Origin of the sequence: Ornithinimicrobium cerasi (genome assembly GCF_003702705.1) — a bacterium.
GTDB classification, from domain to species: domain Bacteria; phylum Actinomycetota; class Actinomycetes; order Actinomycetales; family Dermatophilaceae; genus Ornithinicoccus; species Ornithinicoccus cerasi.
On record NZ_QZMN01000004.1, the window covers coordinates 168,045 to 281,569 of the forward strand.

Genomic DNA, 113,525 nt, shown 5'->3' on the forward strand with positions numbered 1-113,525 from the left:
TCCCCACCAGCACCTCCGGCGCCGGAGCCCTGCGGGCCACCGGGCTGGTAGCCGCCGGCGGGCCATCCCTGGCCGGGGGCGCCCTGGGGGGAGGCGCCCTGGTAGCCGCCCTGCAGGGGGCCGGGGGGCGGGGGTACGGCCCCCGGACGCTGCGGGTCGGTGCTGTCGTAGGGCCGGTCGTCGTGGCCGGGCTGGGTCATGGTGGGTCCCTCCTGCTGGTCATGGAACGGTGACGAAGTCGATCAGCTCTTCGACGCTGGCGAGCAGCGTGGGTTCCAGGTCACTGTAGGAACGCACGGAGGCCAGGATCTTCTTCCATCCCAGGGCCACGTCGGTCTGGGTGCGGTGCGGCCACCCCAGCTCCTGCAGCACACCGTGCTTCCAGGAGCGACCCCGCTCGATGACCGGCCACGCCTCGACCCCGAGGCGCGCCGGCTTCACCGACTGCCAGACGTCCACGTACGGGTGACCCAGGATCCGCACGTGCGGGCTCACCCGACGCGCCTCGTCGACGATGCGCGTCTCCTTGGTCCCCGGGACCAGGTGGTCCACGAGGATGCCGAGCCGCCGCTGCGGGGTCGGCCCGAACCCGCGGATGAGCTCGCTCACGTCGTCCACGCCGTCCAGCATCTCGACCACGACCCCCTCGACGCGCAGGTCGTCCCCCCACACCTTCTCCACGAGCTCCGCGTCGTGCTTGCCCTCGACCCAGATCCGGGATCCGCTCGCGACCCGTGCCGGCTGCCCCGCGACCCGCACGGAACCGCTCGCCGTCCTCGCCGCGGCCTGCTGCGCGGCCTGCACCTGCGCGCGCCGCTCCGCCGTGGGTACGGTGAGGTTCACCGGTCGCCCGTCGAGGTGGAACCCGGGACCGAGGGGGAACCCCCTGACCCTGCCGCGGCGGTCCTCGAGGTGGACCACGTGCATGCCCCCGGCCTTCTCCACGCGCACCACGGCGCCGACCCAGCCGGTCCCGACGTCCTCGACGACGGTGCCGGGCACCGCCTCGACGTCCGTCGCCCGCCCGCGCCGGGGCGCCCGCCAGTCGCCGTCCAGCACGTCTGTCCCATACCTGTCACCCACGGTCGTCGAGGGTATGCCGCGGGGCGGCTGGGACGGGTGAGGCTCGCGGGGCGGCCGCGCGATCCTCCCCCGTGACGGGCCGGAACGGCCTCGTCGTCGAGCGCTGCCCCTGGCTCTGAGGGCACGCAGATGAATCCACGTCGAGCAACGTCGACGATGCCAGCCCCGGTGGATTCCGCTGCACCTCACGCACCGTGCAGCGAGATCCCCTGCATGCATCCCCGACGGCGGCCTCACCGGTGGATTCCGCTGCACCCTCATCCCACACGGGACCTGGCCTGCGCCCGGGCGATGGCCGCGAGGATCTTCTGCCTGACCAGCCGCGGGTGGGCGAGGTCGGACCAGGTCAGCCGTACCACCTCCTACCCAAGGTCCCGGATCTGATCCTCCCTGCGCTTCTCGGCGAGCAGGTCGGCCGGGCCCGTGTACTTCGTCGTGGCGTCGAACTCCACGATCACATCGTGGTCCGCCAACGTGAGATCGACGACACCGTAGAGGGTCGCGCCGTCCCTTACCTCGAACTGCGGCACAGCCTGACCGAAGCCCAGGAGGTGCAGCAGCCAGCGCGACCGGCTCTCGCCCACCGACTGGCTTCGCGGGCCGGCGCGCCCCGCGGGATTCAGTCGACCTGGCGGGGCCGCGTCATGTCGGCGGGGACGACCCACTCGTCGAACTGCTCGGGGGTCAGCGCGCCGCTGGCGACGGCTGCCTCCCGCAGGGTGAGGCCCTCCTTGTGCGCCTTCTTGGCGATCGCGGCGGCCCTGTCGTAGCCGATGTGCGGGTTGAGGGCGGTGACCTGCATGAGGTTGCTCGCCAGGTTGGCCTCGATACGGGCCGTGTTCGGCTCCAGCCCCACGGCGCACCCGTCGTTGAAGGCCTGGCAGGCGTCGGCGATCAGCCGGATGCTCTCCAGCACCGCGTGGACCATCACCGGCTTGTAGACGTTGAGCTGGAAGTTGCCCTGGGTGCCGGCGAAGGCGACGGTGGCGTCGTTGCCGAAGACCCGGGTCGCGACCATGGTCAGGGCCTCGGACTGGGTGGGGTTGACCTTGCCGGGCATGATGCTGGACCCCGGCTCGTTCTCGGGGATGACCAGCTCGCCGATGCCGTTGCGGGGGCCGGAGGCCAGCCACCGCACGTCGTTGGCCATCTTCATCAGGGCCCCGGCGAGCGTGCGCAGCGCGGCCGAGGTCTGCACGAGCGCGTCGTGCGCCGACAGGGCGGCGAACTTGTTGTCCGCCGAGCGCAGCTCCAGGCCCGCCTCCTCGCCCATCCGGGCGGCGGCGAGCTCCCCGAAGCGGGGGTGGGCGTTGAGGCCGGTCCCCACCGCGGTCCCACCGATCGCGAGCTCCCGCAGCCCCTCGCCGGCGTGACGGACCTCCGCCATCGCGTAGTCGATCTGCGCGACCCAGCCGCCGATCTCCTGACCCAGCGTGATCGGGGTGGCGTCCTGCAGGTGGGTGCGCCCGACCTTCACGACGTCGGCATACTCCTCCGCCTTGGCCGCGAGGGTCTCCCGGAGCACGCCGACCCCGCCCTCGAGGCGGTCCCGCAGCTCCAGCAGCACCGCGATGTGCATCGCCGTGGGGAAGGTGTCGTTGCTGCTCTGGCCGCGGTTGACGTGGTCGTTCGGGTGCACGGGCGTCTTGCTCCCCAGCTCGCCCCCGGCCAGCTCGATGCCGCGGTTGGAGATGACCTCGTTGGAGTTCATGTTGCTCTGGGTGCCCGAGCCGGTCTGGAAGACCACGAGCGGGAAGTGGTCGTCGAGGTCGCCGGCGATGACCTCGTCCGCGGCGCGCACGACCAGGTCGGCCACGTCCTGCGGGAGCTCGCCCAGCTCGGCGTTGGCCTGCGCGGCCCCCTTCTTCAGGATGCCGAGCGCCTTGATGACGGGGCGCCCCCACACGAAGGTGTCGCGGCCGATCGGGAAGTTGTGGATGCTGCGCTGCGTCTGGGCGCCCCAGTAGCGGTCGGAGGGGACCTCCACCTGGCCCATGCTGTCGGTCTCGGTGCGCGTCTGGCTCATGGCGCCATCGTAGGGGCGCCGTCCCGGGGCGGCGGAGCGGCTAGAATTGGCACTCAGGCTGAGGGAGTGCCAGCGGTCGTCCGCCGGACCGCCGCCCCGGCCGGCCGACGTGCGTGAGGAGGGACCGATGAGCGAGGAACGACGTCTCGAGGTGCTGCGCGCCATCGTCCAGGACTACGTGCGCACCTCCGAGCCCGTGGGCTCCAAGGCCCTCCTCGACCGCCACCAGCTCGGGGTCTCGGCCGCCACCGTCCGCAACGACATGGCCGTGCTCGAGGAGGAGGGACTGATCACCGCCCCGCACACCAGCGCCGGCCGGGTGCCGACCGACGCGGGCTACCGCCTCTTCGTGGACCGGCTCTCCGCCGTGAAACCGCTGACCCGCGCCGAGCGGACCGCCATCGAGCGCTTCCTGCACGGTGCCGTCGACCTCGACGACGTCGTGGGCAGGACGACCCGGCTGCTCTCCAGCCTCACCCAGCAGGTCGCCGTCGTGCAGTACCCCAGCCTCACCCGCTCCACCGTGCGGCACGTCGAGCTCGTGCCGGTCGGTGGCACCCGTCTCATGGTCGTGCTCATCGCCAACACCGGGCGCGTCGAGCAGCGGGTCGTCGACGTCGGCCGGGACCTCTCGCACGACGAGGGCGCGGTCGGCGACCTGAGGGCCCGCATCAACGCGGCCGCCGTGAGCCACCCGCTGACGGCGGTGCCGACCCGGCTCGCCGACGTGCTGGACGCCGTCGTGGAGGAGGACCGGGTCGTCGCCGAGGCGGTGGCCCAGGCCCTCGCCGACGTGGCCGCGGAGGACACCGAGGAGCGGGTCGTGCTGGCGGGGACCGCCAACCTCGCCCGCGTCGGCAGCGACTTCCCGACCTCGCTCTCCTCGGTGCTGGACGCGCTCGAGGAGCACGTCGTGCTGCTGCGCCTCATGGGCAGCATGTCCGCGCTGGCCGACGAGGACCGGGTCGCCGTGTCCATCGGCCACGAGAACCCCTACGCCCCGCTGCGGACCACCTCCGTCGTCGCGACGCGATACGGCGTGTCCGGCGGGCTGGGCGTGGTCGGGCCGACCCGCATGGACTACCCGCAGGCGATGGCCGCGGTGCGGGCCGTCGCCCACTACGTGGCCGAGATCCTCGACGGGTGAGCGAGGTCACAGGCCGCCGCGCGGCATACCCGCCCGATCTCCTTCGTTGACCCACCAGCCCCCACGACCCAAGGACGTCCTGAACTCGTGAACGACTACTACACCGACCTCGGCGTCTCCCGCGACGCCTCGATCGAGGACATCAAGCGCGCGTACCGCAAGAAGGCGCGCACGCTCCATCCCGACGTGAACCCCGGGGCCGACGCGGAGACCGAGTTCAAGCGGGTCTCGCAGGCCTACGACGTGCTCTCCGACGAGGCCAAGCGGGCCGCGTACGACCGCGGCCAGGACCCCTACGGCGGCGCCTCCGGCGGCTTCGGCCAGGGCTTCTCCTTCAGCGACATCATGGACGCGTTCTTCGGCGGCACCGCCGCCGGGGCCCGTGGCCCCCGCTCGCGGGTGCAGCGCGGCCACGACGCGCTCGTCCGCCTCGACGTGGACCTGCGGACCGCCGTGTTCGGCGGCGAGGAGACCCTCACCCTGGACACCGCGATCCGGTGCACGACGTGCTCCGGCGCCGGTGCGCAGCCGGGCAGCGGCACCCGCACCTGCGCCGTCTGCAGCGGACGCGGGGAGGTCCAGCAGGTGCAGCGCTCCTTCCTCGGCCAGGTGATGACCTCACGCCCCTGCCAGGCGTGCCGTGGCTACGGCGACGTCATCGAGCACCCCTGTTTCGACTGCTCCGGCGAGGGTCGGGTGCGCACCCGCCGCGACCTCACCCTCAAGGTCCCCGGCGGCGTCGACACCGGCACCCGCATCCAGCTCGGCGGCGAGAGCGAGGTCGGGCCGTTCGGTGGTGAGCCCGGGGACCTCTACGTCGAGATCGCGGTCGCCGCGGACGAGACCTTCCACCGGCGCGGCGACGACCTGCACTGCTCGGTCGAGGTGCCGATGACGGCCGCGGCGCTCGGCGCGACGATCCCGCTGACCACGCTGGACGGTGAGCAGGAGGTCGACGTCCCCGAGGGCACCCAGCCGGGCGAGACCGTGCGGCTGGCGGGCCTGGGCGTCACGCACCTGCGCAGCCAGGGACGCGGCGACCTCGTCGTGCACCTCGACGTCCGCGTCCCCACCCGGCTCACCGAGGAGCAGCGCGAGCTGCTGACCCGGTTGGCGCAGGACCGCGGCGAGACCCGGCCCGAGGGCCGGATGACCGCGGGCGGGCACGCCCGCAAGGGCAAGCTCTGGGACGCCCTGCGCGGCCGGTGAGACGGTGACGTCACCGCTCTTCCTCGTCGCGCCGGGGACGCTGCCCGACGGCACCGCGCAGGTGCACCTCGACGGCCCCGAGGGGCGGCACGCCGCCGACGTGCAGCGGCTGGCCCCGGGCGAGCGGGTGATCCTGTCCGACACGCGGGGGAGGTATGCCGTGTGCACGGTCGAGCAGGCCGGTCGCGGCAGCCTCGACCTCCGGGTGGAGGAGCTGGCGGAGGAGCCGGAGCCGGCGGTGCGGCTGGTCCTCGTCCAGGCGCTGGCCAAGGGCGAGCGCGACCTGATGGCGGTCGAGGCGGCGACCGAGCTGGACGTCGACGAGGTCGTGCCCTGGCAGGCCGACCGCTCCATCGTGCGCTGGCGTGCCGAGCGCGCGGACCGGGCGCACCGCCGGTGGGAGCAGACCGTCGCCGTCGCCGCGAAGCAGTCCCGACGCGTCCGGGTGCCCGCCGTGGCACCCCTGGCGCACCGCGCGGACCTACTTGCACGGGTCGGCGCGGCGGACCTCGCGCTCGTGCTCCACGAGGCCGCCGAGGACCGGCTGGAGGGCGCCTCTCTGCCCGCCGCCGGGGAGGTGGTGCTCGTCGTGGGCCCGGAGGGTGGCATCAGCGGTGACGAGCTGACCGCGCTGACCTCGGCGGGGGCGCGGCCCGTCCGGCTCGGCAGCACCGTGCTGCGCACCTCCACGGCGGGCCCTGCGGCCCTGGCCGCGCTGCATACCCTGCGGGGATGGCGGTGAGCGCCCGGCCCGACACGGACGAGGTCGTGGCCGCACCCACCTCGATCTTCGCGCCCGGGCTGCGCAGCGCCTCCGTCGGCGCGGCGGGTCTCATCGCGCTGTTCGCCCTCGAGTACATCGCCGTCACGGCCGCCATGCCGACGGTGGCCACGGCCCTGGACGGCTACGCCCTCTACAACCTCGCCTTCGGCGCCACCGTCGCCGCGAGCGTCGTCGGGATGGTCGTGGGCGGGTGGTGGTCGGACCGGGGTGGCCCGCGGCCGGTCGTGGTGGCCGGCTCGTTCCTGTTCGCCGCCGGGCTCGTCGTCGCCGGGCTCGCCCCGACCATGGAGGTGCTCGTCCTGGGCCGGGCCCTGCAGGGCCTGGGCAGCGGGCTGTCGATCGTCGCCGTCTACGTCGTCATCGCCCAGCGCATCCCGGACCACCTGCGGCCCTCGGTGTTCTCGCTCCTGGCCGCGGCCTGGGTGGTGCCGGGGCTGGCCGGGCCGCTGCTGACGGGCCTCGTCGTGGAGCACCTCTCCTGGCGCTGGGTCTTCCTCGGGGTGGCCCCCTTCGTCCTGCTGTCGCTGCTGCTCTTCCGCCGCGCGCTGCGGGCGACGGGGGCCGGTGCGGAGGCGCCCTACCTGCGCCCCGCGACGATCGCCTGGGCGGTGGCCGCGGCGCTCAGCGTCGGCGTGCTCAACCTCGCGGGCGAGCGCATCGAGGGCGTGGAGTGGGCCGTCGGGGGAGTCGCCGTCGTGCTCCTCGTCATGGCCGGGCTGCGGCTGCTCCCCTCCGGCACCCTGCTGCTGCGCCGCGGCCTGCCGTCGGTCGTCGGCGTGCGGGCCGCGCTGGGCGGCAGCTTCGTCGCGGCCGAGGCCTATCTCCCGCTGATGCTGCGCGACGAGCACGGCTACTCCCCGGCGCAGGCCGGTGCCGTCCTCGCCGCGGCGAGCGTGGCCTGGGCCTCCGGGTCGTGGGTGCAGGGACGGCTGCCGGCCACGGCGGACCGCTATCGGGTGATGCTGCTCGGCGTGCTGATCTTCACCGTGCTCATGTCGCTGATGGGGCTGACCGTGTGGGTGGGCGGGCCGGGGTGGCTCGTCATCGCGCTCTACGGGCTGTCCACGTTCGGCGTGGGCCTGGCCTACCCGACGACGACGCTGCTGACGATGCGGCTCTCGCCCGAGGCCGAGATCGGCCGCAACTCCTCGGCGCTGGCCGTCGGCGAGGCGCTGAGCAGCGCCGTGGGACTGGCCGTGGCCGGGGTGGTGTTCGGGCTCTACTACGCCACCCAGCCGCACACCGCGTTCGTCGGCACGATGGCGGTCGCTGTCGGCGTCGGGGCGCTGTCCGTGCTCTCCGCGGCGCGGGCCCGCACGCCGCAGCCGCGGGGGCAGGGGCTTCGTCGGGCCGTCGGTGTCGGACCCGACGCCTAGACTGGGGAACCTCATGACAGACGCCCCCCGCCAGCGCCCGACCCCGACCCACACCGTGGTCGTCCCCGACGACGTGCCGATGGTGAGCCTCCTCGGCCCCCGCGACGAGCTCCTGCGCACGATCGAGCGAGCCTTCCCCGACGTCGTCGTCCACGTGCGCGGCAACGAGTTCCGGCTCACCGGTGACACGGGGGAGATGGCGCTCGTGGAGCGGCTGGTCGACGAGCTGCTCGCGGTCTCCGCAGCCGGGCAGCCGCTGAACCGCGACGCGGTCGAGCGCTCGATCGGGATGCTGCGCTCGTCCACCACCCAGCGCCCCGCGGACGTGCTGACGATGAACATCGTCAGCAGCCGAGGACGCACGATCCGGCCCAAGACGCTCAACCAGAAGCACTACGTGGACGCGATCGACGCGCACACCATCATCTTCGGGCTGGGCCCCGCCGGCACCGGCAAGACCTACCTGGCGATGGCCAAGGCGGTGGCGGCGCTGCAGGCCAAGCAGGTCAACCGGATCATCCTGACCCGCCCGGCGGTGGAGGCGGGGGAGCGGCTCGGCTTCCTGCCCGGGACCCTCAACGACAAGATCGACCCCTACCTGCGGCCGCTCTACGACGCGCTGCACGACATGGTCGACCCGGAGTCGATGGCCAAGCTCATGGCCGCCGGCACCATCGAGGTGGCCCCCCTGGCATATATGCGCGGAAGGACCTTGAACGACGCCTTCATCATCCTGGACGAGGCCCAGAACACCTCGCCCGAGCAGATGAAGATGTTCCTGACCCGGCTGGGCTTCGGCTCCAAGATGGTGGTCACCGGTGACACCACCCAGGTCGACCTCCCCGGCGGGGTCCAGTCCGGGCTCAAGGTGGTGCAGGACATCCTCGTCGGCGTGGACGACATCCACTTCGCGACCCTGACCAGCCAGGACGTGGTGAGGCACCGCCTCATCGGGGACATCGTCGACGCCTACGGCCGCTACGACGAGCGCCAGCGACGCCGGGAGGGCGACGGCCGGCGCCCGACGCAGCCGCGCCGCACCCGGCCCGTACGCCCCGTCGAGGACCCGGGGCCCGGGGCGGACGGCTGATGGGCGTCGAGGTCCTCAACGAGTCCGGCGAGGTCCCCTCGCCCGTGCCCGAGCGGGAGCTGGTCGACCTCGGCCGTCACGTGCTCGAGCAGCTGCGGGTGCACCCCCTCGCCGAGCTGACGATCACCCTCGTCGACGAGCCGGCGATGGCGGCGCTGCACGAGCGGTGGATGGACCTGCCGGGACCCACCGACGTGATGAGCTTCCCCATGGACGAGCTGCGACCCGGTCGCGAGGGCCAGGAGCCCGAGCCCGGCACCCTCGGCGACGTCGTCCTGTGCCCGTCGGTGGCGCGCGCCCAGGCCGCGGCCGCCGGTCACGCCGTCGGCGACGAGCTCCTCCTGCTGACCACCCACGGGATCCTGCACCTGCTCGGCTTCGACCACGCCGAGCCTGCCGAGGAGCGGGAGATGTTCGACCTGCAGCGAACCCTGCTCCTCACCTTCCTCGCCGAGCGCGGCCGGACGACCACCGCGGCGCCCGAGGCCGGTCGGTCATGACCGTGCTCGTCCTGCTCGCGGTCCTGACGACCGTCGTGGCCTTCCTGCTCGCCGCGGGGGAGACGGCGCTGCAGCGCGTGGGCCGGCACCGCGCGGCGCAGCTGCACGAGGACGGGCGCCGCGGGTCGAGGGCGCTGGTGCGCATCACCGCGGACGCCTCCCCCTACCTCGCGGTCGCGACGTTCGTGCGGGTCACCGCCGAGGCCGCCACGGCCGTCCTGGTCACGGTCGCGGTCGACACCGTGGCCGACTCGCACTGGCGGACCGCGCTGATCGCGACCGCGATCATGGCCGTGGTCTCCTTCGGGGTCGTGGGCGTCTCGCCCCGGACCCTGGGGCGTCAGCACGTGGACGGCGTCGCGCTCCTGGCCGCCCCGGTCGTGCGCTTCCTGCGCCTCTTCCTCGGCCCCGTGGCCAAGCTCCTCGTGGTCACCGCCAACGCGGTCACGCCCGGCCGGGGCTACGCGGAGGGGCCCTTCGCCTCCGAGTCCGAGCTGCGGGAGCTGGTCGACCTCGCGGGCGACTCCGCCGTCATCGAGGACGAGGAGCGGGAGATGATCCACTCCATCTTCGAGCTCGGCGACACGGTGGCCCGTGAGGTCATGGTGCCGCGCCCGGACCTCGTCACCATCAAGTCCGAGAAGGTCCTGCGCCAGGCGATGTCCCTGTTCCTGCGCTCCGGTTTCTCCCGGGTCCCCGTCATCGGGGAGGACACCGACGACGTGCTCGGGATGCTCTACTTCAAGGACGTCGCCCGGCACGTCAACGCCCACGCCGACGCCGCGCACACGGTCCCGGTGACCGAGGTGATGCGACCCGTGCAGAGGGTGCCGGAGATGAAGAGGGTCGACGAGCTGCTGCGCGAGATGCAGCAGGCCCGGCAGCACGTCTCGGTCGTCATCGACGAGTACGGCGGCACCGCCGGGCTGGTCACCATCGAGGACGTCGTGGAAGAGATCGTCGGCGAGATCACCGACGAGTACGACCGCGAGCAGGCCGACGTCGAGACGGTGGAGACCGAGGACGGCACGGAGCTGGTCCGGGTGCCGGCCAACCTCCCGGTCGACGACCTGGCCGAGATGTTCGACGTCGAGATCGAGACCGAGGACGTGGACTCGGTGGGAGGGTTGCTCGCCACCGCCGTCGGGCGGGTGCCGATCCTCGGATCCGTCGGCCGCGTGGGCGACCTGGAACTCACCGCCGAGCGGATGGCCGGGCGCCGCCGACGGGTGGCCACGGTCCTCGTCCGGCGCCTCACGGCCGGTTCGTCCACCGAGGCGACCGACGACGACGACCGGGGCGCGAACGCCGTCCCGGAGCCCCAGCCCACCGAGGAGGAGCTGCGTGCCCGCTGACAGCCAGGAGACGGCATACCGGAGCGGGTTCGCCTGCCTGGTCGGGCGGCCCAACGCCGGCAAGTCCACGCTGACCAACGCCCTGGTCGGGGAGAAGGTGGCCATCACCTCCTCCAAGCCGCAGACCACGAGGCACGCGATCCGGGGGATCCGGACCACCGACAGCGCGCAGCTCGTGCTCGTCGACACCCCCGGCCTGCACCGGCCCCGGTCCCTCCTGGGACAGCGGCTCAACCACGTCGTGCGCGAGACCCTGCTGTCGGTCGACGTGATCGGGTTCTGCCTGCCGTCCGACCAGCGCGTGGGACCCGGCGACGCCTACATCGCCAAGGACCTCGACGAGCTCCACCGGGTGCGACGGGTCCCGGTCGTCGCCATCGCGACGAAGTCGGACGCCGTCAGCCGGGACCGGCTCGCCGAGCACCTCGTCGCCATCGACGGACTGGGGGACTGGGACGCGATCATCCCCTGCTCCGCCGTCCGCGGGGACCAGGTGGAGGAGGTCGCCGACCTCCTGGCCTCCTACCTCCCCGTCTCGCCGCAGCTGTACCCGCCCGACCAGGTGAGCGACGAGTCGACCGTGGTGATGATCGCCGAGCTCGTCCGCGAGGCCGCCCTCGAGGGGGTCCGGGACGAGCTGCCGCACAGCCTGGCCGTGCAGGTGGAGGAGATCGTCGCGCGTGAGGACCGCTCCGAGCATGACCCGCTCAGCGACGTCCGGGTGAACGTCTACGTCGAGCGCCCCAGCCAGAAGGCCATCATCATCGGCCGCGGCGGGTCCCGTCTGCGCGAGGTGGGGACGACCGCCCGGCAGGGCATCGAGAAGCTGCTCGGCCATCGGGTCTACCTCGACCTGCACGTCAAGGTCGCCAAGGACTGGCAGCGGGACCCCAAGGCGCTCGACCGGCTCGGCTTCTAGCCCGTCGGCGCGGGTGCGCAGGCCCTCCGGCGAGGGCCGCCCGCGTGCGAGAGTGAGCCCATGAAGAAGCTGCTCAACGACCCGGCCGACGTGGTGGCCGAGGCGCTGGCCGGCATGGCCGCGGCACACCCCGACCGGCTGCGGGTCGACCTCGAGCACCGGCTCGTGCTCCGCGCCGGAGGGCCGGTGCGCGGCAAGGTCGCCGTGGTCTCCGGCGGCGGTTCCGGCCACGAGCCGCTGCACGCCGGGTACGTCGGCCTCGGGATGCTCGACGCCGCCTGCTGCGGCGAGGTCTTCACCTCGCCGGTGCCCGGCCAGGTCGTCGCGGCGACGAGGGCGACGGACGGTGGTGCCGGCGTCCTGCACGTCGTCAAGAACTACACCGGCGACCTGCTCAACTTCGAGATGGCCGCCGAGATCGTGGCGGCCGGGGTGGACGGACCTCCGGTCGAGCTGGCGCACGTGGTCACCGACGACGACGTGGCCGTGGAGGACAGCACCTGGACCATCGGCCGACGCGGCGTCGGCGTCACGGTCCTCCTCGAGAAGATCGTCGGGGCCGCGGCCGAGGAGCGGTGGCCCCTGGACCGGTGCCACGCGCTGGCGGAACGGGTCAACAGGCAGGGCCGGTCCATGGCGATGGCGCTCACCTCCTGCACGGTGCCCGCCGCCGGACGTCCCACCTTCGAGCTGGGCGAGGACGAGATGGAGCTGGGGGTGGGCATCCACGGGGAGGCGGGGCGGGCCACTGTCCCGGTGGCGCCCGCGCGCGAGGTCGCCGCCAGCCTCGTCTCGGCCGTGCGGTCCGACCTCGGCCTGCGCCGCGGCGAGAGCGTGCTGGCTCTGGTGAACGGGCTCGGCGGGACGCCGCTCCTGGAGCTCTACGTCATGGCGCACGAGGTGCACCGGCTCCTGGCCGGCGCAGGCGTCGGCGTGGCGCGCAGCCTGGTCGGCAACTACGTCACCTCGCTCGAGATGGCGGGCTGCTCGGTCACGCTGCTGAGGGCCGACGAGGAGCTCCTGCGCCTCTATGACGCACCGGTGAACACGCCGGGACTACGGTGGGGGGTGTGAGCATGGCTGACCTCGAATCCTTCCGCGCCTGGGTGGCGGACGCCTCGGCGACCCTGACCGACCAGGCCGAGCACCTGACCGACCTCGACCGGGCGATCGGCGACGGCGACCACGGCACCAACATGGCCCGTGGCTTCGCGGCCTGCGCCGCCCTGGACCCGGAGGCGGGCTACAACGGGATCGACGCCTACCTGAAGATGGTCGGGATGACGCTCGTGAGCACGGTCGGCGGCGCGTCGGGCCCGTTGTACGGCACCTTCTTCCTCCGCCTCGCCGGTCCGCTGGCCGCCGCCGACGAGGTGGGCGTCCACCAGGTCGGCCAGGCGCTGCGCGCCGGGGTGGAGGGAGTGGTCGCCCGCGGCAAGGCGCAGCTGGGGGACAAGACGATGTATGACGCGCTCGCGCCGGCCCTCGAGGCCTTCGACGAGGCCTCCCGCGACGGGCAGGACCTCGCCTCCTGCCTGGAGGCCGCCGCGCTCGCGGCGGCGGCGGGCCGCGACGCCACCGAGCCTCTCGTCGCCCGCAAGGGGCGTGCCTCCTACCTCGGGGAGCGCAGCGCCGGGCACATCGACCCGGGTGCGAGCAGCGCGACCCTCCTCATCGAGGCCGCCGCACGCACGTTGGTCTGAGGCCCGCGATGATCTCCGTCGTCGTGGTGTCGCACAGCCGCGCCCTCGCGGACGCGGCCGTGGCGCTGGCGGCGCAGATGGCCCCGGGCCCGGACGGGCCCCGGGTCGAGGTGGCGGCCGGGCTGGACGACGGCACCCTGGGGACGGACGCCGCCGCGGTGGCCGCCGCGATCCAGCGGGGTGACGAGGCCTCCGGCCACGAGGGGGTGCTCGTGCTGATGGACCTCGGGAGCGCCGTCCTGTCGGCGGAGCTGGCTCTCGAGCTCCTGGGCCCGGAGGTCGCCGGGCGGGTGCGGCTCAGCCCCGCACCGCTCTTGGAGGGGCTCGTGGTCGCGGTGGTGTCCGCGCGCTCCGGGCGCGACCTGGGCGAGGTGGCGGCCGAGGCGGCCGGCGGGCTGGGACCCAAGACGGCCCATCTCCTGCCCGACGACGGGGCAGGGCCCTGCCCGGAAGAGCCCAGCGTGGCGGGACCGACCACGAGCCCGCACCGGGTCGACGCCGTGGAGCTGGAGGTGCGGGGGCCGCACGGGCTGCACGCCCGGCCGGCTGCGCGCCTCGTGGCCTGCGCGGCCGAGGTCGCACCGCAGACCATCGTGCGGGTGCGCAACCTCACCTCCGGGCGCGGCCCGGTGGACGCGCTGAGCCTGTCCCGCGTCGCGACGCTGGACGCGCGGCAGGGGCACCTGCTCCTCGCGGAGGCCTCCGGTCCCAGGGCGCGCGAGGTCCTCGAGTCGCTGACCGAGCTGGCCCGGGACGGCTTCGGCGACCTGCCCCGCTCGGGCGCGGTGGCCGAGGCGGCAGCCGTGGTCGACACGACCGGAGGAGGGGTCGCCGGCTCGGGGCTCGACGCGGCCGTGGGCCCGGTGCTGCGGCTCGACGCCCGGCTGGACGGGCACGGCATACCCGCGGGGTCCGTGGCGGAGGAACGGGTCCGGTGGCGCGAGGCGCTGCGCGAGGCGGGGGAGCGCCTGGACCAGCTCGCCGAGCAGGCGAGGCGCCAGCTCGGCGACCCGGCGGCCGAGGTGTTCGAGGCGCACGCGACCCTGCTGCGCGACCCCGAGCTCGCCCGGGACGTGTCCCGCCGTCTCGTCGAGGGGCAGTCCGCCGCGACCGCCTGGGCGGAGACGGTCGAGGCGACGGCGGCCTGGTTCGACCAGCTCGCCGACCCCTACCAGCGCGAGCGCGCGCACGACGTCCGGGCCGCGGGCGAGCGGGTGCTCCGCCTGATCGTCGGCGCCCCGGAGCCCGAGTCGCTCGGCGAGGGGATCCTCGTCGTGGAGGAGCTCGACCCCGGCCTGGCCATCTCCCTGGACCCGCGGGCCGTCCGCGGGGTCATCACCTGGCACGGCGGCGAGACGGGGCACGGGGTGCTCATCGCGGTGTCCCGGGGGGTCCCGGTGCTGACCGGCGAGGAGGCGCTGCGGGACGTGCCGGCGGGCACGACGGTCGCCTTCGACGGCCGGTCGCGCACCGTCGAGGTCGACCCCGGGGAGGAGGTGCTGACGGCGTTCGAGGAGCTGCTGGACCACCGTCGCCGGGAGCGCGACCTGGCTCTGGAGACGTCGGCCACGCCCGTCGTGACCACGGACGGCGTGCCGCTGCGGGTGCGGGCCAACGTGTCGTCCCTGGCGATGGCCCGGCTGGCGGCCCAGATGGGCGCGCAGGGGGCGGGTCTGGTCCGGACCGAGGCGGTCTTCGGTCACTGCCTGCAGGCGCCGTCGGTCGACGAGCAGGCGCAGGTCTACGGCGAGATCGCCGCCGCGCTCGCCCCCCACCCGGTCGCCATCCGCACCTGGGACGTCGGCGGTGACAAGCCCCTGCCGTTCATGCCCACCGTCGTGGAGGCCAACCCCTTCCTCGGCACGCGGGGGCTGCGCGCGTTCGTGCACGATCCCCGGCTCCTCCTCGACCAGCTCGAGGCGATCTGCCGGGTGGCGGCGCACGCCGAGGTGCAGGTGCTCTTCCCCATGGTGACGACCCGTTCCGACGTCGACCTCGCGCTGACGCTGCTCCGGGAGGCCGCGACGCGGGCCGGTGGGGACGGTCTGCCGCCGCTCCTGGAGGTGGGCATCATGATCGAGGTCCCCGCCGCGGCGCTCAACGTGAGCGCCCTGACGGAGGGGCTCGACCTCGTGTCCATCGGCAGCAACGACCTCAGCCAGTACGCCCTCGCGGCCGACCGCGGGAACGGGGACCTCGCCGCCTGGTCGGACCCGCTGGAGCCCGCGGTGCTCCGGCTGGTCCGGGCGACCTGCGAGGGTGTCCCCGCCGGGATGCCCGTGGGGCTCTGCGGCGCCCTGGCGGGCGAGCCCGGTCTCGCGGGGCTGCTGGCCGGCCTGGGCGTCAGCCAGCTCAGCGCCGTGCCGGCCGCCGTGCCGCTCGTGAAGGAGCGTCTCCGGGCCGGCTCGATGGCCGGGTTCCGTGAGATCGCCGAGCGCGCGCTGGACTGCCCCGATGCGGCCTCGGTGCGCGCCCTGCTCGGGCAGCACGCCGACGCGCGACGACGGGAGAGCGTCAGCGCACGCCCGGCGGGCGGAACTGCACGCTGATCCGCGGACCCACCGGCTGGCTGGTCTTGGGCACGCAGTGGTCCCAGGTGCGCTGGCAGCTGCCCCCCATCACCAGCAGGTCGCCGTGCCCGAGGACGTGCCGCAGGCTCGGGCCGCCGCCCCGCGGTCGCAGCAGCAGGGCCCGGGGTGCACCGAGGCTGACGATCGCGACCATCGTGTCGCGCAGGCTGCTGCGGCCCGTCCGGTCCCCGTGCCAGGCCACGCTGTCCCGGCCGTCGCGGTAGAGGCACATCCCGGCGGTGACGAAGCGGTCGCCGAGCTCGCTCCCGTAGTACGCGTCGAGCGCGGCCCGGGCCTTCTCCAGCACCGGGTCCGGCAGGGCCTCGTGCTCACGGTAGAAGCGCAGCAGCCGCGGCGTGGTCACCTGCCTCTCGTACATCGTGCGCTCCTCCCCGCGCCACTCGACGCCGGCCGGTCCGCCCGGGGAGAGCCGGCCGAACAGCTCCGCCGAGCCGGTGACCCAACCGGGTCGCACGTCCACCCAGGCGCCGTGGTCGAGGGTGGTGCGTCGGACGGCGCCGTCCAGCGGGCGGAGCCCGACCGTCTTGACCTGGTCGAGGAGGGAACCCTGCAGCATCATGCTCCGACCATAGGACACCTGTACGAATCGCGCCAGCCCCCGGTGCGGCGCGCCCCGTACCGGGCGCCGCCGTGGGGGACAATGGGGCATGCCCACCTACCGCGAGGCCGCGATCGTGCTGCGGACGCACAAGCTGGGTGAGGCCGACCGGATCGTGACGCTGCTGACCCGGGGGCGCGGTCGGGTCCGGGCGGTCGCCAGGGGGGTGCGCCGGACGAGGAGCAAGTTCGGTGCCCGGCTGGAGCCGGGCATGGTCGTGGACGTCCAGTGCTACGAGGGGCGCAACCTCGACACGATCACCCAGGCCGACGGCCTGGCGACGTACGGCGAGGCCATCGCCCGCGACTATCCCGCGTTCACCGCCGCCAGCGTCATGCTCGAGACCTGCGAGCAGCTCACCGACGAGGGACGGCCCGCGGTCCGGCACTTCTCCCTGCTGGCCGGGGGACTGGCCGCGCTCGCCGCGGGGGAGCACGACCCCCGGCTCGTCCTGGACTCCTACCTGGTCCGGGCGCTGGCGATCGCCGGGTGGCGGGCCAGCTTCGCCAGCTGCGCACGGTGCGGGATGACCGGGCCGCACCGTGCCTTCCACGTCCCCTCCGGCGGGGTGGTCTGCCCGGTATGCCGCCCGCCCGGCTCCGCGGCGCCCGCGCCGGAGACGCTGGAGCTGCTGGAGGCGCTGTACTCCGGGGACTGGGCGGTGGCGGACACCAGCCAGCGGCGTCACCGCGGTGAGGCGAGCGGCCTCGTCGCCGCCTACCTGCAGTGGCACCTGGAGCGCGGCGTCCGGTCGTTGCGCCACGTCGAGAGGATCCACTGACGCCCATGGCCGCAGCCAGCGCCCCCCGGCCCCCGTTCCCGCACCCGAGCGGTGCGCGGCCACCCGCCGTCCCCCGTGATCTCGTGCCCCGGCACGTCGCGATCGTGATGGACGGCAACGGCCGGTGGGCCAACCAGCGCGGGCTGCCCCGGACGGAGGGGCACGAGGCGGGGGAGGCGTCCCTGCTCGACGTGGTCGCGGGCGCGATCGAGGTGGGGGTGACGTGCGTGTCCGCCTACGCGTTCTCCACCGAGAACTGGCGGCGCAGCCCGGAGGAGGTGCGCTTCCTCATGGGGTTCAACCGCGACGTCATCCGCAGGCGCCGTGACGAGCTGGACTCCTGGGGGGTGCGGGTGGTGTGGTCGGGCCGCCGGCCCCGGCTGTGGAAGTCGGTGATCTCAGAGCTGGAGGACGCCCAGGAGCGCACGCGGCACAACAGCATCCTCACCCTGAACTTCTGCGTGAACTACGGCGGAAGGGCGGAGATCGTGGACGCGGTGCGGGCCGTCGCCGCGGACGTGGCCGCGGGACGGGTCCGACCGGGCGGCATCGACGAACGCACGATCGCCCGGCATCTCTACCACCCCGACGTGCCCGACGTCGACCTCTTCCTGCGCAGCTCCGGGGAGCAGCGGACCTCCAACTTCCTGCTCTGGCAGAGCGCCTACGCGGAGATGGTCTTCCTCGACACCCTGTGGCCGGACTTCGACCGGCGCCACCTGTGGCGGGCGGTCGAGACCTACGCCTCGCGCGACCGCCGCTACGGCGGGGCGGTGGACCGGCCGACCTTCTGAACCCTCCGTGCCGCCACCTCGGCGGGTGGTCGCCCGGCCGGGGTCAGGAGGGGGAGCAGTCGGCGCAGGTGCCGAAGATCTCCAGGGTGTGGCTCACGTCGCGAAAGCCGTGCTCGGCCGCCACCGAGTCCGCCCACCGCTCGACGGCCGGCCCCTCGATCTCCACCGTCCGGCCGCAGTCGCGGCAGACGAGGTGGTGGTGGTGGCCCGTGGAGCACTTGCGGTAGACCGACTCACCGTCGTCGGTGCGCAGGACGTCCACCTCGCCCGACTCCGCCAGCGTGGCCAGCGTCCGGTAGACGGTGGCCAGGCCGACGGTCGCGCCCGTCCCGCGCAGCCGGGCGTGCAGGTCCTGGGCGCTGGTGAAGTCCTCGCTCGAGCCGAGCAGGTCGATCACCGCGGCCTGCTGGCGGGTCGGGCGGCGGCGGGTCGTGGTCATCGGGTCACCTCGTGCCCGACGCGGCCGCTGTCCTCCGGCGGTGGCTGCGGCCCGTGGGCGTGCTCGTCGTAGTGCCCCTCGTGCGCGGCGTGGCGGTGGCCGTCGTGGAGGTAGTCGACGTGGTCACCGTGGGAGACCGCCTCGTGACCGCACCCCGGCCCGTGCTCGTGCAGGTGCCGCTCCGCATGCCGGTGCCGAGCCCGGGCCAGCGCGCGGCGGAGCGAGCCGACCGTGGTCGCCACCGCGAACAGCGCGATGGCCAGCAGGACGACGGTCCCCCCGGCCGCGGTGTCCAGCTGGTAGGAGGCGCTCACCCCTCCCACGGAGGCCACCACCCCCAGACCGACGGCCCACCAGCTCGCCGCGCGGAAGCTGCCGGCGAGCTGCTGCGCGGCGGCGTTCGGCACGATCATCAGGGCGCTGATGAGCAGCAGGCCGATGACGCGCATGGCGACGACCACCGTGATCGCCGTCAGCACGCCGAGGGTGATGTTGAGGGCCAGCACCGGCAGGCCGCTCGCCCGGGCGTACTCCTCGTCCCCGGCGACGGCGAAGAGCCGCTGCCGCAGGAGCAGCACCGTGCCCGCGATCAGCGCCGACAGCACGGCGAAGAGGATCAGCTCCCCGCGCGTCGTCGTGGTGATCGAGCCGAAGAGGAACCCCGTGAGGTTGCCGGTCTGCGCCCCCTCGGCCCGGTTGATGATCACCACCCCGGCGGCGATGCCGCCGTAGAACATCAGGGCCAGCGCCATGTCGCCCGACGTGCGCCCGCGGGCCCGCAGCACCTCGATGAGCACGGCGGCGAGGGTGGCGGCGAGGAGGGCCGACCAGACCGGGCTCCCCCGGGTGGCCACCCCGACCGCGACGCCGGCGAGGGCCACGTGGCCGATGCCGTCGCCGACGAGGGACAGGCGCCGCTGGACGAGGAAGATGCCGACCATCGGCGCGACCAGCCCGACGCAGAGGGCCGCCAGCAGGGCGTTGCGCATGAAGTCGAGGGACAGCATCTCGCTCACCGGACGGCTCCGTCCGCGGTGGGGGAGAGCACGCCGGGGCCCCGCCCGGCGGCCCGTGCCAGCTCCCCCTGGTGCACGGCATACCCCTCGGGCGTGCCGTCGAAGGTGAGGTGGCCGGACTCGACCTCGACGATCCGGTCGACGATCCCGCGCAGCGCCGTGAGCTCGTGGGTGACGACCAGCATCGTCGTGCCGGCCTCGCCGAGGCGATGGAGCACGCCGGCCAGCACGAGCTGGCTGGCCCGGTCGACCCCGGCGGTGGGCTCGTCCATGACGAGCACCTCCGGGCGGGCGACGAGCGCCCGGGCGATGAGGACCCGCCGCTGCTGACCCCCGGAGAGGGTCTCGACGTCGAACCGGGCGCGGTCCGCCAGCCCGACCGCCTCCAGTGCCGCGTCCACGGCCGCACGCTCGCGTCGGCCCGGGGGGCGCCACCACGGGAGTCCGGACAGGAGCCCGGTCGTGACCACCTCGGTCACGGTGGCGCGCACCCCGCCGGTGAGGGTATGCCGTTGCGGCACGTACCCGACGCGGGTCCGGTCGCGCAGCCGGGCGAGGGGGGTGCCCAGCACGGTGACCTCGCCGGACAGGTGCTCCGAGAGCCCCAGGAGGCCGGTGACGAGGGTGGTCTTGCCCGAGCCGTTGGGGCCGAGGACGGCCAGCACCTCGCCCCGGTGGACGGTGAGGTCGACGTCGGTGACGACCGCCCGGCCGCGGTAGCCGAACGCGGCGCGGTGCAGCTCGAGGACGGGGGCGGTGCTCACGGGCATCCCTGGCCGGTCCGCAGCGCGGCGAGGTTGGCGCGCATCACCTCGAGGTAGTCCTCGCCCGCGGACGCCTCGGTGATCCCCTCCACCGGGTCGAGCTCCAGCACCCTCGCGCCGGTCTCGCGGGCCACCGTCTCGGCGATCCCGCCGGGCAGCAGCGGCTCGGCGTAGATGGTGCCGATGCCCAGGTCGGCCACCAGGTCCGCGACCTCCGCGAGCCGTGCCGGGGACGGCTCGGACTCGGGCGAGATGCCGGTGATGCCGACGACGTCCAGGTCGTAGCGGGCGCCCAGGTAGCCGAACGCCTCGTGGGTGGTCACGACGTCCCGCGTCCGGCAACCGGCGAGCCCCTCGGCGAGCTCGGTGTCGAGCGCCTCGAGGTCGGCGCGCAGGTCGGCGGCGTTCCCGAGGTAGGTCTCAGCGCCCTCGGGGTCGACCTCGGCCAGACGGTCGGCCACCGCGTCGGCCACGTCGGCGTAGCGCTGCGGGTCGAGCCAGAAGTGCGGGTCCTCGGCGCCGTGCCCGTGCCCGTGCTCGTCCTCGTGCTCGTCGGCGTGCGCCCCGTGCTCCTCCTCGGACTCGCCCAGGACGAGCAGGTCCGCGGCGGGTACGACGTCGAAGGAGGTGTCGGGCGCCTGCGCGGCGACCGCGTCGTCGACGGCGGGCTGCAGGCCGGTGGCGTGGACGACGAGGTCGGCACCGGCCAGCGTCCCGACCGTCCGGGGGGTCAGCTCCACGTCGTGCGGGTCGACGCCGGCGGCGGTGAGCGTGGTCACCTCGGCGCGGTCCCCGGCCACCCGCCCCAGGACGTACTCCAGCGGGTAGAAGCTGGCGACCAGCTGCAGGCGCGCCGGGTCCTCGGTCGCCGCCGCTCCGCCGGTGTCGGCAGGCTGTCCGCACGCGCCGAGGACGAGCGCGGTGAGCGTGGCGAGCACCGGGAGGGGAGAGCGGATCGGCATACCCCCATCGTCGGAGGAATGATAATGATTGTCAAAACGAGTTGGTCAGCCCCGAGGGACGAGCTGCACGACCGCGACGACGACGAAGAGGAGCAGCACCGTCACCCGCATCACCCGCTCCACGCCGGAGAGCCGGGGCCAGGAGAGGTAGAGCAGCCAGAGGATGAACAGGAGCGCCACGGCGACCAGGAGCCAGCCGACCGGACCGCCCAGGAACCCGCCGCCGAGCAGGAGCAGCAGCAGGAGCAGGAAGGGCAGCCAGACGGGCAGCCGCGAGAGCAGCTCGAGGGCCGGCAGCGAGGCCTGCTCGATCCGGCGGCGGACGGGGCCGGGCTGGGCGGTGGGTCGGTCCGAGGACGGGGAGGCGGTGGGCACGCGGCAAGCCTAACGAGGTCCGGCGACCGGCCGGCCGGACCGTAGACTGACGCCCATGGCCCAGACCTCCACCGTTGATCTCGTCGTGTCCCTCGCCAAGCGCCGTGGCTTCGTGTTCCCCTGCGGCGAGATCTACGGCGGGACGAGGTCGGCGTGGGACTACGGGCCGCTCGGCGTGGCCCTGAAGGAGAACATCAAGCGGCAGTGGTGGCGCTCGATGGTGCAGACGCGCGACGACGTCGTCGGCCTCGACTCCTCGATCATCCTGCCCCGCCAGACGTGGGTCGCCTCGGGCCACGTCGGGGAGTTCTCCGACCCGCTGACGGAGTGCCAGTCCTGCCACAAGCGGTTCCGCGCGGACCACCTGCAGGAGGCGGCGGCGGAGAAGCTGCGCAAGAAGGGCGGCCAGGAGGTCGACCCCGACGACATCGCGCTCGACACCCTGACCTGTCCCAACTGCGGCAACAAGGCGTGGACCGAGCCGCGCGAGTTCAACATGATGCTCAAGACCTACCTGGGCGTCATCGAGGACGAGTCGGGTCTGCACTACCTGCGCCCGGAGACCGCGCAGGGCATCTTCATCAACTTCGCCAACGTCATGGGCGCCTCCCGCAAGAAGCCGCCGTTCGGCATCGCGCAGACCGGCAAGAGCTTCCGCAACGAGATCACCCCGGGCAACTTCATCTTCCGCACCCGTGAGTTCGAGCAGATGGAGATGGAGTTCTTCGTCAAGCCCGGTGAGGACGAGCAGTGGCACCAGTACTGGATCGACGAGCGCACCGCCTGGTACGTCGACCTGGGCATCGACCCTGACAACCTGCGTCACTACGAGCACCCGGCGGAGAAGCTGTCGCACTACTCCAAGCGCACCGTCGACATCGAGTACCGCTTCAACTTCACCGGCAGCGAGTGGGGCGAGCTCGAGGGGGTCGCGAACCGCACCGACTTCGACCTGGGCACGCACAGCCAGCACTCGGGCACCGACCTGTCCTACTTCGACCAGACGTCGGGGGAGCGCTACACGCCCTACGTCATCGAGCCGGCGGCCGGGCTCTCGCGCTCCCTCATGACCTTCCTCGTGGAGGCCTACACCGAGGACGAGGCGCCCAACGCCAAGGGCGGCGTCGACAAGCGCACCGTGCTGCGGCTGGACCCCAGGCTGGCCCCGATGAAGGCGGCCGTCCTGCCGCTGTCGCGCAACGCCGACCTCTCCCCGAAGGCCCGTGACCTGGCGGCCGCGCTGCGTCGCCACTGGATGGTCGACTTCGACGACGCCGGGGCCATCGGGCGTCGCTACCGCCGCCAGGACGAGATCGGGACGCCGTTCTGCGTCACCGTCGACTTCGACACCCTCGAGGACCAGGCGGTGACGATCCGCGAGCGCGACTCGATGGCGCAGGAGCGGGTGGCGCTCGACCAGGTCGAGGGTTACCTCGCGCAGCGACTCGTCGGCTGCTGACCCCGCGAGGGCGGGTCGCCTGCCGTGGTGGATCTCGTCCAGGACACCGCACGGTATGCCTGTGCGCGGCTGTCGTGTCCCAGGCGTCGCCAGGGCGTTCGTCGTGACACGACAGCGCCGCACAGTCATGGGTGGTGGGCGGTGGCGATAGCAGGGTCGGTGGCGCTGGTCGGTTGCGGTGGTCGAGATGGTCGGTCGCTCTGTTGGCCCTGACTAGCCGCTCATGATCAGCCCGACGCCGATCGAGACCATCACCACGGCGATGACGGCGTCCAGCACCTGCCAGGAGCGGGGGCGGGCGAAGACGGGGGCCAGCCGCCGGGACCCGAAGCCCAGCGCACCGAACCAGAGGGTGCTCCCGACCACGACGCCGGCGTAGAACCACCACCGGCCGTCCGGGCCGTGCGTGTTGGCGATGGTGCCCAGGAGGGTGACGTCCAGGTAGACGTGCGGGTTGAGCAGGGTCAGGGCCGCCATCGTGGCCAGCGCCCGCCCCACGTCGCCGGCCCCGGCCCCGGGCCCACCCGCCTCGAGCGTGTCCCCGGGGCGGAGGGCGCGCCAGGCCGCGTGCACGCCGTAGCCGATGACGAAGAGCCCGCCACCCCACCGGGCGACGGTGAGGAACGCCGGCCAGGTGGCGACCACCGCACCGATCCCGAGCACCGCCAGCCCGATCAGCAGCGTGTCGGCGAGGATGCAGAAGAGTACGAGGGGTCCGACCCGCTGACGGCGCAGCCCCTGCCGCAGCAGGAAGGCGTTCTGCGCGCCGATGGCCACGATGAGGCCCAGGCCGGTGAGCGCGCCGGTGAGCAGCAGGGTCAAGGAGGTCACGACAGGTGAGCCTAGGTGGCCGGAGCCGTCGGACGCCCATCAGAACGATGAAACATTCTGTCGAACCCTTAGCCTGTCTTCATGTCCCTGGACCCCGTCGCCCTCGCCACCCTCTCCGCCGTCGTGCAGGAGCGCACGTTCGAGCGGGCGGCGGCACGGCTGCGGGTGACGCCGTCGGCGGTGTCCCAGCGGATCAAGGCGCTGGAGCGCTCGGTGGGGCAGGTCGTGGTGGGCAGGACGAAGCCTGTCACCCCGACCCCGGCGGGGGAGGTGCTGATGCGCCTGGCGGGGCACTGGGACCTCCTCGTCCACGACGCCCTCGTCGAGCTGGTCCCCGACCGGGACACGGCGGCGCACCCGCAGGTCCCGGTGGTCGTCAACGCCGACTCGCTCGCCACCTGGATCCTCCCCCCGCTGGCCCTGGCCCAGGAGGAGCTGGGCATCGCGCTGGACGTCGTCCGCGAGGACGAGGAGCACGCCTCCGACCTCGTCCGGTCCGGGGCGGCGCTGGCCGCGGTGACCGCCGACCCGACCCCCGTCGCGGGATGCCGGATCACGCCCCTGGGCTCGCTGCGCTACCTGGCCGTGTGCACGCCGGCGTTCCGCGACCGCTGGCTCCCGCGGGGGGTGCGGGCCGCTGACCTGGACCGGGCCCCGATGGTCCGCTTCGACCGCAAGGACACGATGCAGCACCGGGTGGCGCGGCGCTGGGTCCGCCGCGACATCACCCCGCCGTCCACCTTCATCGGGTCGAGCCAGGAGTTCGCCGAGGCGGTGCGCCTCGGGATGGGATGGGCGCTGATGCCGGCGGCGTGGGCCGAGGAAGGCATCCGGGCCGGGCGGCTGGTCCCGGTCGGGCCCCGGCCCCGTCACGACGTCCCGCTGCACTGGCTGGCCTGGCGGCTGCCCTCCCGCACGCTGGACGTGCTGACGCGGCACGTCACCGAGGCGGCAGCGGTGGGTCTCGTCCCACGTGGTCCTGGCCAGACCTCCGGTGGTGGGACAATCGAGGGGTCATGACTGTCGCCGCACCCGTCCTCCCGCCCCTGCAGATCGGCCCGCACACCATCGACTCACCGGTCGTCCTGGCCCCCATGGCGGGGATCACGAACCGGGCCTTCCGGCGGCTCTGCCGGGAGTACGGCGACGAGGGTCTCGCGGCGGCCGGCGGGGCCGACGCCTCCGGCTCCAGCTGCCTGTACGTCAGCGAGATGATCACCTCGCGGGCCCTCGTCGAGCGCACCCCTGTCTCGATGAAGCTCATCGAGCACGACCCGGGTGAGTCGCCCCGCTCGGTCCAGCTCTACGGCGTCGACCCGGTCACGGTCGGGGCCGCCGTGCGGATGCTCGTCGAGGAGGACCGCGCCGACCACGTCGACCTCAACTTCGGTTGCCCGGTCCCCAAGGTCACCCGCAAGGGCGGCGGGTCTGCGCTGCCGTGGAAGACCGAGCTCTTCCGGGGGATCGTGCGCAGCGCCGTGCGCGAGGCGGGGGCGAACGGCATACCCGTCACGGTGAAGATGAGGGTCGGCATCGACGTCGACCACGAGACGTTCCTCGACGCCGGGCGGATCGCCGAGGACGAGGGTGTCGCCGCGGTCGCACTGCACGCCCGGACGGCCGCCCAGGCCTACTCCGGCGAGGCCGACTGGTCGCGCATCGCCGAGCTGAAGCAGGCGGTGACCTCCGTCCCGGTGCTGGGCAACGGCGACATCTGGTCGGCGGAGGACGCCGTGCGGATGGTCGAGGAGACGGGGTGCGACGGGGTCGTCGTGGGCCGCGGCTGCCTCGGACGTCCCTGGCTGTTCACCGACCTCGCCGCCGCCTTCGCGGGCTCCAGGGTGCGGGTGGAACCGACCCTGGAGGAGGTATGCCGTGTGCTGCGCCGCCACGCGGAGCTCCTCGTCGACTTCCACGGCGACGAGGGCAAGGGGTGCCGGGACATCCGCAAGCACATCGCGTGGTACACGAAGGGCTTCCGGGTCGGGGGGCAGCTGCGGCACCAGCTGGCCCTCGTCGACACGCTGTCCGACCTGGACCGCCTCATCGAGGGGCTCGACCTCGACCAGGGGTGGCCGCGGGAGGGTGCCGACGGCCAGCGCGGCCGCGCCGGGTCCCCCCGGGTCGTCGCGCTGCCGGACCGGTGGCTGGAGTCGCGGGAGCTGGACGAGGGCCAGCGGGCAGCCGTCGCGCAGGCCGAGCTGGACGTCTCGGGAGGCTGAGCGGGCGTCCTCCCGCGGGCGTGGTTACGGTGGAGGCGTTCCCCCACCTCCTCCCGGGCGTGCCGTCCGGAGGACCCACCACGGACGAAGGAGCTCAGCCATGGCACGACTCGAGGGCAAGAACGTCGCTTTCGTGCTCACCGACGGATTCGAGGACAGCGAGCTGACCAGCCCCTGGGAGGCGGTCGTCGAGGCGGGCGGCACGCCGCACCTCGTCTCGCCCGCGAGCGGGAGCGTGAGGGGCAAGAACGGTCACACGCAGCAGGTCGACGTGCCGGCCTCCTCGGCCTCGCCGGACGACTACGACGCCCTCGTCCTGCCCGGCGGCACCGGCAACGCCGACAAGATCCGGATGGACGAGGACGCGGTGGCGCTGACCCGCGCCATCGTCGGGGCGGGCAAGCCGGTGGCGGTCATCTGCCACGGCGCCTGGATCCTCACCGAGGCCGACGCGGTGCGCGGCCGACGGATGACGAGCTACCCCTCCCTGCGGACCGACCTGCGCAACGCCGGTGCCGACTGGGTGGACGAGGAGGTCGTCGTGGACGGAGGGCTGGTCAGCAGCCGCACCCCTGATGACCTCCCGGCCTTCAACCGCGAGCTCGTGGCGGCGTTCGCCAGCTAGGTCAGGCGACCCGGGCTCAGGCGGGGCCGGTGGCGACCGGCCGCGACGGGTCGCCGATCCAGTCGCTCCAGCTGCCCACGTAGACGGCCGGGGACGGCAGTCCCACGGCCTCCATCGCCAGGGCGGCGTGGGCGGCCTGGACACCAGAACCGCAGTAGACGGCCGAGGGTGTCGTCGGCTCGGCGCCGGCCTCGTGCAGGAGCGCCCGCACCGCGTCCCCGGGCAGGAAACGGCCCTCCTCGTCGAGGAGCTCCAGGGCGGGCAGGCTCCGCGCCCCGGGGATGTGTCCGGCGACGGGATCGATCACCTCGTTCTCGCCCCGGAAGCGGTCGGACGGGCGGGCGTCGAGGAGCTGGCCCCCGTCGGCGACCCACGCGTCGACGGCAGTGGCGTCGAGCAGGGTGCGCCCTCCCGGGGTGAGCTCCACGTCGCCCTCGTCCGGGTGGACGTCACCGGTCTGCACGGGCAGGCCGGCCGACTGCCAGGCCGCCAGACCGCCGTCGAGCACCCGGGCCGGGACCCCGAAGTAGGTGGCGAGCCACCACGCCCGGGCAGCGCCCAACGAGGCCCGGGCGTCGTAGAAGACCACGGGCCGGCCATGACGCACGCCGGCGCGGCGCAGCCCGGCCCGGACCCGCTCCGCGGACGGCATCGGGTGCCGCCCACCAGACTCCGCCGGCGGGTCGGAGAGGGCGGTCTCCAGGTCGAGGAAGCCGGCCCCGGGCAGGTGGCCCGACCGGTAGTCGTCGGCGTTGCGGCGGGGACCACCACCCAGGACCCAGCGCACGTCGACCAGGGTCGGGCGTGCCTCCTCCGGACCCCCCAGCAGCTCGGCGAGCTCCTCGACGGAGACGAGCGGCGACCCGCCCCCGGACCCGCCGGCGCCCGTGGTCACGAGGCACCCGGCTCGGTCGGGGGCTCGGCCTGGACGGGGGCGTCGAGCGCCTCGCGGAAACGGTCGGCCAGCTCCTGGGCCTCCTCGTCGGTCATCACGAAGGCGGGCGACACCTGGATCGCGCCGGCGCCGCAGGCTCGCGTGGCGACCCCGAAGTCTCGGACCCGCACGGCGAACTGCATCGCCGCAGCGGGCGTCTCGAGCTGCAGTGCGGCCACAGCTCCCACGCCGCTGCGCACCTCCGTCACCCGCTCGTGCCCGGCCAGGGGCGCCAGCACCCTCGCGAGCGTCTGCTCGAGGCGGGCCGCCTCCTGCACGAGGCCCTCCCGCTCGATGAGGTCGAGGTTGGCCAGCGCGACGGCGGCGGCGGTGGCGTGACCGGAGTAGGTGTAGCCGTGCCGGAACCAGACCCCGGCACCCGGCCGGAAGAACGGCTCCCACACCCGGGGAGCGACCAGGACCGCGCCCATCGGGGCGTAGCCGCTGGTCAGGCCCTTGGCGGTGGTCACCAGGTCCGGCTCCAGCCCGAACCGGCTGCTGGCGAACCAGGCCCCGCCGATCCGGCCGAAACCGGTGACCACCTCGTCGGCGACGAACAGGATGTCGTGCTCGGTGCAGGTCTTGCGCACCTCGGTCAGGTAGCCCTCCGGCGGCGCGTAGACACCGCCGGCCCCGATGACCGGCTCGCAGAAGAAGGCCGCGACGCGGTCGGCGCCGATCCGCTCGATCGTCGAGCGGAGGTCCTCGGCCGAGTCCCACCCGACCTGCGCCGTACCGTCCGGGACGAGCTCGCCATACCCCTCGCGGTTGCCGGGGATGCCCGCGAGGGCGGTGCCGGCGTAGTGCATCCCGTGGTAGGCCTTGGACCGCGAGACCAGCACGGTCTTCTCCGGCCGTCCCTGCTCGACCCAGTAGCGGCGCGCCATCTTGGCGGCGGTGTCGATGGAGTCCGACCCTCCGGAGGTGAAGAAGATCTTGCTGCCGGGGACCGGCGCGATCGCCTCGAGGCGGTCGGCGAGCCGGAGGGTGGGCTCGGTCGCGTAGTCGCCGAACGTGGAGTAGGCGGCGAGGGTGCGCATCTGCTCCGCCGCGGCCTCGGCCAGCTCGGCCCGGCCGTGACCGACGTTGGTGAACCACAGGCCGGCGGTGGCGTCGAGGTAGCGCTCGCCCGCGGTGTCCCAGACGCGCACCCCCTCGCCGCGGGCCAGGACGAACTCACCGGCGGACTCGACCGCGCCCATGTCGGAGAACGGATGCCACAGAGATCCCATGAGCCAGACCCTAGCCGCAGGGTCGTGGCACAGTGGTGAGCATGTGCCGGAACATCCGTCAGCTCCACAACTTCGCCCCGCCCGCCACGCCGGAGGAGGTCCGTGCCGCCGCGCTGCAGTACGTGCGCAAGGTGGGCGGCAGCCCCCAGCCCTCACGGGCGAACGAGGAGGCGTATGCCGTGGCCGTCGACGCGGTGGCGGAGGCGACGCAGCGGCTCCTCGACAGCCTCGTGACCACGGCCCCGCCGAAGGACCGTGACGTGGAGGCGGCCAAGGCCCGCGCCCGGGCGCAGGCCCGCTACGCCTGATGGGCGGCCACTACCTGCGCCCCGTCACCGCGCTGCCCCGGCACCCGTCGCTGGAGCGGGCGGCCCTGCCCGACACGCGCGCGGTGCGGCTGCGGCACGTCGCCAACTGGGTCAACCTGTCCACGCCGTTCGGGCTGCTCGTGGCCCGGGTGGGAGGGTGCCGGCTCCGCCGCGGTCCGGCGCGCAGCGTGCTGGCCGACTACTACCGGTGGACCTTCCCCGCGGGGGGTGCGTTCACGATCGGCGACGTCGTCATCACCCGGCACGACCTGGACCTGCTGGCCGCCCGGCGTCCCACCCTGCTGGAGCACGAGCTGGTCCACAGCACCCAGTGGGCCTACTGCCTCGGCCTGCCGTTCCTGCCGCTCTACGTCGCCTCGATGGCCTGGTCGTGGCTGCGCACCGGCGACCGGGCCGCCCGCAGCGTCTTCGAGCGTCAGGCGGGGCTCCACCTGGGCGGGTACGAGGACGTGCAGCCACGCCCGCTCGGGCCGGTCGTGGGCCGGGGGATGCGCCGGATGATGCTCCTGGTCCGCGGCCGCAGGGGGCTCGACGCGGGCGCCGCGCTGGGGGAGGAGAAGCGCCCGTGACCCGCGCTCACCTGGTCGGGGGTCGAGACCTCACGGGGCCAGGGGTCCCTCGCCCACCGAGCCCAGGCCGGGCGTCACCGAGTCACCGAGCCTGACCACCCCCGCGGACAGGGGGACGAGCCGCGTCCCGAACCAGGTCTTCCCACCCCACGCCCGGTGCCGCGCCAGGGTCGCGATCGGTTCGGACCCCGTGGCCAGCGTGACGGGGTCGATCGTCGTCATCACGCAGCGGTCGCACAGCTCCGCCGTGCGGAACGCGACGTCACCCAGCCGCACGGTGCCCCAGAGGTCCTCCGCGAACGGCTCGTCCCCGTCGATGACGACGTTCGGCCGGAAGCGCAGCATGTCCAGACGCGGCAGGGGCCCCACCCACTCCTGGAGCCTGGAGAGCGAGGCCTCGCTGGTGAGGAGCAGCGGTCCGGCGTCCGCCAGCGACAGGGTGTCACCCTCCGCGCCGCCGTGCGCCCCGGACACCCGCCGGACCCGCGGGTCCTCCTGCCACACCAGCCGGAGCGGCCGGCCCACCCGCTCGCTGACCCACCGGCTCACGTCCTCGTCCGCCGGTGCCGCGGAGCCCTGCCGCGAGTGGCCGACCAGGACCTGCGGCACGCCCAGCGGGGTGTCCACCGGGATGCTGCCCCCGTCGGCGTCGTGCAGCCGGATCGTCTCCTCGTCGACCTGCTCCGCCCACAGGCCCAGCAGCCCCCGCTCCTGCCGGGCGGTGACCGGTTCACCCGTGTCGTCGACCAACCCCCACCGGCGGTCACCGGCCAGGCCCCACGGCTCGACGTCGGCCTCGTCCACCGGCACGCCGCCGACCGACTTGACCGGGTAGATCCTCAGCTCGGTGACGCGCACCGCCCCAGCCTCGCACGCACGGCATACGCTCGGGACGTGAGCACCGCACCCCGTCCCGAGGTCGCCGGCTACACCGCGTCCGACCGGGAGCGGTGGGTGGCGGAGGACCCGGCCCTCAAGCGCGCCGACCGGCACGACTTCGCGCGCGACCGCGCGCGGGTGCTGCACTCGGCGGCGCTGCGTCGGCTGGCCGCGACGACGCAGGTGGTGCAGCCGGCGAGCGACGACTTCGTCCGCAACCGGCTCACGCACTCCCTCGAGGTGGCGCAGATCGGTCGGGAGTTCGGCGCCGCCCTCGGCTGCGACGCGGACGTCGTGGACACCGCGTGCCTCGCCCACGACATCGGCCACCCGCCGTTCGGCCACAACGGGGAGGCGGTGCTCGACGAGCTGACGGCCGGGATCGGCGGGTTCGAGGGCAACGCCCAGACCCTGCGCGTCCTCACCCGGCTGGAGGCCAAGCGCGCCCACCCGGACGGGCGGTCCGCCGGTCTCAACCTCACCCGGGCCAGCCTCGACGCCGCGATGAAGTACCCGTGGCCGCGGGGCGGGCATGCCGCGGGCGGGCACAAGTTCGGGGTGTACGACGACGACCGGGAGGTCTTCGCCTGGGTCCGCGAGGACCTCCCGGAGGGAGACGCGACCCGCCGCTGCCTGGAGGCGCAGGTCATGGACTGGGCCGACGACGTCGCCTACTGCATCCACGACGTGGAGGACGCGATCGCCTCCGGCCGGGTCGATCCCGCGGCGCTGCGCTCGCGGGAGGTGCAGGAGGCGGTCTCGGCCCTGGCCCGGGACTGGTACGCCCCCGACCTCGAGGTCGACCAGCTCCTCGAGTGTCTCGGACAGGTGGTCGCGACGGGGTGGGTCCCGTTGCGGCACAGCGGGAGCCGTGCCGACCTCGCCGCTCTCAAGGACATGACCTCGCGCCTCATCGGCCACTTCGTGCACACCGTGGAGAGGGTCACCCGGGAGCGCTACGGCGACGGCGTCCTCAGCCGCTACGCCGCCGACCTCGTCATCCCCGACCGGGTCCGGGCCCAGGCCGCCGTGCTCAAGGCGGTCGCCGCCCACTTCGTCATGCTCAGCGAGGAGCGTCGTCAGGTGATGGACACCGAGCGGGAGGTCCTGGGCACCCTCGTCCACCTCTACACCTCCGACCCCTCCCGGCTGGACCCGGTGCACCGGGAGGCCTACGACGCCGCACCGGACGACGCGGCGGCGGCCCGGGCGGTGATCGACCAGGTCGCGAGCCTCTCCGACGCCCGTGCGCTGGCCGTCGTCGCCCAGCGGTCCCCGGCCCGGTCCGCGGGCGCGTGATGGGCGTCCTGGACCGGCTCGACCGTCCCGTCGTGGGCGCGCCGATGGCCGGCGGTGTGAGCACCCCCCGGCTCGTCGCCGCGGTCGGCGACGCCGGGGGGCTGGGGATGCTCGCGGCCGGCTACCGGACCCCGGAGCAGCTGGCGGCCGACCTCCTCACCACCAGGGAGCTGACCGCCGCCCCCTTCGGCGTCAACCTGTTCGTCCCGCGGCGCGTGGACCGCGCGCGGCACGAGGCGGCGGTCGCGGCCTACCGCGAGGCGCTCCTGCCGCTCGCCGCCGGGCTGGGCACCGACCCGGGGTGGCCCTCCTGGGAGGACACCGACCACTGGGAGGACAAGGTCGCGCTCGTCGAGGCGTTCGCCCCGGCGGTGGTCTCCTGCACCTTCGGCGTGCCCGGCGAGGACGTCGTCGCGCGCTGGCGCGCGGTCGGCGCGGAGGTGCACCTGACGGTCACCTCTACGGCCGAGGCGGCCGCGGCGGTGGGTGCCGGCGCGGACGTGCTCGTCCTGCAGGGGCACGAGGCGGGCGGGCACCGGGCCACCCACGACCCCGAGGCGGAGCCGGTGCTCATCGACCACCTCGGGCTGCTCGAGACCGTCCGGCCGCTGACCGACCTGCCGCTCGTCGCGGCCGGGGGCGTCACGACGGCCGGGGACGTGCGCCGCGCGCTCGAGGCCGGGGCGAGCGCCGTCCAGGTCGGCACCGCGCTGCTCCTCACCAACGAGTCGGGTGCCTCACCCACCTACCGTGCCGCGCTCCGCGACCCCGCGCTCACCGAGCGCGTGACGACGCGGGCCTTCAGCGGGCGCGTCGCCGGGGCCGTCCGCAACCGCTTCGTCGACCGGTATGCCGTGCTCGCGCCACCCGCGTTCCCGGTCGTGGACCAGGTCAGCAGGCCGGTGCGCGTGGCGGCGGCCCGCGCCGGCGACGTCCACGCGATCCACGTGTGGGCCGGCTCGGGCTGGCAGGCCTGCCAGGAACGGCCCGCCGCGGAGATCGTCCGGGAGCTCGCGGGGTGACCGGTCCCGGCGCCGACCGGCCCTGGCTGCCGTCGGACGCACGGCTGGACGACGGCGTCGACCTCGGGGGCTCGACCCGGTCGCAGGTGCGGCGGCACCAGGTCCTCGAGGGCCCGCCGGGGTGGGGGAGCTCCGTCGTGGTCAAGCGTTTCCTGCCCCAGCGGGAGGGTCACCGCGCCGCGACGGGCTACACCCGCGAGCGGGTGGGGCTGACCCACCTCCCCGGTACGCCACGCCTGCTCGCCTCCCACGACCCGTCCCGCACGCTCGTCCTGGAGGACCTCGGGGCCGACTCCCCGACGCTCGCGGACGTGCTCCTCGCGGAGCGGGCCACGCCGGGGGCGTCGGGCAGGGACACCAGCGCCGCCGCCTACTGGCAGGCCATCGAGTGGGCCGGGGCGCTCGGCCGCACCGTCCGCAGCCCGACCGGGATGCCCGACGCCGCGAGGGCGGAGCTGGCCGACGCGGCGGCCGAGGACCGGCGGGTCCGGCAGGACTACCCGCGCACGGGGCTGTCCCGGCTGCGGGAGGTGGCCGGGGTCCGTCACGCGGGCGCGGCGACCGCCGAGATCCTCGACGCGGTCGAGCGGCTCGAGCGCGACACCGCACGGCACGTCCTGGGTCCGGGCGACGCCTGCCCGGACAACGCGGTGCTGACGCCGGCGGGCGTGCGCCTCGTCGACCTCGAGGGTGCAGGGGTGCGTCACGTCGCCTACGAGGCGGCCTACGCCGCGGAACCGTTCTCCACCTGCTGGTGCGTCCTCACCCCACCGGTGGGGCTGACCGGGGCCATGCTCACGGCCTTCACGGCCGGCGCCGGCGAGCACCTGCCCGGGCTGGCCGACGACCCGGACTGGCCCGCCCAGGTGCGGGTGGCCGTCGCCGCCTGGGTGCTCAGCGGCACCCTCTGGCTGCTGGACGGGGCGGTCGCCGACAGGGCGATGGCACCGGCCGGGCGCCGGGGGCCGCAGTTCCGTGCGTTGCTGCTGTCCCGCTGGCGCCGAGTGGTGCACGAGTGCGCCGAGGAGCTGCCGGACGTCGCCGCCGTCTGCGACGAGGCGCTGCGCTGGGCCCTGCGCGCCTGGCGCGACGGGTCACCGCTCGAGCTCCCCCCGTACCCGGCCTTCGCGGACTGAACCTTTCCGGGTCGGGGTGCGACATGCTGGGGGAGAGAGCCGCACCGATCTCGTGAAGGAGGCGGCCGTGGTCACGACGGACCCCGCCTACAGCGAGTTCGTGCTGGCCCGGCAGGGCAGGCTGCGTCGCGCGGCCTACCTGATGTGCGGCGACGCCGCACAGGCCGAGGACCTGTTGCAGGAGGCGTTGATCGCGTTGGCCGAGAAGTGGGAGACCGTGGAGCACCCGGACGCGTTCGTGCGCAGAGTCATCTACCGCCAGCGGGTGTCGTGGTGGAGGCGGTCGCGGCACGAGCTGGCCACCGGCACGCTCCCGGAGGGGGGCGTCGACGACGGGGCCGACGTGCGGGCCCGCGACGCCGAGGTGCACGACGTCCTGCGCACCCTGCCCCCCCGCCAGCGGGCCGCGCTCGTCCTGCGCTACTTCGAGGACCTGACCGAGGCCCAGACGGCCGAGGTCATGGGCATCGCGACGGGGACCGTGAAGAGCCTGTCCCACCAGGCCGTCGCCAGGATGCGCGCCGAGCTCTCGGCGCACCAGGTGGTCGAGCAGAGGGAGGGACGGCGATGAACCCCAGGTATGACGTGCCCGTCCCCGGCGACCCCGACGACGGCACCCTGATGCTCGAGGTGCGCGAGGCGCTGGACCGCGCCGCGCAGCTGCACGCCGAGCCGGACGTGGACGTCCACGAGCCGTGGTCGCTCGGGCGACGGCGTCGGGCGCGCAAGCGGGCCGGGGCCGCCCTGGTGGCCGGTGCGGCCACCGTCACGGCGCTCGCGGTGGGGTGGCAGGCCGGCCTGATGGGCGGGGCCACCGACCCCACGCCCACCGTGGCCGCGGTGCCCGACGGATACACGACGTTCGTGTTCGCGGCGCCGGGTGCCCCGGAGGTCGACGTGGACACCGTCAGCGCGCTCGACGTGCCGACCGCCGCGGAGCTCAGCGGGACCACCTGGGTGCTCACCGACGACCTGTGGGGCAGCGACCTGTCCGCGTCCCAGGTGGTGGCGGCGGACCCGGGCACCACGACGATCACCTTCGGCGGGGACCCCGGGTCCGGATGGGGGTTCTCCGCGGACGGCTGCGGGGGCGGGTGGGTCCAGGAGGACCTCTCGTTGTCCGCCGAGGGACGGTTCCCGCCCAGCGACCCGGTGAGCGACGACCAGGGGTGCCCGCAGGACGCCCAGGCGGCGGAGGACTTCTGGGCGGCCGCCCTGGGCGGGGGCGGATACCTGAGGGTGCTCGGGGACGACGACTGGTTGCTGGTGTCGGTCGTGGCCCCCACCGCGGGACCGGACGACGACGAGGGCCCCGGTGTGGTGACCGTCACGGCCAGCCCGACGGCGCCGGCGCCCACCGCCGAGCCCGCCCCGTCGGTCCCGTCGACGCCTGCGGAGCCGTCCCAGCCCCTGCCCACGCAGCCTCCGCCCTCGCCCGAGCCGTCGGCGTCCGCGCCGCCGGAGCCGCCGAGCGCCCCCACCGGCACGGTCGACCCGCCGGACGAGCCGGGCGCGACCGGCGGCGGGCTGCTGCCGGGCTTCGTGCCTGCCGGCTCCGCGACCACGAGCGCGGGCTTCCCGGGCGGAGGGGCGCTGTTCGCCCCCACGGTCCGGGCGGGCGCCAACGACGGCTTCGACCGAGTGGTGGTGGATCTCACCGGCACGGGCGCGCCGACCTGGCGCGCGGCATACCCCCCGGAGCCCGTGCGGGACGGGTCGGGACTGCCCGCGGGGGTGGCCGGTGACGCCGTGCTCGAGGTGGTGATCACCGGCATGGCCTACCCCGAGCCGGGGGACCCGGTCTACGACGGGGGCGACTTCGGGCTCGACACGCACGCTCTGGGCCTCGTCGTCGAGGTGATCCGGACGCCACCCTTCGAGGGTCAGCTGCAGCTGTTCGTCGGGATGACCGGAGAGCCCCGGCCCTACCGGGTCTTCCTCCTGCAGGACCCGATGCGCCTCGTCGTGGACGTGCAGACCGCCCCCTGAGGCGGCCTCACCCCTCCTCCGGCGGCTCCTCGTGACCCTCCGCCTCGTCCCGTGCCGCCCGCTCCAGCAGGGGGGCGAGGTCGTAGACCGCGTCGTCGATGCCGGCGTGCAGGTCGCCGAGCTCGGCGTAGCGGCAGGGCATCGTCAGCATCGTGAAGTCGCCCGGCTCGCAGTCCGGCACCTCGTCCCAGCGCAGCGGGGCCGACACCCTTGCGTCGGGCGTGGCCCGCACCGAGTAGGCCGCGGCGATGGTGTGGTCGCGGGCGTTCTGGTTGAAGTCCACGAAGACCTTGCGCGGGTCCCGGTCCTTGCGCCACCAGGTCGTGGTCGCCTCCTCCGTGCGCCGCTCGACCTCCCGGGCGAAGGCCAGGGCCGCGCGACGCACGTCGCGGAACCCGTGCTCCGGGGCGATCCGCACGTAGACGTGGATGCCCTTGGACCCGGTCGTCTTGGGCCAGCCCACGGCGCCCAGCTCGGCCAGGACCTCCTGTGCCACCCCGCAGACCCGCCGTACGGTGGCGAAGTCGCAGTCGTCCCCCGGGTCGAGGTCGATCCGCCACTCGTCGGGCTGCTCGACGTGCCCGCGCCGGCTGTTCCAGGGGTGGAACTCCACGCACGACATCTGCACCGACCAGATCACCTGCGCCAGCTCGGTGACGCAGAGCTCGTCGGCGGTGCGGTTCCAGCGGGGGAAGGTGACGTGCACCGTCTCCATCCAGTCGGGGGCGCCCCGCGGCAGCCGCTTCTGGTGCACCCGCTCACCGGCGATGCCGTCGGGGAAGCGGTGCATCATGCACGGACGCTCCCGCAGGGCGGTGACGATGCCGTCCCCCACGGAGAGGTAGTAGCGCGCCAGGTCGAGCTTGGTCAGGCCCAGGTCGGGGAAGTAGACCCGGTCGGGGTTGGAGATCCGCACCGACCGACCCCCCACCTCGAGCTCGGTCGCGGGGCTGCTCCCTCGGCTGGTGGGCATGGCTCAGCCTAGCGAGACCGCGGTCTGCCGTTCCGGACCACCGGGGCCCTGGGCCGGGGTGCCGTCGCCCGCCGTCGCGGGGGAGGGTGCCGCACCGGCGGTGGCGCGGACCCGGGTGGAGACGACGACGACGAGGACGGCGAGGACGACACCCACCACCAGCGCGGCGCGGACCCCGCCGTCCAGGGCCTCGGCGGCCCCGGCGCTGTTCCCCAGCAGCGCACCCTCCCGCCAGGACAGGACCGCGATCGACAGAGCGGTGCCGGCGGCCGCCGCGACCTGCTGGACGGTGCCGAGCATGGCGCTGCCGTAGGGGTAGAGCGCGGGCGGCAGCGCGCCCAGGCCGCCGGTGAAGGCAGGGGTGAACATCAGCGCGAGCCCGACGCTGGCGGTGACGTGGAGGAGCAGGAACGCCCACCACGGGCCGATCACCGTCGCGACGACCATCCCCGAGAGGGCCACGAGCAGGAGCAGGGCGCCGGGGACCACCAGCGGCCGGGAGCCGACGCGGTCGAACCAGCGACCGACCCTGGGCCCCATGAGTCCCATCGCGAGGCCGCCGGGCATCAGGAGCAGGCCGGCCTCGAGCACCGAGAGGCCGCGGACCTGCTGGAGGTAGAGCGGGAGCAGGATCATCACGCCCATGAGCGCCATGAAGGCCAGCGAGGTGAGGGTGAGGGCGGCGGCATACTGCCCGTGCCGCAGCACCCGCAGGTCCAGCAGCGGGGACCCGGTGCCGCGCTGCAGCGAGAGCTGACGCCAGACGAAGAGGCCCAGACCGGCCGCCCCGACGGCGAGCGCGACCGGCGCCGGGACGAGCGGGGCCGAGCCGCTGGCCGCGCCATCGCCACCGGCCTCCGCGAGCCCGTAGACGAGCGAGCCGAAGCCGACCGCGGTGAGCAGGACGCTGGGGACGTCCAGCCGGGGCCGGGCACCGGCGGGGTCGGGGACCGACGCCACGCGCAGGGCTCGCAGGCCGACGACGGTGATGAGGAGCGCGATGGGCAGCACGAGGCCGAAGAGCCAGCGCCAGCTCAGCCACTGCAGCACCACGCCGGAGACGGCCGGGCCCAGGGCGGGGGCGACGGAGATGACCAGGGTGACGTTGCCCATCACCCGGCCGCGGGCGTGCGGGGGGACGAGCGTGAGCAGCGTGGTCATGAGCAGGGGCATCATCACCGCGGTGCCGCTGGCCTGGACGACCCGCCCGAGGAGCAGGAACGGGAAGGAGGGCGCGACCACGCAGGCCGCCGTACCGGTGAGGAACAGGCCCATCGCCAGCCGGAAGGCAGCCCGGGTCCCCAGCCGCTGGAGCAGCCAGCCGGTGGTGGGGATGACCACGGCCAGGGTGAGCATGAAGCCGGTCGAGAGCCACTGCGCCGCGCGCTCGTCGATCTCCAGCGACGTCATCAGCTGGGGCAGGGCGTTGACGAGCACGGTCTCGTTGAGGATGACCACGAAGGCCGCCACGGTGAGCGTGCGGAGCACGGTGGTGGTGACGGGCGGCAGCGGTTCGCTCGCGGTGCGGGGCATGGGAGGGGTGACCTCGATCGTCGTCGGGACTCATCGGTGACCGGTCGCTCCGCTCGTCGTGGCGGCCGGCTGTGGGGGAAGTGCCCGAGGTCCAACACCGGCCGACCTAGACTCCTTCCCACAGACGACGACAGATTTCCGCGAGGGAGGTGCAGGCGCGTGGCGGGACGGATCCGGGCCGAGGACGTCCAGAGCGTCAAGGAGCGCGCCTCCCTCGAGGAGGTCGTCCGGGCCGCCGGGGTCAACCTGCGCGGAGGCGGGGTGGGGACCCTCAAGGGGCTGTGCCCCTTCCACGACGAGAAGACCCCGTCCTTCCAGGTGCGCCCGGCCGTCGGCTACTTCCACTGCTTCGGCTGCGGCGAGGGCGGAGACGTCATCGACTTCGTCACGCGGACCGACCACCTCACCTTCACCGAGGCCGTGGAGCGGCTCGCGGACCAGCTGGGGATGACCCTGCGGTACGAGGAGAGCGGGCCGGGTGCACGCGACCAGGGGTCCCAGGTCCCGGCGGGACAGCGGACCCGGCTGATGGAGGCGCACCGGGTGGCCGAGGAGCTCTACCACCAGGCGCTGCTGGAGAGCGCGGAGGGCCGGGCCGCCCGGGTCTTCCTCCACGAGAAGGGTTTCGACGGCGAGCACGCCCGGCAGTTCATGGTGGGCTACTCGCCGCAGGGCGGGCAGGTGCTGACGGACCACCTGCGGGGCAAGGGGTTCACCGACGACGAGCTGGTCGTCGCGGGCCTGGCGTCGCGGGGTTCCCGGGGGCTCTACGACCGGTTCCGCGGGCGGGTGATGTGGCCCATCCGCTCCATCACGGGGGACACGGTCGGCTTCGGCGCCCGTCGCCTCTACGACGACGACAGGGTCGCCGCCAAGTATCTCAACACCGCCGAGACCCCGATCTACAAGAAGACCGGGGTTCTCTACGGCCTCGACCTGGCCAAGAAGGCCATCTCGACGGAGCGCCGGGCGGTCGTGGTCGAGGGCTACACGGACGTGATGGCCGCCCACCTCTCCGGGGTCGGCACCGCAGTCGCCACCTGCGGGACGGCCTTCGGCACCGACCACATCTCGATCCTGCGCCGGATGCTGCGGGACGAGCCGGGGCGGGCACCCGCCCGGGTGATCTTCACCTTCGACGGGGACGCCGCCGGGCAGAAGGCGGCGATGAAGGCGTTCGAGCAGGACCAGCGGTGGGCCGCGCAGAGCTTCGTCGCCGTGGCGTCCGAGGGCCAGGACCCCAACGACCTGTGGCTCCGGGAGGGCGGCGAGGCCGTGCGTGCCCTCGTCGACTCGGCCCAGCCGATGTTCGAGTTCGCCGTGCAGACCGTCCTTGCCCTCTATGACCTTGATCAGAACAGTCAACGAGCGGCAGCACTGTCCGAGGTGGCGCCGCTGCTAGCAAAGGTCCAGGACGAGTCGCTGATGGTGGAACTGGCGCGCTTCGCCTCCGACAGCATCGGGTATCTGGACACAAATGTGGTCCTCGGCGCGATTCGTCACGCCCGCAAGAACCCGCCTTCCCAGGCACTACGCACGCTTCAGAGGCAGCAACCCAGCAGTGAGCCCGACGGTGAGGAGCGGCATACCGAGCTGCCCCGGCCCGACCTGCGCGACCCCGTGCAGGTGGCTGAGCGCCAGCTGCTGCAGGTCGCCCTGCAGTACCCCCTCGCGATCTACCCGGGTGACATGGACGAGCTCGACCCCAGCCACCTCCGTGCGCCGATGCACCAGGCCGTCTGGCACGCGCTGCGCGCGGTCGGCGGGGTCACCGCCGCGAACACCATGAGCGCGACCCGGTGGAACCAGGCCGTCCTCACCCAGACACCACCGCCGGTGCGCCCGCTCGTCCACGAGCTGGCCGTGGCACCCCTCCCGACCCGCCTCGACGCGGCGAGCGGGCTGCCGCCCGAGGTGTATGTCGACTCGCTCGTCATGCGCGTCCGGCTGGCCACCCTGGAGCACCGGATCGCCCAGACGCTCGGTCAGGCCCGTCGCACGCCGGACGGCACGCCGGAGTCCCGCCGGCTCGGCGAGCACCTCATGCAGCTGCAGCGCGAGCACGCCACCCTCAAGGACAAGGTGACCTGACCCATGCCCCTCTTCCGCCGCCCCCGCCGCGTCATCGGCGTCGAGACCCCGCCCCCGACGACCAGGCCCCGGGACGTCCCGGCCTCCGCCCGCCTGCCCCTGGAACGGGGCGAGCAGCTGCTGGCCTCCGCCCAGGAGGACGCTGGCGGGCACTGGCTGCTGCTCACGAGCTGGCGCCTGGTCGAGCGGACCGATGACGGCCGCACCCTGCTGGAGCGCCCGTGGCACGAGGTCGACGCCGGCGTCTGGGACCCCGACACGTGGGTGCTGGGCGTCTCCTTCGTCGACGGGCTCGACGGCCGGCAGTGGGGCCTGCGGCTGCGGACGGGCCCGGGGATGGTGCCGGAGGTGCTGCGCGACCGGACGACGGCCAGCGTGGTCCTGGTGCGCGCCGTCGACCTGGGTCGCCCACGGACGGCCAGGGTGACGATCCGCACGGACCTGCGGACCCGGGACCTCGTCGAGCAGGTGATCCTCGGGCGGGGCGCCCGTCCCGACGACCGCGAGCTGTCCGCGCAGGTCCACCTGGCCCGCCAGGAGCTGCGGGGCCAGGTCGGCCTGGACCCGGCGTCCACGACAGACTGAGCTGGCCCCTCACCCGACCGGAGAGCGTGGCGTCCGGCGATTTCGGGAGGCGCCGCGCCCTTTGCTACAGTCTGTCCTCGCTGCACATTCCCCTGTAGCTCAATTGGCAGAGCAGCCGGCTGTTAACCGGCAGGTTGTTGGTTCGAGTCCAACCGGGGGAGCATCGAGAAGGGCCCTCTGAACTGCGGAAACGTCAGTTGGAGGGCCTCTCGCTTTTCCAGTGCAGCGACTATGCATCGTTCGCCGTTGGTTGCTCCCGCATGAGAGGCGCAGCCAAGTGCCCTTCTCGTTGCATTCACTCGGCCATCCGCCGTCAGATGAGCCGGCAGCTACGGCCGCCGGCTCTGGACGAGCTCGGGCTGGTCGGTGCGCTCGAAGAGGTCGTCGAGAGCCTTGGCCTCGACTGCGCGGTGGTCAGCCAGGACCTCGGTGTGCTTCCTCCCGGACCCGAGGCCGCCGCATACCGGATCGGGCGCGAAGCACTCACCAACGTCGCCCGCCACTCCGGATGCACTTCGGCGCAGCTGACGATCGCGCGACACAGCGACAGTGTGCAGCTCGAGGTGCGTGACCACGGTGCCGGGCGCAGCGGCCCAGCCGGAGTGGGGACGGTGTCCATGCGGGAGCGGGCACACGAGCTCGGCGGGTCGCTCTCCATCGAGGACACCGACGGCGGAGGGACCACCGTCCGCGCTTGGCTTCCCCTGCCCGCGCAGAGAGGGATCCGATGAGCCCGATCCGGGTCGTGCTCGTCGACGACCACCCCATGTTCCGCGAGGGTGTGCGCTTCACGCTCCAACGATCCAGCGACATCGAGGTCGTCGCCGAGGCGGCAGACGGAGCCGCCGCCATCGCTGCCGTCGCCGACACCGCCCCGGACGTCGTCCTCATGGATCTCGCGATGCCAGGGATCGGCGGCCTCGAAGCGATCACGAGGATCCTCCACAACCACCCGGGCGTCGCCGTCCTCGTCCTGACCATGTCCGAACAGGACACCGCGCTCTTCGCCGCGCTGCGGGCCGGGGCACGCGGATACCTCGTCAAAGGTGCACCCGGCGAGGAGATCGTCTCCGCGATCCGCTCCGTCGCCGCAGGCCACGTCCTGATCGGCGCGCCCGTCGCAGCCCGCACCCTCGAGGTCCTCACCGACCCCGGCCCGCCCGGGTCCGCGGACCCAGAGCACGACTACGGACTCACCCAGCGAGAGCATGAGGTACTCGCACTCCTCGCCCGCGGCATGACCAACCAACAGATCGCCGACAGACTCGTCATCTCACCAATCACCGCCCGCAACCACGTCAGCAACATCCTGACCAAACTCCAGGTACGCAGCCGCCGCGACGTGATCCGTCGCTTCGGACGCCATGAAGAACCCTGAGCACAGGCCCATGCCTTCAGCGCAAACAAGGACCGACCAGCGCACAGGCGTTACGTGAGTCCTTTCGCCGGCAGTTGACCACGTGGTCTGTGGTTCCGCATCGCTCAACAGTCAGGGACGTCCCGCACTTGCTCTCACGGTGACCTCCGCGACCGCAAGGGCACGAACCGTGGAGTGCGGTCGGCATAGTCGGCGTATCCCTCGAATCGCTCCGCCAGGCGTGTTTCCTCCCATCGTGCTTTCACGTTCAGGAGCAGGACCAGCGCTGCCAGGGTGAGGAGCCGGAGCCCGCTTCCGGCCGCCACCGTGATTGCGGCCATCATGAGCAACAACCCGCTGTAGATGGGGTGCCGTACGTACCGGTAGAGGCCGCCCGTACGCAGCTGGGCGTGGGCGTTCGGCAACGGCGTGGCCGTCAGACCTCGGCCAAGTCCCGTCGCGCCGATCACCATCACGGTCAGGCCCAGGACGGCGGCCGCGCTGCAGGCAACGGTGAGCGCAGCGGGCACCGGCCAGTCATCGCCCTTTGGGAGCACCACGAGGATACCGATGAGCACGAACTGGCCCACGACCATGAGCCGCGCGGTCCTGACCTGACCAGAGGACGTGCTGCCTTCGTGCCCAGCAGCGGATTCTGTGGGTGGGCTCATCTGATCGGCTTCCTTCACGGGAAGAGTGGAGCCAACGAGTGGTGAGATGCCGAGGTTGACAGCGCGTCGACGAGCCCCATCATCCTTGGTCCTCGCGGCCGAGCACGTCGCAGTGATAGACGCGGCGCGCAGTGCTGCGGAGTAGGACGTCGTGCACGCCGCGGGCAGCGGGCACCTGGGCCCGTGGTCAGTAAGCGATGCTGATGTGCTCTCGGTGATGACGCGGGTTCTCGATCTCGTCAACGATCGCGAGAGCGAAGTCGGCACCGGAGATGTTCGAGTTCCCGTCGGCGTCGAAGAGCGCGATCTCACCGCCGACCCGGTAGGTACCGGTTCGCTCGCCCGGGGCAAACGCACCGTAGCCACCAGCGGGGCTGATGAAGAGCCAGTCGAGCTCCTCGGGCGCCTGCTCGGCGAGCATCACCCGGGTGGCCTCACCCTCCAACGCCTCGGCCCGGTACTGCTCCGGGATCTCACCCTCGACCACCCGCGGCAGGCCCGGCCCGGGTCGCAGCGAGCTGAACCCGCCGACCTGCAGGTAGCGCGCACCAGCCTGGGCGGATAGTCGGGCCAGCGCGCCGTACGCCTCGACGAGGCGGCCGGCCATGTCACCGCGTGGGGAGAGCGCGGCGAGCACGACGTCGGCGCCCGGCACGACGCGGGCAGCGACCTCGGAGACGCCGCCGACCTCGTAGCGCACGCCCTCCACAGGCTCCTGGGGCTCGGACCGGCTCACCGAGAGCACCTGGTGACCTCGCGACGCCGCCTCCCGCACGACGCTGCCGCCGGTGTACCCGGTCCCGCCGAAGACAACGATGGTGGCCATGAGCATGCTCCTCTACTGCTGGGGTCAGTCGGACTGCTTCGTCAACCACCGCAGAGGCTCAGATAGTCCAGCCTCCAGAGCGAACGGCACACGCAGGCGCCCCCTTCCGCCGGAAGTTGATCCGCCCAGGAGTGTCCGGTTCTGAGTGGCCGTCAGGTCAGGGCGGCGCCTTGGCCGCGATTGAGATGACCACGTCGTGGCCGAAGGACGGGTCGAGGCTGACGTGAAGGCCCAGTTCGGTTATCCGGTCATCCCTGGGGTGCCATTCAAGGTCCGGTCGGGTGCGGCCGAGGAGCGGGCAGAGCGCGTCGATTGTCGGTTTCCATAGCGTGATCCAGTTGCGCCGCGGACCGACGACGAAGGCGAGCTGTAGGTGGATGGGACCGTCGGGAAGTTGGGGCTCGTTGACTGCTGCCGCGTAAATCTGCTCCTTGTAAGTTCTCGTCTGTGCCGAAGCGGTGGTACGCACCGTGAAGGCTCGGGCCGGCGAGGTAACCTCTCGGGCGGCTGCAAGGACCGCTGTTGAGGAGTCCGCAATCCGCTTTGTGCACCACACCGAGACCAGGTGCTCGTTGCGCAAGTGGGTGGCGAGCGGGAAGGAGTAGTTGTCGAGGTCACCCGTGCGGAGGAGATCCCGGCCGGGTGGCAGGCCGACATTGAGCGAGAGCGTCCACGGCGCGTCTGGGACTGGTGTCAACAGCTCAGCGGTGTCCTCGAGGTACTCGCGTAGGCGGACTTGGTCAGGGTCGGTGGACTTGTTCCAGCTCGTCAGCCGGGGAGTCTTGCGAAGGATGATCCCGGCATCGTCTGGTCGCGCGTACCACTGGGGGTGGGTCACGGCCGGTGTAGCCGACCGTCTGGAGTGACCCACCAGATTTCGATTTGGGCAGCAGCCAGTGAGGTTTCGGTCTCGCGATGGAGGTCGCGGTAGCGAGGGAAGTCGGGCAGGGCGATGACGCTGGACCACGTCGGTTCTTTCCCTCTCAGTCGCATCGCGGCCAGCACAGCTTGGGCGTACCAGTGACCGGCCTGTGTACTGGGCAGGGTGCGTTTGGTCTCGCCAGCGCGTGCAGGGTCGGCATAGTGGCGGCTGGGGAAGCCCTTCACTTCGACACCGACCGTTTTGGCGTCACGAGAGGCGACGATGTCTACTCCGTGCTCCTTGGTTGCGGTGTTCGCCACGGACAGGATGCGCCACCCATCACCGGCCAGGGCACTCACCACAGATGCCTGCACGTTCGCCTCCGTGTGCCACTCCTCACTCGGAATCGCCCGGCTCATTCGCTGCGCACTGGGCGGGGCGCCCTGCGAAGGTATCTCCGGGGCCGGCGGAGCCGTTCTGTTGTTGGGTTGAATGTCCGAGAGGTCGACCGTGTCGCTGGTCTTTGCGTGCCATCGCTCGACTTCTTCGGTAGTGGCGCGACGGAAGAGACCCCGGTCGATTCGGGTCAGGAATGGCTCACGCCCAGCGAACTGGGATCTATCTGCGACGTTCCAGCACGCGCCCCGCAGGTGGGTGCGTATGGTGCGTTCGTTCGCCTGAGCAGGAGCGTGGCGTCTAAACCAAGAGATGGCTTCCTGGGAAGTGAACGAGCCGGACTGGCTCGCGACGTACTCGCGCAACCGCTCCCACACCGTCACACGACCGATTCCCTCCACCAGCCCAGGCTCCCACATCGCCGCCTCGGGCGAAGGGACCTCACTCGAGGGAGTGATGTCAGAATCCGACCGACTGAAGTCCGTCACCCGTAGGCTCGCTGCGGAGGTAAAGCACCCGAACGCCGGTTGACGCCAGAAGGGGCACGGTAATGGTTTCTGCGAAGCAGACCAGATTCACTGCAGTCCTCTCCGGCAAGTACCAGCTGCGGGTGCCGCTGTACCAACGTCGATACGCATGGAAGCGGGACGCGTGGACGGCTCTTTGGGGCGACGTGCTCCACCTCGCGCTCGATCAACAGACCGACCCGGCCGCTCGGCATTTCCTCGGCTCTGTGGTCCTGGCGCCGACTCCGAACGGAGCCCCCCATGCGCGGCTGGTGATCGACGGCCAGCAACGTCTACTGACGACCAGCCTGCTTCTCTGTGCATTGCGGGACAGTGAGCCGCGGCTACCAGCCGCACTGCGTACCCGGGTGGAGCGTTGCCTCCTTGTGCCCCGTGGGAGGGGCGGGCCGCTGAAGCGCCTCAAGCTGCTTCCCACACAGTTCGACCAGAACGCGTTCTCCCGAGTTGTGCACCAGCAGGAACTCGAGCCAGGACACGAGGCGTCGAAGGCTTACCAGTTTTTCCAGAGGCGACTGGTGTCGATGCAGCAAGGACAGGATGAGAACGTTGAGGGGGTGACGACCGCTGAAGTGGTCCGAGTTGTGCTCGACGGTCTCGAATGCGTCTCAGTGGTCGCCCAAGCCAGCGACAACGTCCACAGGATCTTCGAGTCCCTCAACAATCGCGGCCAGCCGCTCACCCAGGCTGATCTCATCCGGAACTACGTCTTCATGCGGCTTAGCTCGAATGCCGAGGACTTCCACGAGTACACGTGGAAGCCATTGGAGGAGAGGTTCTCGGCGGACGAGTTGACCCAGCTGTTTTGGCTGGATCTCGTTCGGGATCGCCCCACGATCACGCAACGACAGACGTACGTCGAGCAGCAGAAAAAGTTGCACAAGGTATCGACGACTGGTCTGAAGAAGGCGATTGACGAGGTCGTGCATGCAGGCGCGTTGTGGGATCGGATACTCCGACCAGAGGGGGAGCCGAGCAAGCCCGTCCGCAACCGGCTGGAGCGCTTGAAAGAGTGGAAGACGACCACCGTCTGGCCAGTGCTGATGTTCCTCCTCGAGGAACGGGATCGCGGCACCGCTACGAGCCCCGAGATCGCTCGTGCGATGCAGTACTTGGAGAGCTACTTCGTGCGACGGGTCGTGATCGGCCGAGCCACCGATAACATGAACCGGGTGCTGCTTGCGGCGCCGCAATCGGTGCGGGATAGCGACGATCCGGTTGACCTCGCTCTTCGTCGCTACCTCTCTGGCGAGAACAAGCACTGGGCCACAGACGACGAACTCCGCCGGGAAGTCGGGACGAAGGCGTTCTACAACCACGGAAAAGCGTTCCAGAAGACACTCATCCTCTCCTGGCTGGAACTCGAACTCGCCGGTGGCGAGTACGTATTGGCCGACGACTTCACGGTGGAGCATGTGATGCCACAGACCCCTACGGCTGCCTGGCGCGCCGAGGTAAGAAGCGGCGCAGCGCCGGGGGAGAACGTCGACCTCCTCTACTCCGGCTTGGTCAACACGCTTGGAAACCTGACGCTGGCGCGCTCTGGGCGAAACTCGCAGATGGGCAACAAGAGCTTCGCGGACAAGAAGGCGGTCCTCGCCAAGCATGGATCGGGGCTGCAGATGACCAAGGAGATAACCAAGAAACACCACTGGCGACCAGATGACATCCGCAAGCGCAGCGCCGTGATGGTCGAACGAATCATCAAGACGTGGCCCGGTCCCTTAGAGGGGTAGAACGGGAGGATTTGCGTTGCCTGGCTGAGTGGTCAGCCCGCCTCCTCCATCAGGTTGAGGTCGTGGGCCACGCGGGAGCGTCTCCAGTGCGGCACTCGGCTCGCGGATCGTGCTGGCCGAAGTGCACGGGTGGTGCTGCACTCCGCCGGCTGCTGGGCGGTGGCAGTCACCCGGTGTCTTCCGGCGGCATCGGCTGGCTGAAGTCCTACGCTGGTTCGATGCTGGATCTCGACGCTCTCGACGTTGAAGAGATCGCGACCGCCTTGGCCGATCAGACCGACTACGAGCACCGATGGCTGGTCGACCCGAGGACCGGCGAGATCGCGTTCTGGACCAGCGACACCGGCATCGACGGTGAGAACCCGGTCGACCTCGACGATCTCGACCTGGTTGTCATCGACCCCCTCCCTCCGTACGTCTGGTACCAGGACATGGTTGACTTCGCCGACGGCCTCAGCGACCGCGCTGCCGGCGAGCGACTGCACCGATCGCTGCAGGGTAAGGGCGCCTTCCGGCGCTTCAAGAATGAGCTCTACCAGCGAAATCCCGATCTGATCTCGCTCTGGCACACCTTTCGGGATGCCCGCGCTCGTCGGCGTGCCGTGGAGTGGCTTCGGGACGAGGACCTGATCAGCGGCGATGAGGCTCAACGATTCCTTGATGAGAACCCCGCGCCTGCCCTTCCCTGACGGGAGACGCCTCGCATCGGCTCCGCCCCCGCGCGTGCCTGGTGATGTCATGCCCGCACGCCAGCGACGCGCGCGCGATGGCGCCTGGGCCTCGTGTGAGACGGATGTGGTTCGCGGCTCGTCTTCTGGGAGTGCGCGCGATGCTGCCCGGCGGGGCTGGTTGACTGGGCGGGGTGAGCGATGAGCAACCGGTGCCGACCGACCCCGCCGCGGTGAAGGCGTGGGTGGCGAACTTGAGCAGGGAGGATCTGGCGGCCCTGACCCAGCAGGTCCTCGGTGGCGGGCTCGGCGCCCTGCTCGGGGTCGATGAGTACACCACTGGCAACCCTCCGATCGAGCTGCCTGACCCGCCGCAGCAGGTGAGCGCGTTGACCGTCACGGTCGAGCTGCGCGGCTCCAGGCCGCGGATCTGGCGTCGGCTGCGGCTGCCGGGTGACGTGACCTTGGACGTCGTGCACCTGGCGTTGCAGGCGGCGATGGGGTGGAGCGATTCCCATCTGCATCGCTTCCAGCCGGGCGGCGGGCGGGGGTACACCGGCCCGTACTTCATCACTGCCTTCGACGAGGAGGAGGAAGGCGATGAGGGCACTCGCGAGGAGGCGGTCCGCTTGGACCAGGTGATGCGCGAACCCGAGGACCGGCTGACCTACCTGTACGACTTCGGCGACGGCTGGGAGCACCTGATCACTCTGGAGTCTGTCGCCCCGATGACGGCGGAGAACCGGGACCCGGTGTGCCTGGCCGGGGCCAGGGCGTGCCCGCCGGAGGACGTCGGCGGGATCCACTCCCACATAGAGCTGGCCGCGTGGCTTCGCGCCGGAGCACCCGCCGATCAGGTGCCCGAACCGTTCGACGACGCCGAGCACGCTCACGGCTGGCTCCCGGTCGGCTACGACCCCGACGCGTTCGACCCGGCCGAGGCCACGGTCGCGATCAGAACGTGGATACGCGGCGAGCACGTGCCCTGGCACGGGGTGCCCGAGCCGCTGGCCGAGCTCGTCCGAGGAATCCGCGGGTCGACCTGGATGCAGGCCACCGATTGGCTCAACGCCCTCGGCCCGCGAGAGCCTGTCACCTTCAGCGATGCCGAGCTCCACCTTGCGGCCCGCCCGTGGCGGGCGGTCCTGGACGCCGTCGGCGACGGGATCAGGCTCACCAGCGCCGGATACCTGCCCCCGGCCGTGGTTGAGCAGATCGCCAAGACGAGCGGGATCACGACCTGGTGGATCGGCAAGGCGAACCGGGAGGACCTGACCTACCCCGTCGCGTTCCTGCGCGAGAACAGCCAAGCGCTCGGGCTGCTACGCAAGAGCCGAGGAGTCCTGGCCCCGACCGCGCGCGCCAGAGCCGCGGCCGGCGACCCGCACCGCCTGGTCACCGCCGTGCTTGACCGCCTCCCCATCGGCAAAGGCTTCGACGCCGAGGCCGGGTGGCTCCTGCTGCTCGCCACCGCTGCCGACGCCACCGACAAAGCCGAGGTCTACACCCACATCGCGCAGATGCTGACCGACCGCGGCTGGCGCACCCGACCCGGCAGCGACGTCACCACCGCCCAAGCCCGCGACGGAGCACGAGGAACCCTTGACGCCCTCGAATCCATGGCCGGCGACCACAACGACACCGACACCGCACTCCTGACAAGGCTCGCCCGAGCCGCACTCCTCGGCACCGCACCCAACACGTAGGAGGCGCTCAACAGGCGCGTCCTATCGCCGGGTGCTGGGCGTCCTGCGTCCGTAGTCCGCTGACGGGACCGTGAAGCGTGCCTGCCAGCGGCCCGAGCGCATCCGCGTCACCTGCCCGAAACGACGACGCGGTGATCTTGCATCGTTCATGCAGCGGATCGTACGGCATATTGTGTCCATTTGTGTCACGTTGGACCTGCAGTACCTCCGCTCATTTGTGCAGGTCAGAGGCATATTTGTCACTCTGTGTCCACGTGAGTCCAACAAGTTCAGGTGTTGGTTCGAGTCCAACCGGGGGAGCGTCGTGAGAAGGCCCCTGAACTGTGGAAACGCACGTTCAGGGGCCCTTTCCATCTGGGTGCAGCGACTGTGCCTCGTCCGTAGGGGGTTGCCTCTCCACCTTGAGGCAGACCGGTCCGGCGCCACCCGCAGACCGGTCGGGCGTCGATGAACCCCGAGCCGGACGGCGTGGAGGTGCCCGTCGGCGATGTGGCGGCGCACGGTTGAGACGGCCAGGACGTCGGCTGCCTCGCGGAGCGACACCAGCCTGCGGGTGATGGGGGTAGCCATGCGCGACCTGTCGGCACGTGGGCGAGGACGGTACGCCGACCTGTTGGAGCGTCTCCGGACGCTGACCCTTGCGGCCGAAGGAGTCACCCGGTCAGCGTCATCATCACGGGGTGCTGCGTGGAGATCGATCGGTCGGCTGGAATTCTTCGGCGACCGCCGCCCGTAGACTCCGGCGGGTGAACAACCCCGGGCCGTACCCCACGATGGAGGACGTCATCGGTGGCACCCCGCTGGTGCGTCTGCAGCGCCTTCCGGGGCCGGAGAACGAACGCCGAGGCAACGTGCTGCTCGCCAAGCTGGAGGGGAACAACCCGGCCGGCTCGGTGAAGGACCGGCCGGCGATCAGCATGATCCGGGGCGCCGAGGAGCGGGGGGAGATCTCCCCCGGCGACACCCTGCTGGAGGCCACGTCCGGCAACACCGGGATCGGCTTGGCGATGGCGGCGGCGATCAGCGGGTATCCCCTGGTCATCGTGATGCCCGAGAACGCTTCCACCGAGCGGATCCAGACGATGAAGGCGTACGGGGCCGACCTGGTTCTCACGTCGGCAGAGGGCGGCATGGAAGAGGCCCGCGACGTCGTGACGCGGATGGAGGGGGAGGGTAGGGGCCGGGTCCTGGACCAGTTCGGCAATCCTGACAACCCCCGCGCCCACGAGAACGGCACGGGCCCGGAGCTGTGGGACCAGACCGGGGGACGGATCACGCACTTCGTGTCCGCGATGGGGACCACCGGCACCATCACCGGGGTCTCGCGGTTCCTGAAGTCGCGCAACCCCGGTATCCACATCGTCGGTGCACAGCCGGCGGAGGGCGCGAAGATCCCCGGGATCCGCGCCTGGCCACCGGCGTACGTGCCGAAGATCTTCGATCCCTCAGCGGTGGACCGGACCGTGGAGGTCACCCAGGGCGACGCCGAGGAGACGGCCCGCCGGCTGGCCCGCGAGGAGGGTCTCTTCGGCGGCGTCTCGGCGGGCGGCGCGTGCTGGACCGCCCTGCAGGTGGCGGAGGATGTCGAGCGTGCGACGATCGTCTTCGTGGTCTGTGACCGCGGCGACCGCTACCTCTCCAGCGGGGTGTTCCCCGCCTGAGGGTCCTGGCCGACGGCCGGGCACGCGCTGTCGTCGCGTCGGCTGACTGACCGTGCGGCCGATGTGGCGCGTGGGCTATGCCACCGAGGCGTCCGTCGCGGTCATGGACTGGGCCAGATCGTCCGGACACGAGCGACTGTGGGCCAGCGTCTGGGACCGGAACACCGCCTCTCGGCAGGTCCTGGCAAAGCTCGGCTTCCTCGAAGCTGGCCACCGTGAACTGGACCCCACCCGAGGAACCACCCTCTTCACCACGCGAAGGTGATAGCACCGACGGCAAGGTTCGCCTGCTCGGTCACCCCCACGCCCTCACTCGAGGTCAGGAGCCTCCGGGACCGTTCCCTTCGGGGCCGCCGATTCCTCGGCAAGGTCATGACGCACTGCTGCCTCACCGACACCCTCGTCGGCGGGGGAGCGTTGTGAGGTCGCACCGCGACATGGTCCGGACCCCGGGGGGGCCGGCCCATGTCGTGGGTCGAGGGTTGTTCGGCTCAGTCGTCGCGGGGCTCACGCCGACGGTGGGCCGCCTCCGAGGCGGCGTCCCCGACGTTGGTGTGGACGCGTCCGGCGGCGTCCTGCATGAGTTGGCCCCCGTCGACCACACCTGCTCCCAGGGTGGCCGTGCCGGCCTGGACCACCCCGCCGGCGCTGCGGTTCCGCCGACGCTGCCGGGACTCCACGAACTCGGCCAGCTTGCCCAGGCCGTAGTTGACGAGGATGAAGATCGCCGCGACGACGACGTAGGCGGGTAGCGTCGCACCCTCGGCGGACCCGATCCGGCGGGCGCTCGTGACGAGCTCGGGGTAGAGGATGATGTACCCCAGGGCGGAGTCCTTGGTGATGACCACGACCTGGCTGATGAGCGTCGGCATCATCGCGGTGAGCGCCTGGGGCACGAGGATGCTCCGACGGACCTGCGACGGGGAGAGGCCGATCGACAGACCCGCCTCCCGCTGCCCGGAGGGGAGCGAGGCCACGCCGTTGCGGATGACCTCGCACAGGACCGCCGAGTTGTAGGCGGTCAGCCCGACGATGACACCGATCAACGGGTTGAGTCCGCTGGGGGTGAACTGGTTGATGCTGAGGAAGTAGAAGGTGAACAGCATCATGATGAGCACCGGCACGGCCCGGAAGAACTCGACGAAGATGCTCGCAGCCCACCGCAGGGGGGCGACCTCGGACATCCGCGCCATCGCCAGGCCGAGCGCCAGCACCATCGACAGGACGATGGCGATCGCCGCCGCCCGCAGCGTGTCGAAGAGACCCGGCAGCAGGTAGTTGGTCCACGCGGTGCCGGTCAGCAGCCAGTCCCACCGGGCGGCGGTCAGCTGCTCGCGGTCGATGAGCCGGTCGAGGATCACCCACGCCAGCGCCAGCGCGAGCAGCACGCCGACGGCCGTGAGGATCCGGTGCAGGCGCCGTGCCCGGGGGCCGGGGGCGTCGAAGAGGACGGCTGCCCCGCTCACCGCTTCACCGCCAGGCGCTGCGAGAGGTGGCTGACGAGGAGCCCGAGCGGCAGCGTGAGGATGACGAAGCCCAGGGCCACGAGGGCGAAGCCCGGCATGAGGTCGGCCGGCCGGAACTCGGCGATCCATCTCATCCGGTATGCCGTCTCGAAGACCCCGATGGCTGCGACCACCGTGGTGTTCTTGACGAGCGCGATCAGCACGTTGCCCAGCGGCGTGATGGCGCCACGGAAGGCCTGGGGGAGGATCACCTCCCGCAGGCTCTGGGGAAAGGTCAGCCCGATCGACCGCGCGGCCTCTGCCTGACCGAGCGGGATCGTGTTCACCCCCGAGCGGATGGCCTCGCAGACGAAGGCCGCGTGATAGATCGACAGCCCGATCACGCCGAGGCGGAAGTTGAGGCTGGAGATGAAGTCAGGGTTGCCGCTGCCGTCCGGCAGGCGCCGGCTGGCCGGCTCGATCCCCAGCTGACCCCAGAGGACCAGGCTGCAGGCCACCACGATGAGGGTCAGCGGCGTGTTGCGGACGAGGGTCACGTAGGAGGCACCCAGCGCGTTGAGCACCCCGACGGGAGCCAGCCTCAGGATGGCGATGACGGTGCCCAGGATGAGCGCGAACGCGGCCGACCACAGCGCCAGCTGGATGGTCAGGAAAAATGCGGGGAGGAGCTGGGCCTGCTCGATCAGGTCGATCATGCATCACCGTCCTGGGGTGGGCGTGGCGGAACCGGGCTGCGACGTCGGGTCGGTGCACCAGCGAGGTGCACCGACCCGACGCTGGTAGGGGTCAGCCGCAGTGGCCGCCGGCCTCCGGCGGGTTGAGGTCGGCGTTGGGCGTGTAGCCGGCCGCACCGAGGTTGTCCTCGACGATCTGCTCCATGCTGCCGTCCTCCCACAGCTCGTTGATGGCGTCGTTGATCGCCTCGCAGTCCTCGGACTCCTTCGGCAGGCCGACGCCGTAGAGCTCCTCGGAGAACGGGTTGCCGACGACCTTGAACTGGCCGGCGTACTGGTCCTGCGCGGCGAAGCCGGCGAGGATCGTGTCGTCGGTCGTCAGCGCCTCGATGGTGCCGCCGGCGAGCTGCTCCATGCACTCGGAGTAGCTGGCGTACTCCTGCAGCTGGACGCCCGGGACGTCCTCCTTGACGTTCTCCGCCGACGTGGAGCCGGTGACCGAGCACAGCAGCCGGCCGTCCAGGTCGTCCGGCCCGGTGATGTCGGAGTCCTCAGCCACGAGCAGGTCCTGGCCCGCGACGAAGTAGGGCCCGGCGAACTGGACCTTCTCCTTGCGGGCGTCGGTGATGGAGTAGGTGGCGAAGATCATGTCGACCTGCCCCGTCTCCAGCAGCGTCTCGCGCTGGGCCGAGACGGACTCGGCCCAGGTGATCTGGTCCTCGGAGTAGCCGAGCTTCTCGGCGACCGCCTTGGCGACGTCGACGTCCATACCGCTGGGCTCGGAGCCCTCCATGAGGCCGAGGCCGGGCTGGTCGTACTTGATGCCGATCGTGATGCCCTCGCCGTCTCCGGCACCGGCACCGGCGTCGCTCGTGCTGTCGCTGCCGCCGTCCCCGGCGGGGGCGCCGGTGTCGTCGTCACCGCCGCAGGCGGAGAGGACCAGGGCCGTGGCCGCCGCGAGGGCGGCGACGCGGAAGGAGGTGCTGCTCATCTGTGTATCTCCTTGAAAGGGGGTTGGTCGGATCAGTGGGTCAGGATCTTGCCGAGGAAGTCCTTGGCACGGGCGGACTGCGCGTTCGTGAAGAACTGCTCGGGGGTGTTCTCCTCGACGATGGCGCCGTCGGACATGAAGACGACCCGGTCGGCCGCCTTCCGCGCGAAGCCCATCTCGTGGGTGACGACGACCATCGTCATGCCGCTGCGGGCCAGCTCGGTCATCACGTCGAGGACCTCGTTGATCATCTCGGGGTCCAGCGCCGACGTGGGCTCGTCGAAGAGCATGACGGTGGGTTCCATGGCCAGGGACCGGGCGATCGCCACGCGCTGCTGCTGGCCACCGGAGAGCTGGGCGGGATACTTCGACGCCTGGTGGTCCACCCCCACCCGGGTGAGGAGCTCCATCGCGTGCTCCTTCGCCGCCGCCGGCTTCATACCCCGCACCTTCATGGGCCCGAGGGTGACGTTCTCGAGGATGGTCTTGTGGGCGAAGAGGTTGAACGACTGGAACACCATGCCGACGTCGGCGCGCAGCCTGGCGAGCTCCTTGCCTTCGTCTGGCAGCTCGGTGCCGTTGATGGCGATGCGCCCGCTCTCGAAGGTCTCGAGCCGGTTGATGGTGCGGCACAGGGTCGACTTGCCGGAGCCGGACGGGCCGATGACGACGACGACCTCGCCCTCGTGCACCGTGAGGTTGATGTCCTTGAGGACGTGCAGCTCGCCGAAGTGCTTGTTGACGTTCTCCAGCACGACGAGGGGCCGGTCCGGGGTGCGCCGAGCCGCGGCGGGGGTGTCCGTCATGAGCCGAACCCTAGACCGCGCGGGTCACCACGGTCAGGGTTTTGCCATGGTTGTCACCGCATCGTGACCAAAGTGGGGGTGGGCCAGCAGGGGCTTGAACCCTGGACCGACGGATTATGAGTCCGCTGCTCTGACCGGCTGAGCTACTGGCCCCGACCGTCCATCCTAGCCGGGCAGGGACCGCTCACTGCCGCAGGTAGTTCTCCAGGGCGTCGCGCTCGGCCTCGAGGGCGTCCAGGCGTGCCTTCACGACGTCACCGATCGAGACGATGCCCTGGAGCGAGCCGTCCCTGACCACGGGCATGTGCCGGTGGCGTGCCTCGGTCATCCGGACCGCCAGGTCGGTCAGGTCGTCATCCGGGCCGCAGAGGTTGACCTCGGTGGTCATCAGGGTGCTCACGGGTGCCGAGGTGTCGGCCCCGCCCCGCAGGTGGTGGACCACGTCGCGCTCGGAGACGATACCGACGACCTGGTCCTGGTCGACCACGACGACGGCCCCGATCTTGTTGTCGTCCAAGGTGTCCAGCAGCTCGATGACGGTCGCGCTCGAGGGGAGGGTGACCACGGAGCTGCCCTTCTTCCTGAGCAGGTCGGCGACGCGCATACGTCAACCTAGCACGCAGGGCGAGCCCGCCGCCGGGGTACGCGAGAGGCCCTCGACCGGTGCGGTCGAGGGCCTCCCGAGGACGGGGGTGCGGGTGTCAGCCGGTGATGCGGCCGTACCAGATGCCGCCGTAGACCGGGGCGCCGTAGGTCACGCCGGACCCCGGGTTGAGGGCCTCGATGACCATCCCGTTGCCGGCGTAGAGACCGACGTGGTGGAACTGGTTGGTGAAGACGAGGTCGCCGGGCTGCGGGTTCGAGACCGGCGTGACAGCGGCCTTCTGGCCGTTGACGGTGCGCGGGATGTCGATCCCGGCCTGCTGGAAGACCCACCAGGTGAAGCTCGAGCAGTCGAAGGCCGACGGCGGGTTGCCACCGTAGACGTAGGGGAAACCGACGTACGACTGGGCGATGCCGACCACTCCACCACCGACGGGTGCGGGGGCGGGCGCCGGGGCCGGCGCTGCGGCTGCGGCCTGCTGCTGGGGCGCCGCCTGGGTCTGCTGCTGGGGCGCGGGTGCCGCCTGCTGCTGGGGCGCGGCCTGGGTCTGCTGCTGGGGCGCGGCCTGTTGCGCGGGCGCCGCGGCCTCCTCCTGGGTGGCGGTGGCCTGCTCCGTCGCCGGGGCCGCCTCGACGACCTCCTCGACCTCGACGGTGGTGCCGGTGAAGGCGGACCCCGCGAGGACGGTCGAGACCGACGCGGCGTCGGCCGGAGCGCTGCGCGCCTGGCTGCGGTCGGCGCCGGACTGGTCACGCAGCTCGGACAGCGACGCGCTGCGCAGGCTGGCGAGCGCCGCGGCGCCCTCCCGGGCCTGGTCGGCGTTCGTGCTGACCGCCGTCGTCTGCTCGGTGACGGACGGGGCCGAGGTCTCGGGGGCGGTCTCCTGGCGGAACGTCGTGGCACCGGCCGTGGCCACCGTGCCGGCGACGAGGCCGCCGATCATCAGGGCGGCAGCGCCGTTACGGGGTGCGGCGCTCGAGGCGCGGTGCTTACCAGTGAACTTCATACAACCTCCGGGGCCATGGGACACGACCCGGTCTTGGGCGGGACAGCTGCGGGCACAGGGGTACCCACAGGTGCAAGGACCTTGAATGGCACGTCGTTCACAGGGACAGGGGTGACGCGCCTTGAACAGGTTACGAAATGATCACGAAAAGACCAAGTCCGACGGGCCTGTTGTGACTCATCTGACAGCTTTCCCGGCGAGCACTTGATACTGGAGTGACAAGGGAGCACAATGTGACTGCACAAGCGCATCAGGTCGGGCAGACGGGTCTCCGCCCGTGTCGAGGTCGTTGGGGAAGACGTCCCTCACACACAGGAGGCCAGGATGTCCGCTGTCATGCCCCGAGTCATGACTCGCGGGGTGGTGTTCATTCACTCCACCCCCACTGCGTTGTGCCCGCACATCGCGTGGGCGGTCGAGGGCGTCCTCGACACCAGGGTCAGCCTGGACTGGGTCCCCCAGCCCGCGCAGCCCGGCACGATGCGCACGGAGTTCTCGTGGACCGGTGACGCCGGCACGGGTGCCTATCTCGCCAGCGCCATGCGCGGCTGGGACGGCCTGCGGTACGAGGTCGTCGAGGAAGCCAGCCGCGGGAGCGACGGGATGCGGTGGACCCACACGCCGTCCCTCGGCATCCACCAGGCCCGGTTGTCGGCCAACGGCGACGTCGTCGTCAACGAGGACCGGCTCCGCTCGATCGTCGACCAGTGCGACGGGGACGCCGACCGGCTGACCGCCGAGCTGCGGCGGGCGCTGGGCGGTGAGTGGGACGCCGAGCTGGATGTGTTCCGCCACGCCGGGGAGGGTGCCCCACCCACCTGGCTGCACAAGGTGGGCTGAGGCCGACCCCCGGACCCTCAGGGCCGACCCGCGGGCACGCGGCGGCGCACGTCCTCGTGGATCGCCAGCATCCGCTGCGAGGACGCCTCCCAGTTGAAGCGCTCCGCCTGTTCGCGCGCGAGACGGCGGGCACCCTGGCGGCGCAGCAGCGCCTCGACCCCGTCGGCGAAGGCGGCGGGGGTGGAGGGGGCGACGCAGCCACCGGTCCCGACCACCTCCTGCAGGGCGCCTTCGTCGGTGCAGACCGTGGGCACGCCGCAGGCCATGACCTCCAGGGCCGCCAGCCCGAAGGTCTCCAACGGTCCCGGCGCCACCGCGACGTCCGCGCTACCCATGCGGGCGGCCAGCTCGGACCGGCTGGTGATGTACGCGTGGAAGAGGATCGGCAGGTTCTGGGCCCGTTCCATCAGCTGGCCCCGCATCGGTCCGTCCCCGAAGACCGTCATCTGCACGTCGTGGCCGCGACGCACCAGCTCACGCACGGTCTCGATGGACAGGGCGGGGCGCTTCTCGGGTGAGAGCCGTCCGCAGTGGACCAGCTGGACGGTCCGGCCCGGGGGAGGGGGCCACGGCACCGCGGAGTCCGGGTCCCGGTGCGGCCGGAACACGTCGAGCTCGACGCCGAGTGGGACGACGTGCGCGTGCACCCCGATGCGCTCGAACTCCTCCGCCGAGAACCTGCTCGGGGTGACGATCGCGTCGTAGTCGTGGGCACTGCGCCGGTTGACGAGGTCGGCCGCCCAGGTGGCGGGCCGGTCCGGCACCGGGGTCCGGCGGACCATGATCCCCGTCATGTTCTCGTGGCTGATCATCACCGAGCCGATGCCACGGCGCCGCGCCCACCGACCCATCCAGCGCGTCGTGGCACGGTCGGACACCTCGATCACGTCGGGGGTGATCGCGTCCATGAGCCGCGAGAGGCGGGAGCGGTCGAACATCAGGGAGTACCCGGTTCCGGGGATCGGGGTGGCGGGGACGCGGTAGACGGTGCCCTGACTCTCCTCCGTGATCTCCGGGCCCGGCCCCGGGATGATCAACGAGGCGCGGTGGCCGTGGGCCCGGTAGTGCTCCCCCCAGGCACGCAGGGCGGTCTTGATGCCGCCGGAGGTAGGGCTGACGAAGTTGGCGACGCGCAGGATGTGCATGACGACGGCGAGCCTACGCGCCGCCCTCGCGTCAGCGGTACGTGCGCAGGGTGAGGGCCACGTTCACGCCCCCGAAGCCGAAGGAGTTGTTGACGGCGGCCACGTCCCCCTCGGGCAGGGCGCGGGGCGCGCCGGTGACGACGTCCAGGTCGATCTGCGGGTCGGGGTCGTCGAGGTTGATCGTGGGTGGGACCCTGCGGTCGCGCAGGGTCAACGCGGTCAGGACCGCCTCCAGCGCCCCGGCCGCACCGAGCAGGTGCCCCGTCATCGACTTCGTGGCGGTGACCGCGAGGTTGGCGGTGTGGCTGCCGAAGGCTCGGTGGATCGCCTTCGTCTCGGCCAGGTCGCCGACGGGGGTGGAGGTGGCGTGGGCGTTGATGTGCAGGATGTCGCTCACCGCCAGCCCGGCGTCCGCGACGGCCTCCTCCATGGCTCGGGCCGCCCCTGCACCCTCGGGCTCGCCAGCCGTGATGTGGTAGGCGTCCGAGCTCATCCCCACGCCCGCCAGCTCGGCGTAGATCGTCGCGCCCCGTGCGAGCGCGTGCTCCTCCGCCTCGAGGACGAAGACGCCGGCGCCCTCGGCGATGACGAAGCCGTCGCGGCCCACGTCGTAGGGCCGGGAGGCGCGCTCGGGGTCGTCGTTACGGGAGGAGAGCGCGGTCATCGCCGCGAAGGCGGCGATGGGCAGGGGGTGGATGGCAGCCTCGGTGCCACCGGCGACCATGACGTCGGCCCGTCCGGTCCGGATCATCTGCAGCGCCAGGCCCATACCCTCGGCGCCGGAGGCGCAGGCGCTGACGGGGCAGTGCGCGCCTGCCCGGGCGCCCAGGTCGAGGGAGACCGCCGCCGCGGGGCCGTTGGGCATGAGCATCGGGACGGTCAGCGGGAAGACCCGGCGGGGACCGCGGGTGCGCAGCACCTCCCACTGGTCCAGCAGGGTCCAGACCCCGCCGATGCCGGACCCCACCGCGACACCCAGCCGCTCCTTCTCGACCTCGGGGCTGCCCGCGTCCGCCCAGGCCTCGCGCGCGGCGATGAGGGCGTACTGACCGGCCGGGTCGTTGCGACGCACCTCGACCTTGGTCAGCACCTCCGAGGGCGGCGTGTGGATCTGACCCGCGAAGGTGACGGGGAGCTCGTGCTCGCTGACCCAGTCCTGGGTGAGGGGGCGCACGCCGGACCTGCCGGCCAGGATCGCCTCCCAGGTCTGGGGGGCGGTGCCTCCGACCGGGGTGGTGGCGCCGACGCCGGTGATGACGACGCGACGAGCGGGCTGGGAGGAGGACGGGGAGGTGGACATCGGCGGCGGCTCTCCTGTGTCGGTGGGGGGCTGAGGGGTGGGCCGGGGGACCGACCCGGGTCGCCCGGCGCGGGGTATGGGGTGTCCGCGCCGGGCGCGTTCCTGCGGTCAGCCCTGGTTGCTGGCGATGTAGGTCACGGCGTCCCGGACGTGGGTGAGGTTCTTGACCTCGTCGTCGGGGATGCGGACGCCGAACTTGTCCTCGGCGTTGACCACGATGGTCATCATCGAGAGCGAGTCGATGTCCAGGTCCTCGGTGAAGGACTTGTCCATCTGGACCTCCTCGGGCTCCAGACCGGTCTCCTCGTTGACGATCTCGGCCAAGCCCTCGAGAATCTCCTGCTCGGACAGTGCCATGTGCGTTTCTCCTTCGGTATGCGGTTGGGCTGACCCGGTGCTGTGCACCCGCCGGGCCTCGGGAGCTGGGGTGTGGCCTGTGAGCCCTAGGGCATGAGCACGACCTGGGCGGCATACACCAGACCGGCCCCGAAGCCGATCTGGAGCGCGACGCCGCCGTGCGGGGCCTCGCCCTCGTCGAGCATGCGGGACATGGCCAGCGGGATCGACGCGGCCGAGGTGTTCCCGGTCTCGGCGATGTCCCGTGCGACCGGCACGTGCTCGGGGAGCCCGAGCGCCTTGATCATGGCGTCGGTGATCCGCATGTTGGCCTGGTGGGGCACGAAGGCGTCGAGGTCGTCGGGCGTCAGGCCCGCCGCCCGGACCGCCTCCACGGCCACCGGGGCCATCGAGAACACGGCCCAGCGGAAGACGGCCTGGCCCTGCATGACGAAGGAGGGCCACGGGATGCCGTCCTCCCGACCGGGGTCCTCCATCTGCGGCCGCAGGTCGGTCCACGCCTCGCGCTGGGTGATGACGTCCGCCTTGTCCCCGAGGCTGCCCCAGAGCGTGGGGCCGATGCCGGGGTAGTCGGAGACGCCCACGACGGCGGCGCCGGCCCCGTCCCCGAAGATGAAGGCCGAGCCCCGGTCGTACTTGTCGGTGAAGTCCGACAGCTTCTCCACGCCGAGGACGAGGACGTAGTCGGTGGTGCCGGCGCGGACCATGTCGTTGGCGAGCGAGATCGCGTGGCAGTAGCCGGCGCAGGCGGCCGAGATGTCGAAGGCGGCGGGGTTGGGGATGCCGAGGCGGTGCGCGAGCATCGGCGCGGCCGCGGGGGTCTGGTAGGGGTGGCTGACGGTCGCCATGATGACGACGCCGATCTGCTCCGGCGAGACGCCGGCCTGCGCCATCGCCTGCCGTGCCGCGGGCTCGGACATGTCGATGACCGTCTCGTCCTCGCGGGCGAAGCGGCGGGTCACGATGCCGGAGCGCTGCTGGATCCACTCGTCGGAGGAGTCGATGAACTGCACGATCTCCTCGTTGGTGACCACCCGCTCGGGACGGTAGCCGCCGAGGCCGTGGATGCGCGCGTGCCGCATCCCCTGGGGGACCGTGAGCTCCTTGCGCTCGGTCGAGCCGGCCGGCGCGGGGCCGGGCGTCACGGTGCCGGCGCCGTCCGGCGCGGTCGGGGTGGAGAGGTCGTCGGTCACAGCGGGTCCTCCTGCGGGTGGGGGCGGGCGGCTCCGGCGGACCCGTCGGCGCCGTGCTCGCTGAGCATCCGGCGCGCGGTGTCGAGGTCGTCGGGGGTCTTCAGGGCGAGCAGCTCGACACCCTTGAGCTCGCGCTTGGCCAGCCCGACGAGGGTGCCGGCCGGGGCGAGCTCGACGAGCGCGGTGACCCCGAGCTCGGCGAGGGTGCGCATCGTGAGGTCCCAGCGGACCGGTCGCGAGACCTGACCGACCAGGCGGTCGAGGACCTCGCGGCCGGTCGCGACGGCAGCGCCGTCCGCGTTCGACAGGAGCGTCACGTGCGGGTCGTGCACCTCCATGGACCGGGCGAGCGCCGCGAGGCGCTCGACCGCGGGCTGCATGTGCTCGGTGTGGAAGGCGCCGGCGACCTGCAGGGGTATGACGCGCGCCCGCGCCGGGGGCGCGGCGGCCAGGGCGGCCAGCTGCTCCAGGGTGCCGGCGGCCACGACCTGGCCGGCGCTGTTCATGTTCGCGGCGGTCAGGCCGTGCGTCTCCAGCGCGGCCCGCACCTCCTCCGGGTCGCCGCCGACGACGGCGCTCATGCCGGTCGGGGCGAGGGCCGACGCCGCGGCCATGCCCCGACCGCGCTCACGGACGAGGACGATCGCCTCCTCCTCGGGAAAGGCACCCGCCGCCGCGGCGGCCGTGATCTCCCCGACGGAGTGGCCGGCCAGCACGTCGGCACCGGCCGCCGCTCTCCGGGTGTCCGGAGTCACGACCGCGCCGAGGACCACCAGACCGGCGGCCACGATGAGCGGCTGGGCCACGGCGGTGTCCCTGATGGTGTCGGCGTCCGAGGTCGTGCCGTGAGCGAGCAGGTCGAGGTCGGCCGCGTCGGAGAGCCGCGCGAGGTGCTCGGCCACGCCGGGGAGCTCGAGCCAGGGACGGAGGAAGCCGGGGGACTGGGAGCCCTGCCCGGGCGCGACGATTGCGAGCACCTGACCACTCTGCCGGTGAGACCCTCCAGACGACGTGCCCGTTCCCGACGAGAAGAGGGCTGAACCTTTGGAGGTTTCCTCCAAACGACGGCCGTCCGGCGTCATCGCCCACCCCGCCAGGTGCGGCCGTGCTGGCCCATCCGCCCCAGGGCGAGGGCGACCTGGAGCACCCAGGCGTCACGGGGGGAGTGGGGGTCCAGGCCGACCACGTCGCTCGTCCTCCGCAGGCGGTAGCGCACGGTGTTCGGGTGCAGGAAGAGCTCACGGGCGGTGGCCTCGAGCACCGTGCCGTTGTCGAGGTACGCCTGCACCGTCTCCAGGAGCGCCGAGGGGTGGTCCCGCAGGGGTGCGTAGACGCGGTCGACGAGCATCCGCCGGGCAGGCAGCTCCCCCAGGAGCGCGCGTTCGGGAAGCAGCTCGTCGGCGGCGACGGGCCGTGGGGCGGTGGCCCAGGCACCCGCCGCGTCGGAGCCGGACAGCGCCGCGCGGGCGCTGCGGCCGGCGGCGAAGAGGTGAGGCACCCGCGGGCCCACGACGACGGGGCCGGGTCCGAAGAGCGCGGTGAGCCGGCCTGCGTCCTCCAGCGGCTCCTCGGTGCCACCGAGGATGCAGACAAGGCGGGGACCCTGGGCGGCGGTCAGCGCCTCCCGTCCCAGGCGCAGCGCGGTCTCGCGCACCGCCGACAGCGCGACGCCGGAGTCACCCTCGGGCAGCGAGCCGACGACCACGGCGACCCCGGAGACGTCCTCCCAGCCGAGCTCGGCGGCCCGCGAGGCGAGGGTCTCGTCGGCCTCCCCGCGGATGACGGCGTGCACCACCAGCGACTCCAGCCGGGCGTCCCAGCGGCCGCGACGCTCGGCGGCCTTGGCGTAGACCTCGGCCGCGGCGAAGGCCACGTCGCGCGAGTAGCGCAGGACCGCCTCCCGCAGTGCGGGCCGTTCCGGCTCGGCGACGAGGTCGGGGACCGCGTCCTCGACGGTGGCGACGGCGGTGCGCGTCAGGTCGAGCGCCTGGCGAAGGGAGATCGTCTGGGCCAGGTTCTTCGGCGCCCCGGCGAACATCTCGGCCGACACCGCCCGCTCGGGCGAGCCCTCGGCATACCAGCTGAGGAGGGCGTTGATCCCGGCCTGGCTGATGAGGGAGACCCATGACCGGTCGTCGGGGCTGAGCTCGCGGAACCACGGGTGCTCCGCCTCCATCCGACGGGTCGCGAGGGTGGCCAGGGCTCCGGAGCGCCGGGTCAGTCCCTCGGCGCCCCGGGGAGGGGCGGCTCCGCTCAGGCGTCGCCCCCGGTGTTGCCCGAGGTGCCGGCGGTGACGTCCAGCAGGCGGTAGCGGTCGGCGGCCTGCCGCGGCACCTCCGGGTCGATCTCGCCGCGGTCGGCCAGCATCTGCAGCGCCTTGACGGCCATCGAGGGACCGTCGATGTGGAAGAAGCGCCGGGCTGCGGGACGCGTGTCGGCGAAGCCGAAGCCGTCGGCCCCCAGCGCGTGGTAGTCCTCCGGCACCCAGGGGGCGATCTGGTCCTGGACCTGGCGCATGTAGTCGCTCGTGGCGACGACCGGACCGGTGCCCTCGGACAGCCGCCGCGTCACGTAGGGCACCCGTCGCTCCTTCTCCGGGTGCAGGAAGGCGTCCTCCTCGCAGGCCATCGCCTCGCGGCGCAGCTCGGACCAGGAGGTCACCGACCAGACGTCCGCCGTGACGCCCCAGTCCTCGCGCAGCAGGGCCTCGGCCTCGAGGGCCCAGGGCACGCCGACGCCCGAGGCGAGGAGCCGGACGTGGCGGCCGTCCCCGCTCGGCTCGGCGGCGCTGATGCGGTGCATCCCCGCCAGGATGCCCTCGACGTCGACGTCCTCGGGCTGTGCCGGCTGCAGCATCGGCTCGTTGTAGACGGTGACGTAGTAGAAGATGTCCTCGGGGTTCTCGCCGTACATGCGCTCCAGCCCGCGCGGGAGGATGTGCGCCATCTCGTAGGCGTAGGCCGGGTCGTAGGCCACGCAGGCGGGGTTGGTCGAGGCGAGGAGCGGTGAGTGCCCGTCCGCGTGCTGCAGACCCTCACCCGCCAGCGTGGTGCGCCCGGCCGTCGCCCCGATCATGAACCCGCGGGCGAGCTGGTCGGCCGCCGCCCAGATGCCGTCACCGGTGCGCTGGAAGCCGAACATCGAGTAGAAGATGTAGAAGGGCACCATCGGCACCGCATGGGTGTCGTAGGACGTGCCCGCGGCGGTGAACGCGGCGACCGAGCCGGCCTCGTTGATGCCGACGTGCCAGATCTGGCCGGACTCGGACTCCTTGTAGGCGAGCATGAGGTCCGCGTCGACCGAGGTGTAGTTCTGCCCGTGGACGTTGTAGATCTTGGCCGTGGGGAAGAAGCTGTCCATGCCGAAGGTGCGGGCCTCGTCCGGGATGATCGGCACGAGGTGCTTGCCGAACTCCTTGTCGCGCATCCACTCCTTGAAGATGCGGACCAGCGCCATCGTGGTGGCGACCTGCTGCTTGCCGGACCCCTTCTTGGCGACGTCGTACACCTTGGCGTCCGGGAGGGCGAGCTTCGCGGCCTTCTCGGGCTCCCGCTTGGGCAGGTGCCCGCCCAGCTTGGCCCGGCGCTCCTGCAGGTAGCGGATGGCCGGGTCGTCCTCGCCGGGGTGGTAGTAGGGCGGCTTGTAGGGGTCGGCGTCGAGCTGCTCGTCGGTGATCGGGATCCGCAGGCTGTCGCGGAAGCCCTTGAGGTCGGCCAGCGTCATCTTCTTCATCTGGTGCGTGGCGTTGCGACCGGCGAAGTGCGAGCCGAGGCTGTAGCCCTTGATCGTGTGCGCCAGGATGACGGTGGGCTGGCCGTGGTGGGCCAGGGCCGCCTGGTAGGCGGCGTAGACCTTGCGGTAGTCGTGGCCGCCCCGCTTGAGCTTCCACCAGATGTCGTCGTCGCTCCAGTCCTTGACCATCTCCTTGGTGCGGGGGTCGCGGCCGAAGAAGTGGTCGCGGATGAACGCGCCGTCGTTGGCCCGGTAGGTCTGGTAGTCGCCGTCCGGGGTGGAGTTGAAGAGGTTGACGAGCGCGCCGGAGGTGTCCCGGGCGATGAGCTCGTCCCAGCCGCGTCCCCACAGCACCTTGATGACGTTCCAGCCGGCGCCGCGGAAGAAGCTCTCGAGCTCCTGGACGATCTTGCCGTTGCCGCGCACCGGCCCGTCCAGACGCTGCAGGTTGCAGTTGACGACGAAGGTGAGGTTGTCGAGCTCGTCGTTGGCCGCGACCTGGAGCAGACCGCGCGACTCCGGCTCGTCCATCTCGCCGTCCCCGAGGAAGGCCCACACGTGCTGCTGGCTGGTGTCCTTCAGGCTCCGGTTGTGGAGGTACTTGTTGAAGGCCGCCTGGTAGATGGCGTTCATCGGGCCCAGGCCCATCGACACCGTCGGGAACTGCCAGAAGTCCGGCATCGACCGGGGGTGGGGGTAGGAGGGCATCGGCGTGTAGCCGTCCTGCAGCCCCTTGGACTTCTCCTGCCGGAAGCCGTCGAGGTCCTGCTCCGTCAGCCGGCCCTCGAGGAAGGCGCGGGCGTAGATGCCTGGCGAGGCGTGGCCCTGGAAGAAGAGCTGGTCGCCGCCGCCCTCGTGGTCACGGCCACGCCAGAAGTGGTTGAAGCCGACCTCCCACAGCGTCGCCATCGAGGCGTAGCTGGAGATGTGGCCGCCGACCGAGATGTCCGGGTGCTGGGCGCGGTGCACCATGACCGCCGCGTTCCACCGGATCCAGGCGCGGTAGCGGCGCTCCATGTCCTCGTCGCCGGGGAACCAGGGCTCGCGCTCCGGCGGGATCGTGTTGATGTAGTCCGTGGTGGTGAGGGAGGGCAGGCCCACCTGGGAGTCACGGGCGCGTTCCAGCATCCGCAGCATGAGGTACCGGGCACGCTGCCGACCACCCGCCTCGATGGCTGCGTCCAGGGAGTCGAGCCACTCCTGGGTCTCCTCGGGGTCGGTGTCCGGCACCTGGCTGGGCAGACCGTTGAGGATCGGACCGACGGGGCGCTCCGTAGCCATCAGGGAAGTCCTTTCGAACGGCGGGTGAACTCGCGGACAGTCTGTCACGCACCCCGGACCGACGTCGGGCGACCCTTCGCGGCGGCTCGCCGGGCCATCGCCTTTACAACCGACGGCGCGATCTAGTTGTGTAGGGGCACCATGGCTACCGAGAACGACACCGTTGACCCCTCCGACGCCGGCCCGCTGGGCGTCCCCCTCCGCAAGATGGGAGTCGCGCCCGGCCAGATCGTCATCGAGTACGGCTACGACGACGACGTCGACGAGGACGTGCGCGCGGCGATCGAGACCCTGGCCGAGGGACCCCTGGAGGACGAGGACTACGACGGGGTGGTGGACGTCGTGCTGCTGTGGTGGCGCGAGGGAGACGGCGACCTGGCCGACGAGCTGATGGACTCCCTCACCACCATGGAGGAGGGCGGCTTCATCGCCCTCCTCACGCCGGGCGTCCGCCGCCCGGACCGGGTGGCCGCCCACGACGTGCAGGAGGCCTGCGCGACCTGCTCCCTCACCGCCTCCGGGGCCGTGCCCCTGGGCGAGTGGGTCGGCCAGCGGCTCGTGGGTCGCAAGTGATCCTCGACGTCGGCTCGCGGGCCCCCGACCTCACCCTGCCGGACCAGCACCACGACCGGGTGTCCCTCTCCGGCCTGGTCGCGGACCGGCACGTCCTGCTCGTCTTCTTCCCCGCGGCGTTCTCCTCCATCTGCACCGGGGAGCTGCTGGAGATCCAGCTCAACATCGACGAGTTCGTGAACGACAAGGTGCAGGTGGTGGGGGTCTCCTGCGACCCTCTCGACGCGCTGCGGGCCTGGGCGGCCCTGGAGGGCTACCGGTTCCCGCTGCTGTCCGACTTCTGGCCCCACGGCGAGGTGAGCCGCGCCTACGGCGTCCTCAACGAGTCCACCGGGGCGGCGACGCGAGGGACCTTCCTCGTCGACCCGACGATGACGGTGACGTGGAGCCTGGTCCACGGACCCGGCGAGGAGCGCCCGATAGGTCTCCTCCACGAGGCGGTCCGCGACCTCTGAGGCCACGTCGGCGCCGGCCGCCCCACCGGCCCGGGCCTCGTGTCGGCGGACCGCTCCGCGGGCTGGCACAATGGCACGCCGGACCCTGACGCCCTCGACCGAGGGGCGCCCGGTGTCCGGATGGGGCCTGTAGCTCAGCTGGTAGAGCGCCGCGTTTACACCGCGTAGGTCGTCGGTTCGAGCCCGGCCGGGCCCACCCATCACAGCAGGTCAGAAAACCGCAAAACACGAGGTCAAAGGGTGGTATTGCCCTTTTCAGACATTTGCTTGACGCTTCACCCACTCTGAGCAGCGATGCGAGACCCTGCCTACCCCGTTCGCACGCCGTTCGCATCAGGGTACGATGACCTAAGCACATCGATGTGCAAGTCATAGACGGGAGCAGGACATGGCATCGGTCCACCCGAGGGGCAAGACGTGGGTCGTTAGGTACAGGACGCCACAGGGCACCAACGCTCAGAAGACCTTCAAGGGGTACAGGGAGGCTCAGGCGTTCAAGGCAGAGGTCGAGACGCAGACCAACAAAGGGACGCTGATCGATCCCACGTACAGACGCCTCACTTACGCCGACTGGCACGAGACGTGGATGACGCAGCGCCCAGACCTCAGGGAGAGCACCAGGGCGCGGGTGGAGGGGATCGCACGCGTCCACCTGCTGCCGACGTTCGGCCACCTGCCGGTGCAGCGCATCACGCAGCAGGACGTACAGACCTGGGTGACGAAACAGCAGGTTGCGCCAGCCACAGTGAGACGCAACTATGGAGAACTGTCCAACTCGTTCACGGCGGCAGTGGCGGCAGGCATCATCACTGTCTCTCCCTGCCGGGGGATCAGGCTGCCCAAGGTGCCCAGGGCTGGAATGGCGATCCTCGACCACGAAGAGATAGAGGCGCTTGCCGCGTGCATCCTGCCCAGGTACAGGGCACTCGTCTACCTGTTGGCCTACGGAGGTCTGCGGATAGGGGAAGCGCTGGACCTCACCCCGGCTGACGTAGACCTGAAAAAGGGGACCGTGCGGGTTGACAGCACACTGACGATGGGTGCTGACGGCAGCCAGACCTCTGGCCGTCCCAAGAGTGATGCAGGCATGAGAACAGTCCCACTGCCCAGCAAGATCGTCAGCGTTCTCGCAGAGCACATGCAGACCTATCCGGCTGACTACGTGTTCACAGGTGGCAGGGGAGCGCAGTTGCATGTGTCCAACTTCGGGGAACGCACGTTCAAGCAGGCAGTAGCCAAGTGGAACGCTGTCAGGGAGACCCAGGCTCTACCGCCGTTGAAGCCGCGTGTCCATGACCTACGGCATACCGCTATCACTCATTGGATACGGCTGGGAGCAGACCTGCCGCGAGTCAAGACCTGGGCGGGGCACACGAACGCAGCATTTACCCTGGACCGCTATGCGGGTTACTTCCCCCAGGACGACAGCAAGTTCATGGACGCGCTTGACCAAGGCATCGGAGCGAGATAATGGAGACAGCAATCATCGCAGCACTGGCAGCAGTGCTGGGCGTGGTAATCGGCTCGCTACTGACTGAGCGACGGGAGCACCGAACGTGGCTCAGAGACCAGAAGATGCAGGTCTACTCCGAACTCATTGGGTTGTCGGAATACGCCGACAATATCAGAAGTGACGTCTGGGACGTGGATCGATTTAGGGAATATCAACAGAGGCACAACGACCTCCTGGCCCGGATAAGTCTGATTGGTAGTCAAGAAATGGTGCTCGCGGCCGGTGACCTTCACCGACTGGGAGGGGAGGTCTACGCGAAGAAAGAAGAAGACTTGAAAAAGGCAGTTAATGCTTTCACGACACAACTGCTCAAAACAATTCAGATTGCGCGAAAAGAACTGGGCTTGCCTACTCACCGCATGCATTTTGACGAGTGATGACGGCAGCAGCGGTATGCTCATGCTGCACTGCTCCTTGCGCAGCCCGTGCGGCCAGCGCCAGAGAACCCCTAGGTAATCCCTAGGGGTTCTCTGCATACTGAGGAATGCTATCGCGCTTATTCGCTCATGCCCTCTAATGCCTTGTCCAGATTCCGCCTGTCGTAAGCACCAATGAGGAAGTTGTCTGCCTGATAGGCGTGGAACTCTTCGCCTGCCGTGTAGTCAGGAATGGCTACCTCGTCAGCAGACTGGAACACTAGAATCTCAATGTCCCCACAGTCCAGGTGACGCATCCCACCAATAGAGTCATGCTGGTCCGAACCCCAGGGGCACTCAGACAAACCAAGTTCCTTGGCCATGAGATTGGGTGAGTTCTCAAATGCACTCACATCAAGGTCCGTAGTGGCGTCCTCGTATGTCACGTCCCCACCGAATGACTGTGTGATGTACCTGTCTCCACTTGACTCCGGTTCGGCTGCCGCTTCGGGTTCGTCGCTGCCCCCGCAACCCGTCAGGGCTGCCATGGAAACCGTCACGAGTAGTGCCTTGAATGGCGCGTTCACGTCTGTCCCCTTTTCGTCGTCAATGACTGCTGTGCCCCACACTCTACAGGGCGGGGGTCTGGATGGTTCCCCACCGGCTGTATCAACCCAGAGCACCGGCCTAGCGCTCACCATCACGATCCCTGATGACTTGATGATAAGCCCGGTCTCATGCGGAACGGCTGATGATAACGCTGATGACAAGTCTGATGACCTGATGATAAGACCGTGTCTCTGATGATAGAGGAAGCCCAGCAAAAGACTCAGAAGATAGTGATGTTAAAGAAGATAGAAGAATATACACACATATATCTACAGATACATCATCATCTACAGACAGACCTTCCCTCTATCTTGTCATCACCTCTATCATCAACCTTCGGGGTCTGTCATCACTCTTATCATCAACAGTTCCCAGTGATACCGGACTTATCATCACTATCATCGTCATCTACCCCCGGTCGGGGTGATGAGAGAGTGTGCAGCCCGCTTATTCTCGCATTTCCGCGTGAGCAAGAAGGATTATTTTCGGCCGCTCCAGAATAGCGCCGGGTGTGATATACTATGGTGTAGAGGTTGGGAACCGAACTATCGGCCCTGACGTCTAAGCAGTACAGGTCAGGAAATGACCACTTTCTCAATGAGTCCGTCAACACTCGGAGGCGTAAAACGGTTTAGATCTTGTTCAAAAGTTGAATTTCTGTTCTCACCGCCCTCTCCCCCTTGGTCTTGACGGACTCCCAGGGGGAGAGGGCACTTCCTTGTCTGAATACATTTAGTGCGATAGCACAAGGAAGAGAGAACAGAATGAACAACGAGAATAAGCAAGTATTGCCGGGTGATGAGTCATGAACCTTGACCTATTCACGATCAAGAACACACCCATCAGGAAGACGAAGTGGATCATCCCCGGGGTGATGGAGTCAGGACGCTACCACCTGATCTATGGGGACAAGGGCGCGGGAAAGACAACCTTCACATGCGGCTACCTGATCCCAGAAGCAATGGACGGCGGGATAGAGCGCATCGTCTATATCTCGCCGGGTGAGGAAACGACAGCAGCAGACCTGCTGGTCTACGCAGCAGTTCACGGATACGATCCGTCACAGGTTCTTTATTTCAGCGACGGTGTGGAAATGTCATTCGCTGCTGGCACCGGCGATGAGATTGACGAATCCTCGGGAGTACCGCAGTTCACCGGGGAAGGTAAAGAGCGAGAGAACGAACTCATCCGCCTGAACATGCACCCTGAGGCGCTGACGGACAAGAACAACGTCAACAGTCGGAACAAATCCTTCTATTTCCCTGTGGACGTCCTGGCGCTGATGAAGAACATCCGTGATGATGTTCCCACCCTCTATATCGTTGAAGGACTTGACGAAGTTGTTGGTGCGGATGTTCTCAGGTCGTACGGAGGAACCGATACGGTGCAGAACCGTTCATGGAAGAACGTAATCCGTTATATTGAGAATCTGTTGAGCGACAACGACGTGTTCATCGACGTGACGCACACCAAGAAGGGCGACGGTAGCCAGATTAAAGGTTCCACCGGACGTTTCGACAAGGCGCGCCACGCACTGCGTATCAATGGTCATAACAAGACTGGTGAACGCTACACCACTGTCGTGGGAGAGGGTAACGCCACCGGCAGGGAATGGCGTAACGAGCAGATCATTCTGGTTCGTGACGTGGAGGAGCAGGACATTCAAAAGGCGTTCGGTCATCCTGTCACACACCGCGTTCCCCAGAAGGTGTTCTCCGGGTTGGAGTCGGTAGCAACGGATATGACCCTTCCTGATCTGCTCACCCTGGACTGGTCTGAGCCACGTTCGACCGCTGACATTGTTGTAGCCCTGGGGCTACGTGAGGAAAACGGCATCAAGGCAAATGACGCACGCATGTGGGAGAAGGCACGCAAGAACCTTCCCGCGAACGTCCGAATCAGCAGCGTCAAGCGTGGTCTTTGGTCCTGGGAGAACTGGGCAGAGTTTCAGGATGAGGATGACGCAGCATGACCGCCATCCAGTCAAGAGCGGTAGCGCCGCTGAGACGCACGGACAAATCTAGGCATCTTGGGACACTCTGGCAATTGTTCAGACGCTCACAGAGGCACACAGACCCCGTACAGGGCACGTTTGCCGGGTGTCCAGGGTGTATGACAGCAGACGTTGCCGGGTACTGGAAGGAAGCAGCAGCCGGTGACCCTGAGGACGCTCTCTATGCAGGTCTGTCAGCACGATGGGCAGGCATGGAGGTCGGGCACGCAGCACACGACACAACTATGGCGAGAGCCGGAAAGGTAGGACGGAAATGGACAAGCACGAAGAATTGATGCAAGCACACCTAGAGGCAGCGCGGATTCGCGTAGCAGGCCGAAAGTGGTACAGGGAGAAGTCCCTAGCAGCCCTGAAAGACCTAGAGGGCAAGCTCCATCCCAAGATCATCCAAGCCATACGTGAAGGGCTTGACGACGAAGGGGAGGAAGAGGAATGAACGAGAGCGAGCCAGTCGAAGCCCTGGATCAAATGATCTGGGACATGGAGCACGGTCATACCGAGGACTTCGGTCAGATCACCGGCACTGTGGTCGGGTCAACACCTATTGTCACGATGCAGGGCCATGAAATCTTCGCTTACGATATGCCTATCTTCGGATACTGGTCAGACTGCGAGTGAGGGATTTCCCTAATGCGAACATGTGTGGGAAAATAGAGTAACAATTGCTGTCAGGCAATTTATGGATCGCCGTCTAATGTCAATAGCCCGGTGACTCCACGCCGGGGGTGGAATGAAAGTTCTACCTCCGGCAAAACAAAGTCCACTCAGGACTCTAAACAGAGGTCAGGGCCAAGGAAGCCCATTGAATTTCCTGTGCACAGGTTCTTACCGAAGTCAGCCTTGAATGAATCGGGATACAGAGCGGATTGCAAGCCGCTTTTTTAAGTGACGCTGTAGCGTCCGTGTCCAGCGAGACACGTAACTAAACTATTCATTTAAGGAACCCGTACGTAGGAAAACGTGCGGGATGCATGACACTAACAACTACAAATTCAGCTGAGGTTTTTCGTCCGAACGTGACTGCGTTCGTTGCCTCCGACGTTCTCAATGATGAACTGCTGACGAAGATCACCACCGTAGCCGGTGCAGTAGAGGGCGATGAGCCTTCACTTCTAGTCGGTTACACACCTGACGTTGGAGCAGCCTTCTACGCAGAAGGTCAGGAAATCACCGCTCAGACCCCGACATTGGGGCAGTGGGAAGTCAAGACCCATAAGGTCGCTGCCCTGGTCAACGTCACCAACGAACTGGACAGGGCTGGCAACGCTGGCAACGTCCTGGCAGAGGGTATGCGTAGGGGACTTGCCCGTAAGGCAAATGAGGCACTGTTCAACAACGCTTCTGCTCCTACCGGCATCCTCAACGACAGCGACCTTGCAGCCGCTACCGCTCTAGGCACGTCCCTAGACTCGTTCAACACTGCCTACTGGTCCATTGCTGAGACTGGCGTAACCCCCAACTACATCGTGGGTTCGCCTTCCGCTATGGCTGCTCTGGGCAGCATCAAGGCTGCTACCGGCAGCAACCAGCCACTGGTGGACGACATGACCGTCATGGGTCTGCCGGTGTACGTGAGTACGGCTATGGCTGCTGACCGATTCCTGATCGGCCACACCAGCGCTGTCGTCTCTGCTGTAGGTCCGTTGCGACTGGCTAAGAGTCAGGATGCAGCGTTCGCCTATGACGCCACCAGCCTGCGAGCAACGTGGCGCTTTGGTTGGGCTGTCGTACAGCCTGACCGACTAGCAGTCATCAGCACCGCTGCCTGATATCTCCTTAGATATCAAACCCCGGTGTTCCCCACCCTCGCTACTCATCCGGTGGGGGTGGGGACTAAAACTACACGGATGAGAGAAGTGGATGAGGTTTATGAATACCAAGATGTGCAGCCGCTGCAAGCAGAGCAAAGACCTGTCGGCATTCCATCGTGACAAGCACAAGACAATGGGAGTGAGCAGCATGTGTGCTGACTGTAAGAACGCAACAGACAGGCAGAAGCGTGCAGAGCGTCCACCTAAACCACGACTGCCGGAAGAGCATGGAACCGTCAAGCAGTATGTCCGTGGTTGTAAATGTCACGGTTGCAGACGAGCCAAGCGTCAGCAGAACGCAATGCGCTATCTGGGTGGGCACCCATCCCTCTGAAACCTTGAAGCGGTCTCAACACGCCGAGGAGATCGGCACACCTCCCGGGCTGTATTCCACATGAATAGGACGCTACTGACGTTGTGAGGGCATTCTTATGCTCGACAGGACTCCATATCAGAGCCGATTTTCACAAACAGCCGTTTTGGCCCCTTGAAATCCGTTGTGCTGCAATAGTATTCAAGCACCCAAAATGACCGTTTCTGTAGGAAATTCGTAGCGCCTCGCAGGGTGGAAATGTGCCTCTGGAATTTTTTGCCGTCTATATAAGATGACCGTCCTTGCGCTACAGCCTCTTCGGGCGCACTATCGTAATAGATGGTGACTCTTAGAGAAGCCGGTCTGTACGTGATAGAACGGTTTTATCATTTCAGTTGCTTGGAGGTCATCGGCGCTGGCTTAGCCTCTTCCTATTCCGATTCTTCAGGCGTCGAAGACGAGCATCCACGGGCAGGGTCTGGGCGGGAGGCCTCGCTAATTGCGATTGCAGGCGGCCGTCGTGATCGTACATGCTCAGTACAGCCAGGAAGTTGGCACGGCGAATTGTTATCTTCCGCATTTCGTATCTGCTGGCCACCATCTCTCGCTCGGTCAGGTACAGTTTCCTGAGTAGAGATTGGTGTTCCGCTCTGGTTTCGTCCATCCGGCGGAAGGTTTCAGCAACCGACACATCAGGCTGGCCCTCAGAACTGAGGGGACTTCGGGGCGGTTGCCATGCTGTAATCCATTCGTCCATTTCTTCGAGATACTTGGTGAGACGGCTTATGCGTTGTGCGTTTGCCAGCCGAGAATCTTCGGTTCGGGTCAGATGGGCAAGACTTGCGCGACCCCGTTCTCTGTCTGCGATGGCCTTCTCATACTGTTCTGCGAACCGGAGAACCATGGCACGTTGCTTCTTGCTAATGGGCCGCCTGCGCCTCGGTTCGTATCGCCCGAGCGCCCAACGAAGGAACGGCATAGGGTTACGTGTCGTAAGCCACGCTACGGAATCACCAGCGGCCAACGCTACCGATGTAAAAGCAAAAGGGCCAATAATCCCGACGAGCATGTTTATCGCAGTGACAAAAGGTACCCAGCGAAAGCCGCTGACGTCCTGGCCCTGTAGTGACTGTTCGGTCAGGTAAAAGGTTCCCCATATCCCTGCAACGATTGCAAACGAAAACAAGCCTTGAAAAGTTCGTAAGGCGGGGTGCGCGGTTGACGCGACGTATAGTGTCTGACGCAGAACGAGCGTGTATGCAATAAGCAGGGTGGCCATGATGGTGGAATAGTAGATCCAGTGATCCATATCTTCACTCTCTGATGCGCTCGCAGGGCAGTATTCAGGTTCGACGTGCGTGAGTCCATGCAACGAGCCTCTCGCCCGTTTAGCATGCAGACCATGGAACTCTACTTCTGGTTCTACCTCATCGGCGCTGTGCTGGTCATCGTGGCTGTCCCGGCTGTCGTCCTGTTCCTCTGGCGGATCAGGCGCTCAACTGGACGTTCTGATCGAGCAGGGGTCGGGACCGAAGTGAAGCCTCCCCGATCTTCCTTCCGGTGACCGGTTGGTCGGGTGTGACTGGCGTGTTCGCGACGGGGTAGGTTTGACCCCATATCAGCACCTCAGACGTGTGCGCCGTTCGCAAAGCGTTCGCGTTTTGGGGTCTAGACACTTGGCTGACGCGCGTAAGCGCAGGTCAGGGCCCGTGGCGCGGTTGGTAGCGCAGCGCGTTTACACCGCGTAGGTCGTCGGTTCGAGCCCGGCCGGGCCCACGTGCAGAACAGCAGCGAGGACGCGTCCGCCGCGCCCGGCGTGGTCAGGGACGCGACCGGCGCGGGCTTCCCGACGCTCGCGGAGACCGTCGGCGTGCTGGAGCGGCTCTACCCGCCCGAGACCGCCCAGTCCTGGGACCGCGTTGGCCTGGTGGCCGGTGACCCGGAGCAGCAGGTCGCCCGCATCCTCCTCGCGGTCGACCCCACCCTGGCCGTCATCGCCGAGGCGGTCGCGCTCGGCGCCGACCTCGTCGTGACGCACCACCCCCTGCTGCTGCGCGGCATCCACTCGGTGGCCCCCACGACGGCCAAGGGGGCGGCGGTGACCGACCTGGTCGTCAACGACGTCGCCCTGTACTGCGCGCACACCAACGCCGACGTCGCCGACCCGGGTGTGGGCCACGCGCTCGCCGCGGCCTGCGGGCTCTCGACGACGGAGCCGCTGTCACTTCCGGAGGGCCAGGAGCTGGGACGGGTGGGCGACCTCGACGAGCCGGTGCCCCTCCGCCAGCTGGTGGAGCGGCTCGCTGCAGCGCTGCCCGCCACGGCCGGCGGGGTCCGGGTGTCCGGCAGCCCCGAGGCGCCGGTCAGGAGGGTCGCCGTGCTCGGCGGGGCGGGTGACGCGGAGTTCCCGGCCGTGGTCCGCAGCGGTGCCGACGTCTACGTGACCGCAGACCTGCGCCACCACCCCGCGCTGGAGGCGCGGGAGGAGGCGGTCGCCCGGGCCAGGCTGGGCGGCGCCCGCGCGGAGGCGCCGGCGACGCCATACCTCGTCGATGCCGGTCATTTCGCCAGCGAGTGGCTCTGGCTGCCCGTGCTGCGGGAGCGGCTGGCCGCGGGCCTGCCGGATAGCGTGAGCATCGCGATCTCGACCGTGCGCACCGACCCCTGGGACTTCGTGGTCGGTGCCGCCCCACCCACCGACCCAGGAGACCCCGCGTGAAGGCGACCCCCCAGATGCAGGCCCGGCTCCTCGACCTGCAGGAGCTCGACATCAGGCTCACCCAGCTCGACCACCAGGCGCGCTCCCTGCCCGAGCTCACCGACATCGCGCGGCTGGAGGCGCAGGAGGCGGACCTGCAGGCGGAGGTCGTGCGCACCGAGACCGCGGTGAGCGACCTGGAGCGTGAGGTGACCAGGGCGGAGGTGGCCGTGCAGCAGGTCCGCGACCGGGCCGCGCGGGACGAGGCGCGGCTCGCGTCCGGGACGGGGTCGGCCAAGGACCTGCAGGGTCTGCAGCACGAGCTGGCGTCGCTGAGCCGTCGCCAGGAGGTGCTCGAGGACGCCGAGCTGGAGGTGATGGAGCGGGTGGAGACCGCGCAGGCGCAGGCTCGGACCGCCGTGACGGCGAGGGACGAGCACGTCGCCCGCCTGGCGGGGCTGAGGTCGGCCCGGGACGCCAAGCTGGCCCGCATCGGGGCCGAGCGGGAGGAGGTCGCCTCGGGCCGACCGGCGGTGGCCGCCGACCTCTCGCCCGAGCTGCTGGCCCTCTACGAGCGGGTGCGCGCGCACAGCGGCACCGGCGCGGCGCCCCTCCTGCAGCGTCGGTGCGGGGGGTGCCGGCTGGAGATCAACGCCGTCGACCTGGGCCGGATCCGCGGGGCCGCCGAGGACGAGGTGCTGCGGTGCGAGGAGTGCGGCCGGGTCCTGGTGAGGACGCCGGAGTCAGGTCTGTGAGCCTGCCCACGGCGCTGGTCGTCGAGGCGGACGGCGGGTCGCGGGGCAACCCCGGGGTGGCGGGCTACGGCGCGCTGGTCCGGGACGCGAGGACCGGCGAGGTGCTGGCCGAGCGCGCCGCACCCCTGGGACGGGCCTCCAACAACGTCGCGGAGTACGAGGGACTCGTGGCCGGTCTCCAGGCCGTCCTCGACCTGGACCTGGCCGCGGGGGCAGTGATCGAGGTCCGGATGGACTCCAAGCTGGTCGTCGAGCAGATGTCCGGGCGCTGGAAGATCAAGCACGCCGACATGCAGCGGCTCGCCCTGACGGCGCGCCGGCTCGTCGACCGAGTACAGGCCGAGGGGGGCTCGGTGGACTTCCGGTGGATCCCGCGCGAGCGCAACAAGGCGGCCGATGCCCTGTCGAACGTGGGCATGGACGGACGCACCGTGCGGCGCGACCTCCCTGCCAGGGTGGGAGACGCGGACGGGGTCGGCGGGGATGCCGGGGCCGGTCCTTCAGTCGGTGAGGCGGTCGGCGTGGGGGTTGGCGACGGCGACGGGGTCGGCGTCGGGTCCGGGACCGACCGCCCGACCTTCGGTGTGGGACGGGTGCCGCTCAGCGACGTCTACGTCTCGGACGAGACCGTCCCGACCCTGGAGGGCCAGACCCGCCTGATCCTCGTGCGCCACGGCGTGACCGACTTCACCGAGTCGCACCGGCTCGACGGTCGTGGGGGAGCCGACCCCGAGCTCAACGACACCGGCCTGCGGCAGGCGCGGGCCGCGGCTGCCGCCGTGGCCGAGCTGGTCGCCCGGTCCGAGGTCGGACCGGTGAGGGTCGTCTCCAGCTCGTTGCGCCGGGCCCGGCAGACCGGCCAGGCGATCGCCGACGCGCTCGGCGTGGAACGGGAGCAGGACGCCGACTGGGACGAGCAGAGCTTCGGCAGCTGGGACGGACTCTCGATGGGGCAGCTGATGGGGTCCCGGCCCGAGGAGCTGCTCCGTCTGCGCAACGACCCCGAGTGGTCACCCGACGGCGGGGAGTCGCGGCGCCAGCTGGACGCCCGGGTCGGCGCGGCGCTGGGCCGGGCCATCGCGCGTGGGGGCACGGTCGTCGTGGCCACCCACCGGGTCGTCCTGATGTCGGTGCTGTGCCGCCTGCTCGACATCGACGCCAACCGTGCCTGGTCCGTCGCGACAGCCCCGACGTCCCTGACCGCGATCGAGGTCTGGCCCGACGGTGGGGTGCAGGTCGCCTTCGTCAACGACACCCACCACCTCCTCGGTCTGGTCTGACGCGGAAAGGGCGGCTCGGCGGCGCGGCGACCCCTCGCGGCGTTCGCTGTGCGATTCTGTTGTGCCACAACGGTTGCCAGCGTGACGATCGTGACACGACAGCGCCGCACAGGCATGGTGGGGGGGTGCGTGCAGGCGTAGAGGGGGGTGCAGGCCGGATGATGGGGCGGCGCATGCAGGCGTAGCGGGGGCTGCCCGCAGGCGTGGAGGTAGCGGCGCGCAGGCGCCGTGAGGGTGCGCGGCGGGACGCACCGTCCCCCTCAGGCCGGCAGGACGTCCAGGACCCAGGGCCGGCCGGGACGGGCCGGCTCGTGCAGCGTCACCTCGAACGACGGGCGGAGCAGCTCCACCAGCGCCGCCGGGCGCCGCGGGTCCGTAGCCTCCTCGGTCAGCGCCCGCGCCACGAGCCCGCGGGTGTGCTTGGCCATGTGCGTCGCCCCGGGCACGCGCACGGTGACCCAGCGCTCGGCGAGCGGACCCTGCGGGACCCAGGCGGCGGCATACGTGCTGGAGCGGCAGTCCACCACCAGCCCGCGCCCCGCCGCGGCGGGCAGCGCTGCCTCGAGGTGCGGGCGCCAGAAGCCGGCGAGCGGTCCCACACCGGGCAGGTTGACCCCCATCGACAGCCGGTAGGGCGCCACCCGGTCGGCGGGGCGCACGGCGCCGTACAGCGCCGAGATCACGAGCAGCCGACGCCGCGCGCGACGACCGGACTCGGCGTCCAGGCCGGAGAGGTCCAGCGCGTCGTAGAGCACCCCGGTGTAGAGCTCGCCCGCCGGCAGCGTCGGGGCGGTCGCCAGGCGGGTGTTGCGCGAGATCTCCTCCCCGAGAGCCGGACTGACGCCGAGGACGGCGGCGGCGTCCGGTCGGGCGCTCGCCCTGGCCAGCGCCCGGGCGACCTGCCCCCTCGGCGCCGTCAGGGTCTGGAAGGACAGCCGCTCCGCGCGCAACGGGGCACCACGGGAACGGGTCGCCTTGGACTCCGACGGCGGCAGGAGGATGAGCACGTCAGGCAGGGTAGGACACGTAGGGTGCTGCCATGATCCAGCGCGCGACGAGGCTTGCCGGTGCCCCCACGTCGGAGACGGGCCAGCTCCTGGCGCGGGCGTTCGACGCGGCCCGCGCCGAGCAGGAGGTCCGGATCGACTTCCCCGACGAGGTCCTCGCCGAGGTCGAGGAGGCCCTGCGTTCCGTCGAGCTGCCGGACCGGGACGAGACGTCGGTCCCGTTCGTGACCATCGACCCGCCCGGGTCGATGGATCTGGACCAGGCCATGCACCTGGAGCGCGACGGCGCCGGCTACCGCGTGCGCTACGCGATCGCCGACGTGCCGGCCCACGTGCGTCCGGGCGGTGCCGTGGACGCCGAGGCGCGGCTGCGCGGCCTGACGGTCTACTGCCCCGACCGCCGCGTCCCGCTCCACCCGCCGGCGCTCAGCGAGGGAGCCGCCAGCCTGCTGCCGGACGAGGTGCGTCCCGCCTACGTGTGGGACATCCGCCTCACCGACCAGGGGGAGCGCGCGTCGGCCGACCTCTACCGCGCCCGGGTCCGGTCCGTGCGGCGCTACACCTACGAGGAGGTCCAGGCGCTCGTCGACGGTGACGGGGCGGAGGAGACCCTCCTGCTGCTGAAGGAGGTGGGCGAGCTGCGCATCCGCCGCGAGGCGGACCGGGGCGGCGCCAGCCTGCCGATGCCCGAGCAGGAGGTCGAGGCCACCGAGGACGGGCACTACCGGCTGCGGCTGCGCCCGCTGCTGCCCGCCGAGGACTGGAACGCCCAGATCTCCCTGCTCACCGGCATCGTCGCCGCGCAGCTCATGCTCGAGGGGGGTGTCGGCATCCTGCGCACCATGCCGGTCCCCCCGCGGGACGCCGTGCAGCGGTTCCGCCGGGAGGCGCGGGCGCTGGGCGCCGAGTGGCCGGAGGGTATGCCGTACGGCGAGTTCCTGCGCCGGCTCGACAAGTCCGACCCGGCTCACCTCGCGGTCGTCCAGGCGGCGACCGCGTTGTTCCGCGGCGCCGGCTACCGCGCCTTCGACGGCGAGCTCCCCCCGGAGGAGGAGCGGGTGCAGGCGGCGATCGCGGCGCCGTACGCCCACGTGACCGCGCCCCTGCGACGGCTCGTGGACCGGTTCGGTCTGGCCGTGTGCGAGGCGCTCTGCGCGGGGGCCTCGGTGCCTGACTGGGCGCGGTCGGCCCTGCCCGAGCTGCCCGCCGTGATGGCCGACGCCGACCGACGGGTCCGCGCGGTCGAGCGCGCGTGCGTCGGGGCCGTCGAGGCGGCCGTGCTCTCGGACCGGGTCGGGGAGGAGTTCGAGGCGGTGGTCGTCGACGGCACCTCCAAGGGTGTTGTCGTGCAGCTGACCGACCCGCCCGTCAGCGAGGACGCCCGGGGCACCGCCGAGCTGGGCAGCATGGTGTCGGTCCGCGTCGAGGCGGTCGACATCCTCGAGGGGGTCGTCGACCTGCAGGTCGTGGGGCGGTGACGCAGCACCCGCCGCCGCGCGTCGTGGCGACGGACTGCGACGGCACCCTCCTGCGCTCCGACGGCACCGTCTCGGCCTACACCCGCGAGGTCCTTCGTCGGGTCACGGGCGCCGGCGTCGGGGTCGTCCTGGTCACCGCCCGCCCGCCCCGCTGGATGGAGCCCCTCGCCGACCTGGGGGTCGACGGGCTCGCCCTGTGCGGCAACGGCGCCTTCACCTACGACCTGGCCAGCCGCACCGTCGTCTCCTCCCGCCTCCTCGAGCAGGAGGTGCTCGGTGAGCTGCTCGCGGACCTGCGCCGCGGCATACCCGGCATCCGTCTCGCCACGGAGGGGCTCGACGGGCACGCCCGCGAGCCCGGCTACGAGGGGGGTGCGCCCGACGACGGCGGGCTGGTCCGCGACGTCGAGGAGCTGGCCGGACGCGCGGTGGGGAAGGTGCTCGTGCGGCACGACCACCTGCACACCGAGGAGCTGACCGCCCTCGTCGCCGAGGTCGTGGGGGAGCGGGCCGAGGTGTCGCACTCGGGCGCGGTGCGGCTCACCGAGATCGGGCCGCGCGGGGTCACCAAGGCGGTGGCGCTCGCCGCCTGGTGCGCCGAGCAGGCGCCGCCGGTGGGGGCGCACGAGGTCTGGGCGTTCGGTGACATGCCCAACGACCTGCCGATGCTCTCCTGGGCGGGCCGATCGTTCGCGGTGGCCAACGCCCACCCGCACGTCCGGGCGGCGGCCAGCGACGCGGTCCCGGGCAACGACGAGGACGGCGTCGCGAGGACCCTCGCGGCGCTCCTCGGGCTCGGGGGTGCGGGGTGAGCCCGACCACGACCCACCCCTGACCGCCGGCCTCGACCGAAGGTGAACCGATGGAGATGCACACCGGGCCGTGGCAGGGCACCTGCGGGTTCCGTCTGATGCCGGACGACGACCTCGCGGTCGCGCCCTCGAGCGCCCAGGTCGGCCCGGAGGCGACCAGGGCCGGCTGGTCGCTCCGGTACACCTGGGCCCATCCCCAGGACGGCGAGCAGGCCGGGGTGCTGCTGGTCGGAGGACCGGACGAGGAGGGGAGGATCACCGCCGCCTGGCTCGACAGCTGGCACCAGCGGCCGCAGGTCCGGCTCCTCGTCGGCACCACGACCATGCTCGAGACGGACTACGACGGCTGGGGGTGGCGGATCCTGGTCACGAGGTCCCCGGGCTCGCTGGGGCTCACCATGCACAACGTGGTCCCGGAGGGGAGCGAGGGGATGGACCCGGGACCCTACGTGGTCATGGAGGCCCGCTGGTCCCCGGTGGCCGGGTAAGCCCCCCCGGAGGGGGGTGGTGCAGAGCCGCCCGGTGTCCCGCCTCATCGTTCGCCGCGCGGGTCGGCGACGTGGGCGAGAATGAGGGTCCCCACCCGTGGTCGCTGATGCCGCCGCACCCACGCTCCACGGAGCCGGACCCTCGCAGGGCCGTCAGCGTCGGAGGACCGCCCGGGTGGTGGCGGAGAGCTCCTCGTTGACGGTGAACTCCTTGGCCACGATGTCGGTGATCCCGAAACCGGCCAGCCTCTCGGTGTGCTTCTCGACGTAGCGTGCCGCGGACCCGGCGTCCTCGAACAGGTAGACGCCACCCGCCGTCGACGTCTCGGGATGCTCCGTCCAGACCTTCCAGATCAGCCCGTCCTCGACCGAGATGTCCTGCGCCAGAGCCGCGTAGGCGGCGGCCGACTCCTGCCCGAACGGGCCCTCGGAGGGGAACTCGAAGTACAGCAGGGTGCTCATGGTGTCGCCCTTCGTGTCGGTCGTCCCAGTCTCGGGCAGGCCGAGCCGGCACGTCCACCGGCGCGCCTGGCGTGGCGCGGGTCAGCGCCCCCGGAAGGCCCGCAGGTATGACGTCGGCACCACCTCGTTCCCCAGGTGCAGCGGAGCCGCCGTGACCCCCGTCGACACCAGCGCGTCCCAGTAGGCGAGCGCGAGTGCCGGATCGACCACGCCGTGCACCAGGGGGAGGTCCGGGTGCCGGGACTGCAGCAACGACTCGAGCTGGCACGAGGGGATGCTGTCCGGGAGGCGCAGGCTCATCACCCCGGCACGCTGGGCGTCGTCGAGGACGCCTGCCACCGGCCGCCGCTCGACCGGTCCACAGCTCAGCAGACCCCCGCCGACGACGAGCACGTCGCCCGCCCCGGCCATGCGGCGCCGTGCGGCCCCCACGTCGAAGCAGTGCGGGAAGGAGTCGTCGACGACGACGGTGCCGGGGCGCAGACGGTCGACGTCGACCAGGTGCGGGCCGCCGCTGACGGCGCCGACGATGAGGTCCGCCTCGTAGACCTCCGGGGCCGGCGACGGGTCCGTGCACGTCACGACGACCTGACCCGGGTAGCCGGCGCTCGTGAGCTCCGCGGCGCGCTCGGTCAGGTGCTCGCGCCGGCCGGGGACGTCGCACAGCACCAGGCGCGCGGGTGACCCCGCTCGGTCGAGGAGCAGCTGCAGGGAGGACCGTCCGATCGAGCCCAGGCCGACGACCGCCACGGTGCACCCGTCCAGGTCGACCCCGGCCTGCTCCAGGGCGGCGGCGGTCGTCATCACGACCGAGGCAGCGGTCGCCGCGTGGCCCGTGGACACCCGGACCGCCCTGCCGTCCAGCCGGCGGACCACCCCCAGGCCGTAGGCCGTGTGCGAGGGGATCATGCCCGCGAGCGAGACGCACCGGGCACCCAGGTCGGCGGCGTGCTCGACCGCCCTGGCGGTCTCCGCCGACAGGGTTGTCCCTGCCCGGCCGGCGAGCTCGTCGGCGAACAGGGGAAGGCAGAGGAAACCGGAGCTCCCGAGCGGGGAGTCGATCTGCTCGAGGAGCCGCGCCCGCCCGTCGGTGAACAGGTGGGCGCGGATCGCCTCCCGCGAGGCGCGCGAGGACGGCATACCGACGTGGGCGAGGAGGTCGCCCGGCGCGGGCAGGTAGCCCACGATCGCCGCGTCGAGCACCCCGGACGGCACGCCCGGTCCCCGCTCTCCTCCGGCCTCCGCGGTCAGCGGGCCCCCAGCCCGCCCCGTACGGGGTGGGTGAGCAGCCATGGCGACCAGATCGCGACGGAGCCCCTCCGCCACCACCTCGCACCTGTCCTCGCTCAGGACGTCGACGGCGGCGCGCAGGGTGACCCGTAGCCCGTCGTCGTGGGGACGTGCGCTGAGGAACAGGTCGGTGCCGATCGGGGGCGGTTCCATGTCACCCCCCTCCGGGTCCCAGACGAGGCGCAGCGTGCGTCCGGTGATCGCGCCGAGCGAGCCGAAGTCCAGGTAGCTGAAGGCGAACTGCGCCCCGAAGGAGGACGGGCCGCCCCCGTGGGCGGCAGGCGCACCGACGAGGTCGTGCATCGTGGCCCCCCCGGTGCGCGCGCTGGTCACCGACCGGCTGACGGCGCGCAGCTGCTCCCGGACGGTGCCCTCCCCGGCCAGGCGGACGGGCACGAGGTGCGCGAAGGGGCCGACGATCCGGGTGATGTCCCGCGACGGGTGGTCGCGTCCGGTCGTCGCGACCCCCACCACGAGGTCCGGCTGGCCCGTGAGACGCGCCAACGCACGGAAGAAGGCGGTCAGCAGCGGGGCGTACGGGGTCGCCCCCTCCTCCGTCGCCAGCCGGCGGAGCGCGCCGGCGGTGCTGCCGTCGAGGAGGAAGGTCCGCCGCAGGGGAGCCTTCCCCTCCGCGTCACGGGGCGCGTCCGGGGAGCGTAGCCGGGGTGCGGCGTAGGGGGCCGACCCCGCACCCGCCAGCTCCGACCCTCCCGACCCGGTCTCCCCCCGGGCGAGGAGAGCGGCGTGGTCGCGGAACGTGCGGCGCAACGGGGGCAGCTCGGCGGGACTCCCTGTGGCGAGAGCGTCGTAGAGCGCCATGAGGTCCTTGGCCAGCAGGACGACGCTGTAGCCGTCCGCGACGGCGTGGTGGCCGTGCACGAGCAGCGCGTGCTCCTGCGGCGCCAGCTCAAGGAGGTGGAGGCGCACCAGGGGCCAGCCGGAGGGGTCGAACCGGTGGCGGCGCTCCTCGGCCACCCGTGACGCCAGGTGCTCGGGCTCGACCTGCTCCGTCCCGACGGTGATCGTGCACGGTTCAGGCACCTCCCGCTGCAGGGGCGGTCGACGGTCAGGCAGGAGAGCCGTGCGCAGCATGGGGTGGCGGGCCACCAGGAGGTCGGTCGCCCGCTGGAACAGCACGGTGTCCAGGGGGCCGTGGACGCGGAAGCAGCTCACCCAGCTCGACCGGGCGTCGGGGGACAGCGCCTCGGCGAGCAGGAAGCCTCGTTGGGCCGGGGTCAGCGGGAAGGGCTCGAGGGGGTGGGTATGCCGTGACTCGCCGGCGTCGGGAGTCGGCACCGCGCCGCGCCCCCCGGTGGGGTCCCCCGCGTCGGTCGCGGAGGTGGCGACGCAGGCGTCGACGGCCGTCGCGAGGTCCGCGAGCCTGCGGTGGCGGTACATCAGCGTCGGCGCGGGGAGCACCGGGACGTGCGGCTCCAGCCGGGCGAAGACGTCGAGCACGGCGATCGAGTCCCCGCCGAGGGCGAAGAAGTCGTCGTCCCGGGACACCGCGACCCCGAGGACGGCACCCCACACGTCCGCGAGCAGCGCCTCGGTCGCGGTCAGCGCGAGGTCCGCACCTGTTCCCGCGCCGGCCGTGACGTCGAGCGCGTCGACGGCGGGCAGGGCTCCGCGGTCGATCTTCCCGGCGGCCGTCAGCGGCAGGTCGTCGACCAGCCGGATCCGGGAGGGCACCATGTAGTCGGGCAGCAGTGCGGCGAGGTGCTCACGCAGGCCCTCGACGTCGACGTCACCCGCCCGACCGTTGTCCGAGGGTGCGCGTCGAGGCTGGACGTGGGCGACCAGCCTCGGCCCCCCGCCGGCGGCCACCGCCTCCGGCAGCACCGCAGCACGCTCGAGCCCGGGGTGCCCCTCCAGCACCGCCTCGATCTCGGCGGGCTCCACCCGGTGACCGCGGATCTTGACCTGCCGGTCCGTCCGTCCCAGGAGGTCCAGCCGCCCGTCGGCACGACGCACGACCCGGTCGCCGGTGCGGTAGAACCGGGTCCCGGACCGCTCGACGAATGCGCTCTCCGTCAGCTCCGGCTCGTCGAGGTAGCCGGCCGTCACCCCTGGACCGGCCAGGAGCAGCTCCCCCGGCTCCCCGGGCGGACAGCTGCTCCCGTCCGCCCCGACGACGTCGACCACGGTGCCTGCGACGGGCCGGCCGATCGGGATGCGGGTGACCGCGTCGTCGGGCCGTGCGTCGACGACCTCGTAGGTGGCGTTGATCGTGGCCTCGGTGGGGCCGTACAGGTTGACCACCCGGTGAGCGGTGCCGAAGAGGTCGAACCAGCGGCGCACCAGGTCGGCCGGGAGCGGCTCGCCCCCGACGTGGACCCAGCGCAGCGAGCCCAGGTCCGGGGGGGACCCGGTGCCGGCCGCGCGGCGCTCGGAGGCGCGCAGGAGCTCGCGCCACAGGGTCGGCACCGAGCTCCAGACGGTGACCCTGCGCCGCTCCACCTCCGCGAGGAGCGACTGCGGGTCGCGTAGCACGTCGGGTGCCATCACCTCGACCGTGGCGCCGACGAGGAGGGGGGCGAGCAGCTGCCGCACCGAGGCGTCGAAGCAGCTGCTGGCCGTGGCGGCCATCCGGTCCCCGGTGACGTACCCGAAGGTCCTGATGGCCCAGTCGAGGTATGCCGTCAGGGCCCGGTGGGTCACGGGGACGCCCTTGGGCCGGCCCGTGGTGCCGGAGGTGAAGATGACGTAGGCCTCGTCCTCCGGTCGGACGGGGGCGTCCGGCAGGTCGGGGGACCCGGGTGCACCGTCGTCGGCGAGCTCGTCGAGGTCGACCACGGACACCGACGGGATCCCGTCGGCGAGCCGGCGCGTGGCCGCGTGGCAGACCACCGCCCGGGCGGCGGTGCGTGCAGCCTGGTCCGCGAGGCGGGGCGACGGGTGACGCGGGTCGAGCGGCACCCAGGACGCTCCGCAGCACAGGATGCCGACGAGGCCCGCGACCGTGTCCGCACCGGGCGTGGTCAGCAGCACGACGCGGTCGCCCGGCCGCACCCCCTCACGGCGCAGACGCCGGGCGACCCCGCGCGCGCGGTGCTCGAGCTCGGCGTAGCTCGTCGTCCCTTCGTCGCTCCGGACGGCCACCGCGTCGGGTGCCCGTCGGCACTGCTCGAGGATCCGGCCGGCCAGCCCCCACGGTGCCGCGCCAGCAGGAGCGAGCCCCGCCACGGAGGTCAGCCCGGCGAGCAGCTCGTCGGTGAGACGGTCGATGGTGGCCGGGGTGAACAGGCGCGCCGGGTAGTTCCACGAGAGGTGCAGGGAGCCGGCGAACTCCCAGCAGACCAGGCTCAGCCGGGTCGCGGCGGACGCGGTCCGCGCCGCGGTGGCGGTGACCCTGACCGGGCAGCCGGCGGGGGCCTGGAGGGGGAAGCGCGCGAAGCTGAAGCTGGCAGCCGCCGCCGTGCGCGGGACGGCGTCGACCGCGGGCAGAGCCCTGGCCAGGTCGAGCGAGCTGACGCTGCCGTGCGTCTCGGTCTCCAGCCAGGCCCGGCGCACGCTCCGGGCCAGGTCCCCGGGGGCCTCGTCGTGCGTGATGGCCACGGTCAGGGGAAGGGTGTCCGCGAACGGCCCGACGACCCGGTCGATGCCGGGGAGGCGCGCGTCGCGCCCTGCCCGCGCCACGTTGACGGTGACCTCGGGTCGGCCGGACAGGTCGGCCAGCAGCCGGACGTAGGCCGACAGCACCAGGTGGAAGAGCGAGACGTCGTGCTCCGCGGCCCGGACCCGCAGCGCGTCCGTGACCGCGGCCGGGAGGGCGAGCTGGGAGGCTCGCAGCGGCGGCGCCGGGTCGGCGGTCGGGTCCCCGTCGTACGGGAGGGGGGCCGGGGGAGTCGCTGCCCCGAGCCGCTCCCGCCAGTACGTCACGTCGGTGCGGAAGGCCTCCGAGCCGCGGCCCTGCGCGCTGACCCTGACCTGGTCCCGGAAAACCGACGACAGCGGGGGCAGGTCGGGTGGCCGTCCCTCGCCCAGCGCGGTGTAGACGTCCCAGAGCTCCTCGCACAGGACGTGCAGACTGCCTCCGTCCGCCGCGGCGTGGTGCACGACCACCACGAGGTGAGCACGCCCGGCGTCCTCCCGCAGGAGCGCGACGCGGATCGGCGGTTCGGTCCGGAGGTCGAACGTGCGGTTGCAGAGCGCGTCCTCGACGTCCTCGACCGGACGGTCCAGGTCGGACACGGTGAACCACCCGGGGCGGACGTCCCCGGCAGGGGTCCCGATCAGCTGGTGCAGGTCGGCTCCGTCCGGGCGCAGCCGCATGCGCAGCATGGGGTGGCGGTCCTCCAGGACGGCGAGAGAGCGTGCCAGGAGCGTCTCGTCGGGCGGTCTCGACAGCGTGAGCCGCACGCAGGCGTAGGCGGCGACGCCAGGATGCAGCACCCCTGTCGTGTGGAACGCCTGCTGCACGGGCGTCACCCCGAAGGTCGCCTCCTCCCCCTCGTCCTCCTGCGCCCCCGCCTGCGGGTCCTGCCCGGCCGCAGCCCCGGCCGCCCGGGGCGCGGGGTCGTCGGACCGTCCCACCGGCCCTCCCCGGGGGAGCGGGGAGGACGAGAGGTATACCGTCAGCTCGGCGACCGAGGGGTGCTCGAAGAGCAGCGTCGTCGGGAGCGCACGACCCAGCACCTCCTCGAGCCTCTTGACGAGGTCGACGGCGGTCAGCGAGTCCAGCCCCATCGTGAGGAAGGACGCGTCGTCGTCCAGCTCCTCGGGCCGTTGCCCGATCTCGGGCGCGATCAGACCGGCGACCAGGTCGCGCACGCCCGGTTGGTCGGCTCCCGGTCCGGGCGCGGACCGCGTCCCGAGCGTGGCGACCGTGCCGGCCGGCCGGGCCGGCTCGGGCGGAGGTGGGCTCGACAGCTCGCCCGCCGCCCCCCGCTCGCGCGGGGCGGTGACGTGGGGCGCCCCACCCGCCGCCTCCAGGACCAGGAGCTGCGCTGCCGTCACGGAGGGTGCGTCGCACAGTGCCCGGAGCGCGGCCTCGGGCACCAGCTGCGGCACCTCCCGCGTCCTGGTGGCCAGCGCGAAGAGCGGCGACCCAGCCATGCCGGTCCCCGTCCAGGCGGCGAAGTTCAGCGACTGCATCGGCCTGCCGGCCGCGCTCTCCGTCGCGGCGAAGGCGTCGAGGAAGGCGTTGGCAGCGGCATACGGAGCCTGGCCGCCCGCGTAGCCGGGCAGCGCGGAGCTGATGGAGGAGAAGAGCATGAAGGTCGACGGCCGCCGGCCGTGGCGATCGAGGGCGCGGGTGAGGAGCAGGGTGCCCCTGACCTTGGGTGCCAGGACCTCCTCGACGGCCTCGGCGGGCAGCGACCTCAGGGCCCCGGCGTGGGTGAGGCCGGCGGCGTGGAACACGCCGTCCAGGTCCGGGAGCCCGGCGACGAGCCGCTCGACGTCGGCCGGGGAGCCCAGGTCGGCGGAGACGTAGCGCGGGGAGGCACCCATGTGCTCCAGGTCCGCGAGGAGCCCCGGTCGGCAGGACGGCGACCGGCCGACCAGGACGATGCTCGGATGTCCTCGGGCGGCGAGGTGGCGGGCGACGGCCGAACCCACCCCTCCGGCGCCGCCCGTGATCAGGTACCGGCCGTCGACGGGCAGCCCCCCGTCCCGGTCGCGCCGGAGCGCCGTGCCAGCACGGGCCACCCTGGTCAGCCGCCGTCCACCCCGCCAGGCCACGGACTCGCCGTCCCCGGGGCGGGGGGCCGCGTCCACCTCCCGGACCAGCGCCTCGAGGCGGTCCGGGAGGTCGTCCAGCGAGGACAGGTCGACGACCCGGACCCCCTGGGAGTCGTCCTCCTCGGGCAGCGCCGTGGACAGCGCCGCCAGCACCGACTGTCCCGGACGCGGACGTTCGACCGTCACGGCGGTCCGGACGACGTCCTCGGTGACGACGACCAGCGGCGTGGGCCGTCCGGCGAGATGACTGCTCACCGTCCGCAGGAGGGAGGACGCACCCTGCACGACGTCGTCCAGCACCTGCACGGTGTCGAGGTCGACGGCCGGACCCGCCAGCAGGACCATCACGGAGGCGGGAGGGCAGTCGGCCAGGGCCTCCACCGGGGGCCGGTGGACCGTCACTCCCCGGCGGGTCAGCCGGTCGGCGAGCGGCCCGGCCAGGTCGTCGTGAACGCCCACGAGGCAGACGCTGTGCACGACCGTGCCGGCGGGGAGCGCCGCCTCCTGCCAGCCGAAGGGGTGCAGGAGGGCCGAGACCTGGGGCTCGGCACTGCCGTGGGCGGGAGCCTGGGGGAGAGGCTCGGGCAGCCAGTGGCGGCGTCGCTGGAAGGGGTAGGGGGGTACGTCGACGCGGGGACGCCCGGGAACGGCGGGGGGCGGGGCGACGGGGACACCGACCGCCCACAGGTGGCCCACCGTCCCGACCAGCTCCCGGGCGTCGGGGGTGGTGGGGCCCAGCAGGGGAAGGACCTCGACGTGACCGGGGGTGCCCAGGGCGCCGGCGACGGAGCTCACGGTGGCGCTGAGGGCCATCCCGGGACCCACCTCGACGAACGTGTCGTACCCCTCCTGCAGCAGGCGCTCGACAGCCGGACCGAACCGGACGGGCAGGCGGGCGTGGTCCGCCAGGTAGGCCGGGTCGAGGGTCGGCGACCACTCGCCCGTCACGGTGCTGAGCAACGGGACCTCGGGCGGTCCGGGCCCCAGGTCGCGGGCCGCCGCGCGCAGGGCGTCCAGCGCAGGGTCCATCATCGCGGAGTGGAAGGCACGGGAGACCCGGAGCCGCCGGACGCGGCAACCGCGGTCGACCCACAGCGCCGTGGCCGCCTCGACGGCCGCCGCGGTCCCCGAGACGACGAACCGGCCCGGCCCGTTGAGCGCCGCCAGCGAGAGGTCCCCGGCGGACCCGTCCACCACCGGCAGCACCTGGGCCTCCGCGCCGGACACCGCGACCATGGCTCCCGGGGCGCAGTCCCGCTGCATGGTCCGGCCGCGCTCCATCGCGAAGCGGACGGCCTCCGCGGGCGTCAGCGCGCCGGACACCCCCGCGGCGGCGAGCTCGCCGACGCTGTGCCCGAGCACGGCGTCGGCGCGGACGCCCCACGCGCGCAGCTGGTGCGCGAGGCAGATGCCGAAGGCGACGACGAGCGGCTGCGCGACCGCGGTGTCGGCCAGCTCCTCGGGGTCGGCGTCAGCGTCCAGGGACCACCCCAGCAGGTCCTGCCGCCCGACCGGCCCGGTCGCGGCGGACAGCTCCTCGAGGAGGGACCGGTAGGCCGGCTGCGACCCGTGGAGCCAGGCGCCCATGCCGGGGACCTGCGAGCCCTGCCCGGGGAAGAGGAGCGCCACCCGCGGCCGCCGGCGCGCCTCCACCCCCACCGTGCCGCGCCCGAGGACCTCCTCCAGCCGCCAGGCGAGATCGCCCTGGACGGCGATCCCCAGCCGGTGCCGGGAGGGGTCCCGGGCGGTGGCGACGCTGCGGCAGACGTCGTCCTCGTCGAGGTCCGGGTGGCTGCGGACGTGGGCGGCCAGGTCCGCGGCCGCCACCCGCAGCGCACCCTCCGTCGCGGCCGAGAGCGTCAGCAGGTGGGGACCGGGGCTCGTGCCACCGTCGGCGGGCGGGGGCTCGTCGAGGGCCTGCTCCAGGATCACGTGCGCGTTGGTCCCCCCGAAGCCGAAGCTGTCGATGCCGGCGCGCAGGGGCGGCGGACCGGTCCACGGCCTGGGCTCGGTCACGACGGAGAGGCCGGCCGAGGCGAGGTCGAACTCCGGCGAGGGCCCGGAGTAGTGGAGGGACGGCGGGAGCCGGCGGTGGTGGAGAGAGAGCACCACCTTGAGCAGGCTCGGCATACCGGCCGCGTTGAGCAGGTGCCCGACGTTGGTCTTGACCGAGCCGATCCACCGCGGCCCGTCCGAGGCAGGGAAGCTGCGCATCAGGGACCGCGCCTCGATCGGGTCGCCGATCGCGGTGCCGGTCCCGTGGGCCTCGACGTAGCTGACGGTCGCGGGGTCGATGCCGGCGTCCCGGTATGCCGCCCCGATCACCGCCTCCTGCAGCAGCGGGTTTGGCGCCATCAGGCTCAGCGAGCGGCCGTCGTTGTTGACCGCGCTCCCGCGGACCAGCGCGAGCACCCGGTCGCCGGCGGCCCGTGCGTCCGGGAGGGGTTCGAGCACGAGGGCAGCCGCGCCCTCGCCCGGCACGAAGCCGTCGGCCCCGGCGCTGAAGGCGCGGCTGCGGCCCGTCGGGGACAGCGCCTGCGCGGCCTCCAGCAGCTGGTGGGTCGTCGGCGTGAGGTTCAGGTGCACCCCGCCCACGACCGCCAGGTCGCACTCGCCGGCCTCCAGGCTGCGTCGCGCCTGGTGCAGCGCGACGAGCGCGGACGAGCACGCCGTGTCCACCACCATGGCGGGTCCGGACAGGTCGAGGTGGTGAGCCACCCGGGCGGCGACCAGGTTGCGGAGGTTGCCCACGAGGGCTGCGGCGGAGGGCGCGAGCCCGTCGTCCAGCGCCCGGCGGAGCAGTTCCGGGTAGCCGCTCTCGCCCACCGCCACGAAGACGCCGATGCGACGGCCACGGCGGCGAGCCCCGGCATACCCGGCCCGTTCGAGCGCCTCGTGGGCGACCTCGAGCAGGAGGCGGGCGTGCGGGTCCGTCACCGCGGCCTCGGCGGGGGTGAGGCCGAAGTAGTCCGCGTCGAACCCGGCGACGTCGTCGAGGAACGCGCCCCAGCGGGCGCGAGCCCCATCCGGCACCTGCCAGCGGGAGGTCGGCACCTCGGTGACGCTGTCCCGGCCGGCGACGAGGTTGGCCCAGAACTCCTCCGGCGAGTCCGCGTCCGGGAGACGGCACGCCAGCCCGACGACGGCCGCCGGTGACGCCACCGCCCGGTCGCGCGCCGGCCCGGCAGGAGCAGCGACCTCGGCAGGAGCAGGGACCTCGCCCCGGTCGGGGCCGGGAGCCCGGTCGCCCCGGTCGAGAAGATGGTCGGTGAGCGCGCCCACCGTGGCGCAGTCGCGGAGCAGGGCCGGCTCCAGCGGACCACCGAAGACCTCCTCGAGCCGACCGAGGACCTGCATCGCGGTGAGGGAGGAGCCGCCGATGGCCAGGAAGCGGTCGTCGGTCCCGATGATGCCGGCCGGCACCTGCAGGACCTGGGCCCAGATGTCGGTGACGAGCGCCTCGACCTCCCCCCGGGCCGTCGGAGCGGCCGAGGTCGGGGGTGGGCCGGTGGTGCACGCGGCCGCCACGTCCTGCTCGAGCGTGACGAACTCGCCGGCCACCAGGAGCTCGCGCAGCCGGCCCCGGCGGATCTTGCCGCTCGTCGTGCGGGGGAAGGTCTCGGGCGGGACGGGGAGCACGAGCACGTCCGGGTGGGCCAGGGCCTCGCGCACCCGGGTCCGGACGGCCAGGAGGACCGCGCTCGCGGCGTCGAGGTCCGGAGCGCGGGCGGTGAGGAACACGGCGACCCGCTCCGAGGCGGTGATCGGGTCGGGGTAGCCCACGACGGCGACCCGGCCTGGGGGCACCCCGGGCGTCGCGGTGACGACCTGCTCCAGGTCGTGGGCGTGGAACTTCTGCCCGTTGACGAAGAGCACGTCCTTGGCGCGACCGGTCACGCAGAGCCGTCCGGCTCGGAGAAAGCCGAGGTCGCCGGTGCGCAGCCAGCCGTCGACGAAGGTCTCGGCCGTCTCCTGCGGTCGGTCGTGGTATCCGGCCGCGACGTTCGGGCCGCGGTACTCGATCTGCCCCACCACGGAGTCAGGGACGACGTTCCGGTCGTCGTCGACGATCCGCAGCTCGCCGCCGCGGACCGCGACGCCCACGTCCATGAGCTCCACGGGGTGCGCCCGGTGCTCGTCGGCGGGTGTCAGCTCCTCGCCCACGTCCACGTCCACGTCCACGTCGACGGCACGGCCGTCCGCGAGCGCCTGCCGGTCCAGGGCGAGCGGTTCTGCGAGCTCGCCCAGGGGAGGAAAGGTCACGGCGACCGTCGCCTCGGCGAGGCCGTACAGCGGCACGAGGGCCCAGGGGTCCAGGCCCGCGGGCCGCAGGTGCTCGCGGAAACGCCGCCAGGCGCGGGAGGGGATCGGCTCCGAACCGACCCCGACGAGCCGGACGGTGCTGAGGTCGAGCGCGGCGACCTGGTCGGCGGACACCCTCCGGAGCGTGAGGTCGAGCGCGAAGCTGGCCATCGGCAGCAGGGTGGCCCGGTGCCGGGTGGCGGTCTGGTACCACAGGACGGGGCGCTTGCCGAAGTCGGCGGCCCCCATCGTCACCTGCTTCATGCCGACCGCGAGCGGGGTCAGGTGGGCGCCGATGAGGCCCATGTCGTGGAAGTACGGCAGCCAGGTGACCAGGACGTCGTCCGCCCTCGCCGCCCCCGCGGTCCGAGCCTGCTCGATGTTGGCGAGGAGGTTGGCGTGCGTGAGCCGGACCCCCTTGGGTGTCCCCGTGCTGCCGGAGGAGAACTGGAGGAACGCGACGTCGGTCGGAGCGGCCACGTGCACGTCCGCGACCGGGGGCGAGGCCTGCAGCGTGGCGATGTCGAGCAGCGCCAGGCTCCCCTCCTCACCGACTGTCAGGCCTCCCCCCAGCTGCGACCTCAGCGTGGCGTCCACGACGAGCGGCAGTCGGCCCAGGTGGCCCCACACGGGCAGGACCCTGTCCGGGACGGGGGCCAGCGGCACGGGCAGGAGCCCGGCGGCCAGGGCACCCCAGAAGGCGGGCAGGAAGGACCCGGAGTCGGTCGGGAGGACGATGACGGGCGCACCGGGCGCCAGGCCGGCCGACATGAGGCCTCCGGCCACCCGGAGCGAGCTCTCGAGGAGCCCCCGGTGGGTCAGCGTGCGCTCGGCGCCCTCGCCGTCGACCTGCACGATGACCTGGTCCGCCCGGTCGCGTGCCGCGTCCAGGAGCAGGTCCAGGACGGTGCGCTCCCGGTTCATGCGGGGCGCTCCGTGCAGACCGTGACGAGGACGTCCCGGGCGGGGGAGGTGCTGGTGAGGGTCCACGAGCCGGCCAGCTCCCCGAGCAGTGCCGGTGCCGCCCCCGAGCAGTCGACGCCGACGGTCCTGGGGTCCTGGCCCAGCCCGGCACCGGTCGCCTTGAGGAAGGCCTCCTTGGCGGTCCACAGCCGGAAGAACCGGTGGTGCCACGCGGGACCGGCCGGGACCTCGTCCACCCAGGACAGCTCGGGCGGCGACAGGCAGCGTCGGACGAGCGACGGGGAGACGGGGCGCACCGTCTCCAGGTCGATCCCCACGCGCCCGGCCGCGCTGAGCGCGGCTGCGACCCAGCCGCCGCTGTGCGACATCGAGACGTCGAGGGGAGGGTCGGTGCGGGGGCGGCCGTCCGGGCCCCGGCGCAGCGGCGCGCCCCGGCCCGCCGTCAGGTCCTGCATCAGGACCCAGCCGAGGGCGGACGCCAGACGGTCCTCGCGCCGCAGCAACGCGGCGACCCGCGACCGCTCGACGGTCGGAAGACGTCGGACCAGCGCGTCCAGGGCGTCCACCGACAGGTCCGGGCAGCGTCGGACGCGGACGAGCGTGTCGGGATCCCCGGCACTCCTCGCCATTGGTCAACCATTCGCCGCGGGGGGACCTGCCCCAGGCACGGTCCCGACGGTTGCTCGCTCGGACGAGAGCAACGTAGCGCAACGCCGACCTGACGGCCGAGCAGATTGGCAGGGGTGGTGTGGATGAGTCGGCCGGTACGCCGGGTTCTGTCCCTCCGCGCCGTCACCGGCACTGCGGAGGTGGCGACCATCCATCTACGACGACCGTTGCCGGTCGCCTCCAGCGGCCTACCCGTGCGCTCGGGCGGGCAGCCCTCGGACACGCACTGTCTGGCCTTGCTCCAGGTGGGGTTTACCGAGCCACGCCAGTCACCTGACGTGCTGGTGGTCTCTTACACCACCGTTTCACCCTGACCCACCGCCGGGGCGGTGGGCGGTCTGTTTTCTGTGGCACTGTCCCGCGGGTCACCCCGGGTGGCTGTTAGCCATCACCTCGCCCTGTGGAGCCCGGACGTTCCTCGGCGGGCACCCTCTCGGGGCCCGACGCGGCCGCCTGGCCGACTCATCCACGACCGCCCAGTCTAGCGCCGCTCAGAGCACCGTCGGGCCGGCGTCGCGCAGGTCGATCAGCTCGACCCCGCCGTCGGCGCCGTAGGCCTCGATGTGCTTCAGGTAGATCGCCCGCCCGGCGTCGACGAGGAGCCCGTCGTGGATGGGGACCACCCCCCGCGCCGGACCGATCCGCCGGACGAACTCGATCGTCTCGGACACCTTGCCCCACGGGGCGCTGACCGGCACGCACAGCACGTCCACGTCGCCCGGCTCCCCGTCGAGCGCGTCGCCCGGGTGGTAGACCGAGGGCTCGCCCTCCGACCTGAGGACGACCCCGACGTTGCCGATCCGGTCGAGGTAGGGGTGGATCTCGGCGTGCACCTCGCCCACGGGCGTCACGCGGAGGTGACCGAGCTCGAGAACCTGGCCGGTCGACATACGCTCCGCCCGGTCGGCGAGGCCCTCCCGGGCGAGCACCTCCGCGGTCTGCGGCTCGACGAGCACGCGCGCCCGAGGGTTGGCGCGCAGCAGGGCCGGCAGCTGCTCGAGGTCGCAGTGGTCGGGGTGCTGGTGGGTGACGACGACGGCGGTCAGGTCACGCTGCCCGCCCACGTCGGAGAAGTTGCCGGGGTCGACCAGCACGCGCTGGTCGGCGGACTCGACGAGGAGGCAGGCGTGGCCGAGCGAGGTGAGCTGCATACCCCGACGGTATGCCGCCACCCACCGTCCGCGCGAGGGCTCGGCCCGTCCGGGGCCGGGTAGCGTAGGCGCCCGTGGAGTTCCTCAACGGCACGCAGCCGACTCACGACCTGACCTATGCCGACGTGTTCATGGTCCCGTCCCGCTCGGCGGTCGTCTCCCGGCTCGACGTCGACCTGGGCACGGCCGACGGCGTGGGCACGACCCTGCCGGTCGTCGTCGCCAACATGACGGCGGTCGCCGGGCGCCGGATGGCCGAGACGGTCGCCCGGCGGGGAGGCGTCGCGGTGCTGCCGCAGGACATCCCGCTGCCCGAGGTCCGTCGGACCGTCGAGCGCGTCAAGGGCAGCCACTCCGTCTACGAGACGCCGATCGTCATCGAGCGCTCGGCCCCGGTGGCGCAGCTCCTGTCGGTCATGCACAAGCGGGCGCACCACGCCGCGGTGGTCGTGGAGGCGGGGCGGCCCATCGGTCTGGTCACCGAGTCCGACACGGGGGAGGTCGACCGGTTCGCCTCGGTCGGTGACGTCATGAGCGAGCCGCGGCTGGTGCTCGAGGACGGCGTGGACCTGCGCGCTGCCTACGAGCAGCTCGAGGAGAACCGCGTCGAGCTCGCCCCCGTGGTGGCCGGCGGGCTGCTGCGCGGCATCGTGACCCGGACCGGGCTGCTCCGGTCGGCCATCTACCGGCCGGCCCTGGACGCCGAGGGCCAGCTGTGCGTCGGGGCGGCGGTCGGCATCAACGGCGACGTCCCGGGCAAGGCGGCCGAGCTGCTCGCCGCCGGTGCCGACGTCCTGGTCGTGGACACCGCGCACGGGCACCAGGAGAAGATGCTCGAGGCGTTGCCGCACGTCCTCGCCGCGCGTGACGCGCACGAGGCCGCGACCGGGCACCGGGTGCCCGTCGTCGCGGGCAACGTCGTCTCGCGGGGCGGGGTCGAGGACCTGGTGGCCGCGGGGGCGGACGTCGTCAAGGTGGGGGTCGGGCCGGGCGCCATGTGCACCACCCGGATGATGACCGGGGTCGGCCGGCCGCAGTTCTCGGCCGTGCTGGAGTGCGCGGAGACCGCCCGCGGTCTCGGGGCGCAGGTGTGGGCCGACGGCGGGGTGAAGTACCCCCGCGACGTCGCCCTCGCGCTCGCGGCCGGCGCGGCCTCGGTGATGATCGGCTCGTGGTTCGCCGGCACGCTCGAGTCGCCGGGTGACCTCATGCGGGACGCGGACGGGCGGGCCTACAAGGAGTCCTTCGGTATGGCGTCGGCGCGGGCGGTCCGCAACCGCACCCGCGACCTGTCCGCCTTCGACCGCGCCCGCTCCGAGCTCTTCGAGGAGGGCATCTCCTCGGGCCGGATGTTCCTCGACCCGCTGCGCCCGGGTGTCGAGGACGTGCTGGACCAGATCGTCTCCGGCGTCCGCTCGGCGTTCACCTACGCCGGTGCCCGGACGATCGGGGAGTTCCACACCCGCGCGGTCGTCGGGGTCCAGGGCGCCGCCGGCTACGAGGAGGGACGCCCCCGGCACACCTCCTGGTGAGGGCGGGGCTGGGCAGTCCGCACCCACCGACGGGCCCGCACGGACACACCGACGGGCCCGCACGGACGGCGTCCGGGTGTCAGCCGAGGTGCTCGGCGTGCCAGGCGGCGCCGACGATGCCCGCCTCGTTCTTCAGCTCGGCCGGCACGATCGGGGCGCGCAGCGACAGCAGCGGCAGAAACTTGTCGGCCTTCTTCGACACCCCGCCACCGACGATGATCAGGTCGGGGGAGAAGAGCGCCTCCACCGTCTCGTAGTAGCGCTGCAGGCGCTTGGCCCACTCCTTCCACGAGAGGTCCTCGCGCTCCCGGGCGCTGCTGGCGGCCCGGCTCTCGGCGTCGTGCCCGTCGATCTCCAGGTGACCGAGCTCGGTGTTGGGCACGAGGACGCCCTCGACGAAGAGCGCCGAGCCGATACCGGTGCCGAGGGTGGTCAGCAGGACGACGCCCTTCTGGTCCCGCCCGGCTCCGTAGTGCACCTCGGCGACCCCGGCCGCGTCCGCGTCGTTGACCACGTGCACCGGCCGTCCCAGGCGCTCGGTGAACAGGGCGTCCGCGTCGGTGTCGATCCAGGACCGGTCGATGTTGGCGGCGGAGCGCACGACGCCCCGCTGCACGACGGCGGGGAGGGTGATCCCGATGGGGGCCTTCTTCCCCACGTCGTCGGAGAACGCCGCGACCAGCTCCTCGACCACGTCTGCGACGTCGTCCGGGGTGGCTCCCTCCGGGGTCTCGACGCGGCGGCGCTCGGCCGCGAGCTCCCCCCCGCCGAGGTCGACAGGAGCTCCCTTGATCCCGCTGCCGCCGATGTCGATGCCGAGCACATGGTTGGCCATGCCGGACAGGGTATGCCGTGCGCGCCCCCCTGTCCGCCCAGGTCCAGCCGGAGAGGGCCCAGGAGGGGACGCAGCGCCCGTCGTCGGATCAGGGGAGGGTGAGGATCTCGGCGCCGTCGTCGGTGATGAGGATCGTGTGCTCGAACTGGGCCGAGGGGCGGCGGTCGGCGGTGACGACCGTCCAGCCGTCGTCCCACTCCTCCCACTCGTGGGTGCCCAGGTTGAGCATCGGCTCGATCGTGAACGTCATCCCCGGCTCGATGAGCGTGTCGTAGGCCGGGGCCGCGTCGTAGTGGGGGATGACGAGACCGGAGTGGAAGGCCTCCCCGACCCCGTGGCCGGTGAAGTCGCGCACGACGCCGTAGCCGAACCGGTCGGCGTAGCTCTCGATGACCCGGCCGATGACGTTGACCTGCCGCCCGGGTCGCGCAGCCCGGATGGCCCGCCGGAGGGCCTCCTCCGTCCGCTCGACGAGCAGGCGCGTCTCCTCGGCGACCTCGCCGCAGAGGAAGGTCGCGTTGTTGTCACCGTGGACCCCGCCCAGGTAGGCGGTCACGTCGATGTTGCAGATGTCGCCCTCGCGCAGCTCCCGGTCGTCGGGGATGCCGTGGCAGATGACCTCGTTGACGGAGGTGCACAGCGACTTCGGGTAGCCGCGGTAGCCCAGCGTCGACGGGTAGGCCCCGTGGTCGAGGAGGAACTCGTGCCCCGCCCGGTCGATGGCGTCGGTGGTCACGCCCGGGCGCACCATCGAGCCGCACAGCTCCAGCGCCTGCGCCGCGACCCGGCCGGCGACCCGCATCCGCTCGACCGTCGCCGCGTCCTTGACCTCCGAGCCGCGGAACGGCGCCGGGGCCGGCCGGTCGACATACTCGGGCCGGGCGATCGAGGAGGGGACCTGCAGCCTCGGGCTGATCGTCCCGGGGGCGAGCGGGGTGAGGGTCGGCATAGGGTGAATTCTAGGTGCCGTCCCCGACGGCCCCGGAGCGACAGGGAGCAGGTGTCAGGCATGGAGTACTGGTTCAACACCAAGACCGGCCAGGTGGAGTCGGGCGGCGACCCGGGACGGGCGCGCAGCGGGGACCTCATGGGTCCCTACGCCACCGAGGACGAGGCCTCGCGCGCCTACGAGCTCGCCGCCGAGCGCACCGCCGCCTGGGACGAGGAGGAGCGTGCCGAGGGGGAGTGGGCGACCGGCGACCGCGACGCCGCCGGCTGGGACAACAACCCGCTCAACGGCTGACCCAGCCGACCCCCGACGACCGACCGACGGCGGCCCGCGTGGACGAGGTGCTGGTCGAGCGCGTGCTCCGGGCCGTCGAGCAGGTGCCGCGCGGGCGGGTCGTGTCCTACGGCGACGTGGCCGCCCTGGTCGGCATCGGGCCCCGGCACGTGGGCAACGTCCTGGCCGCGTGGGGCGGCGACGTGCCCTGGTGGCGGGTGACCAACGTCGCGGGGGTGCTGCCCCCCGACCTGCTGGCCCGAGCCCGTCCGCACTGGGACGAGGAGGGCATCGAGGTCCGTCCGGACGGACGGGGGTGCCGCATCACGGCATACCGCGCGGACCTGGAGCGGCTGGCGCGCGACCACGCCCGCGCCACCGCCGGGCTCGACGGGGGGCATGGGGCAGGATGAGCGCATGAACCGCCAGCAGGAGTACGTCCTCCGCACGATCGAGGAGAGGGACATCCGGTTCGTCCGGCTCTGGTTCACCGACATCCTCGGCACCCTCAAGTCGGTCGCCGTCGCCCCCGCCGAGCTGGAGCAGGCCTTCACCGAGGGGATCGGCATCGACGGCAGCGTCATCGAGGGCTTCACCCGCGTCTACGAGGCCGACATGGTGGTCCAGCCGGACGCCGACACCTTCCAGGTGCTGCCGTGGCGCGAGCGGACGGCGCGGATGTTCTGCGACATCCACATGCCCGACGGCACCCCGGCGGCCACCGACTCGCGGCACATCCTGCGGCGCGCGCTCGACTCCGCCAGCCGCGAGGGGTTCACCTTCTACACCCACCCCGAGATCGAGTTCTACCTCTTCAACGAGCCCTACGACCCGAAGACCGGGCCGGTGCCGGTGGACCAGGCGGGCTACTTCGACCACGTGGCTCGCGGCGACGGGCACGACTTCCGCCGGGGCGCGATCGACACCCTGGAGCAGATGGGGATCAGCGTCGAGTTCAGCCACCACGAGGGCGGGCCCGGCCAGCAGGAGATCGACCTGCGCTACGCCGACGCCCTGTCGATGGCGGACAACATCATGACCTTCCGCACCGTGGTCCGGGAGGTGGCGCTGCAGCAGGGCGCGTTCGCCTCCTTCATGCCCAAGCCGCTCGCCCCGTGGCCGGGGTCGGGCATGCACACCCACGTGTCCCTCTTCGAGGGCGACACCAACGCGTTCTACGAGCCCGGTGCCGCCTACGAGCTGTCCCAGACGGGGCGACGCTTCATGGCCGGGGTGCTGGCGCACAGCCGCGAGATCTGCGCGGTCACCAACCAGTGGGTGAACTCCTACAAGCGCCTCTGGGGCGGCGGTGAGGCGCCGGCCTACGTCTGCTGGGGCCACAACAACCGCTCGGCGCTGGCCCGCGTGCCGATGTACTCCATCGGCAAGGGCCACTCCCGCCGCGTCGAGGTGCGCTCGATCGACTCCGCCTGCAACCCCTACCTCACCTACGCCCTCATCCTGGCCTCGGGCCTGCGCGGCATCCGCGAGGGGTACGACCTGCCGCCCGAGGCCGAGGACGACGTGTGGGCGCTCACCGACGCCGAGCGGCGCGCCCTGGGCATCGACCCCCTTCCGCAGAGCCTGGGCGAGGCGGTCGCGGTGATGGAGGAGTCCGACCTCGTCGCCGAGGTGCTGGGCGAGCAGGTCTTCGACTTCTACCTGCGCAACAAGTGGCAGGAGTGGGGCCAGTACCGCTCCCAGGTCACCCAGTTCGAGCTCGACCGCTACCTGCTGCACCTCTGATCCGGGGTATGCCGTGAGCGTCGCCGGCCCGTCCGCCAACCCCGGGACCGGCGCGTCGTGACCGTCGACCCGCGGGGTGCCCGCGCCCGGGGGACCCGCGCCGCCGGCGCCGGGGACCCGCCGGCGAGCGGGGTGGAGCTGGCCAGGGCCGGTCTGCAGGACACCGGCCGGGCGGGCCAGCTGCTGGCCGAGTTCCTCTCCCGACTGTCCGGCGACCTCGACGTGCCGGCCCTCCTGGCCGACCTCGCCTCGGCGGCGGACCCCGACGCCGCCCTGCTCGCGCTCGTCCGCCTCCTGGACCCCCGGACCACCGGCGCCGACGGCGGGAGGACGGACCGCCTCACGGCGCCGGTGGTGGAGGGCGGCGGGGAGCCGCGTCGTCGGCTGCTGGGACTCCTGGGGGGCTCGGTCGCGCTGGGAGAGCACCTGCAGCGCCACCCGGAGCACATCGCGGCCGTCGCCGAGGGAGCCGGCCCTCAGCCCTCGGCCGTCGTGGAGGCGGTGCGCGGGCTGGAGGGACGGGAGGGTGCGGACGCGCTGCGCGTGGCCTACCGCGGGCAGCTGGTCCGGGTCGCGACCACGGACCTGCTGAGCGAGGACCCCCTCGACCTGATGCCGACCGTCGGCGGCTGGCTGGCCGAGCTGGCGGGCGCCGCCCTCCAGGGCGCGCTGCTGCTCGCCCGGGCCGAGACGGAGGACGAGGGCACCTGCGACCTCGCGATCATCGGGATGGGCAAGACCGGGGGCTGCGAGCTCAACTACGTCAGCGACGTCGACGTGATCTTCCTGGCCCGTCCCCGCGAGGGCGTCCCCGAGGAGCAGGGCATGCGGGTGGGCGCCCGGCTGGCGAGCGCGGTGATGCGGATCTGCGGGCAGTCCACCGCGGAGGGCGCGCTGTGGCCGGTGGACGCGGCCCTGCGGCCCGAGGGCAAGCACGGCCCGCTGGTGCGCTCCCTCGGCTCGCACCGGGAGTACTACGAGCGGTGGGCCAGCACGTGGGAGTTCCAGGCGTTGCTCAAGGCGCGGCACGTGGCCGGGGACGAGGACCTGGCGCAGGAGTGGCTGGACCTGGTGCGCCCCAGGGTGTGGGCCGCGTCGGCGCGGGAGAACTTCGTCGACGACGTGCAGGCCATGCGCCGCCGGGTCGAGGACAACGTCCGGCAGGCCGAGGCGGACCGCCAGATCAAGCTGGGGCCCGGGGGGTTGCGCGACATCGAGTTCAGCGTCCAGCTCCTCCAGCTCGTCCACGGCCGCGTCGACGAGTCGCTGCGCTCCGGCACGACCCTGGACGCCCTACAGGCCCTGACCGCCGGCGGCTACGTGGGACGGGACGACCTGCGCGTGCTCGACGAGGCCTACCGTCTGCTGCGGTGCCTGGAGCACCGGGTGCAGCTGCACCGGATGCGGCGCACGCACGTCATGCCGACGGCCGACCTGGAGCTGCGCCGCCTCGGTCGTGCCCTGGGGGAGCGGGGTGAGGCCGACCGGGCTGTGCTGCAGCGCTGGCGCGCGGTGCAGCGGGACGTGCGCCGGCTGCACGAGCGGCTGTTCTACCGACCGCTGCTGTCGGCGGTCGCCAGGCTCTCCTCCGACGAGGCGAGGCTGACGCCGGAGGCGGCGCGCGAGCGGCTCGCCGCCCTGGGTTTCCGCGACCCGGCGGGAGCGATGCGCCACCTCGAGGCCCTCACCGAGGGGGTGAGCCGTCGGGCCACGATCCAGCGTCACCTCCTACCGGTCATGCTGGCCTGGTTCGCCGACGGCGCCGACCCGGACGCCGGCCTGCTGGCCTTCAGGCGGATCAGCGACGCGCTGGGGACCACGCACTGGTACCTCGGCATGCTCCGGGACGAGGGCACCGCCGCGCAGCGGCTCGCCCGGGTGCTCTCCTCGAGCCGGTATGCCGTCGACCTCCTCATCCGCTCGCCCGAGACCGTCTCGCTGCTGGGTGACGAGGCGGGTCTGGTGCCGCCGGACCGAGAGGCCCTCGTCGCGCGGATGCGGGCCGCCTCGACCCGCCAGAGCGGGGCGGACGAAGGCTTCCACGCGGTGCGCGCGGTCCGGGCCCGCGAGCTGGTCCGCATCGTGCTCGGCGACCTGGTCGGGGGGTGGGACGGCGGGCAGGTCCGGACCGCGCTGACCGAGGTGACCGACGCCTACCTCGAGAGCGCGCTCGAGGTGGCCGTCCGCTCGGTGCTGGGCCGACGCGGGGAGGAGCCTGCCACCGCCGTCCTCGTGGTCGGCATGGGGCGTCTCGGGGGTCGCGAGCTCGGCTACGCGAGCGACGCCGACGTCATGTACGTGCACGACCCGCTGCCCGGGGCCGACCCGGACACGGCCGCGACCCAGGCCGCCGCGGTCGTCACCGAGCTGCGCAGAGGGCTCGGCGGCTCCGGGCCGGACCCCACCCTCGAGCTCGACGCCGCCCTCCGCCCCGAGGGTCGCTCCGGGCCGCTCGTGCGCAGCCTCGAGGGTTACCGGTCCTACTACGAGCGGTGGTCCGCGGGCTGGGAGTCGCAGGCCCTCCTGCGGGCCCGGCCAGTCGCCGGCGACCCGGGGCTGGCGGAGCGGTTCACCGAGCTCATCCGTCCGCTGCGCTGGCCCGCCGGCGGCATCGGGGAGCCTGCGGTGCGCGAGATCCGCAGGCTGAAGGCGCGGATGGAGTCCGAGCGGCTCCCTCGTGGCGCGGACCCGCGGACGCACCTCAAGCTCGGTCTCGGCGGTCTCTCGGACGTCGAGTGGGTGGTCCAGCTGCTGCAGCTGCGGCACGCCGACGCCCATGAGGGCCTGCGGACGACGAGCACGGGCGAGGCGCTCGACGCCGCCGTGGCCGCCGGGTTGCTGGCGCCGGACGACGCCACCGAGCTGAGCACCGCCTGGCAGCTCGCCTCCCAGCTGCGCGACGCCGGCGTCGTCTGGCGGGGCCGGGCGGTGGACTCGGTGCCGAGCGACCTGCGCGACGCCGAGGGCATGGCCCGCATCATGGGCCGGGCGCCCGGCTCGGGCCACCAGCTGGCCGACGAGTGGCGCCGCGCTGCCCGGCACTCCCGCACGGTCGTCGAGCGGCTCCTCTACGGCGACGCGCCACCCCGTCCCGGCCTGCGCGCCGAGCCGGCACCCCGCGTCGGGCTCCCCCGTCAGCGCCCGGGCCGGGCGGCCGGCTTCCGCCGTGACACCGGGCTGGTGAACCCGCCCCGGTCCGCCTCGCGCTTCCCCCCGCCACGGCCGGGCGCCCCCGGTCCGCGGGACGGCGAGGCGGGTCGTGAGGACGGCGGCAGGGGCGGGCGTCCGTAGGATGTCCCGGTGACCAGCTCGAGCGGACCGGGTACCGACGCGCCGACCTCGCAGCCACCCGCAGCCCTCGTCCCCCGCGGGCTCGTGCTCCTGGGCGGCGCTCCCGAGGAGGTCACCGCCTGGGCCGCCAGGACGGTGGTCCCCCTCGTCGTCGCCCCGGCCGCCCCCTGGATCGTGGCCGTCGTCGCGGGCGAGGCGCGGGTCGGAGCGCCCTACGACGATCCGGCCCTGCTCGTGGCCGGTCGGCCCGTGCCGGCCAAGGCCGGCCCCGCGCTGGGCTTCTTCGAGGTGGACGGGCGCGCCGTCATCACCGTGCAGGGTCCTGGCCGTCGCCGCGGCCCCCGCTGGGTCGTCTGGGAACCCGACCTCGGGCTCCTGCGCCCTCCCGGCCTCGAGCTGGCGGGGCCGGCCGAGCTGGTGCGGGTCGCCGGGGCGGACCCGGACGTGCGCGACGAGCTGGTCGACCTCCTCCACGAGACCCGGAGCCGACCGCTGCGCATGCTCCAGGCCGTCATGGCCACCCTGTCGCTGCCGCTGGCCCGCCTGCTGGGCGAGCCGGAGCGGGCCGACGCGCTGGACGGGGCGGTGCGCCACGAGCCGCAGGGCCGGGAGGTGGACCGGTTCGAGGACGGTGTCGCGGACTCCGTGCGGCTGCGGCGGGAGCTCGGCGCGCTGCCGTGACCCCCTCGCTCACGCTCCTGCCCGCCGTCGACGTGGCAGCCGGCCGGGCCGCCCAGGTGGTCGACGCCGACGGCCACCGCGACGGCGGAACGGCCGACCCCCACGACGTCGTCGCCCGCTGGGTCTCGGAGGGGGCCGGGTGGGTGCACCTGGTCGACCTCGACCGGGCGTTCGGGCGCGGCGACAACGCCGCGCTGATGGCCGACCTGGTCAGCCGCTGCCCGGTCCGCGTGCAGCTCTCCGGGGGGCTCGCCGACGAGGTCGCGGTCGAGGAGGCCCTGGCGACGGGCGCGGACCGCGTGGTCCTCGCCAGCGCGCTCCTGGCCGACCCCGCCGCGCTCGGGCGGCTGGTCGAGCGGCACGGTGACCGGGTCGTCCCGGCGGTCGACGTCCGGGAGGGGCTGGTCGTCAGCCGCGGCACCAGCCTCACGCTCGGACCGGTGGCGGACGTGCTGCGCGCGACCCCGGTGCTGCGCGAGGTGCCGCTCCTCCTCGTCGCCGACGCCTCGCGCGACGGCACCCGCGCGGGCGCCGACCTCGACCTCTTCACCGGCGTCGCCGGGACGGCCGGTGTCGACGTCGTGGCCTCCGGCGGGATCGCCACCCTCGAGGACCTGCGCGCCCTGCGTGGCCTCACCTCCGTGGGCGTCGCCGGTGTGGTCCTGGGCGCAGCCCTCTACCACGGCGCCTTCACCCTCGCCGAGGCGCTCGAGGTCGCCCGGTGAGGCCGTGCCGACGACCGGCCGGAGCGGCGACGCACGCGGGGAGCCCAGGATGACGTCCCGGTTCTCCGGCCACGACCCTGCCCGTGGGCACGACACGGGCGGGGTGCCCTGGCGCGGACGCACCCTCACCGGCACCGGGTTCGACGGCGACACGGGGGCTGCGGACGAGAGGCTCGCCGCCCTGCTCGCCGAGCCGTCCCCCGACCCCGCTGCGGTCGTGGAGGCGGTCGCCGGCGCCCGTCTCCTGGTGCCGGTCGTGGCCGTGCCGGGGGAGGTCGACCACAGCACCGGCCTGGCCGTCGACGCCACCAGCGACATGGCCTCGGTCACCCTCGTGGCGCCGGACGGGCAGCGCGCGCTGCCGGCGTTCACGAGCGTGGCGGCCCTGGCGTCCTGGAACCCGGACGCCCGCCCGGTCCCGGTGACGGCGCAGCGCGCCGCCCTGGCCGCGGTGCAGGAGGGGTGCGAGGTCATCCTCGTCGACCTGCCGCCCCCGCCGGGGAGCCCTGTCTGCACCCTGCGGTCCTCGATGGTGTGGGCGCTGGCGATGGCCCGTCCCTGGCGCCCGGCCCACGAGGACGAGCACGTCGCACTGGCCGTCGCGGCGGCGGTGGCCGCAGAGCCGTCCGTGGCGCGTCACGCGACGGGCGGCACCGGGGACGGAGGTCTGCGGGTGGAGCTCGCGCTGCTCCCCGGACTGACCCGGGACGAGGTGGCCGGGTTGCTCGCGCGCGTCGGGGAGCGGATCGCCTCCGACGGCGAGGCGCGGGCCCGGATCGACGCCCTCGCCTTTGCCGTCCGCCCCGCCTGAACCGCCGCACCGCCGCACCGGCGCCCGACGCACCGCCGCACCGCCGCACCGGCGCCCGAGGCACGCGGCCCCGCACCGGAGAACCGGTGCGGGGCCGTGGCGCGCGACGTGCGGTCGCGCGGCATACCAGCGTGGGTCAGCGGTGGCCGGCGACCAGGTCGCCCGCCTCCTCGCGCAGGGGCGACACCTCGTCGGCCGACGCGTCGGCGGCGCCGGGGACGTCGACGGCCTCGCCGACGAGCGACTGCGCGGCGGCGGCGATGCGGTCACCGAGCTGCTGGTCCACGTTGCGCCAGTAGGTGTAGACCCGCTCGCGGACGTCCGGCTCGCAGGCGGGCATCATCCCGGCGACGGTCTGCACCAGACGCTCGCGCACCTCCTCGGAGTAGACCTCGCGCACGAGGGTGCCGGGCTGACCGAAGTCGTCGTCGTCCGGACGCAGCGTGTAGGCCTGCCGGACGAGCGCGCCGTCGGCCTCCCAGCCGTTCTCCGCCGGGCCCTCCCGGTCCGACCACGGGCGGCCGTAGGAGTTGGTCACGTAGGTCGGCTGGCTGCCCGAGTGCAGGTAGGCCATCGGCCCGTCGAACTGGTAGGCGTTGACCTGCACCTTGGGCTGGTTCACCGGCAGGTGGGTGAAGTTGGCGCCGATGCGGTGCCGCTGCGCGTCCGGGTAGGAGAACACGCGCGCCAGCAGCATCTTGTCGGGGGAGACCCCGGTGCCGGGCACCTGGTTGGAGGGGCTGAAGGCGACCTGCTCGATCTGGGCGAACCAGTTCTGCGGGTTGCGGTTCAGCGTCATGGTGCCGACCTTGTGCAAGGGGTAGTCGGCGTGCGGCCAGACCTTGGTCAGGTCGAACGGGTTGTACCGGTAGGACCCGGCCTCGTCGTAGGGCATGACCTGCACCGACAGCGTCCAGCTCGGGTGCTCGCCCCGCTCGATCGACTCGAAGAGGTCGCGGCGGTGGAAGTCGGCGTCCGTGCCGGCCAGCGCGGTGGCCTGCTCGTTGGTGAGGTTCTCCACGCCCTGGTTGCTGTGCCAGTGGTACTTGACGAAGAACCGCTCGCCCGCCGCGTTGACCCACATGTAGGTGTGCGAGCCGTAGCCGTTCATGTGGCGCCACGTCGTGGGCAGCCCGCGGTCACCCATGAGGTAGGTCACCTGGTGGGCCGACTCGGGGTTGTGGGTCCAGAAGTCCCACTGCATGTTGGGGGAGCGCAGGCCGCTGTCGGGCAGCCGCCGCTGCGAGCGGATGAAGTTGGGGAACTTCATGGGGTCGCGCACGAAGAAGATCGGCGTGTTGTTGCCGACGATGTCGAGGTTGCCCTCGTCGGTGTAGAGGCGCACCGCGAAGCCGCGGACGTCGCGCCAGGTGTCCGGCGAGCCCTGCTCGCCGGCGACGGTCGAGAAGCGGGTGAGCACCTCGGTCGAGGCGCCCTTGGTGAAGACCGCCGCCCTGGTCCACGCCGAGACGTCCTCGGTCGCCTCGAAGACGCCGAAGGCCCCCGAGCCCTTGGCGTGCGGCAGGCGCTCCGGCACCTTCTCGCGGTCGAAGTGGGCGAGGTTCTCGATGAGGGCGACGTCGTGCAGCAGCAGCGGGCCGTCGGGGCCGACCGAGAGGCTGTTGCGGTCGGAGTCGTTGGGGGCGCCGTTGCTCGTCGTCGAGCCGGTGGGCACGCTGCCTGCTCCTGAGTGCTCGGCGTTGACGTATCCGGGACGGGTGTCGTCGGACATACCTGTGCTCCTTTACTTCGGGGTGTGGTGGAGAGGGGTGGTCTGGGTGGGGGGGTGAGCCGCGCGGTCGGCGGCGCCGTGTGCGGCGCCGGCGTCCGCGCCCGCCTGGCAGCGGGGGCAGAGCCCCCAGTAGATGACCTCGGCCTCGTCGACCTGGAAGCCGAGGCCGGAGACCGGTCGGGGGTCCAGGCACGGGGCCGCGCCGGTGCCGCACGGGATGTCCACGAGCACCTGGCAGGCACGGCAGACCGCGTGGTGGTGGTTGTCCCCGCGCTCGAGCTCGAAGCGGGCCGAGGAGCTGCCGGGCTGGATCCGGCGGATCAGGCCGTTCTCCGCCAGGATGGTCAGGACGTCGTAGACGCCCTGGACGGAGATCGTCGTGGTGCCCTCGCGGGTGCGGCGCAGCACCTCGGCCACGTCGGCGTGCGGGTGCTCGCGGAGGGTCTCCAGCACGGCGAGCCGTGGTGCGGTGACCCGCAGGCCGGCCTCGTGCAGCAGCTGCGAGGAGGAGGGCATGCCCCATACGACCACGTTTACTTGAACGGTTCAAGTGCGTGGGGAGGGGGGCGCGTCTCTGCTACGATGGTTCATCGACCAGCCGGGCACCTGTGCCCGGCGTGCAAGAGGGGCCTCGCCCCCACCCGCGTCGACCCTCGGGTCGCCGGGTCCAGGTCCGCACCTCGGTCCGCCAGACCGAGGTGAGTGTATGACGTGGCCAGCCCACGGCATACCCCGTCCGGCGCTGCCGGGTCGGGAGGACCGTGACTGAGGCCTCTTGCGCACCTCGTGCCAGGAGGCCTTTCTGGTGCCCGGGGTCCACACGGAACGACGAAGGAGCACCAACATCGACGAGCCTCGCATCAATGACCGCATCCGGGTTCCGGAGGTGCGGTTGGTGGGCCCCAACGGCGAACAGGTCGGCATCGTGCGCGTCGAGGACGCGCTGCGGCTGGCGGCCGAGGCTGACCTCGACCTCGTCGAGGTGGCCCCGATGGCGCGTCCGCCGGTCGCCAAGCTCATGGACTACGGCAAGTACAAGTACGAAGCCGCCATGAAGGCCCGGGAGGCCCGGAAGAACCAGATCAACACGGTCATCAAGGAGATCAAGCTCCGCCCGAAGATCGACGCGCACGACTACGGCACCAAGAAGGGCCACGTCGAGCGCTTCCTCAAGGCGGGGGACAAGGTCAAGGTGACCATCATGTTCCGCGGTCGCGAGCAGTCGCGCCCCGAGCTCGGCTTCCGCCTGCTGCAGCGGCTGGCCGAGGACGTCGCCGAGCTGGGCTTCGTGGAGAGCGCCCCGCGCCAGGACGGCCGCAACATGGTCATGGTGATCGGGCCCTCCAAGAAGAAGACCGCCGTCCGGCTCGAGAAGCGTCGCGACGCCGAGCGGGCCGCCGCCGAGTCCCACGGCGACACCCTCGTCGAGGACGAGGGCACGACCGAGCTCGAGGGCACGACCGAGCTCGAGGCGGGCACGCCCGCCACCGAGGTCGAGGAGACCGCCGAGCAGCACTGAACCGGGGCCGCAGCCCCCTCGCGCAGCACACCCGACGCCCGTCGATGACGGGCGGAGAAACGACGAAGGAGATCGGCCCATGCCGAAGATGAAGACCCACAGCGGTGCCAAGAAGCGCTTCCGCGTCACCGGCACCGGCAAGGTGATGCACCAGCGCGCCCGCCACGTGCACAAGTTCCAGGAGCGCCGCGCCTCGCAGGCCCGCCGCCTGGTCCTGGACAAGACCGTCGCCGGCAGCGACGTCCGCAAGGTCAGGAAGATGCTCGGCCTCTGAGGCCGGACGTCTTCCCACACAGCAGCTTTCGACGCAGAACTAGTCAAGGAGAACTCACGTGGCACGCGTGAAGCGGGCGGTCAACGCCCACAAGAAGCGCCGGGTCGTCCTGGAGCGCGCCAGCGGTTACCGCGGGCAGCGCAGCCGGCTCTACCGCAAGGCGAAGGAGCAGGTCACCCACTCGCTCGTCTACAGCTACAACGACCGCAAGGCCCGCAAGGGTGACTTCCGTCGGCTGTGGATCCAGCGCATCAACGCCGGCGCCCGCGCCAACGGGATGACCTACAACCGGTTCATCCAGGGCCTGAAGATCGCCGGCATCGAGGTCGACCGCCGCATGCTGGCCGAGCTGGCCGTCCACGACGAGGCGGCCTTCGCCGCGCTGGTCGAGATGGCCCGGGCCAACGTCCCCGCCGAGGGCGAGACCCCCGCGGCCTGAGGTCGGACACCTCCTCCCGACGCCCCAGCGCATGACCGCCGTCGACACGTCCCTGCTGAGCAACCCGCGCAGCGACGGTGTCCGGCAGGTCGCCGCGCTGGGGCGTCGCGCTGCCCGCGACAGGCAGGGCCGCTTCCTGGTGGAGGGACCCCAGGCGGTCCGCGAGCTGCTCCGGTATGCCGCGCCCGCCGCCGACGCCCTCTACGTCACCGACGCCGCCGCCGCGCGGCATACCGACATCGGGCGGGCCGCGCGCGACGCGGGCCTGGAGCCGCGGCGGTGCACCGAGCAGGTCCTGGCCGCGATGGCCGACGCCGAGCACCCCCAGGGGGTGCTGGCCGTGGCACGCCGGGTGGACGTCCCGCTGGGGGAGGCGCTGGACGCGGTGGGGACGGACGGCTTCGCGGTGGTGCTGGCCCAGGTGCGTGACCCCGGCAACGCCGGCACGGTGCTGCGCGGGGCCGACGCCTTCGGGGCGTCGGCGGTGCTGGTGAGCGACGCGTCCGTGGACGTGTACAACCCGAAGGTGGTGCGGTCCACGGTGGGGTCGCTCTTCCACCTGCCGGTGACCGTGGGCGTGCCGGTCGAGGAGCTGCTGGCGGCCTGCCGGTCGCGCGGGGTCCGGCTCCTCGCGGCCGACGGTTCAGGGCGGACGATGCTGCCGCACGCCGACCTCGGTCGCCCGCACGCGTGGGTCATGGGCAACGAGGCGTGGGGGCTCGAGGAGTCCGTGCGCGCCCTCTGCGACGACGTCGTCGCCATCCCGATCCAGCGCGCGGAGTCGCTCAACCTCGCGATGGCCGCGACCGTCTGCCTGCACGCGTCGGCGTCGGCGCGGGCCTAGCCTCGCCGGGGGCAGTGCTCGGGGGAGGGTGTATGTGACATCCCCTGAGCGCCGCGGAGCGTCGAGTGCAGCGCTTGTTGCCATATTGCGGCCGACGAGTGGCGACAACCGGTGCACTGGTGCACGCTCCAGCGCCTGACCTGTGGACAACGTGGCGGGGGTCACCGTCGACGAGGGCACGCTGAGTGCCATGGCTGTGCAGCCGAC

Annotated in this window: 105 protein-coding genes, 4 tRNA genes and 1 other RNA gene (2 of these 110 cut by a window edge); 64 read left to right on the top strand and 46 right to left on the bottom strand. The window is 71.9% G+C overall.

What is annotated here, in order from left to right; translation table 11 throughout:
- The 4 genes from D4B81_RS18740 to fumC all read right to left on the bottom strand — a co-directional run.
- Positions 1-200 carry the beginning of a DUF4870 domain-containing protein gene (locus tag D4B81_RS18740; RefSeq protein WP_237565850.1) on the bottom strand. 352 nt of this gene lie to the left of the window's left edge, so only the first 200 of its 552 coding nucleotides appear in the window; the start codon lies at positions 198-200; its stop codon lies beyond the left edge, outside the window.
- A gap of 19 nt (positions 201-219) precedes the next feature.
- Positions 220-1,083 carry a DUF3097 family protein gene (locus tag D4B81_RS06130; RefSeq protein ID WP_202613596.1) on the bottom strand — a complete coding sequence of 288 codons (864 nt, stop codon included), beginning with the start codon at positions 1,081-1,083 and terminating at the stop codon, positions 220-222.
- Positions 1,084-1,445: 362 nt separating this feature from the next.
- The gene (locus D4B81_RS06135; protein WP_161965009.1) at positions 1,446-1,613 is read right to left on the bottom strand and encodes a hypothetical protein; all 168 of its coding nucleotides are present in this window, start codon (positions 1,611-1,613) and stop codon (positions 1,446-1,448) included.
- An 89-nt stretch (positions 1,614-1,702) separates the two neighbouring features.
- Positions 1,703-3,109, bottom strand: a complete 1,407-nt coding sequence (gene fumC, locus D4B81_RS06140) for a class II fumarate hydratase (RefSeq protein ID WP_097187748.1) — start codon at positions 3,107-3,109, stop codon at positions 1,703-1,705.
- 127 nt (positions 3,110-3,236) lie between these two features.
- Here fumC and hrcA point away from each other — a divergent pair, with 127 nt between their 5' ends.
- The 11 genes from hrcA to ptsP all read left to right on the top strand — a co-directional run bounded on the left by hrcA (position 3,237) and on the right by ptsP (position 15,741).
- Positions 3,237-4,256 carry a heat-inducible transcriptional repressor HrcA gene (gene hrcA, locus D4B81_RS06145; protein WP_122261573.1) on the top strand — a complete coding sequence of 340 codons (1,020 nt, stop codon included), beginning with the start codon at positions 3,237-3,239 and terminating at the stop codon, positions 4,254-4,256.
- A gap of 87 nt (positions 4,257-4,343) precedes the next feature.
- Positions 4,344-5,465, top strand: coding sequence for a molecular chaperone DnaJ (dnaJ, locus tag D4B81_RS06150; RefSeq protein ID WP_122261574.1), 1,122 nt, complete (start codon positions 4,344-4,346; stop codon positions 5,463-5,465).
- Between the two features lie 4 nt (positions 5,466-5,469).
- Positions 5,470-6,207: a 16S rRNA (uracil(1498)-N(3))-methyltransferase gene (locus D4B81_RS06155; RefSeq protein ID WP_122261575.1), complete on the top strand. Its 738-nt coding sequence runs from the start codon at positions 5,470-5,472 to the stop codon at positions 6,205-6,207.
- Entirely contained in the window at positions 6,198-7,625 is a 1,428-nt protein-coding gene (locus tag D4B81_RS06160; RefSeq protein ID WP_122261576.1) for an MFS transporter, read from the top strand. Before D4B81_RS06155 ends, D4B81_RS06160 begins: the two co-directional genes overlap by 10 nt.
- 13 nt (positions 7,626-7,638) lie before the next feature.
- Positions 7,639-8,715 (top strand): PhoH family protein, encoded by a 1,077-nt coding sequence (locus tag D4B81_RS06165; protein ID WP_122261577.1) that lies wholly within the window; start codon positions 7,639-7,641, stop codon positions 8,713-8,715.
- Positions 8,715-9,215, top strand: a complete 501-nt coding sequence (ybeY, locus tag D4B81_RS06170; protein WP_122261578.1) for an rRNA maturation RNase YbeY — start codon at positions 8,715-8,717, stop codon at positions 9,213-9,215. Before D4B81_RS06165 ends, ybeY begins: the two co-directional genes overlap by 1 nt.
- Positions 9,212-10,570, top strand: coding sequence for a hemolysin family protein (locus tag D4B81_RS06175; RefSeq protein WP_097187741.1), 1,359 nt, complete (start codon positions 9,212-9,214; stop codon positions 10,568-10,570). The genes ybeY and D4B81_RS06175 overlap by 4 nt, the downstream gene beginning before the upstream one ends.
- Positions 10,560-11,489: a GTPase Era gene (gene era / locus D4B81_RS06180; protein WP_097187740.1), complete on the top strand. Its 930-nt coding sequence runs from the start codon at positions 10,560-10,562 to the stop codon at positions 11,487-11,489. The genes D4B81_RS06175 and era overlap by 11 nt, the downstream gene beginning before the upstream one ends.
- Positions 11,490-11,549: 60 nt before the next feature.
- Positions 11,550-12,563, top strand: coding sequence for a dihydroxyacetone kinase subunit DhaK (gene dhaK / locus D4B81_RS06185; protein WP_122261579.1), 1,014 nt, complete (start codon positions 11,550-11,552; stop codon positions 12,561-12,563).
- Between the two features lie 2 nt (positions 12,564-12,565).
- On the top strand, positions 12,566-13,192 hold the full coding sequence (gene dhaL / locus D4B81_RS06190) for a dihydroxyacetone kinase subunit DhaL (protein ID WP_097187738.1): 627 nt from the start codon (positions 12,566-12,568) through the stop codon (positions 13,190-13,192).
- 8 nt (positions 13,193-13,200) lie between these two features.
- Positions 13,201-15,741: a phosphoenolpyruvate--protein phosphotransferase gene (ptsP, locus tag D4B81_RS06195; protein ID WP_122261580.1), complete on the top strand. Its 2,541-nt coding sequence runs from the start codon at positions 13,201-13,203 to the stop codon at positions 15,739-15,741.
- Here ptsP and D4B81_RS06200 read toward each other — a convergent pair.
- On the bottom strand, positions 15,707-16,342 hold the full coding sequence (locus D4B81_RS06200) for an alpha-ketoglutarate-dependent dioxygenase AlkB (RefSeq protein ID WP_122261581.1): 636 nt from the start codon (positions 16,340-16,342) through the stop codon (positions 15,707-15,709). The two genes, ptsP and D4B81_RS06200, sit on opposite strands and share 35 nt — an antisense overlap.
- A gap of 88 nt (positions 16,343-16,430) precedes the next feature.
- Here D4B81_RS06200 and recO point away from each other — a divergent pair, with 88 nt between their 5' ends.
- Positions 16,431-17,162, top strand: a complete 732-nt coding sequence (gene recO, locus D4B81_RS06205) for a DNA repair protein RecO (RefSeq protein ID WP_122261582.1) — start codon at positions 16,431-16,433, stop codon at positions 17,160-17,162.
- Between the two features lie 5 nt (positions 17,163-17,167).
- Positions 17,168-17,956, top strand: coding sequence for an isoprenyl transferase (locus tag D4B81_RS06210; RefSeq protein ID WP_122261583.1), 789 nt, complete (start codon positions 17,168-17,170; stop codon positions 17,954-17,956).
- 43 nt (positions 17,957-17,999) lie between these two features.
- Here D4B81_RS06210 and D4B81_RS06215 read toward each other — a convergent pair whose 3' ends face one another.
- Genes D4B81_RS06215 through D4B81_RS06235 form a run of 5 tightly spaced genes read right to left on the bottom strand, consistent with a single transcriptional unit; the run spans position 18,000 to position 21,512 of the window.
- Complete coding sequence (locus tag D4B81_RS06215; protein WP_097187733.1) at positions 18,000-18,395, bottom strand: Fur family transcriptional regulator; 396 nt, start codon at positions 18,393-18,395, stop codon at positions 18,000-18,002.
- Positions 18,392-19,402: a metal ABC transporter permease gene (locus tag D4B81_RS06220; protein ID WP_419866234.1), complete on the bottom strand. Its 1,011-nt coding sequence runs from the start codon at positions 19,400-19,402 to the stop codon at positions 18,392-18,394. The genes D4B81_RS06215 and D4B81_RS06220 overlap by 4 nt, the downstream gene beginning before the upstream one ends.
- A gap of 5 nt (positions 19,403-19,407) precedes the next feature.
- Positions 19,408-20,181 (bottom strand): metal ABC transporter ATP-binding protein, encoded by a 774-nt coding sequence (locus D4B81_RS06225; RefSeq protein ID WP_122261585.1) that lies wholly within the window; start codon positions 20,179-20,181, stop codon positions 19,408-19,410.
- The gene (locus tag D4B81_RS06230) at positions 20,172-21,137 is read right to left on the bottom strand and encodes a metal ABC transporter substrate-binding protein (protein ID WP_122261586.1); all 966 of its coding nucleotides are present in this window, start codon (positions 21,135-21,137) and stop codon (positions 20,172-20,174) included. The genes D4B81_RS06225 and D4B81_RS06230 overlap by 10 nt, the downstream gene beginning before the upstream one ends.
- 45 nt (positions 21,138-21,182) lie before the next feature.
- Positions 21,183-21,512, bottom strand: a complete 330-nt coding sequence (locus D4B81_RS06235) for a DUF6703 family protein (RefSeq protein ID WP_122261587.1) — start codon at positions 21,510-21,512, stop codon at positions 21,183-21,185.
- Positions 21,513-21,567: 55 nt separating this feature from the next.
- Here D4B81_RS06235 and D4B81_RS06240 point away from each other — a divergent pair, with 55 nt between their 5' ends.
- Positions 21,568-22,971, top strand: coding sequence for a glycine--tRNA ligase (locus tag D4B81_RS06240; RefSeq protein WP_122261588.1), 1,404 nt, complete (start codon positions 21,568-21,570; stop codon positions 22,969-22,971).
- Positions 22,972-23,184: 213 nt separating this feature from the next.
- Here D4B81_RS06240 and D4B81_RS06245 read toward each other — a convergent pair whose 3' ends face one another.
- Positions 23,185-23,802, bottom strand: a complete 618-nt coding sequence (locus tag D4B81_RS06245) for a LysE/ArgO family amino acid transporter (protein ID WP_202613597.1) — start codon at positions 23,800-23,802, stop codon at positions 23,185-23,187.
- A gap of 81 nt (positions 23,803-23,883) precedes the next feature.
- Between D4B81_RS06245 and D4B81_RS06250 the strand changes: the two genes are divergently transcribed.
- From D4B81_RS06250 to D4B81_RS06260, 3 genes are all read left to right on the top strand, one after another.
- The gene (locus D4B81_RS06250; protein WP_122261589.1) at positions 23,884-24,822 is read left to right on the top strand and encodes a LysR family transcriptional regulator ArgP; all 939 of its coding nucleotides are present in this window, start codon (positions 23,884-23,886) and stop codon (positions 24,820-24,822) included.
- Positions 24,819-26,024, top strand: coding sequence for a tRNA dihydrouridine synthase DusB (gene dusB / locus D4B81_RS06255; protein ID WP_122261590.1), 1,206 nt, complete (start codon positions 24,819-24,821; stop codon positions 26,022-26,024). The genes D4B81_RS06250 and dusB overlap by 4 nt, the downstream gene beginning before the upstream one ends.
- Positions 26,025-26,124: 100 nt before the next feature.
- Positions 26,125-26,649, top strand: a complete 525-nt coding sequence (locus D4B81_RS06260; RefSeq protein WP_122261591.1) for a type 1 glutamine amidotransferase domain-containing protein — start codon at positions 26,125-26,127, stop codon at positions 26,647-26,649.
- Between the two features lie 16 nt (positions 26,650-26,665).
- On the opposite strand, the gene D4B81_RS06265 is transcribed toward D4B81_RS06260, so the two are convergent.
- Positions 26,666-27,544 (bottom strand): sulfurtransferase, encoded by an 879-nt coding sequence (locus D4B81_RS06265; protein ID WP_122261592.1) that lies wholly within the window; start codon positions 27,542-27,544, stop codon positions 26,666-26,668.
- Entirely contained in the window at positions 27,541-28,815 is a 1,275-nt protein-coding gene (locus D4B81_RS06270) for an aminotransferase family protein (protein ID WP_122261593.1), read from the bottom strand. The genes D4B81_RS06265 and D4B81_RS06270 overlap by 4 nt, the downstream gene beginning before the upstream one ends.
- Before the next feature lie 41 nt (positions 28,816-28,856).
- Between D4B81_RS06270 and D4B81_RS06275 the strand changes: the two genes are divergently transcribed.
- Both D4B81_RS06275 and D4B81_RS06280 read left to right on the top strand, forming a co-directional pair.
- A complete protein-coding gene (locus D4B81_RS06275) occupies positions 28,857-29,123 on the top strand; it encodes a DUF2277 domain-containing protein (protein ID WP_097187723.1) in 267 nt (88 codons plus the stop codon).
- Positions 29,123-29,713, top strand: coding sequence for a hypothetical protein (locus D4B81_RS06280; protein ID WP_337189864.1), 591 nt, complete (start codon positions 29,123-29,125; stop codon positions 29,711-29,713). Before D4B81_RS06275 ends, D4B81_RS06280 begins: the two co-directional genes overlap by 1 nt.
- Before the next feature lie 30 nt (positions 29,714-29,743).
- Here D4B81_RS06280 and D4B81_RS06285 read toward each other — a convergent pair whose 3' ends face one another.
- Positions 29,744-30,571 (bottom strand): MOSC domain-containing protein, encoded by an 828-nt coding sequence (locus tag D4B81_RS06285; RefSeq protein WP_122261594.1) that lies wholly within the window; start codon positions 30,569-30,571, stop codon positions 29,744-29,746.
- Between the two features lie 36 nt (positions 30,572-30,607).
- On the opposite strand from D4B81_RS06285, the gene D4B81_RS06290 reads away from it, so the two are divergent.
- The 5 genes from D4B81_RS06290 (at position 30,608) to D4B81_RS18450 (ending at position 36,038) form a co-directional block, all read left to right on the top strand.
- Positions 30,608-31,891 carry a deoxyguanosinetriphosphate triphosphohydrolase gene (locus D4B81_RS06290; protein ID WP_122261595.1) on the top strand — a complete coding sequence of 428 codons (1,284 nt, stop codon included), beginning with the start codon at positions 30,608-30,610 and terminating at the stop codon, positions 31,889-31,891.
- Positions 31,891-32,913, top strand: a complete 1,023-nt coding sequence (locus D4B81_RS06295) for an NAD(P)H-dependent flavin oxidoreductase (RefSeq protein WP_122261596.1) — start codon at positions 31,891-31,893, stop codon at positions 32,911-32,913. Before D4B81_RS06290 ends, D4B81_RS06295 begins: the two co-directional genes overlap by 1 nt.
- Complete coding sequence (locus tag D4B81_RS06300) at positions 32,910-34,049, top strand: hypothetical protein (protein ID WP_122261597.1); 1,140 nt, start codon at positions 32,910-32,912, stop codon at positions 34,047-34,049. Before D4B81_RS06295 ends, D4B81_RS06300 begins: the two co-directional genes overlap by 4 nt.
- 67 nt (positions 34,050-34,116) lie before the next feature.
- Positions 34,117-34,620 carry a SigE family RNA polymerase sigma factor gene (locus D4B81_RS06305; protein WP_202613598.1) on the top strand — a complete coding sequence of 168 codons (504 nt, stop codon included), beginning with the start codon at positions 34,117-34,119 and terminating at the stop codon, positions 34,618-34,620.
- Positions 34,617-36,038, top strand: a complete 1,422-nt coding sequence (locus D4B81_RS18450; protein WP_202613599.1) for an AMIN-like domain-containing (lipo)protein — start codon at positions 34,617-34,619, stop codon at positions 36,036-36,038. The genes D4B81_RS06305 and D4B81_RS18450 overlap by 4 nt, the downstream gene beginning before the upstream one ends.
- A gap of 7 nt (positions 36,039-36,045) precedes the next feature.
- Here the strand turns inward: D4B81_RS18450 and ligD are convergent, their stop codons facing one another.
- Both ligD and D4B81_RS06315 read right to left on the bottom strand, forming a co-directional pair.
- Complete coding sequence (gene ligD / locus D4B81_RS06310; protein ID WP_122261598.1) at positions 36,046-37,011, bottom strand: non-homologous end-joining DNA ligase; 966 nt, start codon at positions 37,009-37,011, stop codon at positions 36,046-36,048.
- A 3-nt stretch (positions 37,012-37,014) separates the two neighbouring features.
- Positions 37,015-38,544 (bottom strand): DHA2 family efflux MFS transporter permease subunit, encoded by a 1,530-nt coding sequence (locus tag D4B81_RS06315; protein WP_122261599.1) that lies wholly within the window; start codon positions 38,542-38,544, stop codon positions 37,015-37,017.
- Positions 38,545-38,703: 159 nt separating this feature from the next.
- On the opposite strand from D4B81_RS06315, the gene dnaG reads away from it, so the two are divergent.
- From dnaG to D4B81_RS06340, 5 genes are all read left to right on the top strand, one after another.
- Positions 38,704-40,635: a DNA primase gene (gene dnaG, locus D4B81_RS06320; RefSeq protein WP_122261600.1), complete on the top strand. Its 1,932-nt coding sequence runs from the start codon at positions 38,704-38,706 to the stop codon at positions 40,633-40,635.
- Between the two features lie 3 nt (positions 40,636-40,638).
- Positions 40,639-41,220: a hypothetical protein gene (locus D4B81_RS06325; RefSeq protein WP_122261601.1), complete on the top strand. Its 582-nt coding sequence runs from the start codon at positions 40,639-40,641 to the stop codon at positions 41,218-41,220.
- An 88-nt stretch (positions 41,221-41,308) separates the two neighbouring features.
- Positions 41,309-41,381, top strand: a tRNA-Asn gene (locus D4B81_RS06330).
- Positions 41,382-41,537: 156 nt separating this feature from the next.
- Positions 41,538-41,951, top strand: coding sequence for a sensor histidine kinase (locus D4B81_RS06335; protein WP_122261602.1), 414 nt, complete (start codon positions 41,538-41,540; stop codon positions 41,949-41,951).
- Positions 41,948-42,598, top strand: coding sequence for a response regulator (locus D4B81_RS06340; protein ID WP_122261603.1), 651 nt, complete (start codon positions 41,948-41,950; stop codon positions 42,596-42,598). The genes D4B81_RS06335 and D4B81_RS06340 overlap by 4 nt, the downstream gene beginning before the upstream one ends.
- 134 nt (positions 42,599-42,732) lie before the next feature.
- Here the strand turns inward: D4B81_RS06340 and D4B81_RS06345 are convergent, their stop codons facing one another.
- The 4 genes from D4B81_RS06345 to D4B81_RS18455 all read right to left on the bottom strand — a co-directional run bounded on the left by D4B81_RS06345 (position 42,733) and on the right by D4B81_RS18455 (position 45,733).
- Positions 42,733-43,266, bottom strand: a complete 534-nt coding sequence (locus tag D4B81_RS06345) for a methyltransferase family protein (protein WP_161965010.1) — start codon at positions 43,264-43,266, stop codon at positions 42,733-42,735.
- 169 nt (positions 43,267-43,435) lie between these two features.
- Positions 43,436-44,074 (bottom strand): NAD(P)-dependent oxidoreductase, encoded by a 639-nt coding sequence (locus D4B81_RS06350; RefSeq protein WP_237565852.1) that lies wholly within the window; start codon positions 44,072-44,074, stop codon positions 43,436-43,438.
- 157 nt (positions 44,075-44,231) lie between these two features.
- On the bottom strand, positions 44,232-44,912 hold the full coding sequence (locus tag D4B81_RS06355) for a hypothetical protein (RefSeq protein WP_122261606.1): 681 nt from the start codon (positions 44,910-44,912) through the stop codon (positions 44,232-44,234).
- On the bottom strand, positions 44,909-45,733 hold the full coding sequence (locus D4B81_RS18455; protein ID WP_202613600.1) for a DUF7669 domain-containing protein: 825 nt from the start codon (positions 45,731-45,733) through the stop codon (positions 44,909-44,911). Before D4B81_RS18455 ends, D4B81_RS06355 begins: the two co-directional genes overlap by 4 nt.
- 149 nt (positions 45,734-45,882) lie before the next feature.
- On the opposite strand from D4B81_RS18455, the gene D4B81_RS06365 reads away from it, so the two are divergent.
- The 5 genes from D4B81_RS06365 to D4B81_RS06385 all read left to right on the top strand — a co-directional run bounded on the left by D4B81_RS06365 (position 45,883) and on the right by D4B81_RS06385 (position 51,892).
- Positions 45,883-47,592 carry a DUF262 domain-containing protein gene (locus D4B81_RS06365; protein ID WP_122261607.1) on the top strand — a complete coding sequence of 570 codons (1,710 nt, stop codon included), beginning with the start codon at positions 45,883-45,885 and terminating at the stop codon, positions 47,590-47,592.
- 218 nt (positions 47,593-47,810) lie between these two features.
- Positions 47,811-48,281, top strand: a complete 471-nt coding sequence (locus D4B81_RS06370) for a UPF0158 family protein (protein ID WP_122261675.1) — start codon at positions 47,811-47,813, stop codon at positions 48,279-48,281.
- Between the two features lie 173 nt (positions 48,282-48,454).
- Positions 48,455-49,966 (top strand): plasmid pRiA4b ORF-3 family protein, encoded by a 1,512-nt coding sequence (locus D4B81_RS06375; protein ID WP_161965011.1) that lies wholly within the window; start codon positions 48,455-48,457, stop codon positions 49,964-49,966.
- 746 nt (positions 49,967-50,712) lie between these two features.
- On the top strand, positions 50,713-51,627 hold the full coding sequence (gene cysM / locus D4B81_RS06380) for a cysteine synthase CysM (RefSeq protein WP_202613601.1): 915 nt from the start codon (positions 50,713-50,715) through the stop codon (positions 51,625-51,627).
- A gap of 61 nt (positions 51,628-51,688) precedes the next feature.
- Positions 51,689-51,892, top strand: a complete 204-nt coding sequence (locus tag D4B81_RS06385; RefSeq protein ID WP_122261609.1) for a GNAT family N-acetyltransferase — start codon at positions 51,689-51,691, stop codon at positions 51,890-51,892.
- 226 nt (positions 51,893-52,118) lie between these two features.
- Here the strand turns inward: D4B81_RS06385 and D4B81_RS06390 are convergent, their stop codons facing one another.
- The 7 genes from D4B81_RS06390 to D4B81_RS06420 form a co-directional block, all read right to left on the bottom strand.
- Positions 52,119-53,093, bottom strand: coding sequence for an amino acid ABC transporter permease (locus D4B81_RS06390; protein ID WP_122261610.1), 975 nt, complete (start codon positions 53,091-53,093; stop codon positions 52,119-52,121).
- Complete coding sequence (locus D4B81_RS06395) at positions 53,090-53,788, bottom strand: amino acid ABC transporter permease (RefSeq protein WP_122261611.1); 699 nt, start codon at positions 53,786-53,788, stop codon at positions 53,090-53,092. The genes D4B81_RS06390 and D4B81_RS06395 overlap by 4 nt, the downstream gene beginning before the upstream one ends.
- Before the next feature lie 91 nt (positions 53,789-53,879).
- The gene (locus D4B81_RS06400; protein ID WP_122261612.1) at positions 53,880-54,758 is read right to left on the bottom strand and encodes a glutamate ABC transporter substrate-binding protein; all 879 of its coding nucleotides are present in this window, start codon (positions 54,756-54,758) and stop codon (positions 53,880-53,882) included.
- 32 nt (positions 54,759-54,790) lie between these two features.
- Positions 54,791-55,564, bottom strand: coding sequence for an amino acid ABC transporter ATP-binding protein (locus tag D4B81_RS06405; RefSeq protein ID WP_122261613.1), 774 nt, complete (start codon positions 55,562-55,564; stop codon positions 54,791-54,793).
- A gap of 79 nt (positions 55,565-55,643) precedes the next feature.
- Positions 55,644-55,717: transfer RNA gene (locus D4B81_RS06410), tRNA-Ile, on the bottom strand.
- A 31-nt stretch (positions 55,718-55,748) separates the two neighbouring features.
- On the bottom strand, positions 55,749-56,168 hold the full coding sequence (locus tag D4B81_RS06415; protein ID WP_097187710.1) for a CBS domain-containing protein: 420 nt from the start codon (positions 56,166-56,168) through the stop codon (positions 55,749-55,751).
- A gap of 97 nt (positions 56,169-56,265) precedes the next feature.
- Entirely contained in the window at positions 56,266-57,174 is a 909-nt protein-coding gene (locus D4B81_RS06420; RefSeq protein WP_161965012.1) for a C40 family peptidase, read from the bottom strand.
- 324 nt (positions 57,175-57,498) lie between these two features.
- Between D4B81_RS06420 and D4B81_RS06425 the strand changes: the two genes are divergently transcribed.
- On the top strand, positions 57,499-58,014 hold the full coding sequence (locus tag D4B81_RS06425; RefSeq protein ID WP_122261615.1) for a DUF3145 domain-containing protein: 516 nt from the start codon (positions 57,499-57,501) through the stop codon (positions 58,012-58,014).
- A gap of 17 nt (positions 58,015-58,031) precedes the next feature.
- Here D4B81_RS06425 and D4B81_RS06430 read toward each other — a convergent pair whose 3' ends face one another.
- The 7 genes from D4B81_RS06430 to aceE all read right to left on the bottom strand — a co-directional run bounded on the left by D4B81_RS06430 (position 58,032) and on the right by aceE (position 67,022).
- Positions 58,032-59,159: a glycosyltransferase gene (locus D4B81_RS06430; protein WP_122261616.1), complete on the bottom strand. Its 1,128-nt coding sequence runs from the start codon at positions 59,157-59,159 to the stop codon at positions 58,032-58,034.
- A gap of 31 nt (positions 59,160-59,190) precedes the next feature.
- Positions 59,191-60,459 (bottom strand): beta-ketoacyl-ACP synthase II, encoded by a 1,269-nt coding sequence (gene fabF, locus D4B81_RS06435; RefSeq protein WP_122261617.1) that lies wholly within the window; start codon positions 60,457-60,459, stop codon positions 59,191-59,193.
- A gap of 108 nt (positions 60,460-60,567) precedes the next feature.
- Positions 60,568-60,816 carry an acyl carrier protein gene (locus tag D4B81_RS06440; protein ID WP_097187705.1) on the bottom strand — a complete coding sequence of 83 codons (249 nt, stop codon included), beginning with the start codon at positions 60,814-60,816 and terminating at the stop codon, positions 60,568-60,570.
- A gap of 86 nt (positions 60,817-60,902) precedes the next feature.
- Complete coding sequence (locus tag D4B81_RS06445; RefSeq protein WP_097187906.1) at positions 60,903-61,898, bottom strand: beta-ketoacyl-ACP synthase III; 996 nt, start codon at positions 61,896-61,898, stop codon at positions 60,903-60,905.
- Between the two features lie 107 nt (positions 61,899-62,005).
- Positions 62,006-62,986, bottom strand: a complete 981-nt coding sequence (locus D4B81_RS06450; RefSeq protein ID WP_122261618.1) for an ACP S-malonyltransferase — start codon at positions 62,984-62,986, stop codon at positions 62,006-62,008.
- A gap of 101 nt (positions 62,987-63,087) precedes the next feature.
- Positions 63,088-64,185: a PucR family transcriptional regulator gene (locus tag D4B81_RS06455; RefSeq protein WP_122261619.1), complete on the bottom strand. Its 1,098-nt coding sequence runs from the start codon at positions 64,183-64,185 to the stop codon at positions 63,088-63,090.
- A gap of 77 nt (positions 64,186-64,262) precedes the next feature.
- Positions 64,263-67,022 (bottom strand): pyruvate dehydrogenase (acetyl-transferring), homodimeric type, encoded by a 2,760-nt coding sequence (gene aceE, locus D4B81_RS06460; RefSeq protein WP_122261620.1) that lies wholly within the window; start codon positions 67,020-67,022, stop codon positions 64,263-64,265.
- Between the two features lie 141 nt (positions 67,023-67,163).
- Between aceE and D4B81_RS06465 the strand changes: the two genes are divergently transcribed.
- From D4B81_RS06465 to D4B81_RS18015, 5 genes are all read left to right on the top strand, one after another.
- Complete coding sequence (locus D4B81_RS06465) at positions 67,164-67,595, top strand: DUF3052 domain-containing protein (RefSeq protein WP_122261621.1); 432 nt, start codon at positions 67,164-67,166, stop codon at positions 67,593-67,595.
- On the top strand, positions 67,592-68,050 hold the full coding sequence (locus tag D4B81_RS06470) for a peroxiredoxin (protein ID WP_122261622.1): 459 nt from the start codon (positions 67,592-67,594) through the stop codon (positions 68,048-68,050). The genes D4B81_RS06465 and D4B81_RS06470 overlap by 4 nt, the downstream gene beginning before the upstream one ends.
- 123 nt (positions 68,051-68,173) lie before the next feature.
- Positions 68,174-68,246, top strand: a tRNA-Val gene (locus D4B81_RS06475).
- Between the two features lie 192 nt (positions 68,247-68,438).
- Positions 68,439-69,521 (top strand): tyrosine-type recombinase/integrase, encoded by a 1,083-nt coding sequence (locus D4B81_RS06480; RefSeq protein WP_122261623.1) that lies wholly within the window; start codon positions 68,439-68,441, stop codon positions 69,519-69,521.
- Complete coding sequence (locus tag D4B81_RS18015) at positions 69,521-69,940, top strand: hypothetical protein (protein WP_161965013.1); 420 nt, start codon at positions 69,521-69,523, stop codon at positions 69,938-69,940. Before D4B81_RS06480 ends, D4B81_RS18015 begins: the two co-directional genes overlap by 1 nt.
- A gap of 119 nt (positions 69,941-70,059) precedes the next feature.
- Here the strand turns inward: D4B81_RS18015 and D4B81_RS18020 are convergent, their stop codons facing one another.
- The gene (locus tag D4B81_RS18020) at positions 70,060-70,506 is read right to left on the bottom strand and encodes a hypothetical protein (RefSeq protein WP_161965014.1); all 447 of its coding nucleotides are present in this window, start codon (positions 70,504-70,506) and stop codon (positions 70,060-70,062) included.
- A gap of 827 nt (positions 70,507-71,333) precedes the next feature.
- On the opposite strand from D4B81_RS18020, the gene D4B81_RS06485 reads away from it, so the two are divergent.
- The 3 genes from D4B81_RS06485 (at position 71,334) to D4B81_RS06495 (ending at position 74,311) form a co-directional block, all read left to right on the top strand.
- Positions 71,334-72,500, top strand: coding sequence for an AAA family ATPase (locus D4B81_RS06485; RefSeq protein WP_122261624.1), 1,167 nt, complete (start codon positions 71,334-71,336; stop codon positions 72,498-72,500).
- Positions 72,501-72,974: 474 nt separating this feature from the next.
- Positions 72,975-73,160 (top strand): hypothetical protein, encoded by a 186-nt coding sequence (locus D4B81_RS06490; protein WP_122261625.1) that lies wholly within the window; start codon positions 72,975-72,977, stop codon positions 73,158-73,160.
- Positions 73,161-73,558: 398 nt separating this feature from the next.
- Complete coding sequence (locus D4B81_RS06495) at positions 73,559-74,311, top strand: phage major capsid protein (RefSeq protein ID WP_161965015.1); 753 nt, start codon at positions 73,559-73,561, stop codon at positions 74,309-74,311.
- Positions 74,312-75,072: 761 nt separating this feature from the next.
- Here the strand turns inward: D4B81_RS06495 and D4B81_RS18025 are convergent.
- On the bottom strand, positions 75,073-75,975 hold the full coding sequence (locus D4B81_RS18025; RefSeq protein ID WP_161965016.1) for a hypothetical protein: 903 nt from the start codon (positions 75,973-75,975) through the stop codon (positions 75,073-75,075).
- Between the two features lie 93 nt (positions 75,976-76,068).
- Here D4B81_RS18025 and D4B81_RS18030 point away from each other — a divergent pair, with 93 nt between their 5' ends.
- From D4B81_RS18030 to D4B81_RS06515, 5 genes are all read left to right on the top strand, one after another.
- Positions 76,069-76,230, top strand: a complete 162-nt coding sequence (locus tag D4B81_RS18030) for a hypothetical protein (RefSeq protein WP_161965017.1) — start codon at positions 76,069-76,071, stop codon at positions 76,228-76,230.
- A 139-nt stretch (positions 76,231-76,369) separates the two neighbouring features.
- A tRNA-Val gene (locus tag D4B81_RS06500) sits at positions 76,370-76,442 on the top strand.
- A gap of 1 nt (position 76,443) precedes the next feature.
- The gene (locus tag D4B81_RS06505) at positions 76,444-77,385 is read left to right on the top strand and encodes a Nif3-like dinuclear metal center hexameric protein (RefSeq protein WP_419866233.1); all 942 of its coding nucleotides are present in this window, start codon (positions 76,444-76,446) and stop codon (positions 77,383-77,385) included.
- Positions 77,382-78,119, top strand: a complete 738-nt coding sequence (locus D4B81_RS06510; RefSeq protein WP_122261627.1) for a zinc ribbon domain-containing protein — start codon at positions 77,382-77,384, stop codon at positions 78,117-78,119. The genes D4B81_RS06505 and D4B81_RS06510 overlap by 4 nt, the downstream gene beginning before the upstream one ends.
- Entirely contained in the window at positions 78,116-79,399 is a 1,284-nt protein-coding gene (locus D4B81_RS06515; protein WP_337189865.1) for a bifunctional RNase H/acid phosphatase, read from the top strand. Before D4B81_RS06510 ends, D4B81_RS06515 begins: the two co-directional genes overlap by 4 nt.
- Positions 79,400-79,659: 260 nt before the next feature.
- Here the strand turns inward: D4B81_RS06515 and D4B81_RS06520 are convergent, their stop codons facing one another.
- Positions 79,660-80,406, bottom strand: coding sequence for a YaaA family protein (locus tag D4B81_RS06520; protein WP_122261628.1), 747 nt, complete (start codon positions 80,404-80,406; stop codon positions 79,660-79,662).
- Positions 80,407-80,438: 32 nt separating this feature from the next.
- Between D4B81_RS06520 and D4B81_RS06525 the strand changes: the two genes are divergently transcribed.
- The 3 genes from D4B81_RS06525 to D4B81_RS06535 are packed head-to-tail and all read left to right on the top strand — an operon-like array spanning position 80,439 to position 83,184.
- Positions 80,439-81,884, top strand: coding sequence for an RNB domain-containing ribonuclease (locus D4B81_RS06525; RefSeq protein ID WP_122261629.1), 1,446 nt, complete (start codon positions 80,439-80,441; stop codon positions 81,882-81,884).
- Positions 81,881-82,696, top strand: coding sequence for an HAD family hydrolase (locus D4B81_RS06530; protein ID WP_122261630.1), 816 nt, complete (start codon positions 81,881-81,883; stop codon positions 82,694-82,696). Before D4B81_RS06525 ends, D4B81_RS06530 begins: the two co-directional genes overlap by 4 nt.
- A 50-nt stretch (positions 82,697-82,746) precedes the next feature.
- Positions 82,747-83,184, top strand: a complete 438-nt coding sequence (locus tag D4B81_RS06535) for a hypothetical protein (protein ID WP_122261631.1) — start codon at positions 82,747-82,749, stop codon at positions 83,182-83,184.
- Positions 83,185-83,337: 153 nt separating this feature from the next.
- Here the strand turns inward: D4B81_RS06535 and D4B81_RS06540 are convergent, their stop codons facing one another.
- The 5 genes from D4B81_RS06540 to D4B81_RS06560 form a co-directional block, all read right to left on the bottom strand.
- Positions 83,338-83,646 carry a monooxygenase gene (locus tag D4B81_RS06540; protein ID WP_122261632.1) on the bottom strand — a complete coding sequence of 103 codons (309 nt, stop codon included), beginning with the start codon at positions 83,644-83,646 and terminating at the stop codon, positions 83,338-83,340.
- 81 nt (positions 83,647-83,727) lie between these two features.
- Positions 83,728-95,847: a non-ribosomal peptide synthetase/type I polyketide synthase gene (locus D4B81_RS06545; protein WP_122261633.1), complete on the bottom strand. Its 12,120-nt coding sequence runs from the start codon at positions 95,845-95,847 to the stop codon at positions 83,728-83,730.
- A complete protein-coding gene (locus D4B81_RS06550; protein WP_122261634.1) occupies positions 95,844-96,476 on the bottom strand; it encodes a 4'-phosphopantetheinyl transferase family protein in 633 nt (210 codons plus the stop codon). The genes D4B81_RS06545 and D4B81_RS06550 overlap by 4 nt, the downstream gene beginning before the upstream one ends.
- A 120-nt stretch (positions 96,477-96,596) precedes the next feature.
- Positions 96,597-96,981, bottom strand: an RNA gene (rnpB, locus tag D4B81_RS06555) — RNase P RNA component class A.
- Between the two features lie 26 nt (positions 96,982-97,007).
- Positions 97,008-97,667 carry an MBL fold metallo-hydrolase gene (locus D4B81_RS06560; protein ID WP_122261635.1) on the bottom strand — a complete coding sequence of 220 codons (660 nt, stop codon included), beginning with the start codon at positions 97,665-97,667 and terminating at the stop codon, positions 97,008-97,010.
- A 74-nt stretch (positions 97,668-97,741) separates the two neighbouring features.
- Here D4B81_RS06560 and D4B81_RS06565 point away from each other — a divergent pair, with 74 nt between their 5' ends.
- A complete protein-coding gene (locus D4B81_RS06565; RefSeq protein WP_122261636.1) occupies positions 97,742-99,199 on the top strand; it encodes a GuaB1 family IMP dehydrogenase-related protein in 1,458 nt (485 codons plus the stop codon).
- Between the two features lie 79 nt (positions 99,200-99,278).
- On the opposite strand, the gene ppgK is transcribed toward D4B81_RS06565, so the two are convergent.
- Both ppgK and map read right to left on the bottom strand, forming a co-directional pair.
- A complete protein-coding gene (ppgK, locus tag D4B81_RS06570; protein WP_122261637.1) occupies positions 99,279-100,034 on the bottom strand; it encodes a polyphosphate--glucose phosphotransferase in 756 nt (251 codons plus the stop codon).
- A gap of 88 nt (positions 100,035-100,122) precedes the next feature.
- Positions 100,123-100,983 (bottom strand): type I methionyl aminopeptidase, encoded by an 861-nt coding sequence (map, locus tag D4B81_RS06575; RefSeq protein ID WP_122261638.1) that lies wholly within the window; start codon positions 100,981-100,983, stop codon positions 100,123-100,125.
- Between the two features lie 60 nt (positions 100,984-101,043).
- Between map and D4B81_RS06580 the strand changes: the two genes are divergently transcribed.
- Genes D4B81_RS06580 through D4B81_RS06610 form a run of 7 tightly spaced genes read left to right on the top strand, consistent with a single transcriptional unit; the run spans position 101,044 to position 108,510 of the window.
- Positions 101,044-101,277: a methionine aminopeptidase gene (locus D4B81_RS06580; RefSeq protein ID WP_122261639.1), complete on the top strand. Its 234-nt coding sequence runs from the start codon at positions 101,044-101,046 to the stop codon at positions 101,275-101,277.
- Between the two features lie 38 nt (positions 101,278-101,315).
- A complete protein-coding gene (locus D4B81_RS06585) occupies positions 101,316-101,669 on the top strand; it encodes an MGMT family protein (RefSeq protein WP_122261640.1) in 354 nt (117 codons plus the stop codon).
- 4 nt (positions 101,670-101,673) lie between these two features.
- Positions 101,674-103,002 carry a glutamine synthetase family protein gene (locus D4B81_RS06590; RefSeq protein ID WP_097187683.1) on the top strand — a complete coding sequence of 443 codons (1,329 nt, stop codon included), beginning with the start codon at positions 101,674-101,676 and terminating at the stop codon, positions 103,000-103,002.
- 57 nt (positions 103,003-103,059) lie between these two features.
- Positions 103,060-106,293, top strand: coding sequence for a bifunctional [glutamine synthetase] adenylyltransferase/[glutamine synthetase]-adenylyl-L-tyrosine phosphorylase (locus tag D4B81_RS06595; RefSeq protein WP_237565853.1), 3,234 nt, complete (start codon positions 103,060-103,062; stop codon positions 106,291-106,293).
- A gap of 9 nt (positions 106,294-106,302) precedes the next feature.
- Positions 106,303-106,974: a hypothetical protein gene (locus D4B81_RS06600; protein WP_122261641.1), complete on the top strand. Its 672-nt coding sequence runs from the start codon at positions 106,303-106,305 to the stop codon at positions 106,972-106,974.
- Positions 106,971-107,699, top strand: a complete 729-nt coding sequence (locus D4B81_RS06605) for a HisA/HisF-related TIM barrel protein (protein WP_122261642.1) — start codon at positions 106,971-106,973, stop codon at positions 107,697-107,699. The genes D4B81_RS06600 and D4B81_RS06605 overlap by 4 nt, the downstream gene beginning before the upstream one ends.
- Positions 107,700-107,748: 49 nt before the next feature.
- The gene (locus D4B81_RS06610; RefSeq protein ID WP_122261680.1) at positions 107,749-108,510 is read left to right on the top strand and encodes an SseB family protein; all 762 of its coding nucleotides are present in this window, start codon (positions 107,749-107,751) and stop codon (positions 108,508-108,510) included.
- Between the two features lie 136 nt (positions 108,511-108,646).
- Here D4B81_RS06610 and D4B81_RS06615 read toward each other — a convergent pair whose 3' ends face one another.
- Both D4B81_RS06615 and D4B81_RS06620 read right to left on the bottom strand, forming a co-directional pair.
- Positions 108,647-110,242, bottom strand: a complete 1,596-nt coding sequence (locus D4B81_RS06615; RefSeq protein WP_122261643.1) for a catalase — start codon at positions 110,240-110,242, stop codon at positions 108,647-108,649.
- Positions 110,243-110,254: 12 nt separating this feature from the next.
- Entirely contained in the window at positions 110,255-110,758 is a 504-nt protein-coding gene (locus D4B81_RS06620) for a Fur family transcriptional regulator (RefSeq protein WP_122261644.1), read from the bottom strand.
- Between the two features lie 379 nt (positions 110,759-111,137).
- Between D4B81_RS06620 and infC the strand changes: the two genes are divergently transcribed.
- The 5 genes from infC to D4B81_RS06645 form a co-directional block, all read left to right on the top strand.
- The gene (infC, locus tag D4B81_RS06625) at positions 111,138-111,761 is read left to right on the top strand and encodes a translation initiation factor IF-3 (RefSeq protein WP_237565854.1); all 624 of its coding nucleotides are present in this window, start codon (positions 111,138-111,140) and stop codon (positions 111,759-111,761) included.
- A gap of 79 nt (positions 111,762-111,840) precedes the next feature.
- A complete protein-coding gene (rpmI, locus tag D4B81_RS06630; protein WP_097187677.1) occupies positions 111,841-112,035 on the top strand; it encodes a 50S ribosomal protein L35 in 195 nt (64 codons plus the stop codon).
- Positions 112,036-112,093: 58 nt separating this feature from the next.
- Positions 112,094-112,474, top strand: a complete 381-nt coding sequence (rplT, locus tag D4B81_RS06635) for a 50S ribosomal protein L20 (RefSeq protein WP_097187676.1) — start codon at positions 112,094-112,096, stop codon at positions 112,472-112,474.
- A gap of 31 nt (positions 112,475-112,505) precedes the next feature.
- Positions 112,506-113,318 (top strand): TrmH family RNA methyltransferase, encoded by an 813-nt coding sequence (locus tag D4B81_RS06640; RefSeq protein WP_122261645.1) that lies wholly within the window; start codon positions 112,506-112,508, stop codon positions 113,316-113,318.
- A gap of 190 nt (positions 113,319-113,508) precedes the next feature.
- Positions 113,509-113,525 carry the start of a hypothetical protein gene (locus tag D4B81_RS06645; protein ID WP_161965018.1) on the top strand. Its footprint extends 928 nt past the window's final position, so 17 of the gene's 945 nt are visible here — the first part of the coding sequence; it begins with the start codon at positions 113,509-113,511; its stop codon lies beyond the right edge, outside the window.

Bases quoted from the DNA above. Each gene is read 5' to 3' on its own strand.
- fumC (WP_097187748.1), bottom strand. From the start codon at position 3,109: ATGAGCCAGACGCGCACCGAGACCGACAGCATGGGCCAGGTGGAGGTC.
- hrcA (WP_122261573.1), top strand. From the start codon at position 3,237: ATGAGCGAGGAACGACGTCTCGAGGTGCTGCGCGCCATCGTCCAGGAC.
- D4B81_RS06160 (WP_122261576.1), top strand. From the start codon at position 6,198: ATGGCGGTGAGCGCCCGGCCCGACACGGACGAGGTCGTGGCCGCACCC.
- D4B81_RS06165 (WP_122261577.1), top strand. From the start codon at position 7,639: ATGACAGACGCCCCCCGCCAGCGCCCGACCCCGACCCACACCGTGGTC.
- ybeY (WP_122261578.1), top strand. From the start codon at position 8,715: ATGGGCGTCGAGGTCCTCAACGAGTCCGGCGAGGTCCCCTCGCCCGTG.
- D4B81_RS06175 (WP_097187741.1), top strand. From the start codon at position 9,212: ATGACCGTGCTCGTCCTGCTCGCGGTCCTGACGACCGTCGTGGCCTTC.
- dhaK (WP_122261579.1), top strand. From the start codon at position 11,550: ATGAAGAAGCTGCTCAACGACCCGGCCGACGTGGTGGCCGAGGCGCTG.
- dhaL (WP_097187738.1), top strand. From the start codon at position 12,566: ATGGCTGACCTCGAATCCTTCCGCGCCTGGGTGGCGGACGCCTCGGCG.
- ptsP (WP_122261580.1), top strand. From the start codon at position 13,201: ATGATCTCCGTCGTCGTGGTGTCGCACAGCCGCGCCCTCGCGGACGCG.
- D4B81_RS06200 (WP_122261581.1), bottom strand. From the start codon at position 16,342: ATGATGCTGCAGGGTTCCCTCCTCGACCAGGTCAAGACGGTCGGGCTC.
- recO (WP_122261582.1), top strand. From the start codon at position 16,431: ATGCCCACCTACCGCGAGGCCGCGATCGTGCTGCGGACGCACAAGCTG.
- D4B81_RS06210 (WP_122261583.1), top strand. From the start codon at position 17,168: ATGGCCGCAGCCAGCGCCCCCCGGCCCCCGTTCCCGCACCCGAGCGGT.
- D4B81_RS06215 (WP_097187733.1), bottom strand. From the start codon at position 18,395: ATGACCACGACCCGCCGCCGCCCGACCCGCCAGCAGGCCGCGGTGATC.
- D4B81_RS06220 (WP_419866234.1), bottom strand. From the start codon at position 19,402: ATGCTGTCCCTCGACTTCATGCGCAACGCCCTGCTGGCGGCCCTCTGC.
- D4B81_RS06225 (WP_122261585.1), bottom strand. From the start codon at position 20,181: ATGCCCGTGAGCACCGCCCCCGTCCTCGAGCTGCACCGCGCCGCGTTC.
- D4B81_RS06230 (WP_122261586.1), bottom strand. From the start codon at position 21,137: ATGCCGATCCGCTCTCCCCTCCCGGTGCTCGCCACGCTCACCGCGCTC.
- D4B81_RS06240 (WP_122261588.1), top strand. From the start codon at position 21,568: ATGGCCCAGACCTCCACCGTTGATCTCGTCGTGTCCCTCGCCAAGCGC.
- D4B81_RS06250 (WP_122261589.1), top strand. From the start codon at position 23,884: ATGTCCCTGGACCCCGTCGCCCTCGCCACCCTCTCCGCCGTCGTGCAG.
- dusB (WP_122261590.1), top strand. From the start codon at position 24,819: ATGACTGTCGCCGCACCCGTCCTCCCGCCCCTGCAGATCGGCCCGCAC.
- D4B81_RS06260 (WP_122261591.1), top strand. From the start codon at position 26,125: ATGGCACGACTCGAGGGCAAGAACGTCGCTTTCGTGCTCACCGACGGA.
- D4B81_RS06270 (WP_122261593.1), bottom strand. From the start codon at position 28,815: ATGGGATCTCTGTGGCATCCGTTCTCCGACATGGGCGCGGTCGAGTCC.
- D4B81_RS06275 (WP_097187723.1), top strand. From the start codon at position 28,857: ATGTGCCGGAACATCCGTCAGCTCCACAACTTCGCCCCGCCCGCCACG.
- D4B81_RS06280 (WP_337189864.1), top strand. From the start codon at position 29,123: ATGGGCGGCCACTACCTGCGCCCCGTCACCGCGCTGCCCCGGCACCCG.
- D4B81_RS06295 (WP_122261596.1), top strand. From the start codon at position 31,891: ATGGGCGTCCTGGACCGGCTCGACCGTCCCGTCGTGGGCGCGCCGATG.
- D4B81_RS18450 (WP_202613599.1), top strand. From the start codon at position 34,617: ATGAACCCCAGGTATGACGTGCCCGTCCCCGGCGACCCCGACGACGGC.
- ligD (WP_122261598.1), bottom strand. From the start codon at position 37,011: ATGCCCACCAGCCGAGGGAGCAGCCCCGCGACCGAGCTCGAGGTGGGG.
- D4B81_RS06315 (WP_122261599.1), bottom strand. From the start codon at position 38,544: ATGCCCCGCACCGCGAGCGAACCGCTGCCGCCCGTCACCACCACCGTG.
- D4B81_RS06325 (WP_122261601.1), top strand. From the start codon at position 40,639: ATGCCCCTCTTCCGCCGCCCCCGCCGCGTCATCGGCGTCGAGACCCCG.
- D4B81_RS06335 (WP_122261602.1), top strand. From the start codon at position 41,538: ATGAGCCGGCAGCTACGGCCGCCGGCTCTGGACGAGCTCGGGCTGGTC.
- D4B81_RS06340 (WP_122261603.1), top strand. From the start codon at position 41,948: ATGAGCCCGATCCGGGTCGTGCTCGTCGACGACCACCCCATGTTCCGC.
- D4B81_RS06350 (WP_237565852.1), bottom strand. From the start codon at position 44,074: ATGGCCACCATCGTTGTCTTCGGCGGGACCGGGTACACCGGCGGCAGC.
- D4B81_RS06365 (WP_122261607.1), top strand. From the start codon at position 45,883: ATGGTTTCTGCGAAGCAGACCAGATTCACTGCAGTCCTCTCCGGCAAG.
- D4B81_RS06370 (WP_122261675.1), top strand. From the start codon at position 47,811: ATGCTGGATCTCGACGCTCTCGACGTTGAAGAGATCGCGACCGCCTTG.
- D4B81_RS06385 (WP_122261609.1), top strand. From the start codon at position 51,689: ATGTGGCGCGTGGGCTATGCCACCGAGGCGTCCGTCGCGGTCATGGAC.
- D4B81_RS06395 (WP_122261611.1), bottom strand. From the start codon at position 53,788: ATGATCGACCTGATCGAGCAGGCCCAGCTCCTCCCCGCATTTTTCCTG.
- D4B81_RS06400 (WP_122261612.1), bottom strand. From the start codon at position 54,758: ATGAGCAGCACCTCCTTCCGCGTCGCCGCCCTCGCGGCGGCCACGGCC.
- D4B81_RS06405 (WP_122261613.1), bottom strand. From the start codon at position 55,564: ATGACGGACACCCCCGCCGCGGCTCGGCGCACCCCGGACCGGCCCCTC.
- D4B81_RS06415 (WP_097187710.1), bottom strand. From the start codon at position 56,168: ATGCGCGTCGCCGACCTGCTCAGGAAGAAGGGCAGCTCCGTGGTCACC.
- D4B81_RS06420 (WP_161965012.1), bottom strand. From the start codon at position 57,174: ATGAAGTTCACTGGTAAGCACCGCGCCTCGAGCGCCGCACCCCGTAAC.
- D4B81_RS06425 (WP_122261615.1), top strand. From the start codon at position 57,499: ATGTCCGCTGTCATGCCCCGAGTCATGACTCGCGGGGTGGTGTTCATT.
- D4B81_RS06430 (WP_122261616.1), bottom strand. From the start codon at position 59,159: ATGCACATCCTGCGCGTCGCCAACTTCGTCAGCCCTACCTCCGGCGGC.
- fabF (WP_122261617.1), bottom strand. From the start codon at position 60,459: ATGTCCACCTCCCCGTCCTCCTCCCAGCCCGCTCGTCGCGTCGTCATC.
- D4B81_RS06440 (WP_097187705.1), bottom strand. From the start codon at position 60,816: ATGGCACTGTCCGAGCAGGAGATTCTCGAGGGCTTGGCCGAGATCGTC.
- D4B81_RS06445 (WP_097187906.1), bottom strand. From the start codon at position 61,898: ATGCGGCACGCGCGCATCCACGGCCTCGGCGGCTACCGTCCCGAGCGG.
- D4B81_RS06455 (WP_122261619.1), bottom strand. From the start codon at position 64,185: ATGGAGGCGGAGCACCCGTGGTTCCGCGAGCTCAGCCCCGACGACCGG.
- aceE (WP_122261620.1), bottom strand. From the start codon at position 67,022: ATGGCTACGGAGCGCCCCGTCGGTCCGATCCTCAACGGTCTGCCCAGC.
- D4B81_RS06465 (WP_122261621.1), top strand. From the start codon at position 67,164: ATGGCTACCGAGAACGACACCGTTGACCCCTCCGACGCCGGCCCGCTG.
- D4B81_RS06480 (WP_122261623.1), top strand. From the start codon at position 68,439: ATGGCATCGGTCCACCCGAGGGGCAAGACGTGGGTCGTTAGGTACAGG.
- D4B81_RS18015 (WP_161965013.1), top strand. From the start codon at position 69,521: ATGGAGACAGCAATCATCGCAGCACTGGCAGCAGTGCTGGGCGTGGTA.
- D4B81_RS06485 (WP_122261624.1), top strand. From the start codon at position 71,334: ATGAACCTTGACCTATTCACGATCAAGAACACACCCATCAGGAAGACG.
- D4B81_RS06490 (WP_122261625.1), top strand. From the start codon at position 72,975: ATGAACGAGAGCGAGCCAGTCGAAGCCCTGGATCAAATGATCTGGGAC.
- D4B81_RS18025 (WP_161965016.1), bottom strand. From the start codon at position 75,975: ATGGATCACTGGATCTACTATTCCACCATCATGGCCACCCTGCTTATT.
- D4B81_RS18030 (WP_161965017.1), top strand. From the start codon at position 76,069: ATGGAACTCTACTTCTGGTTCTACCTCATCGGCGCTGTGCTGGTCATC.
- D4B81_RS06525 (WP_122261629.1), top strand. From the start codon at position 80,439: ATGATCCAGCGCGCGACGAGGCTTGCCGGTGCCCCCACGTCGGAGACG.
- D4B81_RS06535 (WP_122261631.1), top strand. From the start codon at position 82,747: ATGGAGATGCACACCGGGCCGTGGCAGGGCACCTGCGGGTTCCGTCTG.
- D4B81_RS06540 (WP_122261632.1), bottom strand. From the start codon at position 83,646: ATGAGCACCCTGCTGTACTTCGAGTTCCCCTCCGAGGGCCCGTTCGGG.
- D4B81_RS06545 (WP_122261633.1), bottom strand. From the start codon at position 95,847: ATGAACCGGGAGCGCACCGTCCTGGACCTGCTCCTGGACGCGGCACGC.
- D4B81_RS06550 (WP_122261634.1), bottom strand. From the start codon at position 96,476: ATGGCGAGGAGTGCCGGGGATCCCGACACGCTCGTCCGCGTCCGACGC.
- D4B81_RS06560 (WP_122261635.1), bottom strand. From the start codon at position 97,667: ATGCAGCTCACCTCGCTCGGCCACGCCTGCCTCCTCGTCGAGTCCGCC.
- ppgK (WP_122261637.1), bottom strand. From the start codon at position 100,034: ATGGCCAACCATGTGCTCGGCATCGACATCGGCGGCAGCGGGATCAAG.
- map (WP_122261638.1), bottom strand. From the start codon at position 100,983: ATGCCGACCCTCACCCCGCTCGCCCCCGGGACGATCAGCCCGAGGCTG.
- D4B81_RS06580 (WP_122261639.1), top strand. From the start codon at position 101,044: ATGGAGTACTGGTTCAACACCAAGACCGGCCAGGTGGAGTCGGGCGGC.
- D4B81_RS06590 (WP_097187683.1), top strand. From the start codon at position 101,674: ATGAACCGCCAGCAGGAGTACGTCCTCCGCACGATCGAGGAGAGGGAC.
- D4B81_RS06610 (WP_122261680.1), top strand. From the start codon at position 107,749: ATGACGTCCCGGTTCTCCGGCCACGACCCTGCCCGTGGGCACGACACG.
- D4B81_RS06615 (WP_122261643.1), bottom strand. From the start codon at position 110,242: ATGTCCGACGACACCCGTCCCGGATACGTCAACGCCGAGCACTCAGGA.
- D4B81_RS06620 (WP_122261644.1), bottom strand. From the start codon at position 110,758: ATGCCCTCCTCCTCGCAGCTGCTGCACGAGGCCGGCCTGCGGGTCACC.
- rpmI (WP_097187677.1), top strand. From the start codon at position 111,841: ATGCCGAAGATGAAGACCCACAGCGGTGCCAAGAAGCGCTTCCGCGTC.
- D4B81_RS06640 (WP_122261645.1), top strand. From the start codon at position 112,506: ATGACCGCCGTCGACACGTCCCTGCTGAGCAACCCGCGCAGCGACGGT.